General features: G+C 66.9%; 96 protein-coding genes, 3 tRNA genes, 1 other RNA gene, 1 pseudogene and 1 riboswitch. Of the genes and pseudogenes, 51 read left to right on the top strand and 50 right to left on the bottom strand.

Annotated elements, in window-relative coordinates:
- Window position 1: 1 nt before the first annotated feature.
- A tRNA-Arg gene (locus AC3WLY_RS18215) sits at window positions 2-75 on the bottom strand.
- 131 nt (window positions 76-206) lie between these two features.
- Between AC3WLY_RS18215 and greB the strand changes: the two genes are divergently transcribed.
- Window positions 207-767, top strand: a complete 561-nt coding sequence (gene greB / locus AC3WLY_RS18210) for a transcription elongation factor GreB (protein ID WP_072436094.1) — start codon at window positions 207-209, stop codon at window positions 765-767.
- An 83-nt stretch (window positions 768-850) separates the two neighbouring features.
- Here greB and AC3WLY_RS18205 read toward each other — a convergent pair whose 3' ends face one another.
- Window positions 851-1,993, bottom strand: coding sequence for a porin (locus AC3WLY_RS18205; protein ID WP_175963680.1), 1,143 nt, complete (start codon window positions 1,991-1,993; stop codon window positions 851-853).
- Between the two features lie 500 nt (window positions 1,994-2,493).
- Window positions 2,494-2,763 (bottom strand): hypothetical protein, encoded by a 270-nt coding sequence (locus AC3WLY_RS18200; protein ID WP_175963681.1) that lies wholly within the window; start codon window positions 2,761-2,763, stop codon window positions 2,494-2,496.
- 393 nt (window positions 2,764-3,156) lie between these two features.
- Between AC3WLY_RS18200 and AC3WLY_RS18195 the strand changes: the two genes are divergently transcribed.
- Together AC3WLY_RS18195 and AC3WLY_RS18190 are read left to right on the top strand one after the other, a co-directional pair.
- Window positions 3,157-3,360 carry a cold-shock protein gene (locus AC3WLY_RS18195; RefSeq protein WP_006476615.1) on the top strand — a complete coding sequence of 68 codons (204 nt, stop codon included), beginning with the start codon at window positions 3,157-3,159 and terminating at the stop codon, window positions 3,358-3,360.
- A 142-nt stretch (window positions 3,361-3,502) separates the two neighbouring features.
- Entirely contained in the window at window positions 3,503-4,630 is a 1,128-nt protein-coding gene (locus AC3WLY_RS18190) for an exonuclease domain-containing protein (protein WP_425131243.1), read from the top strand.
- A gap of 42 nt (window positions 4,631-4,672) precedes the next feature.
- On the opposite strand, the gene AC3WLY_RS18185 is transcribed toward AC3WLY_RS18190, so the two are convergent.
- The gene (locus tag AC3WLY_RS18185; protein ID WP_072436090.1) at window positions 4,673-5,266 is read right to left on the bottom strand and encodes a chorismate mutase; all 594 of its coding nucleotides are present in this window, start codon (window positions 5,264-5,266) and stop codon (window positions 4,673-4,675) included.
- A 223-nt stretch (window positions 5,267-5,489) separates the two neighbouring features.
- Window positions 5,490-5,594: a chorismate mutase gene (locus AC3WLY_RS18180; protein ID WP_162484450.1), complete on the bottom strand. Its 105-nt coding sequence runs from the start codon at window positions 5,592-5,594 to the stop codon at window positions 5,490-5,492.
- Between the two features lie 228 nt (window positions 5,595-5,822).
- Here AC3WLY_RS18180 and AC3WLY_RS18175 point away from each other — a divergent pair, with 228 nt between their 5' ends.
- From AC3WLY_RS18175 to AC3WLY_RS18165, 3 genes and pseudogenes are all read left to right on the top strand, one after another.
- Window positions 5,823-6,212, top strand: a complete 390-nt coding sequence (locus tag AC3WLY_RS18175; protein ID WP_072436089.1) for a DUF2946 domain-containing protein — start codon at window positions 5,823-5,825, stop codon at window positions 6,210-6,212.
- A gap of 127 nt (window positions 6,213-6,339) precedes the next feature.
- Window positions 6,340-8,700, top strand: a complete 2,361-nt coding sequence (locus AC3WLY_RS18170) for a TonB-dependent receptor (protein ID WP_492309627.1) — start codon at window positions 6,340-6,342, stop codon at window positions 8,698-8,700.
- Between the two features lie 32 nt (window positions 8,701-8,732).
- Window positions 8,733-8,867 (top strand): annotated as a pseudogene (locus AC3WLY_RS18165) (TlpA family protein disulfide reductase); the annotation flags it as partial.
- 79 nt (window positions 8,868-8,946) lie between these two features.
- Here the strand turns inward: AC3WLY_RS18165 and AC3WLY_RS18160 are convergent.
- The 5 genes from AC3WLY_RS18160 to pepN all read right to left on the bottom strand — a co-directional run bounded on the left by AC3WLY_RS18160 (window position 8,947) and on the right by pepN (window position 14,340).
- A complete protein-coding gene (locus AC3WLY_RS18160; protein ID WP_034182994.1) occupies window positions 8,947-9,201 on the bottom strand; it encodes a GlsB/YeaQ/YmgE family stress response membrane protein in 255 nt (84 codons plus the stop codon).
- 254 nt (window positions 9,202-9,455) lie between these two features.
- Window positions 9,456-9,677, bottom strand: coding sequence for a hypothetical protein (locus AC3WLY_RS18155; protein ID WP_175963684.1), 222 nt, complete (start codon window positions 9,675-9,677; stop codon window positions 9,456-9,458).
- 391 nt (window positions 9,678-10,068) lie between these two features.
- Window positions 10,069-10,144 (bottom strand) — tRNA-Thr (locus tag AC3WLY_RS18150).
- Window positions 10,145-10,353: 209 nt separating this feature from the next.
- Window positions 10,354-11,367, bottom strand: coding sequence for a class 1 fructose-bisphosphatase (locus AC3WLY_RS18145; protein ID WP_072436087.1), 1,014 nt, complete (start codon window positions 11,365-11,367; stop codon window positions 10,354-10,356).
- Window positions 11,368-11,646: 279 nt separating this feature from the next.
- Window positions 11,647-14,340 (bottom strand): aminopeptidase N, encoded by a 2,694-nt coding sequence (pepN, locus tag AC3WLY_RS18140; protein WP_492309626.1) that lies wholly within the window; start codon window positions 14,338-14,340, stop codon window positions 11,647-11,649.
- A gap of 186 nt (window positions 14,341-14,526) precedes the next feature.
- Between pepN and AC3WLY_RS18135 the strand changes: the two genes are divergently transcribed.
- On the top strand, window positions 14,527-15,228 hold the full coding sequence (locus AC3WLY_RS18135; protein ID WP_175963687.1) for a DUF4136 domain-containing protein: 702 nt from the start codon (window positions 14,527-14,529) through the stop codon (window positions 15,226-15,228).
- A gap of 53 nt (window positions 15,229-15,281) precedes the next feature.
- Here AC3WLY_RS18135 and AC3WLY_RS18130 read toward each other — a convergent pair whose 3' ends face one another.
- The 7 genes from AC3WLY_RS18130 to AC3WLY_RS18100 form a co-directional block, all read right to left on the bottom strand.
- Window positions 15,282-15,854, bottom strand: a complete 573-nt coding sequence (locus AC3WLY_RS18130; protein ID WP_021163944.1) for a TMEM165/GDT1 family protein — start codon at window positions 15,852-15,854, stop codon at window positions 15,282-15,284.
- Window positions 15,855-15,932: 78 nt separating this feature from the next.
- A riboswitch (yybP-ykoY riboswitch) is annotated at window positions 15,933-16,070 on the bottom strand.
- 151 nt (window positions 16,071-16,221) lie between these two features.
- Complete coding sequence (gene guaD, locus AC3WLY_RS18125) at window positions 16,222-17,541, bottom strand: guanine deaminase (protein ID WP_492309625.1); 1,320 nt, start codon at window positions 17,539-17,541, stop codon at window positions 16,222-16,224.
- Between the two features lie 434 nt (window positions 17,542-17,975).
- The gene (locus tag AC3WLY_RS18120) at window positions 17,976-19,001 is read right to left on the bottom strand and encodes an adenosine deaminase (protein ID WP_492309624.1); all 1,026 of its coding nucleotides are present in this window, start codon (window positions 18,999-19,001) and stop codon (window positions 17,976-17,978) included.
- Between the two features lie 18 nt (window positions 19,002-19,019).
- On the bottom strand, window positions 19,020-20,024 hold the full coding sequence (gene xdhC / locus AC3WLY_RS18115; protein ID WP_175963691.1) for a xanthine dehydrogenase accessory protein XdhC: 1,005 nt from the start codon (window positions 20,022-20,024) through the stop codon (window positions 19,020-19,022).
- A gap of 625 nt (window positions 20,025-20,649) precedes the next feature.
- Entirely contained in the window at window positions 20,650-21,162 is a 513-nt protein-coding gene (locus tag AC3WLY_RS18110; RefSeq protein WP_175963692.1) for a disulfide bond formation protein B, read from the bottom strand.
- A gap of 138 nt (window positions 21,163-21,300) precedes the next feature.
- Complete coding sequence (locus tag AC3WLY_RS18105) at window positions 21,301-22,677, bottom strand: amidase (protein WP_175963693.1); 1,377 nt, start codon at window positions 22,675-22,677, stop codon at window positions 21,301-21,303.
- A 7-nt stretch (window positions 22,678-22,684) separates the two neighbouring features.
- Window positions 22,685-23,365: a GntR family transcriptional regulator gene (locus tag AC3WLY_RS18100; RefSeq protein ID WP_175963694.1), complete on the bottom strand. Its 681-nt coding sequence runs from the start codon at window positions 23,363-23,365 to the stop codon at window positions 22,685-22,687.
- A gap of 279 nt (window positions 23,366-23,644) precedes the next feature.
- On the opposite strand from AC3WLY_RS18100, the gene AC3WLY_RS18095 reads away from it, so the two are divergent.
- Complete coding sequence (locus tag AC3WLY_RS18095; protein ID WP_204425978.1) at window positions 23,645-24,820, top strand: gamma-glutamyl-gamma-aminobutyrate hydrolase family protein; 1,176 nt, start codon at window positions 23,645-23,647, stop codon at window positions 24,818-24,820.
- A gap of 115 nt (window positions 24,821-24,935) precedes the next feature.
- Window positions 24,936-25,625, top strand: a complete 690-nt coding sequence (locus tag AC3WLY_RS18090; RefSeq protein WP_175963696.1) for a DUF2968 domain-containing protein — start codon at window positions 24,936-24,938, stop codon at window positions 25,623-25,625.
- Between the two features lie 75 nt (window positions 25,626-25,700).
- On the opposite strand, the gene AC3WLY_RS18085 is transcribed toward AC3WLY_RS18090, so the two are convergent.
- Window positions 25,701-25,826 (bottom strand): hypothetical protein, encoded by a 126-nt coding sequence (locus AC3WLY_RS18085; RefSeq protein ID WP_425130265.1) that lies wholly within the window; start codon window positions 25,824-25,826, stop codon window positions 25,701-25,703.
- Window positions 25,827-27,009: 1,183 nt separating this feature from the next.
- On the opposite strand from AC3WLY_RS18085, the gene AC3WLY_RS18080 reads away from it, so the two are divergent.
- Window positions 27,010-28,305: an MFS transporter gene (locus AC3WLY_RS18080; protein ID WP_310137090.1), complete on the top strand. Its 1,296-nt coding sequence runs from the start codon at window positions 27,010-27,012 to the stop codon at window positions 28,303-28,305.
- A 92-nt stretch (window positions 28,306-28,397) separates the two neighbouring features.
- On the opposite strand, the gene AC3WLY_RS18075 is transcribed toward AC3WLY_RS18080, so the two are convergent.
- Window positions 28,398-30,236 carry a tetratricopeptide repeat protein gene (locus AC3WLY_RS18075; RefSeq protein WP_492309623.1) on the bottom strand — a complete coding sequence of 613 codons (1,839 nt, stop codon included), beginning with the start codon at window positions 30,234-30,236 and terminating at the stop codon, window positions 28,398-28,400.
- Between the two features lie 130 nt (window positions 30,237-30,366).
- Between AC3WLY_RS18075 and AC3WLY_RS18070 the strand changes: the two genes are divergently transcribed.
- Window positions 30,367-32,013, top strand: a complete 1,647-nt coding sequence (locus AC3WLY_RS18070; RefSeq protein WP_310137088.1) for an FAD-dependent monooxygenase — start codon at window positions 30,367-30,369, stop codon at window positions 32,011-32,013.
- Between the two features lie 8 nt (window positions 32,014-32,021).
- On the opposite strand, the gene AC3WLY_RS18065 is transcribed toward AC3WLY_RS18070, so the two are convergent.
- The 4 genes from AC3WLY_RS18065 to AC3WLY_RS18050 are packed head-to-tail and all read right to left on the bottom strand — an operon-like array spanning window position 32,022 to window position 37,324.
- On the bottom strand, window positions 32,022-32,273 hold the full coding sequence (locus AC3WLY_RS18065; RefSeq protein WP_034183014.1) for a formate dehydrogenase subunit delta: 252 nt from the start codon (window positions 32,271-32,273) through the stop codon (window positions 32,022-32,024).
- A 7-nt stretch (window positions 32,274-32,280) separates the two neighbouring features.
- Window positions 32,281-35,232, bottom strand: a complete 2,952-nt coding sequence (gene fdhF, locus AC3WLY_RS18060) for a formate dehydrogenase subunit alpha (RefSeq protein ID WP_310137085.1) — start codon at window positions 35,230-35,232, stop codon at window positions 32,281-32,283.
- Between the two features lie 17 nt (window positions 35,233-35,249).
- On the bottom strand, window positions 35,250-36,827 hold the full coding sequence (locus tag AC3WLY_RS18055; RefSeq protein ID WP_425130267.1) for a formate dehydrogenase beta subunit: 1,578 nt from the start codon (window positions 36,825-36,827) through the stop codon (window positions 35,250-35,252).
- Window positions 36,824-37,324, bottom strand: a complete 501-nt coding sequence (locus AC3WLY_RS18050; RefSeq protein WP_492309622.1) for an NAD(P)H-dependent oxidoreductase subunit E — start codon at window positions 37,322-37,324, stop codon at window positions 36,824-36,826. Before AC3WLY_RS18050 ends, AC3WLY_RS18055 begins: the two co-directional genes overlap by 4 nt.
- A gap of 131 nt (window positions 37,325-37,455) precedes the next feature.
- On the opposite strand from AC3WLY_RS18050, the gene AC3WLY_RS18045 reads away from it, so the two are divergent.
- The 3 genes from AC3WLY_RS18045 to AC3WLY_RS18035 all read left to right on the top strand — a co-directional run bounded on the left by AC3WLY_RS18045 (window position 37,456) and on the right by AC3WLY_RS18035 (window position 39,662).
- Window positions 37,456-38,562, top strand: coding sequence for a substrate-binding domain-containing protein (locus AC3WLY_RS18045; protein WP_492309621.1), 1,107 nt, complete (start codon window positions 37,456-37,458; stop codon window positions 38,560-38,562).
- A gap of 101 nt (window positions 38,563-38,663) precedes the next feature.
- On the top strand, window positions 38,664-38,933 hold the full coding sequence (locus tag AC3WLY_RS18040; RefSeq protein WP_072436064.1) for a hypothetical protein: 270 nt from the start codon (window positions 38,664-38,666) through the stop codon (window positions 38,931-38,933).
- Window positions 38,934-39,308: 375 nt separating this feature from the next.
- On the top strand, window positions 39,309-39,662 hold the full coding sequence (locus tag AC3WLY_RS18035) for a DUF4148 domain-containing protein (RefSeq protein ID WP_034183020.1): 354 nt from the start codon (window positions 39,309-39,311) through the stop codon (window positions 39,660-39,662).
- A 255-nt stretch (window positions 39,663-39,917) separates the two neighbouring features.
- On the opposite strand, the gene ssrA is transcribed toward AC3WLY_RS18035, so the two are convergent.
- The 4 genes from ssrA to ompA form a co-directional block, all read right to left on the bottom strand.
- Window positions 39,918-40,287: a transfer-messenger RNA gene (gene ssrA / locus AC3WLY_RS18030) on the bottom strand.
- A gap of 17 nt (window positions 40,288-40,304) precedes the next feature.
- The gene (gene gph, locus AC3WLY_RS18025) at window positions 40,305-41,021 is read right to left on the bottom strand and encodes a phosphoglycolate phosphatase (protein ID WP_175963706.1); all 717 of its coding nucleotides are present in this window, start codon (window positions 41,019-41,021) and stop codon (window positions 40,305-40,307) included.
- 13 nt (window positions 41,022-41,034) lie between these two features.
- Window positions 41,035-41,733, bottom strand: coding sequence for a bifunctional 2-polyprenyl-6-hydroxyphenol methylase/3-demethylubiquinol 3-O-methyltransferase UbiG (ubiG, locus tag AC3WLY_RS18020; protein WP_034183031.1), 699 nt, complete (start codon window positions 41,731-41,733; stop codon window positions 41,035-41,037).
- Window positions 41,734-41,885: 152 nt separating this feature from the next.
- Entirely contained in the window at window positions 41,886-42,554 is a 669-nt protein-coding gene (ompA, locus tag AC3WLY_RS18015; protein WP_006400736.1) for an outer membrane protein OmpA, read from the bottom strand.
- A 548-nt stretch (window positions 42,555-43,102) separates the two neighbouring features.
- On the opposite strand from ompA, the gene gyrA reads away from it, so the two are divergent.
- The 16 genes from gyrA (at window position 43,103) to cysM (ending at window position 60,881) form a co-directional block, all read left to right on the top strand.
- A complete protein-coding gene (gene gyrA / locus AC3WLY_RS18010; RefSeq protein WP_310137068.1) occupies window positions 43,103-45,706 on the top strand; it encodes a DNA gyrase subunit A in 2,604 nt (867 codons plus the stop codon).
- 83 nt (window positions 45,707-45,789) lie between these two features.
- Window positions 45,790-46,389, top strand: a complete 600-nt coding sequence (locus AC3WLY_RS18005; protein WP_021157463.1) for a DUF2059 domain-containing protein — start codon at window positions 45,790-45,792, stop codon at window positions 46,387-46,389.
- Between the two features lie 173 nt (window positions 46,390-46,562).
- Complete coding sequence (serC, locus tag AC3WLY_RS18000) at window positions 46,563-47,645, top strand: 3-phosphoserine/phosphohydroxythreonine transaminase (protein ID WP_492309620.1); 1,083 nt, start codon at window positions 46,563-46,565, stop codon at window positions 47,643-47,645.
- A gap of 33 nt (window positions 47,646-47,678) precedes the next feature.
- Window positions 47,679-48,761, top strand: a complete 1,083-nt coding sequence (gene pheA / locus AC3WLY_RS17995) for a prephenate dehydratase (protein WP_175963709.1) — start codon at window positions 47,679-47,681, stop codon at window positions 48,759-48,761.
- A gap of 185 nt (window positions 48,762-48,946) precedes the next feature.
- Entirely contained in the window at window positions 48,947-49,873 is a 927-nt protein-coding gene (locus AC3WLY_RS17990) for a prephenate dehydrogenase (protein WP_072436059.1), read from the top strand.
- A 13-nt stretch (window positions 49,874-49,886) separates the two neighbouring features.
- Window positions 49,887-51,191 carry a 3-phosphoshikimate 1-carboxyvinyltransferase gene (gene aroA, locus AC3WLY_RS17985; RefSeq protein WP_034183036.1) on the top strand — a complete coding sequence of 435 codons (1,305 nt, stop codon included), beginning with the start codon at window positions 49,887-49,889 and terminating at the stop codon, window positions 51,189-51,191.
- A gap of 13 nt (window positions 51,192-51,204) precedes the next feature.
- Window positions 51,205-51,891, top strand: a complete 687-nt coding sequence (cmk, locus tag AC3WLY_RS17980) for a (d)CMP kinase (protein ID WP_069745888.1) — start codon at window positions 51,205-51,207, stop codon at window positions 51,889-51,891.
- A gap of 142 nt (window positions 51,892-52,033) precedes the next feature.
- Entirely contained in the window at window positions 52,034-53,746 is a 1,713-nt protein-coding gene (gene rpsA / locus AC3WLY_RS17975; protein ID WP_034183438.1) for a 30S ribosomal protein S1, read from the top strand.
- A gap of 22 nt (window positions 53,747-53,768) precedes the next feature.
- Window positions 53,769-54,092 (top strand): integration host factor subunit beta, encoded by a 324-nt coding sequence (locus AC3WLY_RS17970; protein ID WP_072436057.1) that lies wholly within the window; start codon window positions 53,769-53,771, stop codon window positions 54,090-54,092.
- Between the two features lie 211 nt (window positions 54,093-54,303).
- Window positions 54,304-54,597 carry a lipopolysaccharide assembly protein LapA domain-containing protein gene (locus AC3WLY_RS17965; protein ID WP_034183038.1) on the top strand — a complete coding sequence of 98 codons (294 nt, stop codon included), beginning with the start codon at window positions 54,304-54,306 and terminating at the stop codon, window positions 54,595-54,597.
- A 53-nt stretch (window positions 54,598-54,650) separates the two neighbouring features.
- On the top strand, window positions 54,651-55,823 hold the full coding sequence (gene lapB, locus AC3WLY_RS17960; protein WP_175963710.1) for a lipopolysaccharide assembly protein LapB: 1,173 nt from the start codon (window positions 54,651-54,653) through the stop codon (window positions 55,821-55,823).
- Window positions 55,824-55,913: 90 nt separating this feature from the next.
- Entirely contained in the window at window positions 55,914-57,314 is a 1,401-nt protein-coding gene (locus AC3WLY_RS17955) for a UDP-glucose dehydrogenase family protein (protein ID WP_492309619.1), read from the top strand.
- Window positions 57,315-57,321: 7 nt separating this feature from the next.
- Window positions 57,322-58,272 carry a D-glycero-beta-D-manno-heptose-7-phosphate kinase gene (gene rfaE1 / locus AC3WLY_RS17950; RefSeq protein ID WP_072436055.1) on the top strand — a complete coding sequence of 317 codons (951 nt, stop codon included), beginning with the start codon at window positions 57,322-57,324 and terminating at the stop codon, window positions 58,270-58,272.
- Between the two features lie 63 nt (window positions 58,273-58,335).
- The gene (rfaD, locus tag AC3WLY_RS17945) at window positions 58,336-59,328 is read left to right on the top strand and encodes an ADP-glyceromanno-heptose 6-epimerase (protein ID WP_034183439.1); all 993 of its coding nucleotides are present in this window, start codon (window positions 58,336-58,338) and stop codon (window positions 59,326-59,328) included.
- A gap of 73 nt (window positions 59,329-59,401) precedes the next feature.
- Entirely contained in the window at window positions 59,402-59,764 is a 363-nt protein-coding gene (locus AC3WLY_RS17940) for a ComEA family DNA-binding protein (protein ID WP_072436053.1), read from the top strand.
- Between the two features lie 214 nt (window positions 59,765-59,978).
- Window positions 59,979-60,881, top strand: coding sequence for a cysteine synthase CysM (cysM, locus tag AC3WLY_RS17935; RefSeq protein WP_310137054.1), 903 nt, complete (start codon window positions 59,979-59,981; stop codon window positions 60,879-60,881).
- Between the two features lie 66 nt (window positions 60,882-60,947).
- Here the strand turns inward: cysM and mltB are convergent, their stop codons facing one another.
- Window positions 60,948-62,291: a lytic murein transglycosylase B gene (gene mltB / locus AC3WLY_RS17930; RefSeq protein WP_492309618.1), complete on the bottom strand. Its 1,344-nt coding sequence runs from the start codon at window positions 62,289-62,291 to the stop codon at window positions 60,948-60,950.
- Window positions 62,292-62,334: 43 nt separating this feature from the next.
- Between mltB and AC3WLY_RS17925 the strand changes: the two genes are divergently transcribed.
- On the top strand, window positions 62,335-63,258 hold the full coding sequence (locus AC3WLY_RS17925; RefSeq protein ID WP_011351344.1) for a histone deacetylase family protein: 924 nt from the start codon (window positions 62,335-62,337) through the stop codon (window positions 63,256-63,258).
- Window positions 63,259-63,289: 31 nt separating this feature from the next.
- Here the strand turns inward: AC3WLY_RS17925 and AC3WLY_RS17920 are convergent, their stop codons facing one another.
- Window positions 63,290-64,207: an alpha/beta hydrolase gene (locus AC3WLY_RS17920; protein ID WP_492309617.1), complete on the bottom strand. Its 918-nt coding sequence runs from the start codon at window positions 64,205-64,207 to the stop codon at window positions 63,290-63,292.
- Between the two features lie 218 nt (window positions 64,208-64,425).
- Here AC3WLY_RS17920 and AC3WLY_RS17915 point away from each other — a divergent pair, with 218 nt between their 5' ends.
- The 5 genes from AC3WLY_RS17915 (at window position 64,426) to AC3WLY_RS17895 (ending at window position 68,860) form a co-directional block, all read left to right on the top strand.
- Window positions 64,426-65,460, top strand: a complete 1,035-nt coding sequence (locus AC3WLY_RS17915) for a methionine ABC transporter ATP-binding protein (RefSeq protein WP_034183046.1) — start codon at window positions 64,426-64,428, stop codon at window positions 65,458-65,460.
- Window positions 65,450-66,103 carry a methionine ABC transporter permease gene (locus tag AC3WLY_RS17910; protein ID WP_006486982.1) on the top strand — a complete coding sequence of 218 codons (654 nt, stop codon included), beginning with the start codon at window positions 65,450-65,452 and terminating at the stop codon, window positions 66,101-66,103. Before AC3WLY_RS17915 ends, AC3WLY_RS17910 begins: the two co-directional genes overlap by 11 nt.
- Window positions 66,104-66,135: 32 nt before the next feature.
- Window positions 66,136-66,930: a MetQ/NlpA family ABC transporter substrate-binding protein gene (locus AC3WLY_RS17905; protein WP_175963715.1), complete on the top strand. Its 795-nt coding sequence runs from the start codon at window positions 66,136-66,138 to the stop codon at window positions 66,928-66,930.
- Window positions 66,931-67,158: 228 nt separating this feature from the next.
- Window positions 67,159-67,908, top strand: a complete 750-nt coding sequence (locus AC3WLY_RS17900; RefSeq protein ID WP_175963716.1) for an electron transfer flavoprotein subunit beta/FixA family protein — start codon at window positions 67,159-67,161, stop codon at window positions 67,906-67,908.
- Window positions 67,909-67,924: 16 nt separating this feature from the next.
- Window positions 67,925-68,860: an FAD-binding protein gene (locus AC3WLY_RS17895; RefSeq protein WP_310137046.1), complete on the top strand. Its 936-nt coding sequence runs from the start codon at window positions 67,925-67,927 to the stop codon at window positions 68,858-68,860.
- Window positions 68,861-69,128: 268 nt separating this feature from the next.
- On the opposite strand, the gene AC3WLY_RS17890 is transcribed toward AC3WLY_RS17895, so the two are convergent.
- On the bottom strand, window positions 69,129-70,415 hold the full coding sequence (locus AC3WLY_RS17890) for a D-amino acid dehydrogenase (protein ID WP_065500480.1): 1,287 nt from the start codon (window positions 70,413-70,415) through the stop codon (window positions 69,129-69,131).
- A 145-nt stretch (window positions 70,416-70,560) separates the two neighbouring features.
- On the opposite strand from AC3WLY_RS17890, the gene AC3WLY_RS17885 reads away from it, so the two are divergent.
- Entirely contained in the window at window positions 70,561-71,049 is a 489-nt protein-coding gene (locus AC3WLY_RS17885; RefSeq protein ID WP_012492860.1) for an Lrp/AsnC ligand binding domain-containing protein, read from the top strand.
- A 90-nt stretch (window positions 71,050-71,139) separates the two neighbouring features.
- Window positions 71,140-72,318: a PA0069 family radical SAM protein gene (locus AC3WLY_RS17880; protein ID WP_310137041.1), complete on the top strand. Its 1,179-nt coding sequence runs from the start codon at window positions 71,140-71,142 to the stop codon at window positions 72,316-72,318.
- A 52-nt stretch (window positions 72,319-72,370) separates the two neighbouring features.
- Here the strand turns inward: AC3WLY_RS17880 and AC3WLY_RS17875 are convergent, their stop codons facing one another.
- Window positions 72,371-72,838, bottom strand: coding sequence for an NINE protein (locus AC3WLY_RS17875; protein ID WP_034183440.1), 468 nt, complete (start codon window positions 72,836-72,838; stop codon window positions 72,371-72,373).
- Window positions 72,839-72,947: 109 nt separating this feature from the next.
- A complete protein-coding gene (locus tag AC3WLY_RS17870) occupies window positions 72,948-74,087 on the bottom strand; it encodes a PQQ-dependent sugar dehydrogenase (protein WP_310137039.1) in 1,140 nt (379 codons plus the stop codon).
- Window positions 74,088-74,239: 152 nt separating this feature from the next.
- On the opposite strand from AC3WLY_RS17870, the gene rpsP reads away from it, so the two are divergent.
- The 6 genes from rpsP to AC3WLY_RS17840 all read left to right on the top strand — a co-directional run bounded on the left by rpsP (window position 74,240) and on the right by AC3WLY_RS17840 (window position 78,368).
- Window positions 74,240-74,494 (top strand): 30S ribosomal protein S16, encoded by a 255-nt coding sequence (rpsP, locus tag AC3WLY_RS17865; protein WP_006476550.1) that lies wholly within the window; start codon window positions 74,240-74,242, stop codon window positions 74,492-74,494.
- Window positions 74,495-74,536: 42 nt separating this feature from the next.
- Entirely contained in the window at window positions 74,537-75,214 is a 678-nt protein-coding gene (gene rimM, locus AC3WLY_RS17860) for a ribosome maturation factor RimM (protein WP_175963721.1), read from the top strand.
- A gap of 1 nt (window position 75,215) precedes the next feature.
- On the top strand, window positions 75,216-76,010 hold the full coding sequence (trmD, locus tag AC3WLY_RS17855; RefSeq protein ID WP_034183054.1) for a tRNA (guanosine(37)-N1)-methyltransferase TrmD: 795 nt from the start codon (window positions 75,216-75,218) through the stop codon (window positions 76,008-76,010).
- Window positions 76,011-76,142: 132 nt separating this feature from the next.
- Window positions 76,143-76,535, top strand: a complete 393-nt coding sequence (gene rplS / locus AC3WLY_RS17850; RefSeq protein WP_011883860.1) for a 50S ribosomal protein L19 — start codon at window positions 76,143-76,145, stop codon at window positions 76,533-76,535.
- A gap of 87 nt (window positions 76,536-76,622) precedes the next feature.
- On the top strand, window positions 76,623-77,309 hold the full coding sequence (locus AC3WLY_RS17845) for a CoA pyrophosphatase (RefSeq protein ID WP_492310745.1): 687 nt from the start codon (window positions 76,623-76,625) through the stop codon (window positions 77,307-77,309).
- Between the two features lie 120 nt (window positions 77,310-77,429).
- The gene (locus AC3WLY_RS17840) at window positions 77,430-78,368 is read left to right on the top strand and encodes a CobD/CbiB family protein (protein ID WP_034183056.1); all 939 of its coding nucleotides are present in this window, start codon (window positions 77,430-77,432) and stop codon (window positions 78,366-78,368) included.
- A 63-nt stretch (window positions 78,369-78,431) separates the two neighbouring features.
- Here the strand turns inward: AC3WLY_RS17840 and AC3WLY_RS17835 are convergent, their stop codons facing one another.
- The 3 genes from AC3WLY_RS17835 to AC3WLY_RS17825 form a co-directional block, all read right to left on the bottom strand.
- The gene (locus AC3WLY_RS17835; RefSeq protein WP_011351362.1) at window positions 78,432-78,749 is read right to left on the bottom strand and encodes a putative signal transducing protein; all 318 of its coding nucleotides are present in this window, start codon (window positions 78,747-78,749) and stop codon (window positions 78,432-78,434) included.
- Window positions 78,750-78,811: 62 nt separating this feature from the next.
- Entirely contained in the window at window positions 78,812-79,753 is a 942-nt protein-coding gene (gene rsgA / locus AC3WLY_RS17830) for a ribosome small subunit-dependent GTPase A (protein WP_310137035.1), read from the bottom strand.
- Window positions 79,750-81,009 carry a M48 family metallopeptidase gene (locus tag AC3WLY_RS17825; protein ID WP_175963723.1) on the bottom strand — a complete coding sequence of 420 codons (1,260 nt, stop codon included), beginning with the start codon at window positions 81,007-81,009 and terminating at the stop codon, window positions 79,750-79,752. The genes rsgA and AC3WLY_RS17825 overlap by 4 nt, the downstream gene beginning before the upstream one ends.
- Before the next feature lie 117 nt (window positions 81,010-81,126).
- On the opposite strand from AC3WLY_RS17825, the gene orn reads away from it, so the two are divergent.
- On the top strand, window positions 81,127-81,747 hold the full coding sequence (gene orn / locus AC3WLY_RS17820) for an oligoribonuclease (protein WP_034183060.1): 621 nt from the start codon (window positions 81,127-81,129) through the stop codon (window positions 81,745-81,747).
- A 34-nt stretch (window positions 81,748-81,781) separates the two neighbouring features.
- On the opposite strand, the gene mog is transcribed toward orn, so the two are convergent.
- Both mog and yjgA read right to left on the bottom strand, forming a co-directional pair.
- Complete coding sequence (mog, locus tag AC3WLY_RS17815) at window positions 81,782-82,393, bottom strand: molybdopterin adenylyltransferase (protein WP_492310744.1); 612 nt, start codon at window positions 82,391-82,393, stop codon at window positions 81,782-81,784.
- Complete coding sequence (gene yjgA / locus AC3WLY_RS17810; protein ID WP_492310743.1) at window positions 82,374-82,979, bottom strand: ribosome biogenesis factor YjgA; 606 nt, start codon at window positions 82,977-82,979, stop codon at window positions 82,374-82,376. The genes mog and yjgA overlap by 20 nt, the downstream gene beginning before the upstream one ends.
- Before the next feature lie 127 nt (window positions 82,980-83,106).
- On the opposite strand from yjgA, the gene pmbA reads away from it, so the two are divergent.
- Window positions 83,107-84,477 carry a metalloprotease PmbA gene (pmbA, locus tag AC3WLY_RS17805; protein ID WP_072436035.1) on the top strand — a complete coding sequence of 457 codons (1,371 nt, stop codon included), beginning with the start codon at window positions 83,107-83,109 and terminating at the stop codon, window positions 84,475-84,477.
- A gap of 83 nt (window positions 84,478-84,560) precedes the next feature.
- Here the strand turns inward: pmbA and AC3WLY_RS17800 are convergent, their stop codons facing one another.
- The gene (locus tag AC3WLY_RS17800; protein WP_492310742.1) at window positions 84,561-85,061 is read right to left on the bottom strand and encodes a dihydrofolate reductase; all 501 of its coding nucleotides are present in this window, start codon (window positions 85,059-85,061) and stop codon (window positions 84,561-84,563) included.
- Window positions 85,062-85,334: 273 nt separating this feature from the next.
- A complete protein-coding gene (locus AC3WLY_RS17795) occupies window positions 85,335-85,661 on the bottom strand; it encodes a hypothetical protein (protein WP_310137029.1) in 327 nt (108 codons plus the stop codon).
- A 498-nt stretch (window positions 85,662-86,159) separates the two neighbouring features.
- Between AC3WLY_RS17795 and AC3WLY_RS17790 the strand changes: the two genes are divergently transcribed.
- Window positions 86,160-87,557, top strand: coding sequence for a sigma-54 dependent transcriptional regulator (locus AC3WLY_RS17790; protein WP_072436032.1), 1,398 nt, complete (start codon window positions 86,160-86,162; stop codon window positions 87,555-87,557).
- Between the two features lie 41 nt (window positions 87,558-87,598).
- Window positions 87,599-88,570, top strand: a complete 972-nt coding sequence (locus tag AC3WLY_RS17785) for a thymidylate synthase (protein ID WP_072436420.1) — start codon at window positions 87,599-87,601, stop codon at window positions 88,568-88,570.
- Window positions 88,571-88,644: 74 nt separating this feature from the next.
- Here the strand turns inward: AC3WLY_RS17785 and AC3WLY_RS17780 are convergent, their stop codons facing one another.
- Both AC3WLY_RS17780 and AC3WLY_RS17775 read right to left on the bottom strand, forming a co-directional pair.
- Window positions 88,645-91,200 carry a DUF6600 domain-containing protein gene (locus AC3WLY_RS17780; protein WP_492310741.1) on the bottom strand — a complete coding sequence of 852 codons (2,556 nt, stop codon included), beginning with the start codon at window positions 91,198-91,200 and terminating at the stop codon, window positions 88,645-88,647.
- A 162-nt stretch (window positions 91,201-91,362) separates the two neighbouring features.
- On the bottom strand, window positions 91,363-92,070 hold the full coding sequence (locus AC3WLY_RS17775) for an ArsR/SmtB family transcription factor (protein ID WP_072436030.1): 708 nt from the start codon (window positions 92,068-92,070) through the stop codon (window positions 91,363-91,365).
- A 199-nt stretch (window positions 92,071-92,269) separates the two neighbouring features.
- Between AC3WLY_RS17775 and AC3WLY_RS17770 the strand changes: the two genes are divergently transcribed.
- Both AC3WLY_RS17770 and AC3WLY_RS17765 read left to right on the top strand, forming a co-directional pair.
- Entirely contained in the window at window positions 92,270-92,410 is a 141-nt protein-coding gene (locus tag AC3WLY_RS17770) for a hypothetical protein (protein ID WP_492310740.1), read from the top strand.
- 130 nt (window positions 92,411-92,540) lie between these two features.
- Window positions 92,541-93,053 carry an acyl-CoA thioesterase gene (locus AC3WLY_RS17765; protein ID WP_011544912.1) on the top strand — a complete coding sequence of 171 codons (513 nt, stop codon included), beginning with the start codon at window positions 92,541-92,543 and terminating at the stop codon, window positions 93,051-93,053.
- Window positions 93,054-93,099: 46 nt separating this feature from the next.
- On the opposite strand, the gene fumC is transcribed toward AC3WLY_RS17765, so the two are convergent.
- The 3 genes from fumC to AC3WLY_RS17750 all read right to left on the bottom strand — a co-directional run bounded on the left by fumC (window position 93,100) and on the right by AC3WLY_RS17750 (window position 96,384).
- Complete coding sequence (gene fumC / locus AC3WLY_RS17760) at window positions 93,100-94,494, bottom strand: class II fumarate hydratase (protein ID WP_175963730.1); 1,395 nt, start codon at window positions 94,492-94,494, stop codon at window positions 93,100-93,102.
- Between the two features lie 150 nt (window positions 94,495-94,644).
- Complete coding sequence (gene norM / locus AC3WLY_RS17755; RefSeq protein WP_175963731.1) at window positions 94,645-96,033, bottom strand: multidrug efflux MATE transporter NorM; 1,389 nt, start codon at window positions 96,031-96,033, stop codon at window positions 94,645-94,647.
- A 132-nt stretch (window positions 96,034-96,165) separates the two neighbouring features.
- On the bottom strand, window positions 96,166-96,384 hold the full coding sequence (locus tag AC3WLY_RS17750; protein ID WP_006486208.1) for an RNA-binding S4 domain-containing protein: 219 nt from the start codon (window positions 96,382-96,384) through the stop codon (window positions 96,166-96,168).
- Between the two features lie 270 nt (window positions 96,385-96,654).
- Here AC3WLY_RS17750 and AC3WLY_RS17745 point away from each other — a divergent pair, with 270 nt between their 5' ends.
- Window positions 96,655-97,056, top strand: coding sequence for a hypothetical protein (locus AC3WLY_RS17745; RefSeq protein WP_111017545.1), 402 nt, complete (start codon window positions 96,655-96,657; stop codon window positions 97,054-97,056).
- Window positions 97,057-97,187: 131 nt separating this feature from the next.
- On the opposite strand, the gene AC3WLY_RS17740 is transcribed toward AC3WLY_RS17745, so the two are convergent.
- The 6 genes from AC3WLY_RS17740 to AC3WLY_RS17715 form a co-directional block, all read right to left on the bottom strand.
- Complete coding sequence (locus AC3WLY_RS17740) at window positions 97,188-97,964, bottom strand: DUF4088 family protein (protein ID WP_175963733.1); 777 nt, start codon at window positions 97,962-97,964, stop codon at window positions 97,188-97,190.
- Window positions 97,965-98,125: 161 nt separating this feature from the next.
- Window positions 98,126-98,464: an AzlD domain-containing protein gene (locus tag AC3WLY_RS17735; RefSeq protein WP_034183072.1), complete on the bottom strand. Its 339-nt coding sequence runs from the start codon at window positions 98,462-98,464 to the stop codon at window positions 98,126-98,128.
- Complete coding sequence (locus AC3WLY_RS17730; protein WP_175963734.1) at window positions 98,461-99,228, bottom strand: AzlC family ABC transporter permease; 768 nt, start codon at window positions 99,226-99,228, stop codon at window positions 98,461-98,463. Before AC3WLY_RS17730 ends, AC3WLY_RS17735 begins: the two co-directional genes overlap by 4 nt.
- Before the next feature lie 124 nt (window positions 99,229-99,352).
- Window positions 99,353-100,282: an AraC family transcriptional regulator gene (locus tag AC3WLY_RS17725; protein WP_492310739.1), complete on the bottom strand. Its 930-nt coding sequence runs from the start codon at window positions 100,280-100,282 to the stop codon at window positions 99,353-99,355.
- A gap of 62 nt (window positions 100,283-100,344) precedes the next feature.
- On the bottom strand, window positions 100,345-100,830 hold the full coding sequence (locus AC3WLY_RS17720; protein WP_175963736.1) for a CreA family protein: 486 nt from the start codon (window positions 100,828-100,830) through the stop codon (window positions 100,345-100,347).
- Window positions 100,831-100,950: 120 nt separating this feature from the next.
- Window positions 100,951-101,026, bottom strand: a tRNA-Asn gene (locus tag AC3WLY_RS17715).
- Window positions 101,027-101,029 lie beyond the last annotated feature (3 nt).

Genomic DNA, 101,029 nt, shown 5'->3' with positions numbered 1-101,029 from the left:
GCGCGGCTGGCAGGATTCGAACCCACGACCCCTTGGTTCGTAGCCAAGTACTCTATCCAACTGAGCTACAGCCGCACGCAGAAGCGAAATTATAGCAGGGTTGTATAAAAAGGGAAGCCTTATTCGCGAATTACGCGGCGCGACCTTGGCGGAGCGCCCTTCGTGTACCCTTGGAGCATCAGTCATCCACGTGTTGAATCTGCATCATGAACAAGGCGTTTGTCAAAGAGTCGGACGGTGACGACGACGATCTCGACCAGGCTCAACCCGCGATTCCCGCGGGCGCGAAGAACTACATCACGCCGGCCGGCCACAAGCGGCTGCGGGACGAGCTGCTGAACCTGATCGACGTCGAGCGCCCCGAGGTCGTGCGGCTCGTGTCGTGGGCCGCGTCGAATGGCGACCGGTCGGAGAACGGCGACTACATTTATGGCAAGCGGCGGCTTCGCGAGATCGATCGCCGCATCCGCTTCCTGACGAAGCGGCTCGATCTCGCCGAAGTCGTCGACGCGAGCCGTCAGGAGAATGTCGACCAGGTGTTCTTCGGCGCAACGGTCGATTACGAGACGCCGGACGGCGAGGACCACACGGTCACGATCGTCGGGATCGACGAGGTCGATCTCGACCGCGGCTGCGTCAGCTGGATTTCGCCGGTCGCGCGTGCGCTGATCAAGGCGAAGATCGGCGATACCGTTACGCTGATGACGCCGGCCGGCCCGCAGCCGATCGACATACTCGACGTTCGTTATCCGGCACCGGGTGCCTGATCGGCGGCCCACGTATTCCGGCAAAGAAAAAGCGCCCCGGCGGGGCGCTTCGTCATCCGGCGCGAAGCCGATGCGCCGGTCGCTCAGAAGCGATGGCGCAGGCCGGCCGTGACCGCGATCTGCTTGTTGGTCGACGATGCGGCACCGAGCCCGTTGATGTTGGCGCCGATCGGCAGGCCGTCCGCCAGCACCCGCTGGTATTCGCCCTGCAGGTACACGTCGGTGCGCTTCGACAGCGCATAGTCGGCCTGCAGGTTGAACTGGTGCCAGCTCGGCTTCTGGCCGTCGAGACGGCCGTCGGTGTACGTGTACGAGCCCGCGAGCGACAGCGCCGGCGTGAGCGCATAGCGGCCGTTCAGTTCGTAGTTGTTGAAGCGGGTGCCGCCCGCCAGCGGAATGCCGCCCGACACGCCGGATTGGCCCGCGCTGATGCCGGCCGAATTGGTCAGGCGCGTCTGCGTGAACACGAAGCCCGCGGTCGCCGGCCCGAACGTGTACTTGAGGCCCCCGCCCCAGGTGCGCTGGCGGCTGGCCGCGAAGGTCCAGTCGCCGGCGACCGCGCCCGGATCGGTTGCCGCGAGCGCCAGCGAATTGATGTTGTTGTTCAGCTGCATGTACGCGGCCGCGACGTTGAAGCCCATGAAGCTGTACGACGCGCCGACGCTGTACGCGCGGTTGTTCGAGAAGCTGGACGAATTCGAGAAGCCGTACAACGCGCCGAACTTCAGCCCGTTGTAGTTCGCGCTCTGGTACTTGACCGAGTTGTTGATCCGGAACGAGTTGTTCAGGTTGTCGTTGTCGAACGGATGCGCGAACTGGGTGCCGCCGTACTGCGTGCCGGTCAGCGACAGCGGCCCGAGATAGTCGACGACGCTGTCGTACTGGCGGCCAAGGGTCAGCGAGCCGTAGCTGTCGTGCGCGAGGCCGACGAACGCTTGCCGGCCGAATTCGCGGCCGTTCTGCTTCAGCGTGCCGTTGTTGATGCCGAAGCCGTTTTCCAACGTGAAGATTGCTTTCAGGCCGCCGCCGAGATCCTCGGTGCCGCGCAGACCCCAGCGGCTGCCGTTGATCGAGCCGCTCGTTTCCTGCCAGGCGCTGTGGCCGTGCTGGTTGTTCGTGTAGGTGATGCCCGCGTCGATCAAGCCGTATAGCGTAACGCTGCTTTGTGCGTGTGCTGCCGTAACGAATACACCCGACAACGCGGTGACGATCAGGGTTTTTTTCATGGATCTGTCTCCAAACAGGATGATGTCGATCGAACCTGCTGCAGAACCGGCATGTTTGCGTGACGCTTTGACCGGCCCGGCAGAGCGGCGGTGCGCGTTTCAGAAAGCCATTTCCAGTGTACGGAGTGCGCGGAGCGGAGGCGGGTTACGCTTTAAGCAATAGTGTATTTTGGAATCCGCAAAGATCGATGGGCATGTGGAAACGGTTACCCATCAAGGGTTTGCGGCAGTGCAGCGAAGGAAAATTGCGATCAGGACTACGTAACGAGCGTTGCGTGGTCGCGACAGACGATCAGCAGCAAGCGGTGGCAGCCGTGGCGCGATTATTGACGCTTCGGCAATAGAGGTTTGTGTGGAGCATGGCTAATGAAAGGTTGTTCTCTCGCTATACTGCGATCTCTGCTTTCCGAAGCAGACTTTTTCGTTGACGGAAAAGATCTCCAAACCTTTGTCGGCGCGACTTCCCAGTCGCGCTTTTTTTTTTGCCCGCTTTCCGTGTGCTATTGCGCGTACGAGCGCCGCTTCTTGCGCTTGCGCGTCGGCGCAGCTTCCTCGGTTTCGGTGTGCGGCGGCGTATAGGTCCAGTCTTCCATCACGTAGTGACGTGCGTCCAGCGGCGATGCGAGCAGGTTCTGCCAGTGATCGCCGTGCCACGTCGTATCGAACTCGGTGTCGCACGGCGCTTCGCGAGCAGACTCGGCCAGGGCGCGGGACTTGCGACGTACGCGTCCGAGCCGGCTCGCGAAGCGCTTGATTCCGTCCAGCCACATGACCTTCTCCTTCCTTACGGCGTTACATCAGCATCGCAACGTCCCGGGATTTCCGCAACCCGGAAAAAACCCGAGGATTTTACCGAGTCGATTTGTCCCCGGTAGGATTTTCGTGGTCGAAATTATTAATGATCCGATCCCGGTAATATTGACAGGTTTTTGATGCGAATCAATTAATCAAAGGCGATGGTGTACCGATTCCAATGGCATTAGCGCTTTTTTTATAAAGAGGTCGTCAAAAATTTTCTTGACGCACCCGGATTGTCCAATTTATAAAGTCAGCACACCGTCCTCGGGCGGCGTGCTGGTGCGGGTGCTGGCGCAATGTTTCGGGATTTCGGGAAACGGCTATAAAAATAGCTTTTTTGATCTAAACGAGTGGGGAACGAAGACATGGATACCGGTATCGTGAAATGGTTTAACGATGCTAAAGGCTTTGGCTTTATTACGTCGGACAATGGTGGTGAAGATTTGTTTGCGCACTTTTCCGAAATCCGGATGGACGGCTTCAAGACGCTGAAGGAAAACCAGCGTGTTTCATTCGACGTGAAAGTCGGGCCGAAAGGCAAGCAGGCAGCGAATATCCAGGCGGTCTGACGCGCCGCGCATTGCCGATCACGTCCGGCCCCCGCATGGCGGGGGCTTTTTTGTTTTCCGGGGGCGGATCGTTCCCGTCCATGCTGGCGGCGAACACGCGTGCCGGTGCATACTCACGGAAGCATCGTTTCCGTGTCTTTTCATGTCCGATTCCCGCCTGTCCGATCCCGCCAGCGAACAACCGCTCGTTTTCGTCGACCTTGAAACCACCGGCGGCTCGTCCGCCGAGCATCGCATCACCGAAATCGGCGTGGTCGAAATCGGCCCGCTCGGCGTGTCGACGTGGACGACGCTCGTCAATCCAGGCCAGTCGATTCCGCCGTTCATCCAGCAACTGACGGGCATTTCGGACGCGATGGTGCGCGACGCGCCGTCGTTCGCGTCGCTCGCGCCGGCGCTGTTCGAGCGGCTCGACGGCAAGCTGTTCGTTGCGCACAACGCGAGTTTCGACCGCGGTTTCCTGCGCGCCGAATTCGAGCGTGCCGGCTTCGCGTTCAATCCCGATGTGCTGTGTACGGTGCGGCTGTCACGCGCGCTGTTTCCGCGCGAATCGCGGCACGGGCTCGATGCGTTGATCGAACGGCATGGTCTCGTTCCGGCTGCGCGCCACCGGGCGCTCGCGGATGCCGATCTGCTCTGGCAGTTCTGGCGTCAACTGCACGACATCGTGCCGCTCGAGCGGCTGCGCGACCAGATCGCGCGTACGACGCGCCACTTCCGTCTGGCCGGCGATCTGACCGAAGCCTGGCTCGACACCGCGCCGGCCGGGTGCGGCGCATATGCGTTGTTCGGGGAGGGTGACGCAGCGCTGTATGTCGGTCGCAGCGTGCGCGTGCGGCAGCGGCTGCGTGCGCTGCTGACGGGCGAGCGGCGCTCTTCGAAGGAAATGCGGCTCGCGCAGCAGGTGCGGCGTGTCGAATGGCACGAGACTGGTAATGAACTGGGCGCGATGCTGGCCGAAGCGCAATGGATCGCCCGGCTGCGTCCGTCGTACAACCGGCGTCCGGCGGCCGATACGGCCCGTGCGGGCGGTGCGCCTTGGCCGTTCGAGGGCGCCGTTGCGTTCGAGGCGAACGGCGAGCGCCGCCTGTTTCATGTGATCGACGGCTGGCGTTACCTCGGTTCGGCCGAATCGCTCGATGCGGCCGCGCGGCTCGTGGCCGACGCGGCGGACGGCACGTTCGAACCCTTTACTCATCGCCTGCTGCAGACGCATCTCGCGCGTGGGCTTCAGCTGATTCCGCTGGCTGCGCTGACGCCCGCGGGTTGAGCCCAGCGGCGCAATCCGCGCCTGCGGTGCCTGCCTGCCGCGTCAGCCGATTGCGCTTGCGCCGCCGGCCGAACAGACATGCGACAGCGCAGTGTCGAGCGCCCGCGTCTGCGTCGAGTCGTAGCGTGTGAGCGTCTTCCAGTTCGCGATGCTGCGAGCAAGCCGCGCCTGGCAATCGGGCGCATCGCGCAGCGGCGCGACTTGCGCGAGACCCGCGAGCATTTTCTGCGTCAGCCGGTCGAGCGCGGGGCGCGTGCTGGTCGCGAGATCGGGCGGCGTGCCCTCGGGCGGCCGCGTCGCGCGCCAGGTCGCGAACAGTGCGTTCTGTACGTCCTTGCTCGCGGCGATCTGATCCTCGAAGAACGTCCGTGCGAACGCAGGATCGACGCCGGCCTGTGCCGCGCGCTTCTCGACCGAAGTGAGCAGTGCCGCTTCGCGTGGCTGGTCCTCGATCGCCTTGTGATTCGCCCATTTCCATCGCGCGACCGGTTCGGCGAGCGCGAGGCGCTGTGACGCGAGCGCGACGACGTTGGTGAGGGCGGTGTCATCGCCGTCTGCGCTGGCGATGCGCGGCGACGAAAAGAGGGCGACGCCGAGCGCGGCGACAGCGACGCTGGCACGAATGGCTTGCTTCATCGGAATGATCGGGAGAGCCGGGCGGGCCGGACGTGGAAAACCAGAAGAATAGACGAAGACAGTCGCGCGGCGTAGCGACGCGACAGAAGAATCAGCAGGCGAGCTGATCCGGCACCGTCAGGCTGTTGCGGCCCGGGTGCGACGCGAATTGCGCGCGATGCGCAGCGATGAACCGCACGATAGCGATGATCGACACGTGGCGGTTACAGAACCGAACAGGCGGTCACTTCGGCGAGTACAGCTTGTGCTGCTCGTCGAAGAATGCCCGGACGTGCTCGGGCAATTCGGCGAGGAATTCCACGCCGACGGGTTCCGGATCCGGGCTCATCACTTGCTCGGGCGGTGGCATGCGAGTTGGTCTTTCGTCCATGGTTGTTTCTCCAGCAGGTTCGATGATTATCAACCTCGTGCTTGGATTTGTGCCAGAGGCGAATCGTTAGATTTTGTCTCTGTTGTATTAACGGCACATGCGCTGCGATGCCGACTATTGCGTCCTGAGCGATCGGCAACGATCGGGCCGCTTGTTATACTTGCGCGCACTTTTTCCTGGACCGCGATGAAACGAACGACGCGATGGATCGGCCTTGTATGGCTGGCGCTGGTACTGAACGTACTGTCGCCCGTCATCGGCTATGCGCGTCTTGCGTCGAGCGGCTCCGGCGAGCTCACGCTCGAGTTGTGCAGTGCAGCGGGCGCCCGCCAGGTCGTGCTCGCGCAGTCGGGCGACGACCGCGACACATCGTCGTTCGATCATGCCGGCGTGCCGCATTGCGTGTACTGCCCGGGCTTCGCGGCGAACGTCGCACTCGGCGCGAGCCTGCCCGCAATGCCGGGCTTCGTACGGACGTTCGCCTACCGCGCGGCTGCCCCGGCCGTTCCCGATTTCCCCCGCAAGGGCATTCGTCTCGCGCAGCCGCGCGCCCCGCCTGAAAACGCCCCGATCTGATTGATGTCGTTCGCGCGCCCCGGTGGCGCGCGTGCCGCCCGCGGCCGGGCCCGCGCGCCGCGCCGTTCGTGCGCGGCGCGTCCGCTCGTGTCCGGCGGCGTCCGATCACGTTTTCAGGAATTCACTCATGTCGTCTAACTTCGCCGCGCGGTCGTCGCGTGGCCGGCTCGCGCTCGCGTGCGCGGCCGCTTTCGCGTGGCCAGCCGCCCACGCGGCCTCGCCGGATGATGCACGCAACGATCCGGCCCGCAGCGGTATCGATCGATCCGTCGGAGCCGCGCCGGCCTCTGCTGTCGCAGCCGCGTCGGCTGCCACGGCCGGCGATACGCTGACCGCCGTCAGCGTGACCGCGCAGCGGCAACCCGTCGATCCGGACACGCCGGCCGTCGTCGAGTCGATCACGCGCGAGCAGATCGATACGCATACCAACGTCACCACCGAGGACGCGCTGAAGTACGCACCGAACCTGATGGTTCGCAAGCGCTATATCGGTGACCGCAACAGCGTGTTCGCGGGCCGCGACTTCAACGAACTGCAGAGCGCGCGCGGGCTCGTCTACGCCGACGGCGTGCTGTTGTCGAACCTGCTTGGCTCGAGCTATGCGTATCCGCCGCGCTGGTCGCTGATTCCGCCTGACGACATCGCGCGCGTCGACGTGCTTTATGGCCCTTTTTCCGCACTGTATCCCGGCAACTCGATCGGCTCGACCGTGCTGCTCGCGACGCGCCGCCCGGAAAAACTCGAGGCGTCGCTGTCGACGCAGTTCTTTACGCAGCGCTACCACGACGGCTACGGGTTCGCGGACAGCTTCGGCGGCAATCACCAGACCGCGCGGGTTGCGAACCGCGTCGGCCGGTTCTGGTTCGCGCTGTCGCTCGACCGGCTGGAGAACAACGGGCAGCCGATGCAGTACGCGAGCCCCAATCCGGCCTACAACCCGAAGCTGGGCGCTGCCGTCCCCGTGACCGGCGCCGCGACCGATATCGGGCCCAACGGCAAGCCGCGGACGATCGTCGGCGCGCAGACGATCGAGCGGACCGAGCAGCTCAACGAGACGGTCCGGATGGGCTACGCGTTCACCGACCATGTCGACGCGACGCTCACGCTCGGGCATTGGGAGAACCATTACCGGCAGCACGGCGAGAGCTTCCTGCGCGATGTGGCCGGCAAGCCGGTCTACGGCGGCAACGTGTCGATCGGCGGCCGGAACATGACCATCGCGCCGAATGCGTTCGCGCCGCAGCGCGGCGACCAGGAGAACTGGCTGTATGCGCTCGGCCTGAACGGCCGGCTCGATTCCGGCTGGCGGCTGTCGGGCGTCGTGTCCGCGTACGACGTGTCGCGCGACGTGCTGCGCGCGGCGTCGACCGTGCAGGGCGGCGCGGGCACGCTGTTCCAGGGCGACGGCACGGGCTGGCGCACGCTCGACCTGAAGGCCGAGGCGCCGGAAGTGAAGGGCCACACGTTCACGTTCGGCTATCACTACGACAATTACTTCCTGCGCAACGTCACGTACAACACGGCCGATTGGCTGGCCGGGCCGACCACGTCGCTGTCGAGCGTCTATCGCGGCGATACGCGCACGCAGGCGCTGTTCGGGCAGGATGCGTGGCGCTTCGCGCCGGGCTGGCTCGCAACGCTGGGTTTGCGCTACGAGCGCTGGGATGCGTACGGCGGCGCGCTCGGCAACGCAACCGGCACGCTCGGCTATGCGGACCGCGGCGCGAATGCGCTGTCGCCGAAAGTCGCGCTGCAATGGGACGCGACGGAGGTCTGGCGCTTCCGGCTGTCGTTCGCGACCGGCACGCGATTCCCGACGGTCGGCGAGCTGTTCCAGGGCACGATCTCGAACAACGCGATCGTCAACAACAACCCGAGCCTGCGGCCGGAAAAGGCGATCGACTGGGATTTCACGGCCGAACGCGACGTGGGCGTCGGCGTCGTGCGCGCCAGCGTGTTCCAGAGCGACCTGCGCGATTCGATCTACAGCCAGACCACCGTGTCGGGCGCGTCGACCGTCACCAATATCTCGAACGTCGACCGCGTGCGCGTGCGCGGCGTCGAACTCGCGTTCGGCGGCGAGAACGTCGGGTTGAAGGGGCTCGCGATCGACGCGAACGTATCGGCGAGCAACGCGCAGATCCTTGCCGATGCCGCGAATCCCGCGTATGTCGGCTCGCGTTTTCCGCGTATTCCGCGCATGCGCGCGAACCTGCTCGCGTCGTATCGCTTCGACGAGCACTGGCTCGCGAGCGTCGGCGTGCGCTATTCGGGCCGCCAGTTCAACACGCTCGACAACAGCGACGTGAATCCGGACGTCTACGGCGGCACGAGCTCGTTCACGGTCGTCGACCTGAAGGCGCGCTACCGTTTCGACCGTCACTGGACCGCGTCGGTCGGCATCGACAACCTGACGGACCGCCGCTACTACGTGTTCCATCCGTATCCGGGCCGCACTTTCTATGGAGAACTGAAATGGTCGCTGTGAAATCGTTCGCGGCCGGCGGTGCGCTGGGGGTCGCGGCGCTCGATGCGGGATGGAGAGGGGAAATGCCGCGCACCGTGTGGATCGGGCGCGATGGCGTACGCGAAGCGCGCAGCGGATTGCTGACGGCCGACGCGCTCGACGACTGGTCGCGGCGCGTGAGGTGCTGAACGAGCCGGTGGCGCGCGGCGAACGGGCCGCGCGCTGGCCTGATGCGAAAACGCGCCCGAAGGCGCGTGGAGAGAAGCGTCAGGCCGCTCGCTTGAATAGCCGGATCACGAACAGCAGGATCACCGCGCCGATGACCGCGACGATCACCGAGCCGATGAAGCCGCTGCCGATGCTGATGCCGAGGAGCCCGGCGAGCCAGCCGCCGATCACCGCGCCGACGATCCCGACGATGATGTCGACGATCAGCCCGAAGCCGCCGCCCTTGACGAGCACGCCGGCAAGCCAGCCGGCGATCGCGCCGATGATGAGCCACATAATCAAGCCATGAGTCATGGTGGTCCTCTCCTTGTGATGTGTCGAAATGACCGGACTTCGGCTGTCGCGCCGCAAGCTGGGTGAAGGCGGCGTTGCGACTCGCCGCGCCGCCCACGCAATGTAACGCGATAGGCGGGTCAGAATCGTTAAGTAATGTTATGCACCCTCAAGCGGATTTTCCAGGGAATTCGTCTGCCTACGGCGCGGTTCGTGCGCGGACGATGCATGGCGCAATGAATCCGTAAGAAACGGTCGTCGATAAAGTCCGTCAGTCAGGAACCGTGCCTTTCGTGCGTCGATGCTTGCATGCCCGCATCGGGCAATCCGTCGCCTGCGACGGCGATCAGCCGCGCGACGGTCGCGGTGTCGCCGATCGCCTCGATCGACGGCAGTGCGAAACGGGCGGGAAAGAATGATGCGTCGGCTTTGCCGATACGGGGCATCGTGCGGAACACGTCGGTATAGAGCGTGTCGCGTTCGGCGTCGGTCATCATGCGGTATCCTAAGGATTGGTCGATGCGTGCGGACGGAGCGCGCGTTCGAGCGCGGCGGCCACGTCGTCGGTGCGAGCGTGACGAGTGCGAACGGCATCCGCGCATCGTGCAGGCGTCGTTCGAGATCGGCCAGCGCCCGGATCGGACACGCCATCGAGCGTGAAGCAGAACGCGGTGAAGCGGCGTGACGAGATCGGCCAGGTGACCGCGCCGAGTGTGGTTGCCGTGTTGCGGGGAGAGGGCGGAGTGGTCCGGCGACTGCAATCGCCGGAGCGCGACGCGTGAGATGCCGCGCAAGCGGACGTGGCGCGGAGAGAAGGCGGGCCGCGCGATTTCGGCGCCGGAAAAGAGAAAAGGTCTGACAAGCGATGCTTGTCAGACCTTTATGTCTTGGTGCCGGAGATAGGAGTCGAACCTACGACCTTCGCATTACGAATGCGCTGCTCTACCAACTGAGCTACACCGGCAGCAGAGAAATGAAATTATATGGTCAAATCCGAGACCTTGGCAATAGGTTTTGCGAATTTTTTTCAGCTTGCTACTGCTGCTGCTTCGCGAAACCATCGATCCGGCGGACTTCCCGCTTTCACTTCACTGCAATGCGGCCGGTCAGGGCCACATCGCGAGGCGCGATTGTACTTGCGTCGCGCATCTCCGTCCAGTGCTGCAGTGCAAATTATTCGGCTTCGTCGTGATAGCCGGTGACGCGCTCGACTTCGTTCTTCGACCCGAGGAACACGGGCACGCGCTGGTGCAGGCCCGTCGGCTGGACTTCCATGATGCGCTGCGTGCCGGTCGTCGCGGCGCCGCCTGCCTGTTCGACGATGAACGACATCGGATTCGCTTCGTACATCAGGCGCAGCTTGCCCGGGCGATCGGGCGTGCGCTTGTCGGCCGGGTACATGAAGATGCCGCCGCGGTTCAGGATCCGGTGCACGTCGGCGACCATCGATGCGATCCAGCGCATGTTGAAGTTGTCGCCGCGCGGGCCGTCCTTGCCGGCGTTCAGCTCGTCGACATAGCGCTTGACCGGGTCGTACCAGTGGCGCGCGTTCGATGCGTTGATCGCGTATTCGCGCGTGTCGGCCGGGATCTGCATGTTGCTCTGCGTGAGCACCCACGAGCCGACTTCTCGGTCGAGCGTGAAGCAGTTCACGCCGTTGCCGGTCGTCAGCACGAACACCGTTTGCGGACCGTAGACGGCGTAGCCGGCCGCGACCTGCTGCGTGCCGGGCTGCAGGAACGATTCCTCGGTGGCCAGCTTGCCGTCCGGGCAGCGCAACACCGAGAAGATCGTGCCGATCGACACGTTCACGTCGATGTTCGACGAGCCGTCGAGCGGATCGAACACGAGCAGGTATTCGCCGCGCGGGTAGTTCGCGGGGATCGGGAAGAACGTTTCCATTTCTTCCGACGCCATCGCGGCGAGGTTGCCGCCCCATTCGTTCGCGTCGAGCAGGATCTCGTTCGACAGGATGTCGAGCTTCTTCTGCACTTCGCCCTGGACGTTCTCGCTGCCGGCGGTACCGAGCGCTTCGCCGAGCGCGCCCTTCGACACGTTGTAGCTGATCGCCTTGCACGCGCGGGCGACGACTTCGATCAGCAGGCGCAGGTCGGCGGGGAGGTTGTTGGTCTCACGTTGCTGTTCGATCAGGAACTTCGACAGCGTGGTGCGGCGGGCAATGGACATGACAGACTCCGAAAGGCCAAAGAATCCTTGAATTGCCGCAATTTTACCCGTCGCGCCTCGCGTGCCGCCGGCTTTTTTCGTCCGGTTACAAGGCCGGGCGGCCGGATCGGCCCGGTTTCCGGCGTCGGCGACGGGCGGAGCGCACATCGCCGCGGCGGCAAACCGCGCGGTCAGACCCCGCGATTCCGCTCGGTTCCAGCCGCACTCGCGCAATGAAAAAGCCGGCGCCGCGTTACGCGGCACCGGCTTTATCGCGCGGGCGCGATGCGGTCACTTGCGTCAGGCGAGCGCCTTCTCGACGATCTCGCGCACGTCGCGCGATTTCGCGCCGGCGGCAACCTGCTCGAGCGCTGAGCGCATCCGGTCGCGCAGCGCGGGCGTGAAGCGACGCCACAGTTCGAGCGAGCGCGCGAGGCGCGCCGCGACCTGCGGGTTGATCGCGTCGAGCGCGAGCACCTGTTCGGCCCAGAACGCGTAACCCGAGCCGTCCGCCGCATGGAATTGCGCGGGGTTGGCCGCGCAGAAGCTGAAAATCAGCGAGCGTGCGCGGTTCGGATTCTTCAGGTTGAACGCGGGGTGCGCGAGCAGCTTGCGAACCTTCGCGAGCGTCGGCTGCGCGGGTGTGCCGCGTTGCGCCGCCTGCATCGCGAACCACTTGTCGATCACGAGCGCTTCCTTCTCGAAGCGACGGTAGAAATCGTCGAGCGCATGCTCGGCCGGCTCGTCCGCACCCGCGGCCGCGGCGGACAGCAGCGCGCCGAGCGCGGCCGCGCGATCGGTCATGTTGTTCGCCGCGTCGTACTGGGCCGTGGCGAGGCGCACGGCATCGGCCGGATCGTCGAGTTCGGCGAGATACGCTAGCGCGAGGTTCTTCAGCGCGCGGCGGCCCGAGGCTTCCGGCGTCGGCTCGTAGGCGCCGGGCGTCTGGTGCTGCTCGTACGCGGCGAGCCAGTCGGCGCGCAGCGCGGTCGCGAGCTGGCGGCGCACGAACTGGCGCGCACGATGCACGGCGGCCGGATCGGCCTCGGCCATCTGGTCGGCGAGATAGGTTTCCGACGGCAGCGTCAGCGCGAGTTCGCGGAACGCCGGCGACAGGCTTTCATCGGTCAGCACGCGGCGGAACGCGGCGACGAAGTTCTCGCCGAGCGTGAGCGGCTCGTTCGCGGCAGCGCGCGACGCGAGCGTCAGCAGCGCGCGCGTCGCGAGGCGCTGGCCGGCCTCCCAGCGGTTGAACGGGTCGCTGTCGTGCGCGAGCAGGAACGCGAGATCGTCGTCGCTGTAGTCGTACTCGACGATCACCGGCGACGAGAAGTTGCGCAGCAGCGACGGCAGCGGCGCTTCCGGCACGTCGACGAACGTGAAGGTCTGCTCGGTTTCAGTGAAATCGAGCACGCGCGTCGTGCCCGATGCGGCGGCTTCGCCGTCGAGGCGCAGCGGCAGGTCGCGCCCGTCGCGGCCGATCAGGCCGATCGCGAACGGAATCAGGAGCGGCCCCTGCTGCGTTTCGCGCGCGGCCGGCGACGCGTCGCCGTAGCCCTGCGCGAGCGTGACCGTATGGCGGCGCGCGGCCGCATCGTACGCGGTGCGCACCGACACGCGCGGCGTGCCGGCCTGGCTGTACCAGCGCTCGAACTGCGCGAGGTCGCGCCCGTTCGCGTCGGCCATCGCGTGACGGAAGTCGTCGCAGGTCACCGCATGGCCGTCGTGGCGCTTGAAGTAGAGATCCATCCCCTTGCGGAAGCCGTCGCGGCCGAACAGCGTCTGGTACATCCGCACGACTTCCGAGCCTTTCTCGTAGACGGTCATCGTGTAGAAGTTGTTGATCTCGACGTAGCTCTCCGGGCGCACCGGGTGCGCCATCGGGCCCGCGTCCTCGGCGAACTGCAGCTGGCGCAGCACGCGCACGTCCTCGATGCGCTTGACCGCGCGGGCCGCCGAGTCGACGTCGTCGCCCGCGGCCATGTCGGCCGAGAATTCCTGGTCGCGGAATACCGTCAGGCCTTCCTTCAGGCTCAGCTGGAACCAGTCGCGGCAGGTCACGCGGTTGCCCGTCCAGTTGTGGAAGTACTCGTGGCCGACCACCGATTCGATGTTCGCGAAGTCGGTGTCGGTCGCGGTCTCGGGGTTCGCCAGCACGTACTTCGTGTTGAAGATGTTGAGCCCCTTGTTTTCCATTGCGCCCATGTTGAAGTCGCCGACCGCGACGATCATGAAGCGATCGAGATCGAGCTCGAGGCCGAAGCGCCTTTCGTCCCAGCGGATCGAGTGGATCAGCGAATCCATCGCGTGACGCGTCTTGTCGAGATCGGCCGGCTCGACCCACACCTGCAGCAGTTTTTCCTTGCCCGAGCCGGTCGTGATCTTTTCCTCGATCGCGACGAGCTTGCCCGCGACGAGCGCGAACAGGTAGCTGGGCTTGCGGAACGGGTCTTCCCATTTCGCGAAGTGGCGGCCGTCGGGCAGATCGCCCGAATCGACGAGGTTGCCGTTCGACAGCAGCACCGGGTACGCGGCCTTGTCGGCGCGCAGCGTGACCGTGTACGAGGCCATCACGTCGGGGCGGTCGAGGAAGTAGGTGATGCGGCGAAAGCCCTCGGCTTCGCATTGCGTGAAGAAGTTGCCGCTCGACACATACAGGCCCGACAACGTCGTATTCTGGTCGGGCGCGCATGCGCTTTCGAGCGTCAGCTCGAATGCGTCGGGGACGTTCTCGACGGTCAGCCCGTGCTCGTGCGCGCGCACGGCGCCAAACGGCGCACCATCCAGCCGTGCGTCGAGGAATTCGAGCGCTTCGCCCATCAACTCCAGGTGCGGCGCGGGCGCGGCGTCCGGATTGCGGCGCACGCGCATCGTATTCCTGACGATCGTGCGAGCCGGCGCGAGATCGAATTCGAGCGCGACGGAATCGATGAGGAAGGCCGGCGGCGTGTAGTCGGCGCGGCGGATCACGGTGGAGGAGGCGTTGTCGGACATGGTCGTCGAGATCGGTGGAGTGGGGGACGGGCCCGCGGCACGGGCCGGGCGAACCGGGCCATTGTACAAAGGCTTGCGGCTGCGTGCCGCGCGAACTTTTTACCGGTTCCGGCAGTCCGCGTATTATCGGCATCCCGTCCGGTTCGCGCGGTGCGACGAACGGGTGACGGATCGACGAGGATCAACATGAAACGCGAATGGATTTTTCGCGGTGCGGGCTGGGCGGCGGCGCTGTGCGTGGCGCTGCTGACGGGCTGCACCAGCTACGTGACGACCCAGGTCACGGCCTTCTCCGACTGGAGCGGCAGCGACGCGACACGCACCTATGCGTTTACGCGCACCGAGGCGCAGAAGAACAGCATCGAGCAATCGACCTACGAGCCGATCGTCGCGAGCGAGCTGTCCGCGTATGCGTTCCGGCAGGTGCCGCAGGCGCAGGCGCGGTATCTCGTCGGGCTGACCTATGCGGTCGGCAGCGATCTCGTGACGGTGCCGCAACCCGTCTACTACGATCCCTGGTTCGTCGGGCCGGGGCCGTACTGGCGGCGCGGGCCGTGGGGCCCGTGGGGGCCCTGGGGGCCGATGCCGGCCGGCTACGTCGCGCAGACGTACCAGGTGTTCGACTACACGCTCGGCATCCGCATCACCGAGCGCGCGACGGGCAAGGAGGTCTACAACGTGTCCGCGCGCACGACCGGCGACAACGGTACGCTGCTGTACGCGATGCCGTTCCTTGCGCGCAGCGCGCTCGCCGATTTCCCGCTGTCGAACGGCGCGGTCCGCTCGGTCCGGCTGCCGGTCGACAAGCGCGGCGGCCCGGCGGCGCCGGCCGCCAACGAGCGTGCGGTGCCGGCTGCGCCGGCTTCGGGCGCGGCGGTCGCGAAGTAGCGCTGCGTCAGCAACGGCGCGGCCCGCCCGGCCGCGCCGGCCACTTCCGTGCGTCAGACCCCGACGCCCAGCAGCGCCAGCGCGCCGAGCACGACGAACAGCACGGCCGCGATCCCGTGCACGAGCTTCGTCGGCAGGCGGTGCGCGAAGCGGTCGCCGAGCAGGATCGCCGGCACGTTCGCGAGCATCATCCCGAACGTCGTGCCGGCCACGACGCCGATGTAGTCCTGGAAACGCGCGGCCAGCGCGACGGTCGCGATCTGCGTCTTGTCGCCCATTTCCGCGAGGAAGAACGCGACGAGGGTCGCGCCGAACACGCCGAGCCGCGAACGGTTGGCATTGGCTTCGTCGGCGTCGAGCTTGTCCGGCACGAGGATCCACAACCCCATCGCGATGAACGAGAACGCAAGCGCCCAGCGCATGATCGACGGCGTGACGAGCGCGCCGAGCCATTCGCCGAGCGCGCCGGCGAAACCGTGGTTCACGAGCGTCGCGACGAGCACGCCGAGGATGATCGGCACCGGCTTGCGATAGCGCGCGGCCAGCACGAGGGAAAGCAGTTGGGTCTTGTCGCCGATTTCAGCGAGGGCGACGGCGCCGGTGGAAATCAGGAAGGCTTGGGACACGTATGGGGTTCCGCGGGCCGATGTTGTGCGTGCGAGCGACGATCCACGGCGCGCCGGGCCCTGATGCGGCGCACTGTGAACCATCGGTCTCGCCAGGCCTAGGTGGCTGCGTCCGCCATGGCCGAACGGCCAAGTCTGTTGACGGACGCCTCCGTCACGATGCGCGCCGGGGGCGCGAGGCATCGAGCGGAGCGGCTACTCCCCAATGAGCGGCGAATTCTAGCACGGTGTGTCGCGCGCGGGAATGCGGCCGGGTAGGGTTGCGAGGCGCACTGGGACACGATCGGCGCGTGGCGCCTTCGGCTACCCGGCATGCGCGGTGGTGGATGCGTCGCCGCGCATGCCGGGACGGAAGCCCGGCGGGCAGTTACGCTGCGGCCGCGCGGCGGGCCGCGCCGCGTTCGTGGACGAGCTTGCCCGCCGCATAGGTGCGGTACACCGCGCGGTCGTCGCCGAGCAGCGCCAATGCGAACAGCAGCTCCTCGAGCGAATCCGCGCGCTTCGTGCGGCGCGCGAGCAGCGGCGTGGCCTGCGGATCGAGCACGACGAAGTCGGCCTCGGTGCGCGGCGCGAGCGTGCCGACCGTGTCGGCAAGGTCGAGCGCCTGCGCGGCGCCGGCCGTCGCGAGCCAGAACATCCGCGTCGCGCTCAGGTGGTGGCCCGACAGCCGCGCGACCTTGTGCGCTTCGTTCATCGTTTGCAGCATCGAGAACGACGTGCCGCCGCCGACGTCGGTGGCGAGCGTGACGGGCACGTCGTATTCGCCGGCCTTGTCGAAATCGAACAGCCCGCTGCCGAGGAAGAAGTTCGACGTCGGGCAGTGTGCCACGACGGTGCGCGTCTCGGCCATCCGGCGGCGGTCCTCGTCGTCGAGGTGGATGCAGTGGCCGTACACCGCGCGCGGCCGCAGCAGCCCGTAGCGATCGTAGATGTCGAGATAGCTGCGATGGCCGGGGAACAGCTCGGCCACCCATTTCACCTCGTCGACGTTTTCCGCGACGTGGCTCTGCACGAACACGTCCGGATGGCGGCGCGCGAGTTCGCCGCACGCTTCGAGCTGCGCCTCGGTCGACGTCGGCGCGAAGCGCGGCGTGAGCGCGTACATCTGGCGGCCCTTGCCGTGCCAGCGGTCGATCAGCTCGGCGCTGTCGTCGTAACCCGATTGCGCGGTGTCGCGCAGGAATTCGGGGCAGTTGCGGTCCATCAGCACCTTGCCCGCGATCATCCGCAGGTCGCTCGCGTCGCTCGCCGCGAACAGCGCGTCGGCCGACTGCTTGTGCACCGTGCAGTAGACGAGCGCGCTCGTCGTGCCGCAGGCAAGCAGTTCGTCGACGAAGAAGTCGGCGACTTCGCGCGCATGCTCGGGGTCGCCGAACTGGCGCTCGGTCGGGAACGTGTACTTGTCGAGCCACGGCAGCAGGCCCGGCGCCGGCGACGCGATCATGTCCGTCTGCGGATAGTGGATGTGCGTGTCGATGAAGCCGGGCACGATCAGCTTGTCGCGCAGGTCATGGACGATCGCGTCGCGCGCGAGCGTCGAGGCGAGCTGCGCATACGGGCCGGCCGCGACAACCTTGCCGTCGTCGACGATCAGGAGGCCGTCGGTCTCGTAGTTCGCGGCCTGGCTCGATTTAGCCGGGTCGCCGTTGAAGGTCAGCAGTTGGGAACGAAAAGCGGTTTGCGTCATGACGAATGGTCCTGCATCAAGGTAAGGCGAACAGAAGAAAGCGATCGACGCCGCGCGGGCGACGGCATGGACGGCGCCGCCCGCGCGGCTGCTGGGCGGCGCTTCGCGAGTCGCCGTGACACACTGCGTGCGGGGCGTCCGGATGCGATTGCGCAGGCGTTCGTGGCGGCCGCGGCCGCCAGCGCGTGATTGCCCGCGAATCTCGCAGCGTTGGCGATCGCGGCCGATGCGGCGGCGAACGGGACGGCAAGCCGCGATCGCACGCGCCGGCGGGCGGCGACGGACTGCGTCGCCGCCACGCGGGCAGCGAACGCGGTGAACGCGCTCGCGCCGGGCGCATGCATGCGTTCGGCTCGACGCCGGGCCGGACCGCGAGTCGCGAAGCGGATGCCGTTACCGTGTTTCATCTGTCCAGCGCACCTCGATGCGGGCCGTCACGCGGCCAGCCAGTACGCGTCGAGGCGCGCGATCAGTGCGTCGCGCTGCGCCGGGTCGATGAACGACGCCTCGAAGCCGTTGCGGATCACCGCATGGACTTCGGCATCGGTGAGGCGCAGCCCTTCGGCCGTCGCGAAGTAGTTTTCGTTGACGTAGCCGCCGAAATAGGCCGGATCGTCGGAGTTGATCGTCACCGCGACGCCGCGGTCGAGCAGCGCCTTCAGCGTGTGCTTCGCCATGTCGTCGAACACGCACAGCTTCAGGTTCGACAGCGGGCAGACGGTGAGCGCCGTGCGCGTGCGCGCGAGGCGTTCGACGAGCGCCGCGTCCTCGATGCTGCGCACGCCGTGGTCGATCCGGTCGACCTTCAGCACATCGAGCGCTTCGTAGATGTACGCCGGCGGGCCTTCCTCGCCCGCGTGCGCGACGAGCTTCAGCCCGAGCGCGCGCGCCTTGTCGAACACGCGCGCGAACTTCGTCGGCGGATGGCCGAGCTCGGACGAGTCGAGACCCACGCCGATCAGGCGATGGCGATAGCGCTCGAACAGCGGCAATGCGGATTCGAACGTCGCGAGCGCGTCCTCTTCGGACAGGTGGCGCAGGAAGCACAGAATCAGCTTGCTCGACAGCCCGCGCTGCTCGGCATCGGCGAGTGCGCGCTCGATGCCCGCGACGACCGTCTCGATCGGCACGCCGCGTTCGGTGTGCGTCTGCGGGTCGAAGAACAGCTCGGTGTGAACGACGTTGTCGGCGAGCGCGCGTTCGCAATACGCGGCCGTCATGTCGTGGAAATCCTGCTCGGTCAGCAGCACGCTCGCGCCTGCGTAATAGATGTCGAGGAACGACTGCAGGTCGGTGAACGCGTACGCGGCGCGCAGCGCGTCGATCGAGTCGTACGCGAGCTTCACGCCGTTGCGCTGCGCGAGCGCGAAAATCAGTTCGGGCTCGAGCGAGCCTTCGATATGGATGTGCAGCTCCGCTTTCGGCGCACGGGCAATCTTGTCCTTGAATGTCGGGGTCATGGCGTCGTTCTTGGTCGGTCAGTATGTGGGGGAAGCCTGCACGTTCGTGTTCGCCTCGACGGCCTGCAGCAACTGCGCGGCCACCGAGATCGCGATCACTTCGGGTGCCTTGTCGATGATGCCTTCGACACCGATCGGGCAGTGCATCCGCGCGACCTGGGCCGGGTCGATGCCGATGGCCGCGAGGCGATGATCGAACTGCACGCGCTTCGCGTGCGAGCCGGTCATCCCGAAGTACGCATAGTCGCCGCGTCGCAGGATGCGCTCGGCCAGCACGAAATCGAGTGCGTGGTCGTGCGTCATCACGACGAAGTAGGACTGCGGCGGCGCCGTGTCGACGGCGTCCGCCGGGGCAGCGGCCGCTTCGATCGCGAGATTGCCGATGCCGGCGAGCACGTCGGCCGGCGGGAACACCGCATCGGGCCCGTCGATCCAGCGCACGTGGCACGGCAGCGTCGCCAGCACCTTCACGAGCGCGGTGCCGATGTGCCCGGCGCCGAACAGCACGACGGGGAACGCATACGGCGCGATCGTTTCGGTCATCAGCGCCACGCCGCCGGTTTCCCACAGCAGGCAGTCGGCACGCGCGGCTTCCGATTCGGGCTCGCTCAGCAGCGGCGCGCCCGGCGAGGGGCCGAATGATACGCTACGCACGGTCGCGGCGCCGGCCGCGACGCGCTTCGCGAGCGACATGATCCAGCCGAGATCGCCGACGTCGAGCCGCTCGAACGCGAGCACGACCGCACCGCCGCAGCACTGGCCGAGGCTCGGGCCGAGCGCGAGCCGTTCGAGCCTGCGCGCGTGCGGCACGTGCGCGCCATCCTTCAGCAGATGCCGCGCGATCTCGATCGCTTTCCATTCCAGATGACCGCCGCCGATCGTATGGCGGGCCGTGTCGCGCGTGACGAGCATCTTGGTGCCGGCTTCGCGCGGCGCGGAGCCGTCGGTGTGCGCGACCGTCACGAGCACGGCCGCTTCGCCGTGCGCGAGCAGTTGCTGCAGATCGCCGAGCCAGGCTTCCATCAGCATGCTCCGTTCGGGACGACGCAGCACGACACGCGGCGCGGGCTGGCGGGCGCGGCGGCAGCGAGGACGGACGGGAGCGGGGCAGGCCGGCCGCACGGCCGATGCAGTGCGGCGGCGCGCCGAACGCGCGTGCGGGCGGTGCCGCCGGACACGCGGACGCCATGAGGGTGACGGATGCGGATGGTTTGCGTTGTCATGATGAATCCAGTCGACATTGCGGATCGGGCGCGCGTTACGCAGGGGGCGGTGAGACCGCCTGGCCTCGCGCACGTAGATCGCCATCCAGTCAGGAAGATAGCACCGCAACGCGACGGGAACATTGCCGGGCGGTGATCCGGGCTATCAGGAGGCGATGATGTCGATCATAGGCCCGCCGCGCGGTATCGGGGCGCAGGTGCGTGCACATCGGGCCGAAACGCAGGCGTGACGGGGCGCGGATGCGGCAGTCGCGCGACGCGCGTTCGCCCGGAAATCCGGGCAGCGGCGGGGTAGGGGTTTACGTGTGGCTGGCCGGATGCGGCTTGCGAAGGCGTCCGGCACGACCGGGCGACGACGGACCGGCGGCTGCGCGGCCCGACTGAGCGGGCCGCGCGCGCAGGGCGTCGCCAAAGCGGCCGGCCGGTCAGGCCGCGAGCTTGCGGCGATGACGCCAGAGGCTTGCGACGACCGCAATCAGGATCGCGGCGAAGCCGATCAGCGCCCAGCCGGGCAGCAGGATGCCGAGGATCGGCGGGTAGACGGTCTCGCACAGCCCGGCGACCTTGAACATGCCGGGGAACCACTGCGCGGGCGGCAGACTGTCGACGATCGGCTGCAGCGTGTCGAAGCCGCAGCTGAAGCCCGGATTCATCTGGATCGACAGGTGCCGAGCGGCGGTGCCGACGCCGCCGGCCGCGGCGATCGCGATCAGCAGCTCGAGCACCCAGATGCCGCGCCAGTGGCGGATCCCGGCGGCCAGGAACGCGAAGATCCCGATCGCGGCGAAGAAGTAGCGCTGGATGATGCACAGCGGGCACGGATCTTCGTTCTTCACGTACTGCAGGTACAGCGCACCGGCCAGCAGGGCGATGCACACCCATCCGAGCAGCATCAGCAGGCGGCGTTCGCGGCGTAGCGCAAGCGTGTAGTCGTTCATGTCGGCGGGGTTCCTCGTGGGTCGGTCCGGAAAACAATCGCGCGATTTTAGCGCGAACGGTCTGGCACGAAACTGACAACGCGCGTGCGGCACCCTGCCGCACCGCGCGCATCGCCCGCCGTCGATCGGCTGGCGCGGTCAGCGGATCGTGTTCAGCACGGCTTCGACCGCTTGGCCGATCGCGAGCAGCGCGTCGTCGCGATGCGGCGCCGCCGCGAGCATCAGGCCGACCGGCGCCGCGTCGCGCGGATGGCACGGCAGCGACAGCGCGCACGCGTCGAGGAAGTTGAACGCGCTCGGGTTGCGCAGGATCAGCGCATTGGTGCGAGTGAACGCGGCGTCGTCCGCTTCGAGTTCCGCGATGCGCGGCGGCACGACCGGCACCGTCGGCGCGACGAGCGCATCGAAGCGCGACCAGACCGTGTGCGCGGCTTCGTCGAGCATCGCGGCGCGCGCGGCGAGCAGGTCGAGATAGTCGGCCGCGCTCGCGGGTTCGCCCTTCAGGATCCGCGTCAGCACGCGCGGGTCGTACTGGTCGCGGTGCCGCGCGAGCAGCGGGCGATGCCATGCGTACGCCTCGATCGGCGAGAAACCGAAGCGGTTGATGTCGGGCAGCCGGTCGAGCGCGGAGAAGCGCACTTCCGTGACGATCGCGCCGGCGGCTTCGAGATGCTTGAGCGCGGCGTCGAGCGCGGCCGCGACGTCGGCATCGACGCCGTCCGTCACGTAGTTCGTCAGCACGCCGAGCCGCACGCCTTCGAGCGGCCGTGCGGCCGGCACGTGCGGTTCGAGGCCCGCGAGCATCCGGTCGACGAGCGCGCAGCACGCGACCGTCAGGCCGATCGGGCCGAACGAGTCGAGCGTCGTCGACAGCGGCACGCCGCCTTGCGTCGGGATCCGGCTCGCGGTCGGCTTGAAGCCCGTCAGCCCGCACAGGGCGGCCGGAATGCGGATCGAGCCGCCCGTGTCGGTGCCGAGCGCGACGGCGGCCATTCCGTCGGCGACGGACGCGGCCGCGCCCGACGACGAGCCGCCGGAAATCCGGGCGTCGTCCGGCACGTCGCGGTGGTACGGCGAGCGCGGATTGCCGAAGTGCGGATTCAGCCCGAGCCCGGAGAACGCGAACTCGCTCATGTTGGTGCGGCCGACCAGCACGGCGCCCGCGCGCTTGAGCCGCGCGACGGCGACCGCATCGGTGCGCGCAGCCGGCGCGCCGTCGAGCACGCGCGAGCCCGCGCGCGTCACCTGGCCTGCGACGTCGAACAGGTCCTTCACCGACACGGGAATGCCCGCGAGCGGCGACAGCACGGTGCCCGCGGCGCGCAGCCGGTCGTGCGCGTCGGCGGCCGCGCGCGCGTTGTCGGCATCGACTTCGGTGAAGACGACGGCACCCTGGCCCGACGGATCGGCGATCCGGTCGAGCGCGGCGTCGACGAGCGCGCGGCTCGTGGTTCGGCCGGCGGCGAGGTCGGCGGCGAGCTGGGCGAGCGGGGGGAAGGGCGTGAACGTGGTCATGGGCGGCTCAGGGGCGAAGATGTTGAAGAAGCGTGGAGCGGAACGAATCGATATGGCGTTCGACGGCCGCGCGCGCGCCGGCGGCGTCGCGCGCGGACAGCCGTTCGAACAGTTCGCGATGCTCGTGCTGGACGTCGGCGAGATGGTGAGGTTCGGACAGCGTGACGAACCAGAAGCGCAGCGAGCGCTCGTGCAGCGCGCGCAGGATTTCGGCGAGGACCGCATTGCGCGCGGCCGCGGCGATCGCCTGATGAAACGCGCGATCGAGTTCCATCATGCCTTCGACGTCGTGCGTGTCGACGCAGGCCTGCCCGTCGTCGAGCTGCGCGGCCATGCGCGCGAGATCGTCGGGCGTCGCATGGCGCGCGGCGAGTTCGGCGCAGTGCGCTTCGTTGATACGCCGCACGTCGATTACCGCGACGATGTCGTCGAGCGACAGCGGTTGCACCATCAGCCCCTTGCGCGGCATCACGGACAGCAGCCCTTCGAGCACGAGCCGGTGCACGGCCTGGTGCACAGGCGTGCGGCCGATCCCCGTGCGCGCGACCAGATCGGCCTCGTTGAGCGCGGCGCCCGGCTTCAGGCGCATCGTGATGATGTCGCGCTGGATCAGCGCGTAGGCGCGGTCGGCGAGACTGATCGCCGACGCGGCGGGCCGGTCGCGGATGACGTCGGTCAGGGCATTCATGCGGGTTGCGGCGCGGCGGCCGGACGGGGCGCGATCATGGCGCGGGCGATCGGGAAGCATGGACAATCCGTGGATATTATTGTGATATATCACTGGTGTCCAGTTCACGCGGCGACGCGGGGCGTCGCCGGCACGCGAACGCGGGCGCTCCCCGGCACGGCCTGCCACCGACTTGCAACAATGTCGACAGGATGTTGCAGGTTTACCGCGCGATCGTGCACTGAAGCATAATGAATCCTCGTTTATCCATACGCGTGAGCGACGTACCAGACCATCGTCATGAGCGAAAACACGCTTTCCCCGGCCGGTCTGCCCGGCACCTCTTCCGCTTCTTCCGATTCTCCCCGTCCCGATCCGGCGAAAACGCCCGATGCGCCGGCAGCGCAGGCTGCCGCGCAAAACGTCGCCGTGGACGGCGCGTCGCCCGTTACGGCCGCATCCGAGCCGGGTGCGGCGGGTGCCGCGGGCGACGGCGCCGCCGCGCCGCCGAAGCCCGGCTCGCCGCCGCCCGGGTTCGGCGCGCCGCCCGATTTCGATACACCGCGGCCGCCGCCCGCGAGCGCGCAGAATGCGCCGCCGGCCTACCTGAAGCAGAGCGACACGCCGTGGTCGGTGTTCGGCCGGATCATCGCGGCGCGCGCGCGCCGGCTGTTCGACCGCGCGGGCCAGCGCATCACGCAGCGCACGCTGCGCATCGGCGTGTCGGCGCGGATCTTCCATCCGGAACCGGGCGCGAAGGGGCTGCGTGGCAAGACGCTGCAGTATCTCGAGGAATCGATCGCACACTGGGTGATGTCGCGCGACGTGCTCGTGTTCATGATTCCGACCGTCGGCCACCAGGGCATGATTCATCCGAGCAATATCCGCCTGCGCGACTACGCGAAGCATCTCGACGGCCTGCTGCTGCAAGGCGGCGCCGACGTGTCGCCGCAAACCTACGCGGCGTCGGACGCCCGCCCCGAATGGCCGGGCGACCGCGTGCGCGACATGTACGAACTCGAGCTGCTGCACGAGTTCGTCGAATCCGGCAAACCCGTGCTCGGTGTCTGTCGCGGCTGCCAGTTGATCAACGTCGCGTTTGGCGGCTCGCTGTACCAGGACATCGCCACCGATGTGCCGACCGCGAATGCGCACGTGAGCGAGCATTACGACCAGCATCGCCACGCCATCCGCTTCCCCGACTCGTCGACGCTCGCGAGCATGTTCCCCGGGCGCAGCGAAGCGATCGTCAACTCGATCCACCACCAGGCGATCCGCGATCTCGGCCGCGATCTGAACATCGAGGCGGTGTCGGCCGGCGACGGGATCATCGAGGGCATCCGCCATCGGCGTTCGCCGTTCGTCGTCGGCGTGCAATGGCACCCCGAGTTCCATCGCGCGGGCGGCTCGGAGCTGCTCGACTGCACGCCGCTGCTCGATGCGTTCCTGCGCGCGGCGCGCGAAACCCGTCTGTAGCAAGCCGCATTCTTCGTGTCGCACGCAGGCCGGCCGCATCCCGATAAATTCGAGATGCGGCCGTTTTGTTTTGAACGATAATCGCGAGTCCCGATTCGTTCGCCGGAGTCTGACGTTGGCTTTCCGAAACTTTTTCCCTGCACGATGCGCAACGTGGATCGTTGCACTGGCCGCCTGCGCACAAGCGGGCGCGGCCTGGTCCGCCGACGCGACCGCGCCGGTCGCCGGTACGCGTCCGGCGGTCACGAGCCTGAGCGGCGATGCGGCGCCGGCGACATCCGCGTCGGACGCGAGCACGCAAGGTAACGTCGCCGAATTGACGCAGATGCTGCACGACGGCCGGATCGTCGAGATGCGCACGACGTACAACGGCAGCTACGGCGCGAGCCTGATGTTCGATCCGCGCGAGATGACGTACTACGTCGCGCTGTTCCAGGACAAGCATCTGTGGCGCGTGATCCGGTCGCAGGAGAAGAACCGCGCGGAAATGGTGTATGCGAACTTCGTTCAGCAGACCGTGCAGCTCGCGGATATCGAGATTCGCCGTACCGAGCTGCAGGCGCAGAAGGCGTTCCTCGAACGCGTGATCGCGCTGCAGGCGAATCGTGCGCAGCAGTTGCAGGCCGATCTGAGCGTCGCGCGCAGCCAGCAGGCCGAAGTCGTACAGCGGCAAAAGTCGGCCCAGGAGCAGACGCTGGCGCTGCAGGTCGAGAAGCGGGCCGCGCAGATGCAGTTGCGCGATCTGCAGGAGCAGGTGCGGCAACTCGAGAGGCAGACCGAGACGGGGCTGCCCTCGCACAAGTAACGAGTCGTCAAACGGACGGAGAGACGAGCAAAACCCGGCGAAGCGATCTTCGCCGGGTTTTTTATTGAGCGGCCGTCAGTGCGCGAACGCGTCCGGTGTGTCGGTGACGCGACGATGGGACAGTTGCGACGTCCAGTCGAAGCCGGCGGCCGGCGCATGCGCCGCACGGGCAGGCTGCGCGGCGCGCAGCGTATTTGCCATCGCGATCAGCGTGAGCGGATCGTAGAGTGTGTCGCGTGCATCGCGTGTGTCCGTCGAGCGCGGCGGCGGGGCGAGTCGATCGCGGGCGCGAGTGCTGGCTGCATTGCTCAGGACTGGCGGACGTGCAGCCAGTTGCGGCACGGTCGGTATCCGGGCCGGTGCCGCCGTCGTGCGCGTGCCGTTTGTTCGACGCGGCGATGCAGTGGCGGCGCGCTGCATGTCGGACGTTGCCTTTGTGCGAAGCGACGCAGGACGAGGCGCGGCATGGTGCGTGGCCGGTGGCGATTCTGCAGTCTTCGTGACGGGTGTCGCCACCGTGCGCCGTGGTGACGTGTTTGTCGACGTACCGGACTGAACTGCGGCAACTCGCACGGTACCGGTCGATGACGTGGTGTGGTCCGGCGCAATGCCGGCCATCTGGATCGTGGGCGCAGGCTCGAAGCCCGTGGACGGTTCGTGCGCGGCGATCAGCCAGCCGATGATGCCGAACGCGCCGATGCTCCAGCAGATTGCGTACATCGCACGTCGGTCGCGAGAGCCTTGGACGGTGCGTCGGGAGCGTCTGCCGGCAACTGCAGCCGGCGCGACCGGCGCCCCTGCCGGATTCGGTGCTGACGCCGCCACGGGCCATGGCTGCCAGCGGCACGCGCGGTGAGGCCGGTCGACGTCGATGCAGGACGTCGTCAGTGTGGCGAGGCAGTGCTTGCCGGGCCGTGCACCGGGCGCGCCGCGAAAGGTCCATTCGCGGCCGAACGGCGGTACGTGATCGAGCGGAGCGATGCGAGGGCGGGCGAGCGCGCCTTCGACGGGGACGAGGGGCGATGGAGTCATGAGGGCGGTGCGCCGTGCGACACAGGCAACCGTGCCGGCCGCGGCGCGGAAATCTCGTCGCAAATCGTGACATTGTGGTCGGCTGGCGAGAGCCGGTCGATCAGATCAGTCTGATTTTCGCGCCCGTTTCGGGGCGACTCGTACGAGTCGAATGCCGCGACGGCGGCAGCAGGGGCGACACAAGGCAAATGTCGGCTTGGCGTGGCATCATTCGCGGACCATGCCGGTGCGCGCGTCGTCGTGCGGCGCGCCGCCGGCGGGCAGCGATGCCCGTGGGCGCCGGTCCGGCGCCGCGGGCGTCGTCTGATCCATGCGGCGCGGATTCGCGCCATCCGAGCCGAGCGAGAAAAACATGTCCACAGCGTCACACGCCATCGCGCAGGAATCGAAATTCCGCACCGTGTTCCGGGTCGTCAGCGGCAACTTCCTGGAAATGTACGACTTCATGGTCTACGGGTATTACGCGTCGGCCATCGCGAAAACCTACTTCCCGAGCGGCAACGCATTCGCGTCGCTGATGCTGTCGCTGTCGGTATTCGGCGCGGGCTTCCTGATGCGGCCGGTCGGTGCGATCGTGCTCGGCGCGTACATCGACCATCACGGCCGCCGCAAGGGGCTGATCCTGACGCTCGGGCTGATGGCGCTCGGTACGCTCACGGTGGCCTCGATACCTGGCTACGCGACGATCGGCGTGCTCGCGCCGGTGCTCGTGCTGCTCGGCCGGCTGCTGCAGGGTTTCTCGGCGGGCGTCGAACTCGGCGGCGTGTCGGTCTACCTGTCGGAGATCGCGACGAAGGGCCACAAGGGGTTCTATACGTCGTGGCAGTCGGGCAGCCAGCAGGTGGCCGTCGTGTTCGCCGCGTTCGTCGGCGTGCTGCTGAATCGCGCGCTGCCGGTCGACGAGATGACCGCGTGGGGCTGGCGCATTCCGTTCCTGATCGGCTGCCTGATCGTGCCGTTCCTGTTCCTGATCCGTCGTTCGCTGAAGGAAACGGACGAGTTTCTCGCGAAGCGCCACCGCCCGTCGATGGGCGAGATCATGCGCTCGATGCTCGACAACTGGGGCGTCGTGGTTGCCGGCATGGGGATGGTGATCATGACGACGGTGTCGTTCTACATGATCACCGCGTACACGCCGACCTTCGGCAAGGAAGTGCTGCACCTGTCGTCGCTCGACGCGCTCGTCGTGACTGTCTGCGTCGGCATCTCGAACCTCGTGTGGCTGCCGTTGTCCGGCGCGCTGTCCGACCGTATCGGCCGCCGCCCGGTGCTGATCGCGTTCACGGTGCTGACGCTGCTGTCGGCTTACCCGGCCGTGCTGTGGCTCGTCGGCGATCCGTCGTTCCTGCGGCTGCTTGCGGTCGAGCTGTGGCTGTCGTTCCTGTACGCGTCGTACAACGGTGCGATGGTCGTCGCGCTGACCGAAGTGATGCCGGCCGACGTGCGCACGGCCGGCTTCTCGCTCGCGTACAGCCTGGCGACGACGATCGGCGGCTTCACGCCGGCGATCTCGACGCTGCTGATCCACCAGACGGGCAACAAGGCGGCGCCGGGGCTGTGGCTGAGCGTGGCCGCGATTTGCGGGCTGATTGCAACGCTCGTGCTGTACCGCACGCCCGACGCGCGCAATCAGTACAAGGCGGCCTGACAGGCGCTCGTACATTGCACATCGCGCGGCGCCGGCCGCATGCATTGCATCGAAAAAAAGGGAGCGCAGCACGCTCCTTTTTTCGTCTTCGTTCAGGCGTCGCGCAGCTTGTCGGCGACCATGGCCGCCACGTCGAGCCACGCTCCCGGCGCGGGCTGGCGGGCGATCCTGGCCTGCGGATACCACGGGCAGTCGTCGCCGGTGAACCAGCGCCAGTCGGGTGCGAACGGCAGCATGACCCACAGCGGCTTGCCGAGCGCGCCCGCGAGGTGCGCGACAGCCGTATCGATCGTGACGACGCCGTCGAGCCGCTCGATCAGCGCGGCCGTATCGGCGAAGTCGTTCAGCCGTCCGTCGAGGCGATGCACGCGCGGATGCGCGTCGATGCGCGCACGTTCGTCGTCGTCGAGCGCGGGCTGCAGCACGATCCAGTCGATGTCCGGCAGCGCGAGCAGCGGCGCGAGCGCGTCGAACGGCATCGAACGGTTTTCCTGTGCCTGGCGGCGCCCCGACCACGCGAGGCCGAACTTGCGTTTCGACTGCCCGCCGAGCGAGCCGCGAAACCGCCGGCGAGCGCTTTCGGGCGCGTCGAGGTAGCGCGAGCCGCCGACGATGTCCGCCGGCTGAAGCCCGAGCAGGAACGGCAGGCTCATCAGCGTGCAGGCGACGTCCGCAGCCGGCGGTTTCGCGGCGCTTTGCGCGATGAGCGTCACGCGCCAGCGCGATGCGGCAGGCGCCAGCAGCGGCACGAGTTCCGGCTGGACTTCGAGCACGACGCACGCGCAGCGTGCGCGGGCAAGCGGCACGAAGCGGACGAACTGCAGCGTGTCGCCGAACCCCTGTTCCGCGCGGATCAGCAGCGTGCGCGACGCAATCGGCTCGCCCTGCCAGCGCGGCAGCGTGCCGAGCGGGATCGCGCCCGGCGTCTCGTGGCGCGCTTCGTACGCGGGCAGGCCGCGCGTGAAGTCGCCGAGCGTCAGCAGCGTGACTGCGCGGTGCAGCCGCGCGAGCGTGAGATCGGGTTCTACGCGCAACGCCTGGTCGAATGCGCGCAGCGCCATCTCGTGCGCGCAGAGCGCGTGATGCGCGTTGCCGAGGTTCAGCCACGCCAGGCTGAACGACGGATCGAGACCGACGGCGCGCTCGTAGTAGGGCAGTGCGTCGCGGTGGCGTGCCTGCGCGCACAGTGCGTTCGCGAGCCCGAACAGCGCGAGCGGAAACGGCGGATGCAGCGCGAGCGCGGCTTCGAACGCGGCGGCCGCCTCGGCATGCCGGCCGACCGCATCGAACGTGTTGCCGAGATTGAAATGCGCGGCGACGAAGCGCGGCTGCGCGGCGATCGCGGCCTGGAAGTGCGCGATCGCGTCGTCGGCGCGGCCCATCGCGTTCAGCGCCATCGCGAGGTTGTTGTGTGCGCCCGCATGCCCGGGCCGCAGCTCGAGCGCGCGCCGGAACGCTGCGAGCGCGTCGTCGTGGCGGCCGAGCGCGTTCAGCGCGTTGCCGAGATTGTTGTGGATCGATGCGTCGTCGGGCGTGAGCCGGAGCGCGCGGCCGAACGCGTCGATCGCATCCTCGTGGCGCTGCAGTGCCGCATACGCGTTGCCGAGGTTGTAGTGCGCGAGCGGAAATTCGGGCGCGAGCGTCAGCGCGTTGCGAAAGCGGTCGATCGCTTCGTCGAGCCGGCCGAGCGCTTTCAGCGCGTTGCCGAGATTGAGCTGCAGCGCGGCATCGTCCGGACGCAGCGCGACGGCGCGGCCGACGAGATCGGCCGCCTCGGCGTGCTGGCCCTGCTGGTGCCGCAGCACGCCGAACAGATGCAGCGCGTCTGCGTCGGCGGGGTTGGTGGCGAGCGCGGCGCGATAGCCGTGCTCAGCCTCGGCGAGGCGGCCCGCGCGGTGTGCTGCATACGCTCGGTCGAATGCGGAATCCATGACGCGAAAACTGGCGGAAAGCGCGTATTTTCCCACACCGCGCATGGGTGCCGCGTGTCGACCGGTCGGCATATGGCCCCGTCACGCGGAGCGGCGTAGACTTGCAGGGTCGCGTGTCATCGAGGTTCTCATGGCTGACACACTGCCCGATATCCCGCCCGTGCTGATCGTCGGCGCGGGGCCGACCGGCCTTGCCGCGGCGATGAGCCTCGCGCGGGCCCGCGTGCCGGTGCGCATCATCGACCGCCTCGCCGCGCCCGCGCCGTATTCGCGCGCGATCGGCATCCAGGCACGCACGCTCGAACTGCTGGAGCAGCATCGCGCGGTCGAGCCGTTTCTCGCGCTCGGCCATCGCGCGCATGCGGCCGCGCTGCATGCCGGCGGCCGCGTGATCGCGCGGCTCGATTTCGATCCGCTGCAAACGCGCTACCCGTATCTGCTGTTTCTCGACCAGAGCATTACCGAGCGGCTGCTCGCCGAGCACCTGGCCGGGTTCGGCGTGACGGTCGAGCGTGGCGCGACGCTGACCGCGTGCGACGCAGGCGGCACGTCGCTCGACGTGACGATCCGTTGCGCCGACGGCCGCGACGAATCGTTCGCGCCGTCGTACCTGATCGCTGCCGACGGTGCGCACAGCACGGTCAGGCATCTGCTCGGCCTGGGCTTCACCGGGCAGGCGTTCGAACAGACTTTCCTGCTCGCCGATTTCGCGGCGATACCCGACTGGCCGGACGAAGAGATCCACCTGTTCACGACGCCCGAAGGCATGGCGGGCCTGTTTCCGATGGGCGGCGGCCGTTACCGGCTCGTTGCCGACCGGCCGCCCGGCAGCGATGCGTCGCCCGATGCGCCGACCCCGTCGCTCGCGGAATGCGAGGCGATCGTGCGCGCACGCGTTGGCGCGTCGATCTCGCCGAGCGATCTCGCGTGGTCGTCCTATTTCCACCTGCAGAGCCGCATGGTCGACCGGCTGCGTCACGGCCGCGTATTCTTCGCGGGCGACGCAGCGCACGTCCACAGCCCGGCCGGCGCGCAGGGCATGAACACCGGCATCCAGGAAGCGTTCAATCTCGGCTGGAAGCTTGCGCGCGTGCTCGGTGCGGGCACGCCCGAACGGCTGCTCGACACGTATCACGCCGAGCGCCATCCGATCGAGCGCGACGTGTTGCGGCAGACCGGCTTCATTACGCAGATCGTCGAGGCGGATCGCGGCGCGATGAAGCTGCTGCGCGATCATGTCGTGCCGCTGCTGGTGTCGTTCGGGCCGATGCGCGACGCGGTGCGGCGCACGGTCAGCGAGCTCGGCGTGCAGTACCGGAAGAGTCCGCTTACGCTGGAGCGTGTGCTCGACGGCGGTCCGCGTGCGGGCGAGCGGGCGCCCGACGCATTCGTGCACGTGCTCGACGGCCCGCTCGGTCAGGCGCCCGGAACGGCGCGGCTATACGATCTGCACGATCCGGCGAGCTTCACGCTGCTACTGCTCGAAGAGCCGGTGAATGCAGACACCGGCGCTGCGCCGCCGATGGCGGCCGATGCGCAGGCGCTCGTGCAGGGGCTCGAACGGATCATGCCGGGCGCTGTGCGCGTGTGGCGGGTCACCGATATCGAAGGCGACGGTGCCGCCGGGCTGGCACAGGAATACGGCCGCTCGCGGCCGTCGTTCTACCTGCTGCGGCCCGACGGGTATGTCGCCGCGCGCGGGCGCACGGCGACCGACGCGAACGGGCTGCTGCGCCACTGCGAAAACTGGTTCGCGGGCATGTCGGTGTCCGGGTAGCGGTGCGTTCAGGCGGTCGCGGGAGCAGGAACGAGCGACGCGCGGTGCGCGGCGATCGCATCGCGCACGATCGGTGCCGCGCGTTGCGCGCCTTCGCCCGACGGATCGTCGAGCGCGGCGAGCAACGCGCGGCGCATCCGCGGCTCCCAGAAGCGCCGGATATGCTCGGCGATACCGGTCAGCGCTTCGTCGCGATCGGGCATCGATTCGAAGAATGCGCCGATCTGGTTGGCCATGTCGATCAGGTGGTCGTTGTCCATCGAAGCCTCACTTGCCTGTCGTCACGGTGTCGGGCGTGCTCGCGCGGCGCTCGAGCAGGTCGATCTGCTCCGCGTTGAAGCGCGCGTATGCACGCTGCCATTCGGACGGCTGCGCAACCGGCAGCACCTGCACGGCCGTCACCTTGTATTCAGGGCAGTTCGTCGCCCAGTCGGAGCTTTCCGTCGTGATCACGTTCGCGCCCGATTCGGGGAAGTGGAATGTCGTGTACACGACGCCCGGCTGCATGCGTTCCGTCACGAGCGCGCGCAGCACCGTCTGCCCGGCACGCGATTCGATGCCGACCCAGTCGCCGGTCCGGATGCCGCGATCCTGCGCGTCGTGCGGGTGGATCTCGAGGCGATCCTCTTCATGCCACCGGACGTTTTCGGTCCGGCGCGTCTGCGCGCCGACGTTGTATTGCGACAGGATGCGGCCCGTCGTCAGGATCAGCGGATAGCGCTGCGTGACCTTTTCCGGCGTCGGAATGAACTTGGTGATCACGAACCGGCCCTTGCCGCGTACGAATTCGTCTATGTGCATCGTCGGCGTGCCTTCCGGCGCGTGCTCGTTGCACGGCCACTGGATGCTGCCGAGCGCGTCGAGCTTCTCGTACGATACGCCGGAGAAGGTCGGCGTGAGCCGCGCGATCTCGTCCATGATTTCCGACGGATGCGTGTAATGCATGTCGTAACCGAGCGCCTGCGACAGCAGCAGCGTCACTTCCCAGTCAGCGTAGCCCGCGAGCGGCGGCATCACCTTGCGCACGCGCGAGATGCGGCGCTCCGCGTTCGTGAACGTGCCGTCCTTCTCGAGGAACGTCGAGCCCGGCAGCAGCACGTGCGCATATTTCGCGGTCTCGTTGAGGAAGATGTCCTGCACGACGATGCACTCCATTGCCGACAGCGCGGCCGACACGTGCTGCGTGTTCGGGTCCGACTGGACGATGTCCTCGCCCTGGCAGTAGAGCCCCTTGAAACTGCCGTCGAGCGCCGCGTCGAACATGTTCGGGATGCGCAGCCCCGGTTCCGGCTGCAGCTTGGCCGACCACGCCTGTTCGAACTGCGTGCGCACGATCTCGTCACTGATGTGCCGGTAGCCGGGCAGTTCGTGCGGGAACGAGCCCATGTCGCACGAACCCTGCACGTTGTTCTGGCCGCGCAGCGGATTGACGCCGACGCCTTCGCGGCCGATGTTGCCGGTCGCCATCGCGAGGTTCGCGATGCCCATCACCGTCGTCGAGCCCTGCGCGTGTTCGGTCACGCCCAGCCCGTAATAGATCGCGGCATTGCCGCCCGTTGCGTAGAGGCGCGCGGCGGCGCGTACCAGCTCGGCCGGCACGCCGGTCACGTCGGCGGTTGCCTCGGGCGAATTGTCGGGGCGCGACACGAAGTCGCGCCATTGCTCGAACGCGCGCGTCTCGCAGCGCTCGGCGACGAATGCGTCGGCAACAAGCCCTTCGGTGACGATCACGTGCGCGAGCGCGTTGACGATCGCGACGTTGGTGCCGGGGCGCAGTTGCAGGTGATGCGTGGCCTTCACGTGCGGGCCGTCGACGACATCGATGCGGCGCGGGTCGATCACGATCAGCTTCGCGCCGTCGCGAACGCGCCGCTTCAGCCGCGAGCCGAACACCGGGTGGCCGTCGGTCGGGTTCGCACCCATCACGACGATCACGTCGGCCTGGTCGACCGATGCGAACGTCTGCGTGCCGGCCGATTCGCCGAGCGTCGTCTTGAGGCCATAGCCGGTCGGCGAATGGCACACGCGCGCGCAGGTGTCGACGTTGTTGTTGCCGAACGCGGCACGCACGAGCTTCTGCACGAGGTAGGTTTCCTCGTTCGTGCAGCGCGACGACGTGATGCCGCCGATCGAATCGCGGCCGTATTTCTGCTGCAGCTTGCGGAATTGCGTCGCCGCGTAGGTGAGCGCTTCGTCCCAGCTTACTTCGCGCCACGGGTCGGTGATCTTCTCGCGGATCATCGGCTTCGTGATGCGGTCCTTGTGCGTCGCGTAGCCCCACGCGAAGCGTCCCTTCACGCACGCGTGGCCCTCGTTCGCGAGGCCGTTCTTGTTCGGCGTCATGCGCACGACCTGCGTGCCCTTCATCTCGGCCTTGAACGAGCAGCCGACGCCGCAGTACGCGCAGGTCGTGACGACCGAGTGTTCGGCTTGCCCGAGCTGCACGACGGATTTCTCCTGCAGCGTGGCCGTCGGGCATGCGGCGACGCAGGCGCCGCACGACACGCATTCCGACGCCATGAACGATTCGCTTTCGCCGGCGGCGACGCGCGATTCGAAGCCGCGCGCGGCGATCGTCAGCGCGAACGTGCCCTGGGTTTCCTCGCACGCGCGCACGCAGCGGTTGCAGACAATGCACTTCGACGGGTCGTACGTGAAGTAGGGGTTCGATTCGTCCTTGCGGTCGTTGAGGTGATTCGCGCCATCGAAGCCGTAGCGCACTTCGCGCAGCCCGACGACCCCCGCCATGTCCTGCAGCTCGCAGTCGCCGTTGGCGGGGCAGGTGAGGCAGTCGAGCGGATGGTCGGAGATGTACAGCTCCATCACGTTGCGGCGCAGCGACTGCAGCCGGTCCGACTGCGTGCGCACCTTCATGCCCGCTTCGGCCGGCGTCGTGCACGAGGCCGGATAACCGCGCCGGCCTTCGATCTCGACGAGGCACAGCCGGCACGAGCCGAACGGCTCGAGCGAATCGGTCGCGCAGAGCTTCGGGACGTTGACGCCGGCTTCGATCGCCGCGCGCATCACCGACGTGCCGGCCGGTACCGTCACCGGCTGGCCGTCGATTTCGAGCGTGACGTCGGTATCAGCATGGCGTTGCGGCGTGCCGTAGTCGGTATCGTCGAACGGGTCGCGGGCGCGCGCCTGTGCGGCGCTCTTGCACGCGCATTGGCCCGAGCCGCAGCCGCCTTGGCGGACGTTGTTCGTGTCGAGGGACATGCAGGGCTCCTTCTGGGTCAGGCCGCAGCCTTGACCGGGCTCGACGCGGCATCCTTGCCGCCAGCGAGCCCGAAATCTTCGGGGAAATGGTCGAGCGCGGACAGCACCGGGTAGGGCGTCATCCCGCCCATCGCGCACAGCGAACCGGCCAGCATCGTGTCGCACAGATCGCGCAGCAGCGTGACCTGCCGCTCCGACGTGTCGCCGTGGCGGATGCGCGCGATCGTCTCGACGCCGCGCGTCGAACCGATCCGGCACGGCGTGCACTTGCCGCACGATTCGATCGCACAGAACTTCATCGCATATTCGGCAAGCTCGGCGAGGTTCGACGTGTCGTCGTGCAGCACGATGCCGCCGTGGCCGACCACCGCGCCGATCGCCGTATACGCCTCGTAATCGAGCGGCACATCCCACTGATGGTCGGGCAGGTAGGTGCCGAGCGGGCCGCCGACCTGCGCGGCGCGTGCCGGCCGACCGCTTGCCGTGCCGCCGCCGAAGTCGAACAGCAGCTCGCGCAGCGTGACGCCGAACGCGAGTTCGACGAGGCCGCCGTGACGGAGGTTGCCGGCCAGCTGGAACGGCAGCGTGCCGCGCGAGCGGCCCATGCCGAAATCGCGATAGAACGCGGCGCCGCGCGCGAAGATCACGGGTGCCGTCGCGAGCGTGATCACGTTGTTGATCACGGTCGGCTGACCGAACAGGCCGGCGAGCGCTGGCAGCGGCGGCTTCGCGCGCACGACGCCGCGCTTGCCCTCGAGCGATTCGAGCAGCGCCGTTTCCTCGCCGCACACGTACGAGCCCGCGCCTTTCGCGACGTGCAGCTCGAATGCATGCGCGGAGCCGAGCACGCGTTCGCCGAGCCAGCCGGCCTCGCGCGCGCGGACGATCGCGGCTTCGAGCGTCGCGATCGCGTGCGGGTATTCGCTGCGCACGTAGATGTAGCCGACCGTCGCGCCCGTTGCGATGCCCGCGATGATCATCCCTTCGATCAGGCAGTACGGATCGCATTCCATCATCAGGCGGTCGGAGAACGTGCCCGAATCACCTTCGTCCGCATTGCAGACGATGTACTTCTGCGTGGCGCTCGCGTGCCGGACCGTGCGCCACTTGATGCCGGCCGGGAACGCCGCGCCGCCGCGGCCGCGCAGCCCCGATTCGATCAGCGTTTCGCACGCGGCATCGCCGTCGAGCGCGAGTGCGTTCTTCAGGCCGGCGAGGCCTTCATGCTGCAGGTAGTCGTCGATCGACAGCGGATCGGTCAGGCCGATGCGCGCGAACGTGAGGCGCTGCTGGCGCGCGAGATAGGGGTGCGCGTCGACGATGCCGACGCCGCTCGGATGCGCACCGCCTTCGAGCCAGTTTGCATCGAACAGGGCCGGCACGTCGGCGGCCGACAGGTTCGCATAGCCGATGCGTCCGGCGGCCGTACCGACCTCGACGAGCGGCTCGAGCCACAGCAGCCCGCGCGAGCCGTTGCGGACCAGTTCGATCGCGACGCCGCGCCGTTCGGCTTCCGCGACGATCGCGGCGGCGAGCGCGTCGGCGCCGAGGGCCAGCGCGGACGAATCGCGCGGGACGTAGATGCGGGTCGTCATGCGGCCTCCGGCGTGTGGGCGAGAGCATCGGCCAGCAGCGCGTCGAATTTCTCCGGCGTGACCTTCGCATGCAGCACGCCGTTGACCGTCAGCGACGGCGACTGCGCGCACAGTCCGAGACAGTAGACCGATTCGAGCGCGACGGCGTCCGGCGCGTGCGCATCCGCGGCATCGCCGTGCGCTGCGTCGAACCGGCAGCCCGTGCGGGCTTCGGCGTGCGCGGCGAGCGTTTCGCAGCCCATGCTGCGGCACGCTTCGGCGCGGCACATCTGGATCGTCACGTGCGCGGGCGGCGCGGTGCGGAAGTGGTGATAGTAGGTCAGTACGCCGTGCACTTCCGCGCGCGACAGGTTCAGCGCCCTGGCGAGCGGCGCGACGCAGCCCGGCGGCACGTAGCCCGCGTCGTCCTGGATCGCATGCAGGATCGCGACCAGCGACCGGCCGGCGCGCGCATGGCGCTCGACGAGCGCGTCGGGCGCATGGGAATTCGGGGACATCGGTTATGCTCCTCCAAAGTCTCATATGCGCTCGAAATTCATATAGTGCGCATCGTGACTTCGTTCTGATTGATTTAGGCCAACGATAAGCGGAAGATTTCGTGGTCGCAATAGGAAATCGGAGTGCATAATTGATTCGAATCGAATGCGACGCGTATCTGACCGTACGCGACATCGAAGGCCGTACGGCCAGCCTGTCCGACGTCGCGCCATTGCTGGAACTCGTGGCCGACACGGGCAGCATCGCGCAGGCTGCCCAGGCAAAAGGGCTGTCGTACCGGCACGCGTGGGGCATGCTGCGCGCGCTGGAAGCGTGCATCGGCGGGGAGTTGATCGAAACCGCGCGGGGCAAGGGATCGACGCTGTCGGAGCTCGGGCAGGCGGTCGTCGACGCGCAGCGCCTCGCGCGCAGCCGCCTCGACGGGAACCTGCGCACGCTGGCGGCCGAGGTGGCCAGCGACCTGAACCGGCGGCTTGCGCAGCGCGACGGTGCCGTGCGTATCCACGCGTCGCACGGTTACGCGGTCGCGACGCTCGTGTCCGCGCTCGTCGATACGCAGGCGGCCGTCGACATCAAGTATCGCGAGAGCGTCGAGGCCGTGCAGGCGCTCGCACGCGGCGAATGCGACCTGGCCGGTTTCCATCTGCCGCGCGGCTTGTTTCGCGCGCAGTGCGCGCAGATCTATCGGCCGTGGCTCGACGACACGCGCCACGTGCTGATTCACCTGACGCGCCGCCAGCAGGGGCTGTTCGTGTCTCGCGGCAACCCGAAGCAGGTCCGCGGGCTCGCGGACCTCGCGCGCAACGATATCCGCTTCGTCAATCGGCAGCCGGGATCGGGTACGCGCATGCTGCTGGATCTCGCGCTGCGTGCGATCGGCATCGATCCCGAGCGCATCGACGGTTATGCGTCGGCCGAGCTCACGCATTCGGCGATTGCGGCGTTCGTCGCGAGCGGGATGGCCGATCTCGGCTTCGGTGTCGAGCCGGCCGCCCGTCATTTCGGGCTCGATTTCATCCCGGTCGTCGACGAGGACTATTACTTCGCGTGCGAACGCGCACGGCTCGACGCGCGGCCGCTCGCCGGCGTGCTGGCGCTGCTGCGCGACGCGCGCTTCGTCGAGCGCGTCGCACATCTCGACGGCTACGATCCGGCCGCATGCGGGACGCTGACGAGCATCGCGACGGGGCTGGCCGGCAGCGACGGCACGAGCGCGCCGGACGGCCATTCCCGGTAACGGGGACGCGGTCGAACCGCGCTGCAGCAGCGGGGGATTTGCGCTACGCTTGACGCTTGATCAACGTTCCAACAAGCACGCCGTTCAGGCGTCATCCCGCCATGAAATTTTCCGTTTCCCTCGCCGCGGCAGCGTTGACCGCGGGGCTTCTGGTCGCGGCTTCGCCGTTTGCGCTTGCGCAGAATTCCCCGGGCGTGCCCGGCGGTATCCTGAGCGAACAGTTTCGCCTGAACGAGCATCCGCAGATGCCGTTCGCGGCGTCGGCGCCGTCGCAGAAATACCAGGGCAGCAAGAAGTCGGCCTTGCGTCGCAAGGGCGACCTGGGTGACCCGAACGGCTGCAACCTGAAGTGCCCGATGGATAGCCAGTAACGCGCGGACAGGCGTGTTTGCGCCGTCGTCGTGCGGTGTTGATTCGGCAGGCGGGTGATGTGCACGCGCATATCGGCTTGACCGTCTGAGCGGCGCGACTGCACGAATCCCGTGCAACACCATTCGAGCCCCGCGAAGCGTTGTCGCTTCGCGGGGCTTGTGCTTTCAGGCGAGTCGTCAGGCGACGCGATGCCGGATGAAGCAGCGTTCGCGAATCGCCGGCCCCGCGGATGATCTAGGGTTAACCCGCGAATCAGGAAGGATGTCTTCCCGAAACCTGCCTTATTCTTAAGCATCCGCCTACATAAACTTCGGTTTGTCGGCGCTGAACAAGGTGTTCACCGCGAAAACAGACAAATCTGGAGGTAGGTCATCATGAAGTCACTCGTTCAAGCAGTTGTCGTTGCTGCCGCTCTCGTTGCCCCGGTCGTGTCGTTTGCCCAGTCGGGTTCGACGATCACCCGCGCGCAGGTCCGTGCCGAGCTGGTTCAGCTCCAGCAAGCCGGTTACAACTCCGCCCGCGGCGAAGATCCGCACTATCCGGAAGCGGTCCAGGCCGCCACGGCGCGTGTTGCCGAGCAGCAGCGCAGCGCACTGGCGCAAGCGCAAGGCGCCGACGCCAGCGGGTACGGTGCGCAGGCACAGGGCGCATCGGCATCGGGTTCGCATGCCATGGGCGTGCGCCCGGCCAGCGCTGAAGAAATGAAGTCGCTGTATCGCGGCAGCTAAGTCGTGTATTGCCCTGCGCATCGGCAACGCCCTGCGCACCGGCAACCGCGCTGGCCGCAGCCCATTGCGACCGACGCTTGCGCGGGCGCGGCGGAATATCCGTCACCTCCTGTCGCCGGAATACCGGCGGCATTCCGCCCGGCCCGTCCGTGGCTGGGCGCTTTTTCGGAAGGAGAGGGGGCGCATGCGTTTCGCTGGCAACAAAAAACCCCGCAGACTTGCGTCATGCGGGGTTCGTGCGGCGAGCGCGGAATTTGGTGGAGGCGGCGGGAATCGAACCCGCGTCCAGAAGCGCTCCACGACTAGTTCTACATGTTTAGTTCAGTCATTTGATTTAACCGCAGCGACGCGGACGAACACGCTGCACTACGGCGATTCGCTAGGTTTTCGACCCTGGCGTCGCGACGCCGACAGGGCTTAACTGACGTAAATGACCTCTGGCGGTATTGCTACCGGTCTTGCGACACTAGCCCGTCAGTGAACTAGGCAGAGGACGGCGGCCGTTAGGCTGCCAGTGCGAACGTATCGTCGTTTGCAGTTACGATTTTCCCATTGATTAACGAGGTGACGGGTCCTCGACATGCCCTAGCCGCTTCACAACCCCTGTCGAAACCAGGTCGCCCCCGCGGATCAGATCGATCATTATAGCCCAACATCGCGCAGCAGTTCGCGCAGTTCCTGCGTCGTGTCGACGAGATGCTGGGCCTGCCAGTCGGCCGGCGCGGCGCCGTCGCCGCAGTAACCGTACGCGGCCGCGACCGTCGCCATGCCGGCAGCGCTGCCGGCCTGAATGTCGCGCAGATCGTCGCCGACGTAGACGATGCGCGCCGGCGCGAGCGTCAGCTGGTCGGCCGCGTGCAGCAGCGGAGCAGGGTGCGGCTTCGAGTGCGGCGTTGTGTCGCCCCCGACGACGCAGGCCGCGCGCGGTGCAAGACCGAGCAGGTCGATGAGCGGCGCCGTGAGCCGCATCGCCTTGTTCGTGACGATGCCCCAGCGCACGCCGCGCGCATCGAGTTCGTCGAGCACGTCGCCGATGCCGGAGAACAGCGTCGTATGCACGCAGATATCCGTCGCGTAGTTGGCCAGGAACTCATCGCGCATCGCTTCGTAGCCGGGCATGTGCGGGTCGATGCCGAACGCGCCGCCGAGCAGGCCGCGCGCGCCGGCCGAAGCCAGCGGCCGCAGCACGTCGAGCGGCGTTTCGGGCAGGCCGCGCGCGCGCTGCATCTTATTGACGGCGGCGGCGAGATCGGGCGCCGTGTCGGCAAGCGTGCCGTCCAGGTCGAATAGCACGGCAGCGCAGTGCAGCAGGCGCGGTTCGTCGAGTGCGGCCCGCGCGGTCGAAAGGGGAGTCGTCATGCCGGTCGGAGGGTCACGCGCCGCGGCGGCACGCGACGAGGTAGTTGATGTCGGTGTCGTTCGACAGCGCGAAGCGCTTGCCGATCGGATGATACGTGATGCCCTTGATCTCCACGATGTGCAGATCCGTCGCACGCACGAAGCCGGCCAGTTCCGACGGGCGGATGAAGCGCGCGTAGTCGTGCGTGCCCTTCGGCAGCATTTGCGCGATGTACTCAGCGCCGATTACCGCGAACAGGTAGGACTTCAGATTCCGGTTCAGCGTCGAGAAGAACACCCAGCCGCCCGGCTTCACGAGCGTCGCGCACGCGGCGACGATATCGCCGGGCGACGGCACGTGCTCGAGCATCTCCATACACGTGACGACGTCGTAGGAGCCTGGCTCGCGCGCGGCGATCGCTTCGGCGGCGATCGCCTCGTAGTCGACCGCGATGCCGCTTTCGAGGCTGTGCAGGTCGGCGACGCCAAGCGCTTCGGTCGACAGGTCGATGCCTTTCACCTGGGCGCCGAGCCCGGCCATCGATTCGGACAGGATGCCGCCGCCGCAGCCGATGTCGAGTGCGCGCTTGCCGGCCAGGTGCGCATGTGCGTCGATCCAGCCGAGCCGGACCGGGTTCAGGTCGTGCAGCGGCTTGAATTCGGCATTCGGATCCCACCACCGATGGGCGAGGTCGCTGAATTTCTGGAGTTCGTGCGGATCGGCGTTGGTCATGGCGGCAAACGGGCTACGGAAGGAGGGCGGTGCTGCGGTTCGTCAGCCCCGAGTATATAAGCGGGCGGACGGCGAGGCCAGCGAGCGCCCGGACGGGCATCAAAGAAAAAGCCCCGCCGGGGCGGGGCTTTGAAGCAGTCGAAAACCGCGGCTTACTGCGCCGGAACGGTCGTCTTCTGGACTTCTTGCGTACCAACCACTTCGACTTCCACGCGGCGGTCCGGTGCGAGGCAGGCGATCAGCTGCTTGCGGTTCTTCTGGTTGCAGCCAGTCGTAACCGGGTTGCGCTTGCCCTTGCCTTCCGTGTAGATCTTGTTGGCCGGCACACCCTTGCTGACCAGGTACGACTTCACGGCCTGCGCACGGCGCAGCGACAGACGGTCGTTGTACTTGTCCGAACCGATGCGGTCCGTGTAGCCCGTTGCGACGACCACTTCCGTGTTCATGCCCTGGATCTTCGAAGCCAGTTCGTCCAGCTTCTGCTTGCCCAGCGGCTTGAGCGTTGCCTTGTCGAAGTCGAACAGGGCGTCAGCTTGATACGTGATCTTCTGGCTCGTGATGGCCGGAGCGACCGGAGCGACCGGCGGCTGCGGTGCCTGGGCGACCAGTGCGCCATCGCACTTCGCGTTGGCGGTGGCCGGCGTCCAGAACGCATCGCGCCAGCAGAGCTCGTTCGTGCCGTTCATCCACACCCATTCGCCCGTGCCGTTCACCCAGTTGTCATTGACGGCTTGACGCGACGCCGGCACCGACTGTGCCGAAGCGGATGCAGCCATAACTGCGGTAGCTGCAATGAACGCGAGCTTTGAAAGTTTATTCATATTTCTCCTCTCGAAATTGAGATTACCGCAGGTTTACTGCGAGCCTGTTGACGGTGACAAGTCATACATTGCTCGAAGTATAACATTGGTGCGGCACAAAAAACGCGGCACCGCTCTGTGTAGACTTCGAGCAGCGTCTAACTTTCAGTGCGTTGGCATTTTGCCATATCGTTCCCTTCCTACGAAAAAAAATCCTCCCCACCCTAAGATCCCCTCAACTTTGTGGTGCATGCGCAACACCGGCCTGCCGCAACTTTTAGAGATTGTCAAGGGCGTGCCGGCGAAATTGCGCGGATGCGTGTATCTGTTTACTCGTGCGCGTGAAACAACCCGGGCGCGATCGCCGGTAAACCGGGCGCGATCAACGGTGACGTCGAGTCGCGTGCGATTCCGGTCGGTTCGCCGCCGCCGCGATTTTCGCTATTTATATATAGCGGGGGAGGCGAATTTGCGGCTGATGGGCGCATGTTAGAATCTCGCGTTGCGTTGCGCATGCAGCGCCCACGCGAAAGGCGTTCGCCGTCTTCGCTCCGAAACGATACGGATACATGGATCAATTCGCCAAAGAGACCCTGCCCACCTCCCTAGAGGAGGAAATGCGCCGTTCGTATCTCGATTACGCGATGAGCGTGATCGTCGGACGTGCCCTCCCGGATGTCCGCGATGGCCTGAAGCCCGTGCACCGGCGCGTGTTGTTCGCGATGCACGAACTGAACAACGACTGGAACCGCGCGTACAAGAAGTCGGCGCGTATCGTCGGTGACGTGATCGGTAAGTACCACCCTCACGGCGACACCGCGGTCTACGACACGATCGTGCGGATGGCGCAGGACTTCTCGCTGCGCTACATGCTGATCGACGGGCAGGGCAACTTCGGCTCGATCGACGGCGACAATGCCGCGGCGATGCGTTACACCGAAATTCGCATGGCGAAGATCGGTCACGAGCTGCTCGCCGACATCGACAAGGAAACGGTCGATTTCGAGCCGAACTACGACGGCAACGAAATGCAGCCGTCGGTCCTGCCGTCGCGCATCCCGAACCTGCTGATCAACGGCTCGTCGGGCATCGCGGTCGGCATGGCGACCAACATCCCGCCGCACAACCTGAACGAAGTCGTCGACGCGTGCCAGCACCTGCTGAACACCCCGGAAGCGACGATCGACGAGCTGATCGAGATCATCCCGGCGCCGGACTTCCCGACCGCCGGCATCATCTACGGCGTCGCTGGCGTGCGCGACGGCTACCGCACCGGGCGCGGCCGCGTCGTGATGCGCGCGGCCACGCACTTCGAGGAGATCGACCGCGGCCAGCGGATGGCGATCATCGTCGACGAGCTGCCGTACCAGGTGAACAAGCGCTCGCTGCTCGAGCGGATCGCCGAGCTCGTCAACGAGAAGAAGCTCGAAGGCATCTCCGACATCCGCGACGAGTCCGACAAGAGCGGCATGCGTGTCGTGATCGAGCTCAAGCGCGGTGAAGTGCCCGAAGTGGTGCTGAACAACCTGTACAAGGCGACGCAGCTCCAGGACACGTTCGGCATGAACATGGTCGCGCTCGTCGACGGCCAGCCGAAGCTGCTGAACCTGAAGGAAATCCTGCAGTGCTTCCTGTCGCATCGACGCGAAGTGCTGACGCGCCGGACGATCTACGAACTGCGCAAGGCCCGCGAACGCGGCCACGTGCTCGAAGGTCTCGCGGTCGCGCTCGCGAACATCGACGAGTTCATCGCGATCATCAAGGCCGCGCCGACGCCGCCGATCGCGAAGCAGGAACTGATGGCGAAGCCGTGGGATTCGTCGCTCGTGCGCGAGATGCTGACGCGCGCCGAGAGCGAGAACGCGACGGCCGGCGGGCGCTCCGCGTACCGCCCGGAAGGCCTGAACCCGGCTTTCGGCATGCAGGGCGACGGGCTGTACCGTCTGTCCGACACGCAGGCCCAGGAAATCCTGCAGATGCGCCTGCAGCGCCTGACCGGCCTCGAGCAGGACAAGATCATCGGCGAGTACCGCGAAGTGATGGCGCAGATCGCCGACCTGCTGGACATCCTCGCGCGCCCCGAGCGGATCACGACGATGATCGGCGAGGAACTCACGTCGGTGAAGGCCGAATTCGGCGACGCGCGCCGCTCGAAGATCGAGCTGAACGCGACCGAGCTGAACACCGAGGATCTGATCACGCCGCAGGACATGGTCGTCACGATGTCGCACGCGGGCTACGTGAAGTCGCAGCCGCTGTCCGAGTACCGCGCGCAGAAGCGCGGTGGTCGCGGCAAGCAGGCGACGCAGATGAAGGAAGACGACTGGATCGAGACGCTGTTCATCGCGAACACGCACGATTACATCCTGTGCTTCTCGAACCGCGGCCGCGTGTACTGGGTCAAGGTCTATGAAGTGCCGCAGGGCTCGCGCAACTCGCGCGGCCGCCCGATCGTCAACATGTTCCCGCTGCAGGATGGCGAGAAGATCAACGTCGTGCTGCCGGTGAAGGAATTCTCGGCCGACAAGTTCATCTTCATGGCGACGTCGCTCGGCACCGTGAAGAAGACGCCGCTCGAAGCGTTCAGCCGTCCGATGAAGAAGGGCATCATCGCGGTCGGCCTCGACGACGGCGACTTCCTAATCGGTGCGTCGATCACCGACGGCGCGCACGACGTGATGCTGTTCTCCGACGCCGGCAAGGCCGTGCGCTTCGACGAGAACGACGTGCGTCCGATGGGGCGCGAGGCGCGCGGCGTGCGCGGCATGCAGCTCGAGGACGGGCAGCAGGTCATCGCGATGCTGGTTGCGGGCAGCGAGGAGCAGACCGTGCTCACCGCGACCGAGAACGGCTACGGCAAGCGCACGCCGATCACCGAATACACGCGTCACGGCCGCGGTACGAAGGGTATGATCGCGATCCAGACGTCCGAGCGCAACGGCAAGGTCGTGGCCGCGACGCTCGTCGACGCCGAGGATCAGATCATGCTGATCACGACGGCCGGCGTGTTGATTCGCACCCGTGTTTCCGAGATTCGCGAGATGGGGCGCGCCACGCAAGGTGTTACACTCATCAGTCTCGATGAGGGTACCAAGCTCTCTGGCCTGCAGCAGATTGCGGAGGCCGAGGAGGGCGATGGCGAGGCCGACGAGGCGTCGGACGGCGAAGCCTGAAGAACGGATGAGACTCTGGCCGCCGCGGGCGTGAAGCGCCGCGGCCGGCGAGCAACCATTCATATTTCCAAAAGGGAGTGATGATGCAAAAGCAATTCAAGCAACTGGTCCTGCTGGCTGCACTGGTGCCGACGTTCGCGATGGCGCAAGCGCTGTCGAATTCCGCACCGGCGCCCGCCGCGGCAGCTGCGCCGATCGACGCCGACAAGAAGGCCGCGATCAAGGATCTGCTCGACGCGATCGACGCGCCGAAGCTCGTGTCGGCAATCGGCAACAGCGCCGAAATGCAGGCCAAGCAGCTCGTGCCGGCGATCCTGTCGGACGCGCTGTCGGAAAACAAGACGCTGAACGACAAGCAGAAGCAGGCTGCCGTTCCGACGCTGCAGAAGAACGCGGTGCCGAAGCTGGTCGACGGCGCGGGCAAGGTGTTCGGCACGCAGCAGTTCCAGAACGACGCAATGTCGGCTCAGTACGACGCATACGCGAAGTACTACAGCACGTCGGAGATCAAGGATCTGACGACGTTCTACAAGAGCCCGACGGGCCGCAAGTTCATCCAGGTTCAGGATCAGGTCGGTCGCGACGTGGTCAACGGCCTGATGCAGAAGTACATGCCGCAAGCGATCCAGGCAACGCGCACGCAGGCTGACAAGGAAGTCGCAGCAGTCAAGCCGGGCAAGTAAGCCGTCCGGGCACGCCCCCCGGCCGTTCGGCCGGGTTTGGCGGGAGCCTTCCGACAGTGCGATAATGGCCGTTTGCGCGCGAGCGCAAGCGGCCATTCTTTTTCTGGCGCGGCTCATTTGCAACTGACATGCGGCGGCAAGCCGCCGGTCGCGTCCCTCCCGAGGTTTTCACGATGCGCGTCTTTAATTTCTCCGCCGGTCCTGCGGCGATGCCCGAGGAAGTGCTGCGGCAGGCCGCCGACGAAATGCTCGACTGGCACGGCAGCGGCATGAGCGTGATGGAGATGAGCCATCGCGGCAAGGAATTCATGTCGATTCACGAGGCCGCGCTGACCGACCTGCGCGACTTGCTCGGCGTGCCGGCAAGCCACCGGATCCTGTTCCTGCAGGGCGGCGGCATCGCGGAAAACGCGATCGTGCCGATGAACCTGCTCGGGTCGCGCAACACCGCCGACTTCGTCGTGACGGGCTCGTGGTCGCAGAAATCGTTCGGCGAGGCGAAGAAGTTCTGCACGCCGCATCTCGCCGCAACCGGCAAGACGGAAGACGGCTACACGCGTGCGCCGGCGCGCGCCGAATGGCAACTGTCGGACGATCCGGCCTACGTGCATCTGTGCACCAACGAGACGATCGACGGCGTCGAGACGTTCGAGATTCCCGATCTCGGCGACGTGCCGCTGGTCGCGGATGTCTCGTCGCACATCCTGTCGCGCCCGATGGACGTCGCGAAATACGGCGTGCTGTACGGCGGCGCGCAGAAGAATATCGGGATGGCCGGCGTGACGGTCGTGATCGTGCGCGAGGATCTGCTCGATCGCGCGCTGTCGATCTGCCCGTCCGCGTTCGAGTGGAAGACCGTCGCCGCGAACAACTCGCTGTACAACACGCCGCCCACCTATGCGATCTACATCGCGGGCCTCGTGTTCCAGTGGCTGAAGCGGCAGGGGGGGCTCGAAGCGATCGAGGCCCGCAATATCGAAAAATCGAAGCTGCTCTACGACACGATCGATGCGAGCGGCTTCTATCTGAACAAGGTCGAGCCGGCAGCGCGTTCGCGGATGAACGTGCCGTTTTTCCTGGCCGACGAAACGCGCAACGAAGACTTCCTTGCCGGCGCAAAGGCGCGCGGGCTGCTGCAGCTGAAGGGCCACAAGTCCGTCGGCGGCATGCGGGCGTCGATCTACAACGCGGTGCCGCTCGAGGGCGTGAAGGCGCTCGTCGAGTACATGAAGGACTTCGAGCAGCGCGGCGCCTGACGGCGACGCTGTTCAAACAGCACGGCAAAACGCATGGACGACGAACTGAATTCCCGCCTGAAACCGCTGCGCGATCGCATCGACGCGATCGACGCGCAGCTGATCGCGCTCCTGAACCAGCGCGCCGCGGTGGCGCTGGAGGTGGGCGAGGTCAAGAAGCATTTCAACGCGCCGGTGTTCCGGCCGGAGCGCGAGCTGCAGGTGATCGCGCGGCTGCAGGACATGAGCGCGGGGCCGCTCGAGAGCGAGCACATCGGCGCAATCTGGCGCGAGATCATGGCGGCGAGCCGCGCGCTTGAGCAGACGATCCACGTCGCGTTCCTCGGGCCGGTCGGCACGTATAGCGAACAGGCGATGTTCGAGTATTTCGGCCAGTCGATCGAAGGGCTGCCGTGCCCGTCGATCGACGAGGTGTTCCGTTCGGTCGAGGCCGGTGCGTCCGCATTCGGCATCGCGCCGGTCGAGAATTCGACCGAAGGGGCCGTGTCGCGCACGCTCGACCTGCTGCTGCAGACGCAACTGCTGATCAGCGGCGAGCTCGCGCTGCCCATCCATCACAACCTGCTCACGCAGAGCGGCACGCTCGACGGCGTGAAGCGCGTTTGCGCGCATGCGCAGGCGCTGGCGCAATGCCAGCAGTGGCTCGCCGCGAATGCGCCGCAGCTCGAGCGGCAGGCCGTGGCGAGCAACGCGGAGGCCGCGCGTCTCGCGGCGGCCGATCCGACCGTCGCGGCGATCGCGGGCGACCGCGCGGCCGCGCACTACGGCTTGCAGATCGCGTTCGCGCTGATCCAGGACGATCCGCACAACCGCACGCGTTTCGTGATCATCGGCAAGCAGCCGGCCGGGCAAAGCGGTCACGACCAGACGTCGCTGATCGTGTCGGTGAAGAACGAGCCTGGCGCCGTGTTCAAGCTGCTCGAACCGCTCGCGCGGCACGGTGTGTCGATGACGCGCTTCGAGTCGCGTCCGGCGCGCGTCGGCACGTGGGAGTACTACTTCTACATCGACATCGAAGGGCACCGCGATGATGCGTCGGTCGCGGCCGCGCTTGCGGAACTCGGCCAGAAGGCTGCGTTCCTGAAGATACTCGGTTCGTATCCGAGCGCACGCTGACGCGTGGCGGTCCGGCGCCTGCTCGCGCAGGCGTGGCGGCCAGGCGGGCAGGGCAGGCCGATCGGCGCTGCCGAAGGCGGGTTCGGGCGGCACCGGTGCAGGTCGCGCCGGGTGCGGGCCCGTTGCCCGGAATCTGGAATTCCGTGTGCGGGGCGTTGTTCCGCGCGCGTAACTTGGCTCTTGTCGTGTCAGGCTTTGCATTCAACAAACTGGTCATTTTCGGTGTCGGCCTGATCGGCGGATCGCTGGCCCGCGCGCTGCGTGAGCGCGCGCCGGGCGACGCGGGCGAGATCGTCGGCGTGGGCCGTTCGCGCGCATCGGTCGAGCGTGCGCTGTCGCTCGGCGTGATCGACCGCGCGGCGGCGCTCGACGACGACGCGCAGTTGCGCGATGCGCTGGCGGGCGCCGATCTCGTGCTGCTGGCCGCACCCGTCGCGCAGACGGGCCCGCTGCTCGCGCGCATCGCGCCGTGGCTCGCCGATGCGACGATCGTCACCGATGCGGGCAGCACCAAATCCGACGTCGCCGCCGCCGCGCGCGAAGCGCTCGGCGCGCGGATCGCACAGTTCGTGCCGGGGCATCCGATCGCCGGCCGCGAGTCGAGCGGCGTCGAGGCCGCGTTGCCGGACCTGTACGTCGGCCGCAACGTCGTGCTGTGCCCGCTGCCGGAGAACGCGCCCGAATCGGTCGCGCGGATCGACGCGATGTGGCGCGCGACCGGCGCCGACGTGCGCACGATGAGCACCGGGCAGCACGACCGCGTGTTTGCGTCGATCAGCCATCTGCCGCACGTGCTGTCGTTTGCGCTCGTCGAACAGATCCTCGGCGAGACGGACGCGGAACTCAAATTCTCGTACGCGGCGGGCGGCTTCCGCGATTTCACGCGCATCGCGGCGTCGAGCCCGGAGATGTGGCGCGACGTGTGCGTCGCGAACCGCGCGGCGCTGCTCGACGAACTCGACGGCTACACGCGCGTGCTCGCGCGGCTGCGCGAGGCGATCGACGCCGGCGACGGCGCGGCGCTCGAAGCCGTGTTCACGCGCTCGCGCGCCGCACGCAAGGCATGGCAGGAGCGTGGCGGCACGCCCGCTGCCGAACCGGTCAAGAAATAACAGGACGATTCCCATGGACTATCTCGATCTCGGCCCGTACTCCAGCGCATCGGGCACCGTGCGCCTGCCCGGCTCGAAGAGCATCTCGAACCGCGTGCTGCTGCTCGCGGCGCTTGCCGAAGGCGAAACGACGATCACCAATCTGCTCGACTCCGACGACACGCGCGTGATGCTCGATGCACTCGGCAAGCTCGGCGTGAAGCTCGCGCGCGACGGCGACACCTGCGTCGTCACGGGCACGCGCGGCGCGTTCACCGCGAAGACGGCCGACCTGTTCCTCGGCAACGCGGGCACGGCCGTGCGGCCGCTGACCGCGGCGCTCGCGGTGAACGGCGGCGACTACCGCGTGCACGGCGTGCCGCGCATGCACGAGCGGCCGATCGGCGATCTCGTCGACGGCCTGCGGCAGATCGGCGCGCGGATCGACTACGAACTGAACGAAGGCTACCCGCCGCTGCGGATCAGGCCCGCGACGATTTCGGTCGATGCGCCGATCCGCGTGCGCGGCGACGTGTCGAGCCAGTTCCTCACGGCGCTGCTGATGACGCTGCCGCTCGTGAAGGCGAAGGACGGCAAGATCGTCGTCGAGGTCGACGGCGAACTGATCTCGAAGCCGTACATCGACATCACGATCCGGCTGATGGAGCGTTTCGGCGTGGTCGTCGAGCGCGACGGCTGGCAGCGCTTCGTCGTGCCGGCCGGCGTCCGCTACCGCTCGCCGGGGCGGATCATGGTCGAGGGCGATGCGTCGTCCGCATCGTACTTCCTCGCGGCCGGCGCGCTTGGCGGCGGCCCGCTGCGTGTCGAGGGCGTGGGGCGTGCGAGCATCCAGGGCGACGTCGGCTTCGCGAACGCGCTGATGCAGATGGGCGCGAACGTGACGATGGGCGACGACTGGATCGACGTGCGAGGCATCGGCCACGACCACGGCAAGCTCGAGCCGATCGACATGGACTTCAACCTGATCCCCGATGCGGCGATGACCATCGCGGTTGCGGCGCTGTTCGCGAGCGGCACGAGCACGCTGCGCAACATCGCGAGCTGGCGCGTGAAGGAGACCGACCGCATCGCCGCGATGGCGACCGAACTGCGCAAGGTCGGCGCGATCGTCGAGGAAGGTCCCGACTATCTCGTCGTCACGCCGCCGGAAAAGCTCACGCCGAACGCGGCGATCGACACGTACGACGATCACCGGATGGCGATGTGCTTCTCGCTCGTCAGCCTGGGCGGCGTGCCCGTGCGGATCAACGATCCGAAGTGCGTCGGCAAGACGTTCCCCGACTATTTCGACCGCTTCGCCGCGCTCGCCAAAGCCTGACCCGACTGTTCCGATGAAATCGACCCGACCCTTTCACCCGACTCCCGTCATCACGATCGACGGCCCGACCGCTTCCGGCAAGGGCACCGTCGCGGCGCTCGTCGCCGCGCACCTTGGCTTCCACCTGCTCGACAGCGGTGCGCTGTACCGTCTCGCGGCGCTCGCAAGCGTGCGCTACGGCATCGCGGCGGAGGACATCGACGCACTGGTGAAACTGATCGACGATCTCCACATCACGTTCCGCGAAGGCTGCGCGCAGCTCGACGGCGTCGACGTGTCGAACGACATCCGCGCCGAAGCGGTCGGCAACCGCGCGTCGGCCATTGCCGTGCACGGGCCCGTGCGCACCGCGCTGGTCGCGCGCCAGCGCGCGTTCCGCAAGACGCCGGGCCTCGTTGCCGACGGCCGCGACATGGGTACGGTGATCTTCCCGGACGCCGTGCTGAAGGTGTTCCTGACGGCCAGCGCCGAGGCGCGCGCGGCCAGACGGCATAAGCAATTGATGCAAAAAGGTTTTTCTGCTAATATAGATGACTTGCTCCGGGATCTTCGTGAACGTGACGCGCGCGACAGCAATCGCGCGGCCGCACCGCTGAAGCCCGCGGCAGATGCCGAGCTGCTGGATACGTCGGCACTTTCGGTCGATGAAGCAGTCGACCAGGTGCTGCAGTGGTACCGGGCGCTCGGTCAGCCCGCCTGAGAAGGCGGGCAGCGGTAGGTGCCCCGCGTCGCAAGCGCGGAGCGTGTTTCGAACCCTTAACCCCGTGTGGTCTTCGATCTGGCCCTTTCAGCCTGCCATTCCGGCCGGCGTGGCACAGCGAGCCATGCACAATCAGATTTTTATGTCCGACCTGCAAACCTCCACCCCGAATACCGAATCCTTTGCGGCTCTGTTCGAAGAGTCGCTGACCCGCCAAGACATGCGCGCCGGCGAAGTGATTTCCGCCGAAGTCGTGCGCGTCGACCACAACTTCGTGGTCGTCAATGCAGGCCTGAAGTCCGAGGCTTACATTCCGATCGAGGAATTCCTGAACGATCAGGGCGAGGTTGAGGTGCAGTCGGGCGATTTCGTGTCCGTCGCGATCGACGCACTCGAAAACGGCTACGGCGACACGATCCTGTCGCGCGACAAGGCGAAGCGCCTTGCATCGTGGCTGTCGCTGGAAAAGGCCCTCGACAACAACGAACTCGTCACCGGCACGATCACCGGCAAGGTGAAGGGCGGCATGACCGTGATGGTCAACGGCATCCGCGCGTTCCTGCCGGGTTCGCTGGTCGACACGCGTCCGGTCAAGGACACGACCCCGTACGAAGGCAAGACGCTCGAGTTCCGCGTGATCAAGCTCGATCGCAAGCGTAACAACGTCGTGCTGTCGCGTCGTGCAGTGATCGAAGCGACCCAAGGCGAAGAGCGCGCGAAGCTGCTCGAGACGCTGAAGGAAGGCGCGATCGTCAACGGCGTGGTCAAGAACATCACCGACTACGGTGCGTTCGTCGACCTCGGCGGCATCGACGGCCTGCTGCACATCACCGACATCGCATGGCGTCGTGTGCGTCACCCGAGCGAAGTCCTGTCGGTTGGCCAGGAAGTCACGGCGAAGATCCTCAAGTTCGACCAAGAGAAGAACCGCGTCTCGCTGGGCATCAAGCAACTGGGCGACGATCCGTGGGAAGGCATCTCGCGCCGTTACCCGTCGGGCACGCGCCTGTTCGGCAAGGTCACGAACATCACCGACTACGGCGCATTCGTCGAAGTGGAATCGGGCATCGAAGGCCTCGTCCACGTGTCGGAAATGGACTGGACCAACAAGAACGTTGCTCCGTCGAAGGTTGTCCAGCTTGGCGACGAAGTCGAAGTCATGGTCCTCGAGATCGACGAAGACCGTCGTCGTATCAGCCTCGGCATGAAGCAGTGCAAGCCGAATCCGTGGGATGACTTCAGCCGCAACTTCAAGAAGGGCGACAAGATCACGGGCGCAATCAAGTCGATCACCGACTTCGGCGTGTTCATCGGTCTGCCGGGCGGCATCGACGGCCTGGTCCACCTGTCGGACCTGTCGTGGAGCGAAGCCGGCGAAGAAGCTGTTCGCAAGTACAAGAAGGGCGACGAAGTCGAAGCAATCGTGCTCGGTATCGACGTCGAGAAGGAGCGTATTTCGCTCGGCATCAAGCAACTCGAAGGCGACCCGTTCAGCAACTACGTTGCAATGAACGACAAGGGCTCGATCGTCGACGGCGTTGTGAAGACGGTCGATGCGAAGGGTGCGGTCATCACGCTGACGGGCGACATCGAAGGCTACCTGCGCGCATCGGAAATCTCGCAGGATCGCGTCGAAGACGCACGCAACGTGCTGAAGGAAGGCGACAAGGTCAACGCGATGGTGATCAACATCGATCGCAAGTCGCGCGGCATCAACCTGTCGATCAAGGCGAAGGATTCGGCCGAACAACAGGAAGCGATCCGCGGCCTGCAATCGGACTCCAGCGCTGCTGCGACCGGTACGACCAACCTCGGCGCGCTGCTGAAGGCGAAGCTCGACGGCCAGAACCAGTAAGCCTCACGAGGTCTGCTGAAGTATGACCAAATCCGAGTTGGTCGCGCAGCTGGCATCGCGATTTCCGCAACTTGTCCTCAAGGATGCGGATTTCGCGGTGAAAACGATGCTCGATGCAATGTCTGAAGCCCTGGCGAAAGGGCATCGCATCGAAATTCGGGGTTTCGGCAGCTTCGGCCTCAACCGTCGCCCGGCGCGTGTCGGACGCAACCCGAAGTCGGGGGAGAAAGTGCAGGTGCCCGAGAAGTTCGTGCCGCACTTCAAGCCTGGCAAGGAATTGCGTGAACGCGTCGACGGCCGCGCCGGTGAGCCGCTGAAGGCTGACGATCCGGACGACGAGCGTTGAGCGTCGTTCGGTTTGCCCGGAACCTGACCGGCGAAGGCTGAAGAAAAAAGCGCCCCTAGCGGGCGCTTTTTTCATTTCCGGCGATCGTGTGGCGCAATGGGGCGCGCAGGATCTGCGCAGCCGCGGAAACGCTTCCTTTACAATACGGGTCGATTCGGTGCGACGAAGGGGAGTCGCGCGCCGCGGCAAACCTCAACAAAGAGAGGGCTTCATGAAGTTTATCGTCTGGCTGATCCGGGTATTGGTGTTCGTGCTGCTGCTGGTGCTCGCGCTGGCCAATACGCAAACCGCGACGCTGAATTTTGTTGCCGGCTATGCATGGCAAGCGCCGCTGATCCTGATCGGCCTCGCGTTCTTCGTCGTGGGGCTGCTGGCCGGCCTGCTGTCCGCGCTGCCTTCGATCTTCCGTCTGCGTCTCGAGAACGGGCGCCTGAAGCGCGATCTGCGCGCGGCGCGCGAAACGCCTGCCGTCATCGACCAGCCGCCGATGCCGCCCGTCATTTAACACGGACGCCGCGCGATAATCGCGCGGTTTTCGTCTCTGCTTCGATATTTCGCATGGATCTGGATTTTTGGTGGTTGCTCGCGATTCCGGTTGCGTTCGCGCTCGGTTGGGCGGCGTCACGCTATGACCTGAAGAATCTCCTGTCGGAGAGTGCCAACCTGCCGCGATCGTATTTTCGCGGCCTGAATTTTCTGTTGAACGAACAACCCGACAAGGCGATCGACGCGTTCATCGAGGTCGCCAAGCTCGACCCCGAGACGGTTGAGCTGCACTTCGCGCTCGGCAACCTGTTCCGCCGTCGCGGCGAAACCGACCGTGCAATCCGCGTGCACCAGAACCTGCTGAGCCGTACGGACCTGCCGGTCAACGAGCGCGACCATGCGCTGTACGAGCTCGGCCAGGATTTCCTCAAGGCCGGCCTGCTCGATCGCGCCGAGGAGGCGTTTCACAAGCTCGCCGACGGCGACTACGCGCTTGGCGCACAGCGGGCGCTGCTGACGATCTACGAGATCGAGAAGGACTGGAACAAGTCGATCGATACCGCGAAGCGCATCGAGTCGATGAGCGACAAACCGCTCGGCGCCGAAATCGCGCAGTTTCACTGCGAACTCGCGCAGGATGCGCTGCAGCGCAAGAACGCGGCCGCGGCAGCCGAGCAACTGCGGCTCGCGCTGACCGTGAACCCGCAGAACGTTCGCGCGACGATCCTGTCCGGCGATGCCGCGGAGGCGGAGGGCAATCACGCGGCCGCGATCGAGCACTGGAAGCGAGTCGAAGCGCAGAACCCGGCGTATCTGCCGCTCGTCGCCGACAAGCTGATGAAGGCCTATGTCGCGCTTGGCAAGAACGTCGACGGCGCGGAGCTGCTGATGGAGTATGTCGACCGCTATCCGTCGAACGACCTGCTCGACATTGCCTATCAGCACATCGCGGGGTTGCGCGGCCAGGACGCGGCGCACACGCTCGCGCGCGCGCAGATGGAGAAGTCGCCGAACCTGTCGGGGATGCTGCACCTGCTCGATGCGCAGATCGCGGCGGCCGACGAACCGCGTCGTAAGGAACTTGAAATGATGCGTGCGCTGATCAAGCAGCGCACGAAAAATCTGCCACGGTATACGTGCCAGAATTGCGGTTTCCGGGCGCGGCTCTTCTACTGGCAGTGCCCCGGATGCAGCGGCTGGGAAACCTATGCGCCGCGCCGCGTCGAACCTGCGATGTCGAGCTGATCCCGGCACGCGGAGCCAACGCGCAGCGGTTGTCGCCGGGTTCGGCCCGGCGGCCAAGTTAGTCCATTACCGGGAAGTACCGGAACATCTATGAAAATCACCATCATCGGCACCGGCTATGTCGGCCTCGTCACGGGCGCATGCCTCGCGGAGATCGGTCACGACGTCTTCTGTCTCGACGTCGATTCGCGCAAGATCGACATCCTGAATAACGGCGGGATGCCGATTCACGAACCGGGGCTGCTGGACATCATCGCGCGCAACCGCGCGGCGGGGCGCCTGCGCTTTTCGACCGACCTCGAGGCGAGCGTCGCGCACGGCGAGATCCAGTTCATTGCGGTCGGTACGCCGCCCGACGAGGACGGCTCGGCCGACCTGCAATACGTGCTCGAGGCCGCGCGCAACATCGGCCGCCACATGACGGGCTTCAAGGTGATCGTCGACAAGTCGACGGTGCCGGTCGGCACCGCGCAGCGCGTGCGCGGCGTGGTCGACGAGGCGCTTGCCGCGCGCGGGCTCGGGGGCAGCGTCGCGCATCGCTTCTCGGTCGTGTCGAACCCGGAATTCCTGAAGGAAGGCGCCGCGGTCGAGGACTTCATGCGCCCTGACCGGATCATCATCGGTGTCGACGGCGACGAGACGGGCACGATCGCGCGCGAGAAGATGAAGAAGCTTTACGCACCGTTCAACCGCAACCACGAGCGGACGATCTACATGGACGTTCGTTCGGCCGAATTCGCGAAATATGCGGCGAATGCGATGCTCGCGACGCGTATCTCGTTCATGAACGAAATGTCGAATCTTGCCGACAAGGTCGGTGCCGACATCGAGGCCGTGCGCCGCGGGATCGGTTCCGATCCGCGTATCGGCTATCACTTCCTGTACGCGGGCGTCGGCTACGGCGGCTCGTGCTTCCCGAAGGACGTCCAGGCGCTGATTCGCACCGCGGGCGAGAACGGCCAGCCGCTGCGCATCCTGGAAGCCGTCGAGGCGGCCAACCATGCGCAGAAGGACGTGCTGATCGGCAAGATCGAGCAGCGCTTCGGCGCCGACCTGACCGGCCGCGAGTTCGCGGTCTGGGGCCTGGCGTTCAAGCCGAACACCGACGACATGCGCGAGGCGCCGAGCCGCCGCCTGATCGCCGCGCTGCTCGAGCGCGGCGCGATCGTGCGCGCGTACGATCCGGTCGCGGTCGACGAGGCGCGGCGCGTGTTCGCGCTGGATTTCGGCGACGATGCGGACGCGCTTGCGCGGCTGCAGCTCGTCGATACGCAGGACGTCGCCGTGACGGGTGCGGACGCGCTCGTGATCGTGACCGAATGGAAGGAATTCCGGAGCCCCGATTTCACGCGCCTGAAGGTCGAACTGAAGGCGCCGGTGATTTTCGACGGGCGCAACCTGTACGAGCCGGACGCGATGGCCGAGCTGGGCATCGACTACTACGCGATCGGCCGGCCGTATGTCGATCCCCAGTCGTTTTCCCGTGGCTGATCACACGATGAATACTCTCCGCGAAGTCGTTCCGGTGCCGCGCGCGCAGCTCGCGCGCTCGCGTGTGCTTGTCGTCGGCGACGTGATGCTCGATCGTTACTGGTTCGGCAACGTCGATCGCATTTCGCCGGAAGCGCCCGTGCCGGTCGTACACGTGCAGCGTCAGGAAGAGCGGCTCGGCGGTGCGGCCAACGTCGCGCGCAATGCCGTGACGCTCGGCGGCCAGGCCGGATTGCTGTGCGTCGTCGGTTGCGACGAACCCGGCGAGCGGATCGTCGAGCTGCTCGGCAGCAGCGGCGTGACGCCGTATCTCGAGCGCGACCCGACGCTGCCGACCACGATCAAGCTGCGCGTGCTCGCACGCCAGCAGCAACTGCTGCGCGTCGACTTCGAGGCGATGCCGACGCACGAGGTGCTGCTCGCGGGGCTCGCGCGCTTCGACGCGCTGCTGCCGCAGCACGACGTCGTGCTGATGTCGGATTACGCGAAGGGCGGCCTGACGCACGTCACGACGATGATCGAGAAAGCGCGTGCGGCCGGCAAGGCCGTTCTCGTCGACCCGAAGGGCGACGACTGGGCGCGCTACCGCGGCGCATCGCTGATCACGCCGAATCGCGCGGAGTTGCGCGAAGTGGTCGGGCAGTGGAAATCGGAAGACGATCTGCGCGCGCGTGTCGCGAATCTGCGTGCGGAACTCGGCATCGACGCGCTGCTGCTCACGCGTTCGGAAGAGGGCATGACGCTCTTTTCCGCCACCGGCGAACTGCACGCACCGGCGCTCGCGCGCGAGGTGTTCGACGTGTCGGGCGCGGGCGATACCGTGATCGCGACGGTCGCGACGATGCTCGGCGCAGGCGTGCCGCTCGTCGACGCGGTCGTGCTCGCGAATCGCGCGGCAGGCATCGTGGTCGGCAAGCTCGGCACGGCCACGGTGGACTACGACGAACTGTTTCACTGAGCGCATTCGGCGGCGCGACGAGCGCGCCGCACGAGTGGCTCGCACTTTTCAGGCAGGACGATCATGACCCTCATCGTCACCGGCGCAGCCGGTTTTATCGGCGCGAATATCGTCAAGGCGCTCAACGAGCGCGGCGAGACGCGCATCATCGCGGTCGACAACCTGACGCGCGCGGACAAGTTCCGCAATCTCGTCGATTGCGAGATCGACGACTATCTCGACAAGACGGAATTCGTCGAACGCTTTGCGCGCGGCGATTTCGGCAAGGTGCGCGCGGTGTTCCACGAAGGCGCCTGTTCGGACACGATGGAAACCGACGGCCGCTACATGATGGACAACAACTTCCGCTACAGCCGCGCAGTGCTCGACGCGTGCCTCGCACAGGGCGCGCAGTTCCTGTACGCGTCGTCGGCCGCGATCTACGGCGGCTCGACGCGTTTCGTCGAGGAGCGCGACGTCGAGGCGCCGCTGAACGTGTACGGCTATTCGAAGTTCCTGTTCGACCAGGTGATCCGTCGCGTGCTGCCGACCGCGAAGAGCCAGATCGCCGGCTTCCGCTATTTCAACGTGTACGGCGCGCGCGAAACGCACAAGGGCCGCATGGCGTCGGTTGCGTTCCACAACTTCAACCAGTTCCGCGCGGAAGGCAAGGTGAAGCTGTTCGGCGAGTACAACGGCTATGCACCGGGCGAGCAGACGCGCGATTTCGTGTCGGTCGAGGACGTCGCGAAGGTGAACCTGTTCTTCTTCGATCATCCGGAGAAGTCGGGCATCTTCAACCTCGGCACAGGCCGTGCGCAGCCGTTCAACGATATCGCGTCGACGGTCGTGAACACGCTGCGTGCGCTCGACAACCTGCCGCCGCTGACGCTCGCGCAGCAGGTCGAGCAGGGGCTGATCGAATACGTGCCGTTCCCCGATGCGTTGCGCGGCAAGTACCAGTGCTTCACGCAGGCCGACCAGACGAAACTGCGCGCGGCCGGCTACGACGCACCGTTCCTGACCGTGCAGGAAGGCGTCGACCGCTACGTTCGTTGGCTGTCCGGCCAGGTTTAAACGGAAGCGTTGCACCGATAGACTGGGTCTCACGGTCGGCAGCCGCCGGCCGTTTTCATCGGAGATCCAGCACATGATCAGAAAATGGTTTGCCGCAGCGGTCATGCTCGGCGCAGTCGCGTCGGCCTGGGCGGCCGTCGACGTCAACACCGCGAACGAGGATGCGCTCGTCGGCATCAAGGGCATCGGCCCGGCGCGGGCGAAGGCGATTCTGGACGAACGCGGCGCGCGCGGTCCGTTCAGGAGTGCGGACGATCTCGCGTCACGCGTGAAAGGCATGGGCGGCCATACCGTCGAGCGACTTCAGCAGGAAGGGCTGACGATAGGTGCGGCCGGCGCAGGCGCGGCCGGCTCGGGCACTGCAGCCGCGCCGGTCGCGGGCAAGGCGGCAGCAGCAAAGCCCGCCGCGGCACCTGCCCGCACCGCGCAGAAGTAACGCGTCGCGCGCGACCGACAAAGAGCTCCTTCAGTCGCCGTCATTGCGACGGCTTCCCGCGGCATGCCGCGGGTTTTTTGCGTGCGCGCTGCGTGCGCGGCGATCGCGAATCGCGCGGCATGCGTATTCCATCGTCGCAAAGGGGTTGCCGGCGCGAGCGGCGGTGCTGGTTTACAATCGATCGATTGATCGGCCTCGTACTCACGGTATACCCATGGCTTACAAAACTATCGAAGACACGATCGGCAATACGCCGCTCGTGCAACTGGTCCGCTTGCCGGACGACGAGATTCGCGCGCGCAACAACGTGGTGCTCGCGAAGCTCGAGGGCAACAATCCGGCCGGTTCCGTGAAGGATCGCCCGGCGCTGTCGATGATCAGCAAGGCCGAGGCGCGCGGGCGCATCAAGCCGGGCGATACGCTGATCGAGGCGACGAGCGGCAACACGGGCATCGCGCTCGCGATGGCAGCGGCGATCCGCGGCTACAAGATGGTGCTGATCATGCCGGAGGACCTGTCGGTCGAGCGCCGCCAGAGCATGGCCGCTTACGGCGCCGAAATCATCCTGACGCCCGTGAAGGGCGGGATGGAACTGGCGCGCGACCTCGCTGACCAGATGCAGCGCGAAGGCAAGGGCGTGATCCTCGATCAGTTCGCCAACCCCGACAACCCGGTCGCGCACTACGAGGCGACCGGTCCGGAGATCTGGCGCGACACCGACGGACGCGTGACGCACTTCGTGTCGGCGATGGGCACGACCGGCACGATCATGGGCGTGTCGCAGTATCTGAAGGAGCAGAATCCCGCGATCGAGATCGTCGGTGCGCAGCCGGAAGAAGGTTCGCGCATTCCGGGCATCCGCAAGTGGCCGGAAGCCTATCTGCCGACGATCTTCGATCGCAGCCGCGTCGACCGCGTCGAGAACGTGAGCCAGGCCGCCTCCGAAACGATGGCGCGCCGGCTGGCGGCTGTCGAAGGCATCTTCGCGGGCATTTCGTCGGGCGGCGCATGCGAAGTCGCGATGCGCATCGCGCGTCAGGTCGAGAACGCGACGATCGTGTTCATCGTTTGCGATCGCGGCGACCGCTACCTGTCCACGGGCGTGTTCCCGGCCTGAGCCCGTCCCGCACGCGATAAAAAAACGCCGCAGTTGCGGCGTTTTTTGTTTGGGCGGGTGCGTTGCCTACTGCGCTTGCTCGTCTGCGTTGGCCGGCTTCAGTGCGCCGCTCGCTTCCATCTGCGCCTTCACGGCCTCGCCGAGCTGGTACACGGTAAGTGCGTAGAAGAAGCTGCGGTTGTAGCGCGTCAGCACGTAGAAATTCTTGAGCCCGAGCATGTATTCGGTTGCGCGCCCCGGCGACGGCAGGTCGATCACGGTCACCGGCGTGGCGGCTTCGGTGGTGATGTTGACCGCCGGTTCGTTCAGCGTCATGCCCGCGCGCATCAGTTGCGACAGCGCCCAGTGCGGTTCGGGCTGGCCGTCGGCGGCGGCCTGTGCGATCCCCAGGCTGCCGGTATCGGGCGTGATCTGCCAGACCACCGGGCGGTCGGTTTCCCAGCCGTGCTGCTTCAGGTAGTTCGCGACGCTGCCGATCGCGTCGACAGGACTGCTGCGCAGATCGACGTGGCCCGTGCCGTCGAAGTCGACCGCATATTCGCGGATGCTGCTCGGCAGAAACTGCGGAATCCCGATTGCCCCTGTATACGAGCCGAGCACGGTGGTCGGGTCGAGCTGGTTGTCGCGGGTCCAGACCAGGAAATCCTCGAGGTTCTTGCGGAACGTTGCCTGGCGGCTGTCGCGATTCGGCGTGTCCGGATAGTCGAACGTGAGCGTCGTCAGCGCGTCGAGCACGCGGAAATTGCCCATGTAGCGGCCATAGATCGTCTCGACGCCGATGATGCCGACGATCACCTCGGGCGGCACGCCGAACTCCTGGGATGCGCGCTGCAGCGTCGCCTGGTTGGCCTTCCAGAACTTCACGCCTGCGTTGATGCGGATCGGCTCGATGAAGCGCGAGCGATAGACGTTCCAGTTCTTGACCGTCGGCGACGCGGCGGGCTTCACGAGCTTGACCGCCGTCGCCGAATAGCTGATGCGCGAGAACAGCGCATGCAGGCTCGCGGAGTCGAAGCCGTTGCGGCTCACCATCTCGTCGATGAACGCGTCGACCTTCGCGTTGCTCGCGTAACGCTGCGGAACGATTTCCTCTTCGAAGGTCTGGCCTTGCGGCGCCGGCTGCTGGGGCTGGGCCTGTGCGACGCGCGTACCGGCAGGCTTCGCAGGCTGCGTCTGCGCGCCGGCAGGCGCGGCGCCGAGGGCTGCGGCGACGGCGGCAACGACGAGCGGGGCGCGAACACGGAGCAGCGCGGGGAGAAGGGCGGCAGGCTTGCTGGAATTCATGTCGAAGCGGGCGGACGGGGCGATTGGGTTCGGCGCAGTATACCCGACGCATCCGGCGCGCCGGGGCGAAACGGGGCCCCGTTGTGGTAAGTTAGCGGCGAATTCGCGGCAGACGATGGACATCATTGATGGAGACCTGCGGCGCACCGCGCGCTGCGGAAGACAGCTTATGGCAACCGCTTTCTATACGCACCCCGACTGCATGCTGCACGAGATGGGGGAATGGCATCCGGAATGCCCGGCCCGATTGTCGGCGATCCAGGATCAACTGATCGCGAGCCGCATCGACGACCTGATCGTGCACGAAACCGCGCCGTTCGCGAGCGAGGTGGCGCTGGGTCGTGTGCATACGCAGGCGCACATCGACTACATCCGGAGCATGACGCCGGTCGACGGCTACGTCGAGATCGATCCCGATACGCTGATGAACCGCGACACGTGGCGCGCGGCGCTGCGTGCAGCCGGTGCTGCGATCGCGGCGACCGACGCGGTGATCGAAGGCCGCTATGCGAATGCGTTCTGCGGCGTCCGGCCGCCCGGCCACCATGCGGAGCCCGCGCGCGCGATGGGTTTTTGCTTCTTCAACAACGTCGCAATCGCCGCGCGGCATGCGCTCGACGTGCACGGTCTCGAGCGTGTGGCGATCATCGATTTCGACGTGCACCACGGCAACGGCACCGAGGCTGCGTTTGCCAACGACGAGCGCGTGCTGATGTGCAGTTTCTTCCAGCATCCGCTGTACCCGTTCTCGGGCGTCGATCACCAGGCGCCGAACATGGTCAACCTGCCGATGCCCGCGCGCAGCAACGGGATGGCGATCCGCGAAGCCGTCGACATGTTCTGGCTGCCGCGTCTCGACGCGTTCAAGCCGCAGATGCTGTTCGTGTCGGCGGGCTTCGATGCGCATCGCGAGGACGACATCGGCAATCTCGGCCTCGTCGAGGCCGACTTCGAATGGCTGACCGCGCAGATCGTCGACGTTGCACGTCGTCATGCGCAGGGCCGCATCGTGAGCTGTCTCGAGGGCGGCTACAACCTGTCCGCGCTCGGGCGCAGTGTCGTCGCGCACCTGCGCGTGCTGGCCGGCATCTGACCGGCGGGCCGCCGCCGGCATGTGCGCTTGATCAGCGCGCCGGCACGCGCGCGTGAATCCACGCGATCAGCGCGTCGATCACGCGATCGCGTTCGAGATCGTTCATCGTTTCGTGGAAACCACCTTCGTATAGCGTCAGCGTGCGATCGGGCGAGCCGACTCGCGCGCCGAACGCACGGCTGCCGTCGGGTTCGGTCAGCTTGTCCTCGGTGCCGTGATAGACGAGCACCGGGACGCGCAGCGCGCCGCGGCCGCGTTCGATACGCGCCATCGCGTCGAGAATCTCCGCGCCGGTGCGCGCGGGCACCGCGCCGTGATGCACGAGCGGATCGGCGCGATTGGCCGCGACGATGGCCGGATCGCGCGACAGCAGCGCCGCGTCGATCCGGATCGCGGGAAAGGTCGGCCACGCGCGGCTGATGACGCGGCTTACCGCGAGCATCCAGCGCGGCACGTCGCGCCCCGGTGCGAGCGCCGGGCTCGACAGCACGAGGCCCGTCAGCGCATGGCCGCTGGCCGGCGCGCGTTCTATCGCGTACAGCGCGGCGACCGCGCCGCCCATGCTGTGTCCCATCAGGAACAGCGGCGCATTGCCGCGCGCTGCTTCGGCGACCAGCGCATCCGCATCGTTAAGGTAATCGTCGAAACGCTCGACCCAGGCTCGCTTGCCGGGCGACTGGCCGTGCCCGCGCAGATCGATCGCGAGCACGTCGATGCCGGCCGCGTTCAGCCGGCCGGCGAGCGCGGCATAACGGCCCGCGTGTTCGGCGAGGCCGTGCACGAGCGCGATCGTCGCACGCGGCGGCGCGGTGCCGCTGCCGGCCGGCCAGCGGTACGACGCCAGTTCGAGCCCGTCCGCGGTGAGCCGGCCCATTTTCGACGCCGGCGGCGACGCAGGCGCCGATCCGGCGATGGCAGGTGTGGCGGCCGGCGTGGTGGTGGCGGTCATCTGGCGGGTCCCCTGTTCGTTGGCATGCGTGTTCCGGATCATAGTCGCGACACTCCCGCGGCGGGCCAGCGGTGCCCCTCTAATTTCGTGAGGTTATGAAAAGATCGAAATCGATTATTAAGGGGAATGAGGGGTTTGCGGTAAAATCGCCGGCTATTCCAGATGCATCGGTGGCCGACTGGCGGGCCTGCTCGCCGGCCGGCCGCCGTTTTGTTTACATGATCGAATTACGCAATCTTTCGCAGCGTTTCCCCGGGCCGAGCGGCTGGGTCGAGGCGCTGCACAACGTCAACCTGACGATTCCGCAGGGCGAGGTGTTCGGCATCATCGGCCGAAGCGGCGCCGGCAAGAGCACGCTCGTGCGCACCATCAACCTGCTCACGCGGCCGACCGAAGGCAATGTCGTCGTCGGCGGGCGCGATCTCACGCTGCTGCCGGCCGGCGCGCTGCGCGAGGCGCGCCGCGAGATCGGCATGATCTTCCAGCACTTCAACCTGCTGTCGTCGCGCACGGTGTTCGACAACGTCGCGCTGCCGCTGGAGCTGGCCGGCGCAAGCCGTGCCGACATCGAGGCCGCCGTGCTGCCGCTGCTCGACCTCGTCGGGCTGTCCGCACAGAAGGATCGTTACCCGGCGCAGATCAGCGGCGGACAGAAGCAGCGCGTCGGCATCGCACGCGCGCTCGCGAGCCAGCCGAAGGTGCTGTTGTCGGACGAAGCGACGTCCGCGCTCGATCCCGAGACCACACGTTCGATCCTCGACCTGCTCAAGCGTATCAACCGCGAACTCGGCCTGACGATCGTGCTGATCACGCACCAGATGGAAGTGATCAAGCAGGTGTGCGATCGCGTCGCGGTGCTCGATGCGGGGCGGGTGGTCGAGGAAGGCCGCGTGATCGACGTGTTCCTGCAGCCGCATCACGAAGTGACGCGCGCGCTGATCGGCGACGTGATCGCGCAGGAACTGCCGCCCGCGCTGAAGGTGCGCGTGGCCGAGCGGCTGAAGACGGGCAGCGGGCATCTGCTGCGGCTCGCGTTCACGGGCTCGGGTGTCGACCAGCCGATCCTGTCGGAGACGATCCGCCGTTACGAACTCGATTTCAACATCCTGCACGGCCAGATCGACGAGATCCAGGGGCAGGCATTCGGTTCGCTCGCGGTGCTCGCGGGCGGCGAGCCGGGCAAGGTCGGGCAGGCGCTCGCGTTCCTGCGCGAGCAAGGCGTGGTGGTAGAGGAGCTTTCGTATGTTGAGTGAGATGTTCGATATGTTCGTGCAGTCGTTCTGGGAGACGCTGATCATGGTCGGCATCTCCGGGGCGGTCGGCGCGCTCGTCGGCCTGCCGCTCGGCGTGCTGCTCTACCTGACCGATCGCCAGGGCGTGCTGCAGAACCTCGCGGTGAATCGCGTGCTCGGCGGCATCGTGAACGCGGTCCGCTCGACGCCGTTCATCATCCTGCTGGTCGCAGTGATTCCGTTTACGCGGCTCGTCACGGGCTCGTCGATCGGCACGGCCGCGGCGGTCGTGCCGCTGACGCTGGCGGCCGCGCCGTTCATCGCGCGTCTCGTCGAGACTGCGCTGCGCGAAGTCGACCGCGGGCTGATCGAAGCCGCGCAGTCGATGGGCGCGACCACATCGCAGATCGTATTCAAGGTGCTGTTGCCCGAATCGCTGCCGGGCGTCGTGGCGGGCCTGACGATCACGTTCGTGTCGCTGGTCGGCTATTCGGCGATGGCGGGCGCGATCGGCGGCGGCGGGCTCGGCGATCTCGGGATTCGCTACGGCTACCAGCGCTATCTGCCGGAAGTGATGTGGACGGTCGTCGCGATCCTGATCGTGTTCGTGCAGATCGTGCAGTCGTTCGGCGACTGGCTCGTCCGCCGGCTGAGCCACAAATAAGACGAAATTGATCATCCATTAGGGGAGAGACGATGCAACGACGCTTCATGCTGAAATTCGCGGCGGCACTCGGCGCAGCCGCGCTGTTCGCGGGTGCGCACGCACAGGCCGAAACCATCAAGGTGGGCGTGACGGGCGGGCCGCACGCGCAGATCATGGAAGCGGTGAAGAAGGTCGCGGCGAAGAGCGGCCTCGAGATCCGCATCGTCGAATTCTCCGATTACGTGCAGCCGAACGCGGCGCTCGCGTCGGGCGACCTCGACGCGAACAGCTACCAGCACGATCCGTATCTGCAGGCGCAGGTGAAGGATCGCGGCTACAAGCTGATCAAGGTCGCGGATACTGTCACGTTCCCGATGGGCATCTATTCGAAGCGCGTGAAGTCGCTGACCGAACTGAAGCCCGGCGCGCGCATCGCGGTCCCGAACGATCCGACCAACGGCGGCCGTGCGCTGCTGTTGCTGCAAAAGCAGGGCCTCCTGAAACTGCGCGCGGATGCGGGGCTGAAGGCGACGCCGCTCGATATCGTCGACAATCCGCGCAAGCTGAAGATCGTCGAACTCGATGCGGCGCAGATTCCGCGCTCGCTCGGCGACGTCGACGCGGCCGCGATCAATACCAACTACGCGATGGAAGCAGGGTTGAAACCGAAACAGGACGCGATCGCGATCGAGGGGCCGAACGGCCCGTACGCGAACATCCTCGCGATTCGCGACGCGGACCGGAACAAGCCGTGGGTCGCGAAACTGATTGCGGCCTATCATTCGGCCGACGTGAAGCAGTTCATCGAAGGCAAGTTCGGCGGCGCGGTCATTGCCGCCTGGTAACGGGCAGAGTGCGGGGTGCCCGGCGGGATTAGAGTTGATGATCGAAAACCCGGGCTTTGCGTCCGGGTTTTTTCTCTTTTAAAATAGAACGACCGTTCGCTATCATTGGCGCGTCGCCAAGAAGCGGTATCCTCGACAGCCACGATGGATGGGTCCGCTTGGCCGCGCAGTCATGAGGCCTCGCTATAGAATGGCCTCTGGTCGTATTCGTAACTTTGGAGCGTGTGCATGAAAATCCTGGTGCCAGTGAAAAGAGTGGTCGATTACAACGTGAAGGTCCGCGTGAAGTCGGACAACACGGGCGTCGACATCGCGAACGTGAAGATGTCGATGAACCCGTTCGACGAAATCGCCGTTGAAGAAGCGGTGCGCCTGAAGGAAGCGGGCGTCGCGACCGAAGTGATCGCGGTGTCGGTGGGCGTCACGCAGGCGCAGGAAACGCTGCGCACGGCGCTGGCGATCGGTGCGGATCGCGCGATCCTCGTCGAGTCGAACGACAGCGTCGAGCCGCTGGCCGTCGCGAAGATCCTGAAGGCGCTGGTCGACAAGGAGCAGCCGCAGCTGGTGATCCTCGGCAAGCAGGCAATCGACGACGATTCGAACCAGACGGGCCAGATGCTGGCTGCGCTGGCCGGCCTGCCGCAGGCGACGTTCGCGTCGAAGGTGACGGTCGCGGACGGCAAGGCCACGGTTGCGCGCGAAGTCGACGGCGGCGCGGAAACGCTGTCGCTGACGCTGCCGGCGGTGATCACGACCGACCTGCGCCTGAACGAGCCGCGCTATGTGACGCTGCCGAACATCATGAAGGCGAAGAAGAAGCCGCTGGAAATCGTGAAGCCGGAAGACCTGGGCGTGGACGTCGCGCCGCGTCTGAAGACGCTGAAGGTGGTCGAGCCGCCGAAGCGCGCGGCCGGCGTGAAGGTGCCGGACGTGAAGACGCTGGTCGAGAAGCTGAAGACCGAAGCCAAGGTGCTGTAAGAGGGAGCGCAAAGAAATGACGATTCTGGTGATTGCAGAACACGACAACGCGTCGATCAAGGCCGCGACGCTGAACACGGTGGCAGCGGCGGCGAAGATCGGCGGTGACATTCACGTGCTGGTCGCGGGCCACAATGCGCAAGCGGCTGCAGACGCAGCAGCGAAGATCGCAGGTGTTTCGAAGGTGCTGCTGGCCGACGCGCCGCAGCTCGAAGCGGGCCTCGCGGAAAACGTCGAAGCGACCGCGCTGAACATCGCGAAGGACTACTCGCACATCCTCGCGCCGGCGACCGCCTACGGCAAGAACATCGCGCCGCGCATCGCCGCGAAGCTGGACGTCGCGCAGATTTCGGACATCACGGCGGTCGATTCGGCCGATACGTTCGAGCGCCCGATCTACGCAGGCAACGCAATCGCGACGGTGCAGTCGGGCGACCCGATCAAGGTCATCACGGTGCGTGCGACGGGTTTCGATCCGGTGGCGGCCGAAGGCGGCAGCGCTTCGGTCGAGAAGATCGAAGCGGCAGCCGACGCAGGCAAGTCGCAGTTCGTGAGCCGTGAAGTGACGAAGCTGGACCGTCCGGAACTGACGTCGGCAAGCATCATCGTGTCGGGCGGCCGCGGTCTGGGCAGCGGTGAAAACTACACGAAGGTGCTCGAGCCGCTGGCGGACAAGCTGTCGGCCGCACTGGGCGCATCGCGCGCGGCAGTCGACGCCGGCTACGTGCCGAACGACTACCAGGTCGGCCAGACCGGCAAGATCGTCGCGCCGCAGCTGTACATCGCGGTGGGCATCTCGGGTGCGATCCAGCATCTGGCAGGCATGAAGGATTCGAAGGTGATCGTCGCGATCAACAAGGATCCGGAAGCGCCGATCTTCAGCGTGGCCGACTACGGCCTCGTCGGCGATCTGTTCACGCTCGTGCCGGAGCTCGTGGCCGAGCTCGGCTGACGCGGCGTGACGCTTCAGCGTCAAGCATGAGGACGAGGGGCGCGATGAGCGCCCCTTTTTTCGCCCTAAGCAAAAGCAGTGCGAGCGCCGCGAGCGGTTGCGATGCCGTCACGGACAGACAGGCTTTTCGCGCTGAAGGAACGCGCGGTCATCGACACCGTTGCGCAGTTCCCATCGGCAACGTAATCGCTGAAACGAAGAAAGGCGCCGTCGAGGCGCCTGTCTCGTTCGATGCCGACCGGCCCGCGCTACGGCGAGCCATCCCGGCTTATGCGTATGCCGGGCGCGTCTGGCCGGCCACTTCCTTCAGGTAACGGTGCACCGACAGGTCGTCGGCCTGGATCGCCGGCTTCTTGCCCGAGATCAGGTCTGCGAGCAGCTGGCCCGAACCGCACGACATCGTCCAGCCGAGCGTGCCGTGGCCGGTGTTCAGGAACAGGTTCGACACCGGCGTGCGGCCGACGATCGGCGTGCCGTCCGGCGTCATCGGGCGCAGGCCCGTCCAGAACGTCGCCTTCGACGTATCGCCGCCGCCCGGGAACAGGTCGTTCACGCACATCTCGAGCGTTTCGCGGCGCGCGGCGCGCAGGTTCTTGTCGAAGCCGACGATTTCCGCCATGCCGCCGACGCGGATGCGCTGGTCGAAACGCGTGATCGCGATCTTGTAGGTCTCGTCGAGCACGGTCGACACGGGCGCGGCCGCTTCGTTGACGATCGGCGCGGTGATCGAATAGCCCTTCAGCGGATAGACCGGGATCTTCATCAGGTTCGAGATGAAGCTGGTCGAGTACGAGCCGAGCGCGACGACGTACGCGTCCGCGCGCACCGTCTCGCTGCCGCATTGCACGCCGGCGATCTTGCCGCCGGCAATCGCGAGCGCGTCGATCGGCGTGTTGTAGCGGAACTTGACGCCGAGCGATTCGGCGAGCGCCGCGAGGCGCGTCGTGAACAGCTGGCAATCGCCCGTTTCGTCGCCCGGCAGGCGCAGGCCGCCCGTCAGCTTGTGCGACACCGCGGCGAGTGCCGGTTCGGCATTCTTCAGGTCGGCCGGCGACAGCAGTTCGAACGGCACGTTCGCTTCCTGCAGCACGGCGATGTCCTTCGCCGCGCCGTCGAGTTGCTGCTGCGTGCGGAACAGCTGCAGCGTGCCGCCCGTGCGCCCTTCGTACTGGATGCCGGTGTCGGCGCGCAGCGCCTGCAGGCAGTCGCGGCTGTATTCGGCGAGGCGGACCATGCGGCCCTTGTTGACTGCATAGCGCTCGGTCGTGCAGTTGCGCAGCATCTGCCACATCCACTGGAGCTGGAAGCGCGTGCCGTCGAGACGGATCGCGAGCGGCGCATGCTTTTCGAACATCCATTTGACGGCCTTCAGCGGCACGCCGGGCGCGGCCCAAGGCGCGGCATAGCCGGGGGAGATCTGGCCCGCGTTCGCGAAGCTCGTCTCGAGCGCAGGGCCGGCTTCCCGGTCGATCACAGTGACCTCATGACCGGCGCGCGCGAGGTAATACGCGCTTGCCACGCCCACCACACCGCTGCCCAGAATGACGACTCGCATAGCTGCTCCAGATGGAAGGGACCAGATCGAGGCCGGACGCACCCGCGGTTCCGTGTAACCTCTAGCTGATCTAGTTTTTTGAGCTATGGTATTGTCGAATGTGCAGGTTTTGTTATCGTATTTTTCAGGTTTTCAGCATAAACAAATGAGAACGCAACGTCAGCCCGTACGCTCGCTCGACAAGCTCGACCGGCGCATCCTCAAACTGCTCCAGGACGACGGCCGGATGGCGATGAAAGACCTCGCGGAACAGGTCGGCCTGACTGTCACGCCGTGCATCGAGCGCGTGCGGCGCATGGAGCGGGACGGCGTGATCACCGGCTATCACGCGCGGGTCGACCCGGGCCAGCTGGGTGCCGCGCTGCTGGTGTTCGTCGAGATCACGCTCGGCCACAAGGGCGGCAACATGTTCGAGCAATTCCGTCGGGAAGTGATGAAGATCGACGAGGTGCTCGAATGCCACCTCGTATCCGGCGATTTCGACTATCTGATCAAGGCGCGGATCGGCGAGATGGCCGACTACCGGAAGCTGCTCGGCGACATCCTGCTGCAGTTGCCCGGCGCCGTACAGTCGAAGAGCTATGTCGTGATGGAGGAAATCAAGGAAACGCTGACGATCGCGGTCGGCGAGTGACGCGCCGGCGGCCCGTTACCGGGCCCCTTATCCCGCCCTTGGCATGCTGCGCCCAATACTGTATAAATGTACAGTATTGGGCGCAGGCGAATGGGTGGGCAAATGGACGATCGATCCGACAACGAATTTCCGGTAGCGCCGCCCGTGCCCCTCAAGGGGCGCGGTGCGGTCGACAACCTGCAGGGGCGGTACGAGCTCGCGCAGCGCGAAGCGGTCGACGACGGCTGGACGCACGAGTCGGACGATGCCGACTTCCCCGCGCCGCTGCGCACGCAGGTGTTCGAGGAGCGTGCGAAGAGCATCCTGACGCACAACCAGTCGCCCGATATTCCGTTCAGCGTATCGCTCAATCCGTATCGCGGTTGCGAGCACGGCTGCATCTACTGCTTCGCGCGGCCGACGCACAGCTATCTCGGCCTGTCGCCGGGGCTCGATTTCGAAAGCCGGATCTACGCGAAGGTCAATGCGGCCGAACTGCTCGAGCGCGAGATTTCGCGCAAGCGCTACGTGCCTGAGCCGATCGCGCTCGGCGTCAATACCGACGCCTATCAGCCGGTCGAGCGCGACCTGCGCATCACGCGCAGCGTGATCCAGGTGATGCACGATCGCGGGTTGCCGTTCGCCGCGATCACGAAGTCGTCGCTGATCGAGCGCGATCTCGACCTGCTTGCACCGATGGCGGAGCGCGGGCAGGTGATGGCGGCAGTCACGATCACGACGCTCGATGCCGATCTCTCGCGCACGCTCGAGCCGCGGGCGGCGACGCCGGCGCGCCGGTTGCGCACGATCCGCGCGCTGCGCGATGCAGGCGTGCCGGTCGGCGTGAGCATTGCGCCGGTGATCCCGTTCGTCACCGAGCCCGACATGGAGCGCGTGCTCGAAGCGTGCGCGGAAGCGGGCGCGACGCATGCGAGCTACATCATCCTGCGGTTGCCGTGGGAGGTCGCGCCGCTGTTCAAGAGCTGGCTCGCCGCGCATTTTCCCGATCGTGCGGAGCGCGTGATGAACCGCGTGCGCGACATGCGCGGCGGGAAAGACTACGACTCGGATTTCTCGAAACGGATGAAGGGCGAGGGGATCTGGGCCGACCTGTTGCGGCAGCGTTTCCGCCAGGCCGTCAAGCGGCTCGGGCTGAACGAGCGCACGAACGGCATCCTCGATCTGTCGCAGTTTCGCGGCGCGCCGGCCGCCGCAGTGCCTGCGCCGCGCATGGCAGTGCGCGCGGCCGGCGCGAAGTCGCGCGACGACATGCAGTTGAACCTGTTCTGACTGGCGCGCAATATCGGTGCTCGTCGGCGCCGGTGTGTCGCGCTCGTTGCGCTTACTGCGAAATCTGCTTCGCTGCTTCGACCTGCGATTCGAAATACGTCTGGAACGACAGCGCGAGCGCGGTCATCAGCAGGAATGCACCGATCAGCAGCGAGAAGATCACGACAAAGATCACGGTCCAGCCCGACCGGCTGTGCTTGCCGGTCTCCGCGTTGAATTGCGCGTCCCACTTTTCGTCGGGGCGCAGCCCGTAGACGAGTGCGGCGAGGAACGCCGCCAGCAGCGAGATCGCGCCAGGTACCGCGAGCCACCAGCCGAGGCCGGCGCTGCGCTGGGTCGCCGCGAGCAGGAGGAAGCCCGGGATGCCGACGATCGTCGCGAGCAGGTGTGCCCAGCCGTACACGTCGCGAAAGCCGTACAGATAGAAGCGGTGCGCGCCGAGCGATCCGAACAGGAATGCGAGGGCGGCGGTGAGCGTCTTGGAACGGAAGCGGCGGGACGGTGCGGTGCTGCTGGACATGGATGGCGGCGTATTGTCGTTGGCATGGGCGGCCGGCGGGCCGGCGCGGGCGCGCGGCCCGGCACGCATTCTACGATGCCCGGTCGGGCCCGGTCACCCCCGGCCTGCGTCAAGGTGCCGCATAGGTCACGCGGTAGATTGCACCTGCGTAGTCGTCGCTGACGAGCAGCGAACCGTCCGGCAGCGGCAGCACGTCGGCCGGGCGTCCCCACACCGTGCCGTCGGGCCGCAGCCAGCCCGTGACGAATGGGGTCTGGCGCGCCTGGCTGCCGTCCGCCGATACGACGACGCGCATCACGCGGTAGCCGACCTTCGTGCTGCGGTTCCACGAACCGTGTTCGGCGATGAACACGCTATTGCGATACGACGCCGGAAACATCGGCCCGGTATAGAAGCGCATGCCCAGCGCCGCGACGTGTGCGCCGAGTTTCAATACGGGCGGCACATAACGGCGGCATACGTCGGCGCTGCCGAATTCAGGGTCGGGCGTATCGCCGCCATGGCAGTACGGAAAGCCGAAGTCGAGGCCGGCGCGCGGCGCGCGGTTCAGCTTGTCGTCGGGCACGTCGTCGCCCATCATGTCGCGCCCGTTGTCGGTAAACCAGAGCTCTCCCGAATCGGGGTGCCATGCGAAGCCGACCGTATTGCGCACGCCGCGGGCGACGACCTCGCGTCCGCTGCCGTCGGCCTTCATGCGCGCAATGATCGCGTAGCGGCTGCGATCGGCGAGACAGACGTTGCACGGTGCACCGGTCGGCACGTAAAGCTTGCCGTCGGGGCCGAACGCGATGAATTTCCAGCCGTGATGGTGGTCGGTCGGCAGCGCGTCGGTCACGACGGCAGGGGGCGGTGGCTTGGCGAGCCGGTCGTCGATGCGATCGAGGCGCAGGATGCGCGACACGGCTGATATATAGAGCGCACCATCGCGGTAGGCTACGCCGACAGGCATGTCGAGTCCGGACGCGATCACGTGGCGCGCGCTGATCCGGCCCTCGTGCATCTCGAACGCATGCACGCGGCCTTCCTGCGTGCCGACATACAGGATGCCGCGCGGCGACCACGCCATTTCGCGTGCGGTCGGTACCGCGTCGGTCAGCACTTCCACGTGGAAGCCGGGCGGCACGACCAGTTCATCGACCGGCAACGGCGCGGCGAACGCGGTTGCGGACGCGAGGCAGGCAAGGCCGGCAAGCAGCGCGATGAAACGGTGCTGCGCGCGGCGCGTCGGGGCGGCGCGAAGGAGCGGCATGACGGTCGGGAGCGTCCTGGACACGACGATTGTATGCCCGGCGGACGGGCCGTCCGTGGATTTTTTGCGCGTAAGTGTTTGTTGTGCCTCTGGTTTCCGGCTATAATCGCGTGTTTCAGTAGTTTCGAACCCGGTTTTCCGAAGGACATCATATGGTTATCATCCGTCTGGCTCGTGGCGGCTCGAAGAAGCGCCCGTTCTACAACATCGTTGCTACCGATTCGCGCAACCGTCGTGACGGCCGCTTCATCGAGCGCGTCGGTTTCTACAACCCGGTTGCTACGAAGGGCGAATCGCTGCGTATCGCTCAGGACCGTCTGACGTACTGGCAAGGTGTTGGCGCGCAACTGTCGCCGACCGTCCAGCGTCTCGTGAAGGAAGCGCAAAAGGCGCAACCGGCTGCCTAACATGGCACGGTGTGCCGGTCGTGCCGGCTGTGAGGTGCATTGATGGCGGGTCACGATTCCGGTAATGCAAGGCGCGGGCGTGCGTCATTCGGCGCATTCGTCCGCAAGCCGGTCGAGCGCGACGTTGTCGCGAACGCCGGTCAGGCTGCCGAACAGGGTAGCCTCGAAGCGACGCAAGCCTGGCCCGACGATGCTGTCGAGGTCGGGGCGGTGGTCGACGCCTACGGCCTTAAGGGCTGGATCAAGGTGGCGACGCATGCCGACGCCGGTCGCGGCGGCGACGCGCTGCTCAACGCGCGCCGCTGGTGGCTGGAACGCGGTGCGGAGCGGCTTTCCGTCCGCATCATGCAGTCGAAGACGCACAGCGACACCGTCGTTGCGCAACCCGCGGGCGTCAGCGACCGCGATGCCGCGCTGGCCATGCGCGGCTTTCGCGTGTTCGTGCGCCGGGAGGATTTCCCGGCATTGGCCGCGGACGAATTCTATTGGGTCGACCTGATCGGTCTCGATGTCGTCAACGAGCAATCGGTGGCGCTCGGGAAGGTGAGCGGGATGATCGACAACGGCGTGCATTCGATCATGCGTGTCGAGTATCCGGCGACCGGCAAAGACGGTCAGCCGACCACCGACGAACGGTTGATTCCGTTTGTCGGCGTATACGTCAAAACGGTGGATCAGGCGGCGCGTCGCATCGTCGTCGACTGGGAAGCCGATTACTGAAATGAACCAGGTTACCGAGAGCGCGGTGCAGTTCGACGTCGTCACGCTCTTTCCCGAGATGTTCCGCGCACTGACCGACTGGGGAATCACCAGCCGGGCCGTCAAGCAAGGGCGCTTCGGGCTGCGCACCTGGAACCCGCGTGATTTCACGACGGACAACTACCGCACGGTCGACGATCGTCCGTACGGCGGCGGTCCGGGCATGGTGATGCTGGCCAGGCCGCTCGAAGCCGCGATCGGCGCCGCGAAAGCGGCGCAGGCGGAGCAGGGCATCGCGAGCACGCGCGTCGTGATGATGTCGCCGCAGGGCGCGCCGCTCACGCACGAGCGAGCGGTGCGGATGGCGCAGGAGCCGGGTGTCGTCGTGTTGTGCGGCCGCTATGAAGCGATCGACCAGCGCCTGCTCGACCGTTGCGTCGACGAGGAAATCAGCCTCGGGGATTTCGTGCTGTCGGGCGGGGAACTGCCGGCGATGGCGATGATGGATGCGGTCGTGCGGCTGCTGCCCGGTGTGCTGAACGATTCGCAGTCGGCCGTGCAGGACAGTTTCGTCGACGGCCTGCTCGATTGTCCGCATTACACGCGCCCCGAGGAATATGACGGCGTGCGCGTGCCGGACGTGCTGCTCGGCGGGCATCATGCCGAGATCGAGCGGTGGCGGCGTCAGGAAGCATTGCGGAATACGTTGCGGAAGCGGCCGGACCTGATCGTTCGGGCGCGTCGCGAAAAGTTGTTGAGCCGTGCCGACGAGGCATGGCTTGCGAACCTCGCACGCGAAGCGAAGGACGCCTCCTGAGGCGGCGTCGCGGGCGGGAATTGGCGGTGCCGTGCATGCGTGCGCGGTGCCTGATGTGAATCCATCCTCTATCGGGGCCGGCCTGGGAGCAGGCAGGTGCAAACGCCGACACGATGGCAATAGGAGTCAGTGATGAACCTCATCGCAAAACTTGAGCAGGAAGAAATCGAGCGCGCGCTCGCCGGCAAGACGATCCCCGAATTCGCCCCGGGCGACACGGTGATCGTGAACGTGAACGTGGTTGAAGGTAACCGCAAGCGCGTTCAGGCTTACGAAGGCGTCGTGATCGCGATTCGCAACCGTGGCCTGAACTCGAACTTCATCGTCCGCAAGATCTCGTCGGGCGAAGGCGTCGAGCGTACGTTCCAGACGTACTCGCCGCTGCTGGCAAGCATCGTCGTGAAGCGCCGCGGTGATGTGCGTCGCGCGAAGCTGTACTACCTGCGCGAGCGTTCGGGCAAGTCGGCTCGTATCAAGGAAAAGCTGGTGTCGAAGGATCGCACCGCAGCAGCTTCCCAAGAGTAAGAGCTGTAAGGAAAAAGCACCCACCCGGGTGCTTTTTTCATTCTGGCGCGACAATATGCTCGATACGACACGAACCCGAGAGCCCCATTGAACCGCCGCCCCATCATCGATCCCGAAGTATTGCCGGTCGAAGGCACCGGCGCTGGCCTGCCCGCCATCGATTCCCGCCTGATGACGCCGTCCGGCTTGCGCGACCGTTTCGCGCGCACGCTCGACTGGAACGTCGAGCCCGGAGAGGCGAGGCTCCAGGAAGGCGTCGATCCGCGCAGCGCGGCCGTCCTCGTGCCGCTCGTCACCCGCGAGTCGGGCCTCACCGTGCTGCTGACCCAGCGCGCCGACCACCTGAACGACCACGCCGGGCAGATCAGCTTTCCCGGCGGCCGTCGCGAACCGTTCGATCGCGACGCGACCGCCACCGCGTTGCGCGAAGCGAAGGAAGAGATCGGGCTGGCTGCCGAACGCGTCGAGATCCTCGGCGCGTTGCCCGACTACCTGACCGGCACCGGCTTCTGCGTGGCGCCGGTGGTCGGCCTCGTGCATCCGCCGTTCACCGTGCAGGCCGACACGTTCGAAGTCGCCGAAATCTTTGAGGTGCCGCTCGCGTTCCTGATGAATCCCGCGAACCATCAGGTCCGCGTGTTCCGTTGGGAAGGCGGCGAGCGTCGTTTTTTTGCGATGCCCTATCCGAACGGCGAACCGGGCGGGCATTACTTCATCTGGGGCGCAACTGCCGCCATGTTTCGCAATCTGTACCGCTTCTTGGCCGCTGCATAGGCGCGCACACCGGCTCACGCGCGCGGCCGGCCGCCGGGCGGCTGCGCCGGCAGCCATGCTCGGCTTACGCTGTGCTATCGTTATGCAAAAAATGACATAACTCCGAAGACGGCGCCACGCATGACTTTCTTTTCGGTTCTCCTTGCCCTCATCATCGAACAGGTCCGCGCGTTGTCGCCGAACAATCCGGTGTTCGCGCTGTTCCAGTTTCATGCGGAAACCGTCGCGCATGGCCTCGACGCCGGCAAGCAGAAGCACGGCATCCTCGCGTGGCTCGCGGTCGTGCTGCCGTGGGTGCTGGTCGTCGCACTGATCTATTTCCTGCTGTACAAGGTGAGCTTCGTGCTCGCGTTCCTGTGGAACGTGGTCGTCGTGTATTTCACGCTTGGCTTCCGACAGTTCAGCCATTACTTCACCGACATCCATCTCGCGCTCAACAACGACGACGTGCCGCGTGCGCGTGAAATCCTGCGCGAGTGGACGGGCATCGACACGGTCGACATGCCGGTCGGCGAAATCGTCCGCCATACGCTGATTCACGCGGTTGTCGCATCGCATCGTCACGTGTTCGGCGTGTTCTTCTGGTATGTGCTGCCGATCGGGCCGGCCGGCGCCGTGCTGTACCGGATTTCCGAATACCTCGCGCGCAGCTGGTCGACGCCGGGCGACGAGCGCACGGCCGCCTTCTCGACGTTCGCGCAACGCGCGTTCTTCGTGATCGACTGGATCCCCGCGCGACTGACCGCACTTGGCTTCGCGATCGTCGGCAATTTCGAGGATGCGATCTACGCGTGGCGCAACCACACGCGCCAGTGGCCCGACCCGAACGACGGCGTGCTGCTGGCAGCCGGCAGCGGGGCGCTCGGCGCGCGTCTCGCGGGGCCGCTCGCGGAACCGTCGAGCCTCGATGCGCTGGCGGTCGGCGACAGCGGTCCGCTGACGGTCGGTGATGATTGCACGCCGCGTACGCTGCAGTCGGCGGTCGGCCTCGTCTGGCGTGCGGTGATCCTGTGGATGATCCTGCTGCTGATGCTGACGCTCGCCGTGTGGGTGTCGTGACGGGGCCGCGCAGCGCCCGATGAAAGGCAAAGGCCGGCTTGATGCCGGCCTTTTTGCTGTGGGTCAGTCGTCGAGCGGATCGCGCACGGCGCCGCATTGCCAGCACGCCGTGAACTGGGCCTCGAGCGCTTCGCCGCACTGTCGGCAGCGCCACGGCGCGGCGCCGGCCGACGGGCCGTGCGACGCGGCATCGAGCAGCCGGCGAGCGAGCGCGTCGTCGCGTTCGTCGTCGAGCCACAGCTCGGGCGTGCACGCGTCGGCGGGCAGGCCGCCGAGTGCGCCGGTCGCGTAGCAGTTATGCAGCTCGCAACCGATGCCGGCCACCTGAAGCACGTTGGCCCAATGCTGCGCCGTCGCAAGATCGGGTGCCTTGAAACGCATGGCGGCTCCTGTCGATGAAGGCCGGCCCGAACGGCATCGGCCGCCGCGCGCCTGTCGCGCGATCAGCGGACGATCTGGCTCGCCTCGTGCACGAGCTGCGCATACAGCGCGTGCCGCGACGGCGCGATGCGGCCGTCGGCGACCGCTTCGAGAATCGCGCAGCCGGGCTCGTGCAGATGATGACAATTATAGAAACGGCAGTCCGCGAGCAACGGCCGGAACTCCGGAAACGCGCGCTCGAGACGGCCTTCCGTCAGATGGTAGAGGCCGAATTCCTGGAAGCCCGGCGAATCGATCAGCGCGCCGCCGCCCTCCAGCGGGTAGAGGCGCGTGAACGTCGTCGTGTGGCGGCCGCTGTTGAGCGCGGCCGAGATTTCGCGCGTCGCGGCTTCGGCATCGGGAACGAGCAGGTTCACGAGCGTCGACTTGCCCATCCCGGACTGGCCGAGCAGGATCGTCGAATGGCCGGCGAGGTGCGGCATCAGTTGCGCGCGCGCGTCGTCGGGCGAGCCCTTCACCGACAGCTCGAGCACGTCGTAGCCGAGCGCGCGGTACGGCGCGAGGCGCTCGCGCGCGACCGGCAGCGCAGCCTCGACGTCGATCTTGTTCAGCACGACGAGCGGCTTCAGCTCGTTCGCGTCGGCGGCGATCAGCGCGCGGCCGAGCAGGTCTTCGCTGAAATAGGGCTCGGTCGCGAGCACGATCAGCAACTGGTCGAGGTTGGCCGCGAAGAGCTTCGACTTGAACTGGTCGGAACGGTACAGCAGGTTGCGCCGTTCGCCGATCTCGACGATCACGCCCTGGTCGGCCGACGCGTGTTCGTACACGACGCGGTCGCCGACCGCGATGTCGCTCTTCTTGCCGCGCGGGAAGCACTGCAGCATCGGGCCGCCGTCGTCGGGCGCGACGATGTAGTGGCGGCCGTGCGCCGCGATCACGCGGCCTTCGACACGTTGCGCGCCCGACGCGCGCGGGGCCGGCTTGCGGGGAGTCGGCCGGCTCATGCGTGCTGCAGCAGGCGGTCGATCCGCTGCGATGCGGGCGGATGCGAGTAATAGAAGGCCGTGTAGACGGGGTCGGGCGTCAGCGTCGACGCGTTGTCCTCGTAGAGCTTCACGAGCGCGCTGACGAGATCCTGCGCGTCGGTCTGGCTGGCCGCGAACGCGTCGGCCTCGAATTCGTGCTTGCGCGACGTGAGGCTGCTGAACGGCGTAGCGAAGAACAGGAACACCGGAATCGCGAGGAAGAACAGCACGAGCGCGGCGCCCGCGTTGCTCGTGTCGAGCGACGGCGTGACGCCGAGCCCCGTGTAGAACCACGTGCGTTGCGCCAGCCAGCCGAGCAGCGCGAGCAGCACGAGGCTCAGCAGGAACGACACGAGCATTCCCTTCATCACGTGGCGGCGCTTGAAATGGCCGAGTTCGTGCGCGAGCACGGCTTCGATTTCCTGGCCGGACAGGCGCGCGAGCAGCGTGTCGAAGAACACGATCCGCTTCGACGCACCGAAGCCCGTGAAATACGCATTGCCGTGCGCGGAGCGGCGGCTGCCGTCCATCACGAACAGGCCCTTCGCCGCGAAGCCGCAGCGCTTCATCAGCGATTCGATGCGCGAGCGCAGCGCGTCATCGTTGAGCGGCTCGAATTTGTTGAAGATCGGCGCGATGAAGGTCGGGAAGATCAACTGCACGAACATCAGGTAGACGACCAGCACGACCCATGCCCACAGCCACCACAGGCTGCCGGCCTGGTTCATCAGCCACAGCACGGCGAACAGCAGCGGCAGGCCGAGCGCGGCGCCGATCAGCGTGTTCTTCAGCATGTCGGTGAAGAACAGCCGCTTCGTCATCCGGTTGAAGCCGAAACGCTGCTCGATCCCGAACTGGCGGTAATACTCGAACGGGATGTCGATCACGCTCGTGATCACGAGCACCGCGGCGACGAGCGCAACCTGCTGCCCGTAACCGCGGCCGAGCCAGCCGGTCAGCAGCGTGTCGAGCGCGCCGACGCCGCCGAGCAGCGTGAGGCCGACCAGCACGGCCGCGCTGACGACGATCTCGAGCATCGTCAGCCGGGTGCGCTCGACCGTATAGTCGGCCGCGCGCTGGTGGGCGGTCAGCGGGATGGTTGCGCTGAACTGCGCCGGTACGCCGTTGCGGTGCGCGGCGACGAAGCGGATCTGCCGCGACGCGAGCCACAGCTTGGTGACGACCATCGCGAGCACGGCGAGCGCGAACAGCAGGGTGAACGAAAAGGGTGACATCGAAGGCGCCAAAGGGTTCTATGCGAGAATTATATGTTCTTGCGGACCGGGCCCGCTGATGCGTTGCCGGCCGCCCGGGCGGCGTCGCGCGCCGTCCGCCATTTTCCAGGATGACTCATGACCGATACCGCCGCTTCCGCCAGCCAGCCCGCGCTCGTGCGCAACGAGTTGAACCTCGTCTGGCTCGACATGGAGATGACGGGCCTCGACCCGGATAACGACCGCATCATCGAGATCGCGGTCGTCGTGACCAATTCCACGCTCGACGTTGCCGTCGAAGGCCCCGTGTTCGCGATCCACCAGAGCGACGAAACGCTCGCGAAGATGGACGACTGGAACAAGTCGACGCACGGCCGCTCGGGCCTGATCGACCGCGTGCGCGCGTCGACCGTGACCGAGGCGGAAGCCGCCGCGCAACTGCAGGCGTTCCTCGCGCAGTACGTGTCGCCCGGCAAGTCGCCGATGTGCGGCAACTCGATCTGCCAGGACCGCCGTTTCATGGCGCGCTGGATGCCCGAATTCGAGAAATTCTTCCACTACCGCAATCTCGACGTCAGCACGCTGAAGGAGCTGTGCCGCCGCTGGCAGCCCGCGATCTACAAGGGCTTCCAGAAACGCGCGATGCACACGGCGCTCGCTGACATCCACGAGTCGATCGACGAGCTGAAGTACTACCGCGAGCATTTCCTGATTCCGGCCGCGCCGGCGTCGGCAGGCGAGTCCGCGCCGGCCGCCTGAGCGGGCCGGCACGCGCTCAGCGCTCGACAAACGCTCAGCGCCGCGCGCTTTTCGGCCGGAACGCCGCGACCACCGCGGCGTCGGTCTCGATGTACGGGCCGCCGATCAGGTCGATGCAGTAGGGCACCGCTGCGAAGATGCCGGGCACGGTCGACTTGCCGTCGGCGTCGCGCAGCCCTTCGAGCGTTTCCCGGATCGACTTCGGCTGGCCGGGCAGGTTGATGATCAGCGCCGCATGGTCGGCCGTCTCGCGAATCACCGCGACCTGCCGCGACAGGATCGCGGTCGGCACGAAATTCAGGCTGATCTGCCGCATCTGTTCGCCGAATCCCGGCATTTCCTTCGTCGCCACGGCCAGCGTGGCCTCGGGCGTCACGTCGCGGCGCGCGGGGCCCGTGCCGCCCGTCGTCAGCACGAGGTCGCAGCCGGCGACGTCGACGAGCTCGGCGAGGGTCGCGGAGATCGTCGGCGCGTCGTCCTGGATCAGCCGGGTTTCGGCGCGCCACGGCGAGACCAGCGCGCCCGCGAGCCACTCTTGTAGCGCCGGAATGCCCTTGTCTTCGTAGACACCCGTGCTGGCACGGTCGCTGATCGATACGAGACCGACGACGAGCTCGTCCGGGTGGTTACGCTTCGTCGTCGTCATGGTCGTCTCCGGCGTCGTCGGCCGCTTCATCATCCCCGCCGGGGGTGCCGCTCGCGGTCTTGACCCACTGGAACAGTTCGCGGAAATAGCGCGGCGGCTTGCCTTGCTGCGCTTCCTTGCGCGCGTTGCGGATCAGCGTGCGGCCTTCCTGGATGTCGGCGTCGGGGTGCCGGCGCAGGAATTCGGTCAGTGCGTCGTCGCTGGCGAGCAACTGTTCGCGCGTGCGCTCGATCCAATGCAGGCGGGCCGTCGCGGCCTTGTTCACGCCGCGCTGCGCGTCGAGCGCGGTGCGCAGCGCGGCCGTCTCGTCGTCGGCCAGCGAGCGCATCACGCGGCCCACGTACTGGAGCTGGCGGCGCTTGCCTTCGTGATCGGTGATCCGGCGCGCCTCGCGAACGGCGTCCGCGAGGGCTTCCGGCATCGGCATGCGCTTGAGCGCGTCCTTCGGCAGGTCGACGAGCGCCTGGCCGAGCACCTGCAGCTCGTGCATCTCGCGCTTGAGTTGGGATTTGCTGGGGCGATCGTAGCCGTTGTCGTCGTCTTCGACGGCATGCTCGATCGGCTGAATTCGGGTTTTGCGTGTCATGGGCGGCATTGTATCGCGGCGCGGACACCCCAAGCTTGTCTGTGTCCGTCCCCGGACCTTGCTATGATCGCGGGATACGCAACATTTTGAACATGCGGGCGCCCGCCCGCCACCGGATACCAAGACGATGGCAGCCAATCTCGACGTACAAGCGCGCTATTTCCCGCACACGCAGGACCAGCTCAAAGAAATCGCGTCGGACATCCTTCGCCATGCGAAGGCACTCGGCGCGACGGACGCCGCGACCGAAATCTCCGAGGGCGACGGCCTGTCGGTGTCGGTGCGCCGCGGCGAAGTCGAAACGATCGAGCACAACCGCGACAAGATGGTCGGCGTGACCGTGTTCATCGGCAAGAAGCGCGGCAACGCGAGCACGTCCGATTTTTCACCGGCCGCGATCAAGGATACCGTCGCCGCCGCCTACAACATCGCACGTTTCACGGCCGAGGACGAAGCGGCCGGCCTCGCCGAGGCCGAGCTGCTCGAAACCGACCCGCGCGACCTCGATCTCTATCATCCGTGGGCGCTGACGGCCGACGAGGCCGTCGAACTTGCCCGCCGCGCGGAAGACGCCGCATTCGCGGTCAGCCCGCAGATCCGCAATTCGGAAGGCGCGAGCGTGTCGGCGCAGCATTCGCAGTTCGTGCTCGCGACGTCGCGCGGCTTCCTGTCCGGCTATCCGTACTCGCGCCACTACATCGCCTGCGCGCCGATCGCGGGCAGCGGCCGTCAAATGCAGCGCGACGACTGGTATTCGTCGAAGCGCAGCGCGATCGATCTCGCGGCACCCGAAGCGGTGGGCCGTTATGCGGCCGAGCGTGCGCTCGCGCGGATGGGCGCGCGCCGTCTCGACACCCGCAAGGTGCCCGTGCTGTTCGAGGCGCCGCTCGCGGCCGGCCTGCTCGGCGCATTCGTACAGGCCGTGAGCGGCGGCGCGCTGTACCGCAAGACGTCGTTCCTCGTCGACAGCCTCGGCAAGCCGGTGTTTGCGCCGCACATCCAGGTCGTCGAGGATCCGCACGTGCCGCGCGCGATGGGCAGCGCGCCGTTCGACGAGGAAGGCGTACGTACGCGCGCGCGCAGCGTCGTCAAGGACGGCGTCGTCGAAGGCTACTTCCTGTCGACCTATTCGGCACGCAAGCTCGGCACGCAGACCACCGGCAACGCGGGCGGCTCGCACAACCTCGCGCTGCGCAGCTCGAACACGCAGCCGGGCGACGATTTCGACGCGATGCTGAAGAAGCTCGGTACGGGCCTGCTGCTGACCGAGCTGATGGGGCAGGGCGTGAACTATGTGACGGGCGACTATTCGCGCGGCGCGGCAGGTTTCTGGGTTGAGAACGGCGTGATCCAGTATCCGGTCGAGGAAATCACCGTCGCGAGCACGCTGCAGGAGATGTTCCGGCATATCGTCGCGATCGGCGCGGATTCGATCGTCCGCGGTACGAAGGAAACGGGCTCGGTGCTGATCGAGCAGATGACGATCGCAGGGCAGTAAGCCGCGCGCGGCGCAGGCCGCCACGAAACGAAAAAGCCCGACCGGCGCGAGCCGGTCGGGCTTTGCTCATTGTGCGTGACGCGTCAGACGCGCTTGCGTTCGTAGACGACGAACGCATAACCGAACGTGTTCGGCGCGGCGGCCTGGTGTGCATCGCGCGAAACTTCCTGCCAGTGCGCGGCGTCGGGCGCAGGGAACGATGCATCGCCGTCGAAGTCGGCATCGATCTCGGTGACGATCAGTTTATCCGCGAGCACGAGGCCTTCCGCGTAGAGTTGCGCACCGCCGATCAGGAATGCTTCGGGCACGCCGTCGCGCGTGACGAGCGCCAGCGCGTCGGCGAGCGACGTGACCGTGTCGCAGCCATCGAAGCGGCGCGTTGCGTCGCGCGTGACGACGATGTTGCGGCGGCCCGGCAGCGGCCGGCCGATCGACTCGTGGGTCTTGCGGCCCATCACGATCGGCGCGCCCATTGTCGTACGCTTGAAGAACGCGAGATCCTCGGGAAGTTTCCAGGGCAACTGGTTGTCGCGGCCGATGATGCCGTTGCGGGCACGCGCGACGATCAGGGTCAACGTCGTCATGAAGGTCGGAGAAGAGGAAAGCCGGAATGGCGCCGATTCTACCGGAACGGCGGTACCTGCCGGATTCCTCGCACGTGCATCGGCTTTCCGGTGTTGCGCGCCGCGATGCGCGATGCAATGCGGCGCGGCGACGGACTGAGTAAAAAGAGTGCCCGCCGGGGGACGGAGCACAAAAACCGTTTCGTGTCGCGGGGCAGTGAGGGGGGCGCGATCGATGCTGTCCGGCAGATTCGAATAGATATGGAATCCTCATCGAATGGATTGGCGCATGCATCACTGATGCGTGGTGCCTTGTGCGTTTTTTTCCATCGCGTGCTGCACGTCGCGTGGCTGCGGTACCGGGAGCGGTGTCGGCAACAGGGGCGGAGGCGGGATCTCGTCCCACAGCGTCACTGAAGCCTTGCCGGCCGGCAGCGGTTGCGGTGCCGACACGGTCACGATGCCGAACCCGTTGCCGGGCTGCATGCCTGGCGCGTTTTCGGCGAGCAGCATCGCGCGATCCAGCTTCACGTTTTCATCCGCGTGCGCCGGCGCGGGCGGGCCGGCGGCCGAGAGCGAAATCGCCATCGGCACGAAGGAAAGTAACAGATGTTTTCGCATGGTCGCTGTCTCCGATGTATTCCTATGCAGCGAAATACATGCCATCGCGCCGGGACCCTTGTCACGACTGCGATTCGCGCACACGCGTTGACAATTGCGGCGAAAAACGCCTCAAAGTGTTTCAGGCCTGAAACGAGGGGGCTTGGGAATACTGCGGATTCAATCGATACGCTACAAGGATGAAAATCGACGCGTGTGTCGATGCAAGAGCATTGCGCTGCGCAGGTGCTATGTGCAGATGATTGACAAGCGTCGACTTCCCGAGCGATTTGACCGCATCGCCCGAGGCGCTGAAATCGGGTTGTCGCATTCAGTGCCTATAACTAAGCTGTGTTGATCAAAAAAACGGACGCGAGATAAGCGCCATCATGCGAGGCTTTGTCGTTGCCGCGCATCGGCATGGCGAATCGAGCCATCTTGGGCTGACCCGATTCGATCCTTTCGCACGCGACTTGGCGTGCGCGGCAATCGTTAGATGGTTGATGAACGGGGTGGGCTATGGGAGCCGATCAGCGGCACGTGATCTATTACTCGCGCGAACCGAACGATGCGTTGCGCGGCCATTTCGACGAATGCGGTTGGCGCGTCGATCTCGCGGAGACCGTGCGCGACGTACGGCGCGTCGTGCAGCACGGCGTTGCAACGGCCGGCCTGCTCGATTTCTCGCCGGGCTTCAAGCCCTCGGACCTGCGCGAACTCGAATCCTGCCTGAGCATCCAGCACATCGGCTGGATCGCGGCGACGCGGCGCGGCCAGTTGCAGGACGCCACGCTGCGCCATCTCATTCGCGACTATTGCTTCGACTACGTGACAATGCCGTACGAGATGTCGCGGATCGTCGAGACCGTCGGTCATGCGCATGGCATGGTCGCGCTGACCGAGCCCGTTGCGCCGCTTGCCGGTGCGGGCCGCAGCGAAGGCGAGATGGTCGGCACCTGCGATGCGATGCTCGGACTCTTCAGGACAATCCGTCGCGTCGCGGCGACCGATGCGCCGGTGTTCATCTCCGGCGAATCGGGCACGGGCAAGGAATTGACGGCGGTCGCGATTCACGAGCGCTCGTCGCGTGCGCAGGCGCCGTTCATCGCGATCAATTGCGGTGCGATCCCGTCGACGCTGCTGCAGGCCGAGCTGTTCGGCTATGAGCGCGGCGCGTTCACCGGTGCGAACCAGCGCAAGATCGGCCGCGTCGAGGCCGCCAACAGCGGCACGCTGTTTCTCGACGAGATCGGCGACCTGCCGCTCGAAAGCCAGGCGAGCCTGTTGCGCTTCCTGCAGGAAGGCAAGATCGAGCGGCTCGGTGCGCACGTGTCGGTGCCGGTCGATGTGCGGGTGATCTGCGCGACGCACGTGGACATGGAAGCGGCGCTGCGCGAAGGGCGGTTCCGCGAGGACCTGTTCCATCGCCTGTGCGTGCTGAAGATCGAGGAGCCGCCGCTGCGCGCGCGGGGCAAGGACATCGAGGTGATCGCGCGCCACATGCTCGAGCGTTTCAAGGGCGATGCGCATCGCCGCCTGCGCGGCTTTTCCCCTGATGCGGTGGCCTCGCTGTACGGCTATTCGTGGCCGGGCAACGTGCGTGAGCTGATCAATCGCGTGCGCCGCGCGATCGTGATGTCGGAGGGCCGGATGATCACCGCGGCCGATCTCGAGCTGAACGACTACGCGACGCTCGCGCCCGTGTCGCTGCTGGAGGCGCGCGAGGCGGCCGAACGGCAGGCGATCGAGCAGGCGCTGCTGCGCCATCGCGGCCGTTTCGCGGATGCCGCGCGCGAACTCGGCGTGTCGCGCGTCACGCTCTACCGGCTGATGTGCGCGCACGGAATGCGCGATCGCGGCGACGCGCTGGCAGGGTTTCCTGCGTCGTTGCCGGAGTTTCCGCATCACGCTTGCTAAAATTGGCGGGTACGGCCGCCCTCGCGGCCGAAGGAACCCGCATGAAACAGTATCTCGACCTCGTTCGTACCATTCTCGATACCGGCACCTGGCAGGAGAACCGCACGGGGATCCGCACCATCAGCATGCCGGGCGCGATGCTGCGCTTTGACCTGCAGCAAGGCTTCCCGGCCGTCACGACCAAGAAGCTCGCGTTCAAGTCCGCGGTCGGCGAACTGGTCGGCTTCCTGCGCGCGTCGCGCAGCGCGGCCGATTTCCGCGCGCTCGGCTGCAAGGTGTGGGACGCGAATGCGAACGAGAACGCGCAGTGGCTCGCGAACCCGTACCGCCAGGGCGTCGACGATCTCGGCGACGTGTACGGCGTGCAATGGCGCCAGTGGCCGGGCTACAAGGTGCTCGATGCGGGCGCCGATGCGCAGATCGCCGACGCGACGCGTCGCGGCTTCCGGATCGTCACGCGTTTCGACGAAGACGGCGCACCGAAGGTGCTGCTGTACAAGGCGATCGACCAGTTGCGCCAGTGCCTGGACACGATCATGGAGAATCCGGCCGACCGTCGTATCCTGTTTCACGCGTGGAATCCGGCCGTGCTCGACCAGATCGCGCTGCCCGCATGCCATCTGCTGTACCAGTTCCTGCCGAATGCGACGAAGCGCGAGATCTCGCTGTGCCTGTACATCCGCAGCAACGACGTCGGGCTCGGCACGCCGTTCAACCTGACGGAAGGGGCCGCACTGCTGTCGCTCGTCGGCCGGCTGACGGGCTATACGCCGCGCTGGTTCACGTATTTCATCGGCGACGCGCACATCTACGAGAACCAGCTCGACATGCTGCAGCAGCAGCTCACACGCGAGCCGTACGAAAGCCCGCGGCTCGAGATCGCCGAGCGCGTGCCTGAATACGCGAAGACGGGCGTCTACGCGCCCGAGTGGCTCGAGCAGATCGAGCCGTCCGATTTCTCGCTCGTCGGCTATCGCCACCATGAGCCGCTGACCGCGCCGATGGCGGTCTGATCGCGCGGCCCCCGCAGAAAGAAGGCCTGACCGGCATCAGCCGGTCGGGCCTTTTTGCTTCACGTTTGAGGCACTTACTGGCGGTGCCGCTCTTCGTGACCGCCTTGCGGCGGCGGGTTGCTCGGGCGCGGCGCCTCGACGTGCGGTGCCGGTTGCGGCCGCGGTTCCATCCGGGGCGCGGGCATCGACGGGCGCGGTTCCACATGCGGTGCGGGCATCGACGGCCGTGGCTCCATGCGCGGCGCCTGCGGCTGAGGGCGCGGCATTTCATGTGCGGCGGGGGCCGGCGGACGGTACTCGTTCACGCGCGGCGGCGCGACTTCGCGGCGTGGCGCCGGTTGCGCGAATTCGGGGCGCGGTTGCGGCGCGGGGGCGGCCCGTTCCGGTTGCGGCTGCCCATGCTGGGCCGGCGTCGGGAATTCGGGGCGCGGACGCGGCTGCGGGATTTGCGCCGTATTGTCGAACCTCGGCTGCGGCAGCGCGCGCGGCGCTTCGTTCCGGCCGCCGGGCTGTGCGCCCTGCGGAGCCGGCGCGCCGTCCGGATGCGGCACCGGCACCGCGCTGCGCACGGGCGGCAGCGCATTCTGTCCTGCCGCGTGCAGCGCGGCCGGCGGGGCGGGGCGCTGACGCTCCATCGGCGTGTGCGGCTGCATCCACGCCGGTGACGACGCTTCGGCTGCGTGTGCGTTGCCGTTGCCCGACGGGAAATTGCCGGCCACCGGCGGGTGCGGGACACCGTTTCCGGGCCCGAACGCCTGGCGCGGCGCCGGGTTGCCCGGTGCCTGCGGCATGCCGCCGTTGGCGAAGCGCGGCGCATTGGGGTTCTCGCCGTTCGCCGGCCGCGCGATAGTCGGCGCGCCCGGCACCGGCACCGGTGCGCCCGGCCGTCCGGCCTGCGCGGCTGGCGGCTGGCCTTCGCGCGGCGCGCGTGAAGGTTGCACGACGGGGCCGTGCGGATTCACGAGCTGCACGTTGTGCATTGCCCATGCGCCGCCGTTCGGGTTGCCCGGAACGCGAACCGGGCGAGCCGAGTAGTCGGCCGGCACGTTCGTCTTCACGACGGGGGCGCCGGCGCCCGGTACGCGTGCGCCTTGCTGTGCAAGGTGGGCGGCGGCCTGGTCGCGATACGCGGCCGGCACGGCAGGATTGCGCGTCGCGACGTACGGGTGCTGCGCGATCGCCTCCGGCGGACGGTAGCCGGCATTGCGCAGCCCGCCGGTAAAGCTCTGGCGCACCGGCGCGATACCGGGCGTACCCGGTGTCACGTGCGCATTGCGCCATTGCTGCGGATCGACATGCTGCGAGAAATGCGCAACAGGCTGGCCGTGCACGAACGCGGAGGCCGGCACGGCCGTGATCGCGTGCGGCGCGTGGAAGTTCACGTACGTCTTGTTGATGTTGGTGATATTGGTGATGTTCGTCACGTTCACGGTCTTGTTCACGTTGACGTTGTTCACCACGATGTTGCGGTTCACGCGATCGTAGTAGTGCGGGCTCCAGCCGCCCCAGCCGGGGTGCCACGGCTCACCCGGGCCGAGCGCGAACCATGCGCAGCCGGCCGCGGCGACGCCACCGACGGTGAGCGCGACGCTCCAGTCGGGACCGCCGCCGCCACCGACGAACGCGACGAGCGCCGGCGCATAGACGGGCGGCTGGCTGACGACCATCGGGCCGGGCACCCATGCCCAGCTATCGTCCACGTACGCCCAGCGGCCGTAGTGATACGGAGCGAAGCCCCACGGTGCATCGTCGACCCACGTCCAGCCCCACGGTGCCTGCCAGATCCAGTGGCCGTCGTGATACGGCGCCCAGTCGGCCGGCGTGTCGTTCGGCACCCATACCGAGCCGTAATTCGGGGTTTCGCGCCACGTGCCGTTCGCGTCGAGATCCTGGTAGCCGGGAACGTCGCGGGACACATAGCGGGCCGATACCGAGCGCTCCTCGGCCGCGTCGCGGCTGGCGGCCCACTGGTCGAGCGCATCGGGGCCCGGCGCGGGCGATTGCTGCGCAACCTGCAGGTCGGTGCCCGTGAACACGACCTGCTGTCCGGGTGACAGCGGGTATTGTCCGTTGCTGCCGTAGACGGTCGCGCTGCCGCTGCGCACCGTGACCGTCGTGCTCGCTCCGTTCGGCGCGACATCGACGCGGTAGTCGCCGGGGCCCGTGATGCCGAGCGCGAGGTTCGGCGTGTCGATTTCGTACGATCCGCCGGCCGGCAGCTGGCGCACGTGCGTCGATACGGTGCCGAGGCCGACCTTCAGTTGCGTCGTCGTGTCGTCGAGGTTCAGCACCGACAGGCTCGTTGAATTGCCGAGCCGCACTGCGGTCGAGCCGATGTGCAGTTCCGAGCGCGCGCCGGCATCGTTCCAGAGCTGGTCGCCGGTCGTCAGCGGCCGGTTCACGGCGGCATACGACCATGTATCGGTGCCGGCCGGTTCGGTCGTCACGGCGCCCGACAGGTAATTGAGCCGCGCGACGCGGCCCGGCGGATCGCCGCCCGGCTGCCGGGCCGCGGCCGCATACGGCGGGGCATCGGCCGATTGTGCGAATGCGGGGGGCAGCGTCGCAAGCGCGACGAACGCGAGCAGCGTATAGCGGGCGGATCGCTTGAGCGTGAACAGGGGAGCCATGGTGAGCGTCTTCGTCGTTATCGCGGCGCGTCGATTCGTGCCGTTGAGTTCACAATATCCGCTCGGTCTGTTTCAGTGCTCGGTGTTTTGTAAGCCGGATGGCACGCCATGTAACAAAACCTGTCCATCGCGAGCCGTTGTCGTGCAGCTGCAATGCTGGCGTCAAGCGGACGTAAGCCACCCGTCGAAAACCTGCTGTCCGGGCACGGTGACGCGCAGCACGCGCGGTCGTGCGGAGCGCTCGATCCAGCCGTGCGCACAGAAGCTCTCGAGCAGTGCGGCGCCGAGCGCGCCGCCGAGATGCGAGCGCCGCTCGCTCCAGTCGAGACAGCCACACGCGAAGCGGCGCCGGCGCGCGCGCTGCTGGGCGACGTCGATGCCCCATTGCGCGAGCGCCCGGGTGCCGAGTTCGGTGGTCTCGATCTCATCGCCGTTGGCGAGCAGCCAGCCGCGCGCGGTGAGCCCGTCGAAGATGCGCACTGCGAGTTCGCCGGCCATGTGGTCGTAGCAGGTGCGTGCGTAGCGCAGTTCGGCCGGCACCGTGCGCGACGGCGGCGGAACCGGGCGGTGCGGCGCGGCCGCGCGGGCGACGTTCGCGAGCGCCTCGAGCGATGCCGCGATGTCGGACGATGCGATCCGGTAATAGCGGTGCCGGCCGCGCACTTCGAGCGCGAGCAGGCCGCCTTCGGTCAGCCGCGCGAGATGCGCGCTTGCCGCGGACGGCGACAGCCCCGCGATCATCGTCAGTTCGCCGGCCGGTCGGGCGCTGCCGTCCATCAGCACCCACAGCATCGCGGCGCGCCCCGGGTCGGCGATCAGCGCGCCGATGCGGCTCAGGCCCGGAAAGTGGTGGTCGTCGTGATCGGTCATCGTCGTGTCTCGTCAGGCGGGGTGACTTGCAGTGTAGTGGGTGCGGGCATTCGATGTTTCGGATCCGGCTGAAATGTCGAATAGCGGTACCGGCGCGGGCACCGACCCTGCGGAAGACCGGACTGCGGCGCCGTGCGGGGCACGCGTAGAATGGCCGGACGCGGCGGCAGCGGGCCGCCGCACGTGACACGATGCAATGATGAAGACGATTTTCTGCCTGTTGGCGGCCGTGCTCGTCTGCTCGGCCTGTGCGCAGGGCGGCGCGGGCGCTGCCGGCGCGCGGGGCGGCAGCCTCGAGATGTACGGGACGATCGACCAGGGCATCACGATACGCCGCTGACGGGCGCCGATCCGTGTGCGTTTCGGGCACGTCGGCGCCGCCGCGCCATACGGGGCGCCCCGCGACGCGTTGCCGCAGTGCAACGTATAATGGCCCGATCACAGCGCCCCTGCCGCCCGGAGCCAACAAGATGCCCCAACCGTCCCCCGTACCGGCCGCCCTCGACCGCACCGAAACCGTATTCCGCTTCCTCGCCGAGCCGTCGTCCGTGAACTTCGGCGGCAAGGTGCATGGCGGCGCGCTGATGAAGTGGATCGACGAGGTCGCGTATGCGTGCGCGGCCGTCTGGTCGAGCCGCTATTGCGTGACGGTCAGTGTCGGCAACATCCGTTTCCAGCGCCCGATCCTGGTCGGCAATCTCGTCGAGCTGAAGGCGCGCGTCGTCGCGACGGGGCGCACCAGCATGCACATCCATGTATCCGTGCACGCCGGCGATCCGAAGGGCGGCGTGTTGCGCCAGACGACCGATTGCCTGGTCGTGTTCGTCGCGGTCGACGAGAACGGCAACCCGGTGCCGGTGCCGCCGTTCGTGCCCGAGACCGACGAACAGAAGGTGCTCGCGAAATATGCGGCCGATGTGCGGGCCGCGCTCGACAAGATTGTCGAGATGAAGCCGGAAGAGGTCGCGAAAGGCGCGGTCTGACCGTCGCGGGCGCCGCGCCGTTTGCACCGCGCCCGTCGTTCCGCCGTTACCGAGAGCCGATCATCTGCTCGGGTCGCACCCACGCATCGAATTCCGCCTCGGTCAGATAGCCGAGCGCGAGCGCGGCGGCCTTCAGCGTCGTGCCTTCCTTGTGCGCCTTCTTCGCGATCTGCGCGGACTTGTCGTAGCCGATATGCGGATTGAGCGCCGTCACGAGCATCAGCGATTCGTTCAGCAGCAGGTCGATGCGAGCGCGATTCGGCTCGATGCCCACCGCGCAGTGGTCGTTGAAGCTCTGCGCGCCGTCGGCGAGCAGCCGCACCGATTGCAGTACGTTGTGCGCGATCATCGGCCGGAACACGTTCAGCTCGAAATTGCCGCTCGCGCCGCCGACGTTGACCGCGACGTCGTTGCCGAACACCTGGCAGCACAGCATCGTCACGGCCTCCGACTGTGTCGGGTTCACCTTGCCAGGCATGATCGAGCTGCCCGGCTCGTTCTCCGGAATCGACAGCTCGCCGAGCCCGCAGCGCGGCCCGCTCGCGAGCCAGCGGACGTCGTTCGCGATCTTCATCAGGCCGGCCGCGACGGTCTTCAGCGCGCCGTGCGCGAACACCAGCGCGTCGGCCGCCGCCATCACCTCGAACTTGCTCGGCGCCGTCACGAACGGCAGCTTCGCCAGGCGGCCGATTTCGTCGGCGACGCGCACCGCGAACTCCGGATGCGCGTTCAGCCCCGTGCCGACCGCGGTGCCGCCGAGTGCGAGTTCGTACAGGTGCGGCAGCGCCGATTCGACGTGACGGATGCCCTGGTCGAGCTGCGCGACATAGCCGGAAAACTCCTGGCCGAGCGTGAGCGGTGTCGCGTCCTGCAGGTGCGTGCGGCCGATCTTCACGATGTCGGCGAACGCCTTCGATTTTGCGTCGAGCGTCGTGCGCAGCGTGCGCAGCGCCGGCAGCAGGTGATTGACGATCGCGTACGCGGCCGCGACGTGCATCGCGGTCGGGAACACGTCGTTCGACGACTGGCCGCGGTTCACGTCGTCGTTCGGATGAACCTTGCGCGCTTCGCCGCGCTCGCCGCCCATCAGCTCGCTCGCGCGGTTCGCGATCACCTCGTTGAGGTTCATGTTGGTCTGCGTGCCGGAGCCCGTCTGCCAGACCGCGAGCGGGAATTCGCGCGGATGCTTGCCGGCGATGATCTCGTCGGCCGCGTCGATGATTGCGCGCGCCTTGTCGTCGGCCAGCACGCCGAGCGACTGGTTCACGGCCGCCGCGGCACGCTTGACGATCGCCAGCGCGTGGATCAGCTCGGGCGACTGCTTCTCCGTCGAGATCCGGAAATTCTGCAGCGAGCGCTCGGTCTGCGCGCCCCAGAGCCGGTCGGCCGGCACGGCGATCTCGCCGAACGTGTCGCGTTCCATCCGAACTGCTTCGTTCATGATGCACTCCTCTTGGAAAGGGGAAAGGCCGCGCAATGCGCGGCGCCGGGCGTATCGTGAGGCAGTCGCGCCGCTCGCGCGGCGTCTTCGGGACTTCGGGTCTTCAGCCGACAAGCATAGCGTCGGCCGCGATTTCGTGTCGTGTCGCGCTCAATGCCGCGCCGCGATGAGCGACGCGGTCTTCAGATGAAAGCGCCATGCCATCAGCGCCGCGACGCTCGCGAGGCCGGCCGCGAGCCCCCACCACAGGCCGCGCGCGCCGAGGCCCGCATGGAACGCGAACCAGTAGCCGGTCGGGAAGCCGATGCCCCAGTAGCCGAAGGTCGCGGCGAGCATCGGGATGCGCGTGTCCTTCAAGCCGCGCAGCGCGCCCGACGCGACGGTCTGCATCCCGTCGACGATCTGGAACACCGCGGCGATGCCGAGCAGCGATGCCGCGAGCGACACCGTGGCCGCATTGGCCGGGTCGTCGAGATGAAGATACAGGCCGACGATCGTGTGCGGCGCGACGATCATCACGACGCCCGACAGCGACATGAACGCGACGCCGAGCGCGAGTGCGACGAAGCCCGCATGCCGTGCGGCGACGGGCGAGCCCGCGCCGACCCAGTAGCCGACCCGGACGTTGGCGGCCTGGCCGATCGCGAGCGGCACCATGAACGATACCGACGCGACGTTCAGCGCGATCTGGTGCGCGGCGAGCGACGTCGCGCCGAGTACGCCGACCGTGAGGCCGGTGCCGAGGAACAGCGTCGATTCGACCCCGTACGTGATCGCAACGGGCCAGCCGATGCCGATCAGCTCGCCCATCACGGGCAGCTTCGGGCGCGCCGCGGTCACGAAATGGCGGAAGCGCTGCCGGCCGTGCAGCAGCCAGATCAGCGCGAGCGCGGTGAGCCAGATCGTGATCGTCGTCGCGACCGCCGACCCGAGAAAGCCGAGGCGCGGCAGCCCGAATGCGCCGTGGATCAGCCCGTAGTTCAGCACGCCGTTGACGCCGACGCCGCCGATCGACACCCACAGCAGCCGCCGCGCGGCGCCGATCGCCGGCAGGAATGCGCGCATCAGCCCGACGCCGATCAGGCTGCCGAGCGCCGCGAAGCGCAGGATGCCCGTGTATTCGCCGACGTGATGCGCGAGCAGCGGCGGCTCGTGGAACATCAGCAGGATCGGTTCGGCCAGCGACAGCGCGACGATTGCCGGAATCGCGAGCAGCACGGACAGCGCGAACCCGGTCCAGTAGATGTGCGGCACGCGGTCCTCGGCCTGGGCGCCGCGCGCATGTGCGACGCTCACGCTGACCGACGACAGCACGCCTTGCAGAATGGTGACGATGACGAAGAAGAAGTTCGCGCCGAGACCGCCGGCCGCGAGCGAATCGGGGCCGAGCGAACCGAGCAGCACCGTGTCGGTGACGCTCATCGCCATTTGTGAAAGTTGCGCGATCGCGAGCGGTGCGGCGAGGCGCGCGGTATCGGCAGCGTGACTGGACAGCGACGGCGGCGCGGAGGCCGTCCGCGTGAGACCGGAGTGCGACATGGAATGGGCGCTCGCGCGGGTGCGGGCCCGCGCTGTCTGTATTTATTTTGAGAGACGGCTAGCTTACGGCTTTATTCGTACCGTGTCGAACGCGCGCGCCGATGGCCATGTCGCGGACAGGGGGAACAGGCCCTAAGCCTCGCGCACCGCGATGCGCGTGTCGCCGAGCAGCACGACCTGGCCCGCGCGGATCTTGCAGGTCTTGCGAAGCTCGACCGCGCCGTCGACTTTCACCGCACCGGACGCGACGATCAGCTTCGCGGTACCGCCGCTGTCCGCGAGGCCGGTGATCTTCAGAAGGTTGTGCAGCTCGACGTATTCGCCGGTCAGCGTGAAATCCAGGTTGGGCATGACGAAGAAGGTGCGCAATGCGCGGAAGGAATCGCCTCGCATCATACGGCACCGCGGGCCGGCGCGCGAGCGCGGGCGGTCGCGGCACGCAGATGTTAAGGACTGTGAGCGATTCGTCAGCAAATGAAACGGTGGGTAACAGTCTGAGAGATTCGAGAACCTGCCGTGCGGGCCGCGGGTCTTTTGTCGTACCTGCTGCGTGTTGCGGCGGGGGACGCGACGGACCGCATCGCTGCGGTTCGCGCCCACAACTTCTTGAGGAGGATTGTCATGTCCAAGATTCGTACGATGCTGATCGGTGCCGCGCTGACGGCGTTCGCCACTTCGGCCGCGTTTGCCCAGACGGGCACGGCGGCGCAGGGCGCGGCAGGTGCCGGCGTGCAGGCGCAGACCCCGGCAGCGGGTGTCGGCGCGGGCGTGCAGGGCAGCGCCGGCGCGAACGCGTCGGGCAATGCGGTCGGCGGCGCAACCGATGCGGTCGGCGCGGCAGCCGACGGCGCGAAGGATACGGCGTCGTCGGCCGTCCACTCGGCCAAGAAGCACGCGAAGCACACCGCGAAGTCGGCCAAGAGCCATGTTGGCTCGGCCAAGGCGAAGGCCGGCGAAGCGACCGAAGGCGGTGCATCGGTCGGCGCGGAGGGCGGTGCATCGGCCCAGGGCGCCACGCAGTAAGCGGTGCCTGGCGCCGCGCGACGCTCGCCCTGGACGGCGCGTCGCGACGGCGGCCGTCCGGCGGCCCGGTTCGCTTCGCGCGAACCGGGCCGTTTTCATGTGTTCATGCTTTCAGCAGCGCGGGCGTGCGGTCACGGCCGACGCTGTCCCTGGCCTTGTCCCTGCGCGGGGCGCGCGGCAGCCGGCGTGAATACGCTGCGCAGCCACGCAGCGAGCCGCGCGAAGACGTCGTACGGCTCTTCGACGAAGATCTCCGGTTTCAGCAGCCGCAGGTATTCCATGATCTGCTGCGCTTCCTGTTTCTGGAACGAGCCATGTGCGAGCCCGAGCCGCAGCAATCCGCGCAGTTCGCCGAGCTTGTCGCGCGCGGTGCTGCCGACGCTCATCTCGCATGCGAGCTTGGCCTCGTAAATCCGTTGCCGCAGCGATTCCGCGAGCCGCCATGCGGGCGTTTGCATCAGTTCTTCGAGCGCCTGGATGTCCTGAGCCGCGCCCTTGATCTGCGACGCGAGCGGGTCGATCTGCGCCGGGTCGCCCTGCGCCTCGGCGACGATCGCCTTCGCCCAGTCGCGGCATGCCCTCGCGAGTTCGTCGGGTGTCCATTCGGAGCGCGACGCGAAGCCGAAGCCGAATTCGCCGGCCTGCCGCATCAGGATCGCGACGACGTCCGGAAATTCCTTGTCTAGCGTGCGCTTTGCCCACGCGTACTGGCCGCCCTGCAGCATGCGCTGCACCGCGTGCTCGGTCAGCGGAACCATGTTGTCGAGCAGCTTCGCGCGCAGGAAATCCTCGAACGACGGTGTCGCGAACTGCGGGTCGAGTTTCAGCGACACGCGGACGAACGCGTCGTAGTCCTTGCGCAGGGACTCGAGCGTGTCGTCCTTGAGGGAAAGGGTGATCTGGCCCATGAATCGTCTCGATGGCGGCCCGCGCAGGCCGGCGGTCGGCACGGCGCACCGGTGCGGGCGCAGCGTCGACTGACCGGTGCGCGCCGAGGCCGGTGGCGGGTTTTCATTTCCTATATCGGCGCGCCGCGCGGAAACTTGAGCGCGCGTGGTGGAGTGTCCGCTCAGGCGGGCAGCCAGTGCGGCAGCACGATCCCTTGCCAGAAAAAGAACACCGCGAGCCCCGCCGCGATCGTCACGAGCGGGCGGCGGGTCGCCGCCGACACGAGCACGGCGGCGAGCGCGCCGACGAGCTGCGGATTGCGCCAGGTCAGTTCGGCCGTGCCGCCATGCGGCGAGACGGTCATCGGCACGATGATCGCGGTCAGCACGGTGACGGGCACGAAGCCGAGCGCGGTCCGCACGAGCGGCGGGAAGGTCAGCCGCTCGCCGAACAGGAACAGCGTCGTGCGGATTGCGTAGGTGATGACGGCCATCCCGAGGATCAGCAGCGCGTAGCTCACGATGCGGCCTCCGTGCGTGACCGCGCGCGCGAGCGCTCGTGCCGCAGTGTCAGCGCGACGCCGATCGCGACGCCGGCGGCAACCGCGCCGAGCAGCCCGAGCTTGTACGGCCAGCCCTGCCAGAAGTACGCGAGCGTGCCGGCCGTCGCGGCCGCCGCGAAATAGCGCAGCGTGCCGAGCTGCGGGACGACGATCGCGATGAAGGTCGCCGCCATCGCGAAATCGAGGCCGAGCGACTGCAGGCCCGGGAATGCCGCGCCGAAGCCGATGCCCGCGAGCGTCCAGACCTGCCAGTTCAGGTACATCGCGAGCCCGGAGCCGAAAAAGTAGTGCGGGCCGATCGTGCCGGGCGGGAAGTGCCGGTAGTGCGCATAGGCGACCGCGAACACCTCGTCGGTCATCAGCGCGCCGAGCGTGGCGCGCCAGCGCAGCGGCAGGTGCGCGACATAGGGCGCGAGCGTCGCGCTGTACAGCAGGTGGCGCAGGTTCACGATCAGCGTCGTCGCGAGTACGACGACGAAGCTCGCGCTGCCCGCGATCAGGCCGAGCGCGATGAACTGCGCGGAGCCCGCGAACACGGCGAGCGACATCAGCACGCCGTGCCATGCGGCAAGCGGGCCGCCGCCGACGAGCGTGCCGAAAATCACGCCGAACGGCGCCGCGCCGATCATCATCGGGATCGTGTCGCGCGCGCCGTCGAGCCATTCGTTGAGCGGGCGGCGACGGGGCGATGCGGGTGTCGGGTTCAAAGCGTGCTCCTCCATGCGCTGGAGGATAGCGGGCTGGTGGTTTTCGGGCTTGTATGTTCTTGCGGTCGCGGGCGGGGTGGCTGCCCGGGCGTTTGTCGGCGCAGCGGCAAGCGAGCGGCCGGATGCGGGAAGCCGCGCGTCAGCTCGCCTGCCAGCGCCCGGGCGGCACGCCGAACATCCGTTTGAAATGCCGCGTGAAGTGGCTCTGGTCGACGAAGCCGCTGGCCGCCGCGACGTCGGCGACGGGCACGCCCGCCCGCAGCGGCGCCAGCGCGCGCTGCAAGCGCAGCTGGTTGCGCCAGGCATGCGGCGGCATGCCGGTCGTACGCGTGAACAGGCGCGCCGCGTGGAACGGCGACAGGCCGGCCGCCTGCGCGACTTCGTCGAGCGTCACCGTGCACGTGAGATCGGCGGCGAGCCGCTCGCGCATCGCATCGACGCGCGGCTCGTCCGCCGCGAGCGGCGCCGGTCGTGGCTGCGCGTCGGCATGGCGCACGATCAGCGTCGACAGCGCGTCGAGCATGGCCGTTTCGGCGGCGAGCGGATCATAGATGCGCGGTGCGCCGGAGGCTGGATCGCCGGCCGCCGGATCGCCGGCCGCCGGATCGTCGGCCGGCTGCCCGTGCGCATGGGAGGACAGCGCGCGCTCGCTGCCGGCTTCCATCATCCGGTGCGCCAGCGCGAGCCGGGCCGCGAGGTCGGCGTCGCGAATCACGTCGGGGGCAAACCACGGTGCGTCCTGCGGGCAGCCGGCTATCGCGCTGGTGAGTTCGCGGATGAATTCGACCGGTATGTAGCTGACGCGATAGCACCAGCCTTCGTCGGCCGCGCGCGAGCCCGTATGTACTTCGCCGGGATTGATCACGGGCACGGTGCCCGTTTCGGCGACATGGCCGCTGCCGCGATAGGTGAAGCGTTCCGCGCCTTCGAGGATCACGGGAATCGTGTACGCGTCGTGCCAGTGGGGTGCGAACGTGTGGTCGCGATAGGTGGCCGTGACGAGATCCGCGTCCGGCAGCAGCGGCGTGCGCCAGTAGCGTGCGGAGTCTGGGAGGCGGGTGGCGGACATGATCGGGCGCGGGATCGGTCGAACCGACAGTGTATCGCTCGCGCGCCCGTCAGGTGCGGGCCTTACTTGACCGGAATCGTCGTGCCGGCCGGCATCGGCACCGCGGTGACGGCGTTCTTCGGGCTGCCGCTGACGATGCGGTCGCTGTAGGTCAGGTAGACGATCGTGTTGCGCTTCTTGTCGACCACGCGCACGACGTGCAGCGTCTTGAAAATGAACGACATGCGTTCGCTGAACACGTCGGTCTGCTGCTTGAGCGGTTCCTTGAAAGTGATGGGGCCGACCTGCCGGCACGCGATCGACGCCTCGCTCGGATCCTCGGCGACGCCGAGCGTGCCCTTGATGCCGCCCGTGCGGGCGCGCGACACGTAGCAGGTCACGCCGTTCACGACCGGATCGTCGTACGCCTCGACGACGACGCGGTCGGAGCCCGTTACGCGGAAGTGGGTATTGACGCTGCCGACTTCCTCCGCGTGCGCGAGCGGCGCGATGGCGAATGCGGAGAGCAGGAGGGCGAAGGGTGCGGCGCGCAGGAGGAGGTGCTTCATCGACGGAACCGGATGCGAATGCGGGACAGAGACTCTAGCATGCGCGGGACCGGGCCACGAAAACGCGAAAGGGCGGCCGGAAAAGCGAAAGGCCCGTCGAATGACGGGCCTTTCGCTGTCTGGCTCCCCGACCTGGGCTCGAACCAGGGACCTACGGATTAACAGTCCGGCGCTCTACCGACTGAGCTATCGGGGAATA

It is taken from the genome of Burkholderia sp. FW306-1C-G01B, from assembly GCF_058781685.1.
Note: the sequence above shows the minus strand (reverse complement) of the source record. Positions and strands in the feature narration are given on the sequence as shown.

What these genes read in the sequence shown, in the direction of transcription:
- AC3WLY_RS17775 (WP_072436030.1), bottom strand. Translation starts at nt 92,070, where the DNA reads ATGACCGATCACGACGACCACCACTTTCCGGGCCTGAGCCGCATCGGC.
- AC3WLY_RS18120 (WP_492309624.1), bottom strand. Translation starts at nt 19,001, where the DNA reads ATGACCCCGACATTCAAGGACAAGATTGCCCGTGCGCCGAAAGCGGAG.
- AC3WLY_RS18100 (WP_175963694.1), bottom strand. Translation starts at nt 23,365, where the DNA reads ATGAATGCCCTGACCGACGTCATCCGCGACCGGCCCGCCGCGTCGGCG.
- AC3WLY_RS18195 (WP_006476615.1), top strand. Translation starts at nt 3,157, where the DNA reads ATGGATACCGGTATCGTGAAATGGTTTAACGATGCTAAAGGCTTTGGC.
- AC3WLY_RS17895 (WP_310137046.1), top strand. Translation starts at nt 67,925, where the DNA reads ATGACGATTCTGGTGATTGCAGAACACGACAACGCGTCGATCAAGGCC.
- pheA (WP_175963709.1), top strand. Translation starts at nt 47,679, where the DNA reads ATGGACGACGAACTGAATTCCCGCCTGAAACCGCTGCGCGATCGCATC.
- norM (WP_175963731.1), bottom strand. Translation starts at nt 96,033, where the DNA reads ATGTCGCACTCCGGTCTCACGCGGACGGCCTCCGCGCCGCCGTCGCTG.
- AC3WLY_RS17910 (WP_006486982.1), top strand. Translation starts at nt 65,450, where the DNA reads ATGTTGAGTGAGATGTTCGATATGTTCGTGCAGTCGTTCTGGGAGACG.
- AC3WLY_RS18050 (WP_492309622.1), bottom strand. Translation starts at nt 37,324, where the DNA reads ATGTCCCCGAATTCCCATGCGCCCGACGCGCTCGTCGAGCGCCATGCG.
- AC3WLY_RS18070 (WP_310137088.1), top strand. Translation starts at nt 30,367, where the DNA reads ATGGCTGACACACTGCCCGATATCCCGCCCGTGCTGATCGTCGGCGCG.
- AC3WLY_RS17905 (WP_175963715.1), top strand. Translation starts at nt 66,136, where the DNA reads ATGCAACGACGCTTCATGCTGAAATTCGCGGCGGCACTCGGCGCAGCC.
- ompA (WP_006400736.1), bottom strand. Translation starts at nt 42,554, where the DNA reads ATGAATAAACTTTCAAAGCTCGCGTTCATTGCAGCTACCGCAGTTATG.
- AC3WLY_RS18065 (WP_034183014.1), bottom strand. Translation starts at nt 32,273, where the DNA reads ATGGACAACGACCACCTGATCGACATGGCCAACCAGATCGGCGCATTC.
- fdhF (WP_310137085.1), bottom strand. Translation starts at nt 35,232, where the DNA reads ATGTCCCTCGACACGAACAACGTCCGCCAAGGCGGCTGCGGCTCGGGC.
- AC3WLY_RS18180 (WP_162484450.1), bottom strand. Translation starts at nt 5,594, where the DNA reads ATGAGCCCGGATCCGGAACCCGTCGGCGTGGAATTCCTCGCCGAATTG.
- rimM (WP_175963721.1), top strand. Translation starts at nt 74,537, where the DNA reads ATGGCGGGTCACGATTCCGGTAATGCAAGGCGCGGGCGTGCGTCATTC.
- AC3WLY_RS18185 (WP_072436090.1), bottom strand. Translation starts at nt 5,266, where the DNA reads ATGAAGCAAGCCATTCGTGCCAGCGTCGCTGTCGCCGCGCTCGGCGTC.
- trmD (WP_034183054.1), top strand. Translation starts at nt 75,216, where the DNA reads ATGAACCAGGTTACCGAGAGCGCGGTGCAGTTCGACGTCGTCACGCTC.
- rfaE1 (WP_072436055.1), top strand. Translation starts at nt 57,322, where the DNA reads ATGAATACTCTCCGCGAAGTCGTTCCGGTGCCGCGCGCGCAGCTCGCG.
- AC3WLY_RS17785 (WP_072436420.1), top strand. Translation starts at nt 87,599, where the DNA reads ATGAAACAGTATCTCGACCTCGTTCGTACCATTCTCGATACCGGCACC.
- cmk (WP_069745888.1), top strand. Translation starts at nt 51,205, where the DNA reads ATGAAATCGACCCGACCCTTTCACCCGACTCCCGTCATCACGATCGAC.
- AC3WLY_RS17730 (WP_175963734.1), bottom strand. Translation starts at nt 99,228, where the DNA reads ATGGAGGAGCACGCTTTGAACCCGACACCCGCATCGCCCCGTCGCCGC.
- AC3WLY_RS18160 (WP_034182994.1), bottom strand. Translation starts at nt 9,201, where the DNA reads ATGACTCATGGCTTGATTATGTGGCTCATCATCGGCGCGATCGCCGGC.
- AC3WLY_RS17825 (WP_175963723.1), bottom strand. Translation starts at nt 81,009, where the DNA reads ATGTCACCCTTTTCGTTCACCCTGCTGTTCGCGCTCGCCGTGCTCGCG.
- AC3WLY_RS17890 (WP_065500480.1), bottom strand. Translation starts at nt 70,415, where the DNA reads ATGCGAGTCGTCATTCTGGGCAGCGGTGTGGTGGGCGTGGCAAGCGCG.
- AC3WLY_RS18205 (WP_175963680.1), bottom strand. Translation starts at nt 1,993, where the DNA reads ATGAAAAAAACCCTGATCGTCACCGCGTTGTCGGGTGTATTCGTTACG.
- lapB (WP_175963710.1), top strand. Translation starts at nt 54,651, where the DNA reads ATGGATCTGGATTTTTGGTGGTTGCTCGCGATTCCGGTTGCGTTCGCG.
- rsgA (WP_310137035.1), bottom strand. Translation starts at nt 79,753, where the DNA reads ATGAGCCGGCCGACTCCCCGCAAGCCGGCCCCGCGCGCGTCGGGCGCG.
- aroA (WP_034183036.1), top strand. Translation starts at nt 49,887, where the DNA reads ATGGACTATCTCGATCTCGGCCCGTACTCCAGCGCATCGGGCACCGTG.
- AC3WLY_RS18175 (WP_072436089.1), top strand. Translation starts at nt 5,823, where the DNA reads ATGAAACGAACGACGCGATGGATCGGCCTTGTATGGCTGGCGCTGGTA.
- AC3WLY_RS18095 (WP_204425978.1), top strand. Translation starts at nt 23,645, where the DNA reads ATGAGCGAAAACACGCTTTCCCCGGCCGGTCTGCCCGGCACCTCTTCC.
- rfaD (WP_034183439.1), top strand. Translation starts at nt 58,336, where the DNA reads ATGACCCTCATCGTCACCGGCGCAGCCGGTTTTATCGGCGCGAATATC.
- fumC (WP_175963730.1), bottom strand. Translation starts at nt 94,494, where the DNA reads ATGAACGAAGCAGTTCGGATGGAACGCGACACGTTCGGCGAGATCGCC.
- AC3WLY_RS17875 (WP_034183440.1), bottom strand. Translation starts at nt 72,838, where the DNA reads ATGTCCAGCAGCACCGCACCGTCCCGCCGCTTCCGTTCCAAGACGCTC.
- AC3WLY_RS18170 (WP_492309627.1), top strand. Translation starts at nt 6,340, where the DNA reads ATGTCGTCTAACTTCGCCGCGCGGTCGTCGCGTGGCCGGCTCGCGCTC.
- AC3WLY_RS18190 (WP_425131243.1), top strand. Translation starts at nt 3,503, where the DNA reads ATGTCCGATTCCCGCCTGTCCGATCCCGCCAGCGAACAACCGCTCGTT.
- AC3WLY_RS17765 (WP_011544912.1), top strand. Translation starts at nt 92,541, where the DNA reads ATGCCCCAACCGTCCCCCGTACCGGCCGCCCTCGACCGCACCGAAACC.
- AC3WLY_RS18085 (WP_425130265.1), bottom strand. Translation starts at nt 25,826, where the DNA reads ATGGCAAATACGCTGCGCGCCGCGCAGCCTGCCCGTGCGGCGCATGCG.
- AC3WLY_RS17835 (WP_011351362.1), bottom strand. Translation starts at nt 78,749, where the DNA reads ATGCGTTTCAAGGCACCCGATCTTGCGACGGCGCAGCATTGGGCCAAC.
- AC3WLY_RS17720 (WP_175963736.1), bottom strand. Translation starts at nt 100,830, where the DNA reads ATGAAGCACCTCCTCCTGCGCGCCGCACCCTTCGCCCTCCTGCTCTCC.
- gph (WP_175963706.1), bottom strand. Translation starts at nt 41,021, where the DNA reads ATGACGACTCCCCTTTCGACCGCGCGGGCCGCACTCGACGAACCGCGC.
- AC3WLY_RS18135 (WP_175963687.1), top strand. Translation starts at nt 14,527, where the DNA reads ATGAAACGCGAATGGATTTTTCGCGGTGCGGGCTGGGCGGCGGCGCTG.
- AC3WLY_RS18075 (WP_492309623.1), bottom strand. Translation starts at nt 30,236, where the DNA reads ATGGATTCCGCATTCGACCGAGCGTATGCAGCACACCGCGCGGGCCGC.
- AC3WLY_RS18035 (WP_034183020.1), top strand. Translation starts at nt 39,309, where the DNA reads ATGAAGTCACTCGTTCAAGCAGTTGTCGTTGCTGCCGCTCTCGTTGCC.
- rplS (WP_011883860.1), top strand. Translation starts at nt 76,143, where the DNA reads ATGAACCTCATCGCAAAACTTGAGCAGGAAGAAATCGAGCGCGCGCTC.
- ubiG (WP_034183031.1), bottom strand. Translation starts at nt 41,733, where the DNA reads ATGACCAACGCCGATCCGCACGAACTCCAGAAATTCAGCGACCTCGCC.
- yjgA (WP_492310743.1), bottom strand. Translation starts at nt 82,979, where the DNA reads ATGACACGCAAAACCCGAATTCAGCCGATCGAGCATGCCGTCGAAGAC.
- AC3WLY_RS17920 (WP_492309617.1), bottom strand. Translation starts at nt 64,207, where the DNA reads ATGACCGCCACCACCACGCCGGCCGCCACACCTGCCATCGCCGGATCG.
- AC3WLY_RS18005 (WP_021157463.1), top strand. Translation starts at nt 45,790, where the DNA reads ATGCAAAAGCAATTCAAGCAACTGGTCCTGCTGGCTGCACTGGTGCCG.
- AC3WLY_RS18055 (WP_425130267.1), bottom strand. Translation starts at nt 36,827, where the DNA reads ATGACGACCCGCATCTACGTCCCGCGCGATTCGTCCGCGCTGGCCCTC.
- AC3WLY_RS17795 (WP_310137029.1), bottom strand. Translation starts at nt 85,661, where the DNA reads ATGCGAAAACATCTGTTACTTTCCTTCGTGCCGATGGCGATTTCGCTC.
- guaD (WP_492309625.1), bottom strand. Translation starts at nt 17,541, where the DNA reads ATGACGCAAACCGCTTTTCGTTCCCAACTGCTGACCTTCAACGGCGAC.
- AC3WLY_RS17885 (WP_012492860.1), top strand. Translation starts at nt 70,561, where the DNA reads ATGAGAACGCAACGTCAGCCCGTACGCTCGCTCGACAAGCTCGACCGG.
- AC3WLY_RS17740 (WP_175963733.1), bottom strand. Translation starts at nt 97,964, where the DNA reads ATGGGCCAGATCACCCTTTCCCTCAAGGACGACACGCTCGAGTCCCTG.
- AC3WLY_RS17900 (WP_175963716.1), top strand. Translation starts at nt 67,159, where the DNA reads ATGAAAATCCTGGTGCCAGTGAAAAGAGTGGTCGATTACAACGTGAAG.
- mog (WP_492310744.1), bottom strand. Translation starts at nt 82,393, where the DNA reads ATGACGACGACGAAGCGTAACCACCCGGACGAGCTCGTCGTCGGTCTC.
- AC3WLY_RS17915 (WP_034183046.1), top strand. Translation starts at nt 64,426, where the DNA reads ATGATCGAATTACGCAATCTTTCGCAGCGTTTCCCCGGGCCGAGCGGC.
- pmbA (WP_072436035.1), top strand. Translation starts at nt 83,107, where the DNA reads ATGGCAGCCAATCTCGACGTACAAGCGCGCTATTTCCCGCACACGCAG.
- AC3WLY_RS17840 (WP_034183056.1), top strand. Translation starts at nt 77,430, where the DNA reads ATGACTTTCTTTTCGGTTCTCCTTGCCCTCATCATCGAACAGGTCCGC.
- AC3WLY_RS17970 (WP_072436057.1), top strand. Translation starts at nt 53,769, where the DNA reads ATGACCAAATCCGAGTTGGTCGCGCAGCTGGCATCGCGATTTCCGCAA.
- mltB (WP_492309618.1), bottom strand. Translation starts at nt 62,291, where the DNA reads ATGATGTCCATCGTCTGCCGCGAATTCGCCGCTAACTTACCACAACGG.
- AC3WLY_RS17925 (WP_011351344.1), top strand. Translation starts at nt 62,335, where the DNA reads ATGGCAACCGCTTTCTATACGCACCCCGACTGCATGCTGCACGAGATG.
- AC3WLY_RS17725 (WP_492310739.1), bottom strand. Translation starts at nt 100,282, where the DNA reads ATGTCCGCCACCCGCCTCCCAGACTCCGCACGCTACTGGCGCACGCCG.
- AC3WLY_RS17780 (WP_492310741.1), bottom strand. Translation starts at nt 91,200, where the DNA reads ATGGCTCCCCTGTTCACGCTCAAGCGATCCGCCCGCTATACGCTGCTC.
- AC3WLY_RS17870 (WP_310137039.1), bottom strand. Translation starts at nt 74,087, where the DNA reads ATGCCGCTCCTTCGCGCCGCCCCGACGCGCCGCGCGCAGCACCGTTTC.
- AC3WLY_RS17790 (WP_072436032.1), top strand. Translation starts at nt 86,160, where the DNA reads ATGGGAGCCGATCAGCGGCACGTGATCTATTACTCGCGCGAACCGAAC.
- serC (WP_492309620.1), top strand. Translation starts at nt 46,563, where the DNA reads ATGCGCGTCTTTAATTTCTCCGCCGGTCCTGCGGCGATGCCCGAGGAA.
- pepN (WP_492309626.1), bottom strand. Translation starts at nt 14,340, where the DNA reads ATGTCCGACAACGCCTCCTCCACCGTGATCCGCCGCGCCGACTACACG.
- AC3WLY_RS17880 (WP_310137041.1), top strand. Translation starts at nt 71,140, where the DNA reads ATGGGTGGGCAAATGGACGATCGATCCGACAACGAATTTCCGGTAGCG.
- AC3WLY_RS17770 (WP_492310740.1), top strand. Translation starts at nt 92,270, where the DNA reads ATGAAGACGATTTTCTGCCTGTTGGCGGCCGTGCTCGTCTGCTCGGCC.
- greB (WP_072436094.1), top strand. Translation starts at nt 207, where the DNA reads ATGAACAAGGCGTTTGTCAAAGAGTCGGACGGTGACGACGACGATCTC.
- cysM (WP_310137054.1), top strand. Translation starts at nt 59,979, where the DNA reads ATGGCTTACAAAACTATCGAAGACACGATCGGCAATACGCCGCTCGTG.
- rpsA (WP_034183438.1), top strand. Translation starts at nt 52,034, where the DNA reads ATGTCCGACCTGCAAACCTCCACCCCGAATACCGAATCCTTTGCGGCT.
- AC3WLY_RS18145 (WP_072436087.1), bottom strand. Translation starts at nt 11,367, where the DNA reads ATGTCCATTGCCCGCCGCACCACGCTGTCGAAGTTCCTGATCGAACAG.
- AC3WLY_RS17955 (WP_492309619.1), top strand. Translation starts at nt 55,914, where the DNA reads ATGAAAATCACCATCATCGGCACCGGCTATGTCGGCCTCGTCACGGGC.
- AC3WLY_RS18200 (WP_175963681.1), bottom strand. Translation starts at nt 2,763, where the DNA reads ATGTGGCTGGACGGAATCAAGCGCTTCGCGAGCCGGCTCGGACGCGTA.
- AC3WLY_RS17745 (WP_111017545.1), top strand. Translation starts at nt 96,655, where the DNA reads ATGTCCAAGATTCGTACGATGCTGATCGGTGCCGCGCTGACGGCGTTC.
- AC3WLY_RS18155 (WP_175963684.1), bottom strand. Translation starts at nt 9,677, where the DNA reads ATGATGACCGACGCCGAACGCGACACGCTCTATACCGACGTGTTCCGC.
- AC3WLY_RS17800 (WP_492310742.1), bottom strand. Translation starts at nt 85,061, where the DNA reads ATGACGACGTTGACCCTGATCGTCGCGCGTGCCCGCAACGGCATCATC.
- xdhC (WP_175963691.1), bottom strand. Translation starts at nt 20,024, where the DNA reads ATGGAAGCCTGGCTCGGCGATCTGCAGCAACTGCTCGCGCACGGCGAA.
- gyrA (WP_310137068.1), top strand. Translation starts at nt 43,103, where the DNA reads ATGGATCAATTCGCCAAAGAGACCCTGCCCACCTCCCTAGAGGAGGAA.
- AC3WLY_RS17965 (WP_034183038.1), top strand. Translation starts at nt 54,304, where the DNA reads ATGAAGTTTATCGTCTGGCTGATCCGGGTATTGGTGTTCGTGCTGCTG.
- AC3WLY_RS18040 (WP_072436064.1), top strand. Translation starts at nt 38,664, where the DNA reads ATGAAATTTTCCGTTTCCCTCGCCGCGGCAGCGTTGACCGCGGGGCTT.
- AC3WLY_RS18110 (WP_175963692.1), bottom strand. Translation starts at nt 21,162, where the DNA reads ATGAACGACTACACGCTTGCGCTACGCCGCGAACGCCGCCTGCTGATG.
- AC3WLY_RS18105 (WP_175963693.1), bottom strand. Translation starts at nt 22,677, where the DNA reads ATGACCACGTTCACGCCCTTCCCCCCGCTCGCCCAGCTCGCCGCCGAC.
- orn (WP_034183060.1), top strand. Translation starts at nt 81,127, where the DNA reads ATGACCGATACCGCCGCTTCCGCCAGCCAGCCCGCGCTCGTGCGCAAC.
- AC3WLY_RS18080 (WP_310137090.1), top strand. Translation starts at nt 27,010, where the DNA reads ATGTCCACAGCGTCACACGCCATCGCGCAGGAATCGAAATTCCGCACC.
- AC3WLY_RS17750 (WP_006486208.1), bottom strand. Translation starts at nt 96,384, where the DNA reads ATGCCCAACCTGGATTTCACGCTGACCGGCGAATACGTCGAGCTGCAC.
- AC3WLY_RS17940 (WP_072436053.1), top strand. Translation starts at nt 59,402, where the DNA reads ATGATCAGAAAATGGTTTGCCGCAGCGGTCATGCTCGGCGCAGTCGCG.
- rpsP (WP_006476550.1), top strand. Translation starts at nt 74,240, where the DNA reads ATGGTTATCATCCGTCTGGCTCGTGGCGGCTCGAAGAAGCGCCCGTTC.